Source organism: Streptomyces sp. NPDC050636 (assembly GCF_040654775.1).
Taxonomy (GTDB): domain Bacteria; phylum Actinomycetota; class Actinomycetes; order Streptomycetales; family Streptomycetaceae; genus Streptomyces.
In genome coordinates, this window is the sequence record NZ_JBFAIP010000010.1 from 1 (window position 1) to 115,343 (window position 115,343).

At 65.4% G+C, this 115,343-nt stretch carries 104 protein-coding genes, 4 pseudogenes and 1 CRISPR repeat array; of the genes and pseudogenes, 71 read left to right on the plus strand and 37 right to left on the minus strand.

Annotation, left to right across the window (positions count from 1 at the left end; translation table 11 throughout):
* Positions 1-156 precede the first annotated feature (156 nt).
* The 13 genes from AB0I10_RS11950 (at position 157) to AB0I10_RS12010 (ending at position 13,458) form a co-directional block, all read left to right on the plus strand.
* Positions 157-405 carry a hypothetical protein gene (locus AB0I10_RS11950; RefSeq protein WP_363152269.1) on the plus strand — a complete coding sequence of 83 codons (249 nt, stop codon included), beginning with the start codon at positions 157-159 and terminating at the stop codon, positions 403-405.
* Positions 402-722, plus strand: a complete 321-nt coding sequence (locus AB0I10_RS11955; protein WP_363152270.1) for a VRR-NUC domain-containing protein — start codon at positions 402-404, stop codon at positions 720-722. Before AB0I10_RS11950 ends, AB0I10_RS11955 begins: the two co-directional genes overlap by 4 nt.
* 147 nt (positions 723-869) lie before the next feature.
* Complete coding sequence (locus tag AB0I10_RS11960; RefSeq protein WP_363152271.1) at positions 870-1,088, plus strand: hypothetical protein; 219 nt, start codon at positions 870-872, stop codon at positions 1,086-1,088.
* Entirely contained in the window at positions 1,088-1,351 is a 264-nt protein-coding gene (locus AB0I10_RS11965) for a hypothetical protein (protein WP_363152272.1), read from the plus strand. The genes AB0I10_RS11960 and AB0I10_RS11965 overlap by 1 nt, the downstream gene beginning before the upstream one ends.
* Before the next feature lie 380 nt (positions 1,352-1,731).
* A complete protein-coding gene (locus tag AB0I10_RS11970) occupies positions 1,732-2,784 on the plus strand; it encodes a polyprenyl synthetase family protein (protein WP_363152273.1) in 1,053 nt (350 codons plus the stop codon).
* Positions 2,785-2,820: 36 nt separating this feature from the next.
* Positions 2,821-3,684, plus strand: a complete 864-nt coding sequence (locus AB0I10_RS11975; RefSeq protein ID WP_363152274.1) for a methyltransferase domain-containing protein — start codon at positions 2,821-2,823, stop codon at positions 3,682-3,684.
* Between the two features lie 5 nt (positions 3,685-3,689).
* Entirely contained in the window at positions 3,690-4,751 is a 1,062-nt protein-coding gene (locus AB0I10_RS11980) for a polyprenyl synthetase family protein (RefSeq protein ID WP_363152275.1), read from the plus strand.
* A gap of 31 nt (positions 4,752-4,782) precedes the next feature.
* A complete protein-coding gene (locus AB0I10_RS11985) occupies positions 4,783-5,925 on the plus strand; it encodes a terpene synthase family protein (RefSeq protein WP_363152276.1) in 1,143 nt (380 codons plus the stop codon).
* Positions 5,926-6,211: 286 nt separating this feature from the next.
* Positions 6,212-7,192, plus strand: a complete 981-nt coding sequence (locus AB0I10_RS11990) for a polyprenyl synthetase family protein (RefSeq protein WP_363152277.1) — start codon at positions 6,212-6,214, stop codon at positions 7,190-7,192.
* 1,023 nt (positions 7,193-8,215) lie between these two features.
* The gene (locus AB0I10_RS11995; RefSeq protein ID WP_363152279.1) at positions 8,216-8,485 is read left to right on the plus strand and encodes a hypothetical protein; all 270 of its coding nucleotides are present in this window, start codon (positions 8,216-8,218) and stop codon (positions 8,483-8,485) included.
* A 101-nt stretch (positions 8,486-8,586) separates the two neighbouring features.
* Positions 8,587-9,258: an ABC transporter ATP-binding protein gene (locus AB0I10_RS12000; protein ID WP_363152280.1), complete on the plus strand. Its 672-nt coding sequence runs from the start codon at positions 8,587-8,589 to the stop codon at positions 9,256-9,258.
* Between the two features lie 20 nt (positions 9,259-9,278).
* Positions 9,279-11,441 (plus strand): hypothetical protein, encoded by a 2,163-nt coding sequence (locus AB0I10_RS12005; protein ID WP_363152281.1) that lies wholly within the window; start codon positions 9,279-9,281, stop codon positions 11,439-11,441.
* A 913-nt stretch (positions 11,442-12,354) separates the two neighbouring features.
* Positions 12,355-13,458, plus strand: a complete 1,104-nt coding sequence (locus tag AB0I10_RS12010) for a hypothetical protein (RefSeq protein ID WP_363152282.1) — start codon at positions 12,355-12,357, stop codon at positions 13,456-13,458.
* A 102-nt stretch (positions 13,459-13,560) separates the two neighbouring features.
* Here AB0I10_RS12010 and AB0I10_RS12015 read toward each other — a convergent pair whose 3' ends face one another.
* Entirely contained in the window at positions 13,561-14,016 is a 456-nt protein-coding gene (locus tag AB0I10_RS12015) for a hypothetical protein (protein ID WP_363152283.1), read from the minus strand.
* Between the two features lie 236 nt (positions 14,017-14,252).
* Here AB0I10_RS12015 and AB0I10_RS12020 point away from each other — a divergent pair, with 236 nt between their 5' ends.
* From AB0I10_RS12020 to AB0I10_RS12045, 6 genes are all read left to right on the plus strand, one after another.
* Positions 14,253-14,921 carry a ParB/RepB/Spo0J family partition protein gene (locus tag AB0I10_RS12020; RefSeq protein ID WP_363152284.1) on the plus strand — a complete coding sequence of 223 codons (669 nt, stop codon included), beginning with the start codon at positions 14,253-14,255 and terminating at the stop codon, positions 14,919-14,921.
* Positions 14,918-16,357, plus strand: a complete 1,440-nt coding sequence (locus tag AB0I10_RS12025) for a ParB N-terminal domain-containing protein (RefSeq protein WP_363152285.1) — start codon at positions 14,918-14,920, stop codon at positions 16,355-16,357. The genes AB0I10_RS12020 and AB0I10_RS12025 overlap by 4 nt, the downstream gene beginning before the upstream one ends.
* 4 nt (positions 16,358-16,361) lie before the next feature.
* Positions 16,362-16,886 carry a hypothetical protein gene (locus tag AB0I10_RS12030; protein WP_363152286.1) on the plus strand — a complete coding sequence of 175 codons (525 nt, stop codon included), beginning with the start codon at positions 16,362-16,364 and terminating at the stop codon, positions 16,884-16,886.
* A gap of 584 nt (positions 16,887-17,470) precedes the next feature.
* Complete coding sequence (locus AB0I10_RS12035; RefSeq protein WP_363152287.1) at positions 17,471-22,222, plus strand: DUF6531 domain-containing protein; 4,752 nt, start codon at positions 17,471-17,473, stop codon at positions 22,220-22,222.
* A gap of 8 nt (positions 22,223-22,230) precedes the next feature.
* Positions 22,231-22,590, plus strand: a complete 360-nt coding sequence (locus AB0I10_RS12040; protein WP_363152288.1) for a hypothetical protein — start codon at positions 22,231-22,233, stop codon at positions 22,588-22,590.
* A gap of 451 nt (positions 22,591-23,041) precedes the next feature.
* The gene (locus AB0I10_RS12045) at positions 23,042-23,425 is read left to right on the plus strand and encodes a hypothetical protein (RefSeq protein WP_363152289.1); all 384 of its coding nucleotides are present in this window, start codon (positions 23,042-23,044) and stop codon (positions 23,423-23,425) included.
* Positions 23,426-23,807: 382 nt separating this feature from the next.
* Here AB0I10_RS12045 and AB0I10_RS12050 read toward each other — a convergent pair.
* The 3 genes and pseudogenes from AB0I10_RS12050 to AB0I10_RS12060 form a co-directional block, all read right to left on the minus strand.
* Positions 23,808-24,524: pseudogene (locus tag AB0I10_RS12050) on the minus strand (IclR family transcriptional regulator C-terminal domain-containing protein); the annotation flags it as partial.
* 734 nt (positions 24,525-25,258) lie between these two features.
* The gene (locus tag AB0I10_RS12055) at positions 25,259-25,867 is read right to left on the minus strand and encodes a sigma-70 family RNA polymerase sigma factor (RefSeq protein WP_363152290.1); all 609 of its coding nucleotides are present in this window, start codon (positions 25,865-25,867) and stop codon (positions 25,259-25,261) included.
* 779 nt (positions 25,868-26,646) lie between these two features.
* Positions 26,647-26,889: a hypothetical protein gene (locus tag AB0I10_RS12060; protein WP_363152291.1), complete on the minus strand. Its 243-nt coding sequence runs from the start codon at positions 26,887-26,889 to the stop codon at positions 26,647-26,649.
* Positions 26,890-27,118: 229 nt separating this feature from the next.
* Here AB0I10_RS12060 and AB0I10_RS12065 point away from each other — a divergent pair, with 229 nt between their 5' ends.
* The 6 genes from AB0I10_RS12065 (at position 27,119) to AB0I10_RS12090 (ending at position 32,548) form a co-directional block, all read left to right on the plus strand.
* Entirely contained in the window at positions 27,119-27,358 is a 240-nt protein-coding gene (locus tag AB0I10_RS12065; RefSeq protein ID WP_363152292.1) for a hypothetical protein, read from the plus strand.
* On the plus strand, positions 27,355-27,570 hold the full coding sequence (locus AB0I10_RS12070; protein WP_363152293.1) for a winged helix-turn-helix transcriptional regulator: 216 nt from the start codon (positions 27,355-27,357) through the stop codon (positions 27,568-27,570). Before AB0I10_RS12065 ends, AB0I10_RS12070 begins: the two co-directional genes overlap by 4 nt.
* A gap of 114 nt (positions 27,571-27,684) precedes the next feature.
* On the plus strand, positions 27,685-28,236 hold the full coding sequence (locus AB0I10_RS12075; RefSeq protein ID WP_363152294.1) for a hypothetical protein: 552 nt from the start codon (positions 27,685-27,687) through the stop codon (positions 28,234-28,236).
* The gene (locus AB0I10_RS12080) at positions 28,223-29,761 is read left to right on the plus strand and encodes a terminase family protein (RefSeq protein WP_363152295.1); all 1,539 of its coding nucleotides are present in this window, start codon (positions 28,223-28,225) and stop codon (positions 29,759-29,761) included. The genes AB0I10_RS12075 and AB0I10_RS12080 overlap by 14 nt, the downstream gene beginning before the upstream one ends.
* A gap of 204 nt (positions 29,762-29,965) precedes the next feature.
* Positions 29,966-30,520, plus strand: coding sequence for a hypothetical protein (locus tag AB0I10_RS12085; RefSeq protein WP_363152296.1), 555 nt, complete (start codon positions 29,966-29,968; stop codon positions 30,518-30,520).
* Between the two features lie 258 nt (positions 30,521-30,778).
* On the plus strand, positions 30,779-32,548 hold the full coding sequence (locus AB0I10_RS12090) for a hypothetical protein (protein ID WP_363152297.1): 1,770 nt from the start codon (positions 30,779-30,781) through the stop codon (positions 32,546-32,548).
* Positions 32,549-32,560: 12 nt separating this feature from the next.
* Here the strand turns inward: AB0I10_RS12090 and AB0I10_RS12095 are convergent, their stop codons facing one another.
* A complete protein-coding gene (locus AB0I10_RS12095) occupies positions 32,561-33,127 on the minus strand; it encodes a hypothetical protein (RefSeq protein WP_363152298.1) in 567 nt (188 codons plus the stop codon).
* Between the two features lie 149 nt (positions 33,128-33,276).
* Here AB0I10_RS12095 and AB0I10_RS12100 point away from each other — a divergent pair, with 149 nt between their 5' ends.
* Positions 33,277-33,939: a hypothetical protein gene (locus tag AB0I10_RS12100; protein ID WP_363152299.1), complete on the plus strand. Its 663-nt coding sequence runs from the start codon at positions 33,277-33,279 to the stop codon at positions 33,937-33,939.
* 245 nt (positions 33,940-34,184) lie between these two features.
* Positions 34,185-39,638: direct repeats of the CRISPR family, unit length 25 nt; unit sequence CGGATCACCCCCACGCTGGTGGGGA.
* 17 nt (positions 39,639-39,655) lie between these two features.
* Here the strand turns inward: AB0I10_RS12100 and cas2e are convergent.
* The 8 genes from cas2e to cas3 form a co-directional block, all read right to left on the minus strand.
* Entirely contained in the window at positions 39,656-39,985 is a 330-nt protein-coding gene (gene cas2e, locus AB0I10_RS12105) for a type I-E CRISPR-associated endoribonuclease Cas2e (RefSeq protein ID WP_363152300.1), read from the minus strand.
* A 1-nt stretch (position 39,986) separates the two neighbouring features.
* Positions 39,987-40,916: a type I-E CRISPR-associated endonuclease Cas1e gene (cas1e, locus tag AB0I10_RS12110; RefSeq protein ID WP_363152405.1), complete on the minus strand. Its 930-nt coding sequence runs from the start codon at positions 40,914-40,916 to the stop codon at positions 39,987-39,989.
* Between the two features lie 59 nt (positions 40,917-40,975).
* Positions 40,976-41,626, minus strand: a complete 651-nt coding sequence (locus AB0I10_RS12115; RefSeq protein ID WP_363152301.1) for a type I-E CRISPR-associated protein Cas6/Cse3/CasE — start codon at positions 41,624-41,626, stop codon at positions 40,976-40,978.
* Positions 41,623-42,396 carry a type I-E CRISPR-associated protein Cas5/CasD gene (cas5e, locus tag AB0I10_RS12120; protein WP_363152302.1) on the minus strand — a complete coding sequence of 258 codons (774 nt, stop codon included), beginning with the start codon at positions 42,394-42,396 and terminating at the stop codon, positions 41,623-41,625. Before cas5e ends, AB0I10_RS12115 begins: the two co-directional genes overlap by 4 nt.
* Complete coding sequence (cas7e, locus tag AB0I10_RS12125) at positions 42,393-43,520, minus strand: type I-E CRISPR-associated protein Cas7/Cse4/CasC (RefSeq protein WP_363152303.1); 1,128 nt, start codon at positions 43,518-43,520, stop codon at positions 42,393-42,395. Before cas7e ends, cas5e begins: the two co-directional genes overlap by 4 nt.
* The gene (gene casB, locus AB0I10_RS12130; protein WP_363152304.1) at positions 43,520-44,161 is read right to left on the minus strand and encodes a type I-E CRISPR-associated protein Cse2/CasB; all 642 of its coding nucleotides are present in this window, start codon (positions 44,159-44,161) and stop codon (positions 43,520-43,522) included. The genes cas7e and casB overlap by 1 nt, the downstream gene beginning before the upstream one ends.
* A 27-nt stretch (positions 44,162-44,188) precedes the next feature.
* Positions 44,189-45,772, minus strand: coding sequence for a type I-E CRISPR-associated protein Cse1/CasA (gene casA, locus AB0I10_RS12135; RefSeq protein ID WP_363152305.1), 1,584 nt, complete (start codon positions 45,770-45,772; stop codon positions 44,189-44,191).
* 235 nt (positions 45,773-46,007) lie between these two features.
* Positions 46,008-48,848 carry a CRISPR-associated helicase Cas3' gene (gene cas3 / locus AB0I10_RS12140; protein ID WP_363152306.1) on the minus strand — a complete coding sequence of 947 codons (2,841 nt, stop codon included), beginning with the start codon at positions 48,846-48,848 and terminating at the stop codon, positions 46,008-46,010.
* Between the two features lie 3,265 nt (positions 48,849-52,113).
* Between cas3 and AB0I10_RS12145 the strand changes: the two genes are divergently transcribed.
* From AB0I10_RS12145 to AB0I10_RS12160, 4 genes are all read left to right on the plus strand, one after another.
* Complete coding sequence (locus AB0I10_RS12145) at positions 52,114-52,542, plus strand: head decoration protein (RefSeq protein ID WP_363152307.1); 429 nt, start codon at positions 52,114-52,116, stop codon at positions 52,540-52,542.
* Positions 52,539-53,588 carry a major capsid protein gene (locus AB0I10_RS12150; RefSeq protein ID WP_363152309.1) on the plus strand — a complete coding sequence of 350 codons (1,050 nt, stop codon included), beginning with the start codon at positions 52,539-52,541 and terminating at the stop codon, positions 53,586-53,588. Before AB0I10_RS12145 ends, AB0I10_RS12150 begins: the two co-directional genes overlap by 4 nt.
* Before the next feature lie 7 nt (positions 53,589-53,595).
* On the plus strand, positions 53,596-53,799 hold the full coding sequence (locus AB0I10_RS12155; protein WP_363152310.1) for a hypothetical protein: 204 nt from the start codon (positions 53,596-53,598) through the stop codon (positions 53,797-53,799).
* Between the two features lie 69 nt (positions 53,800-53,868).
* A complete protein-coding gene (locus AB0I10_RS12160; protein ID WP_363152311.1) occupies positions 53,869-54,189 on the plus strand; it encodes a hypothetical protein in 321 nt (106 codons plus the stop codon).
* Between the two features lie 31 nt (positions 54,190-54,220).
* Here the strand turns inward: AB0I10_RS12160 and AB0I10_RS12165 are convergent, their stop codons facing one another.
* Positions 54,221-54,970 (minus strand): phytanoyl-CoA dioxygenase family protein, encoded by a 750-nt coding sequence (locus AB0I10_RS12165; RefSeq protein ID WP_363152312.1) that lies wholly within the window; start codon positions 54,968-54,970, stop codon positions 54,221-54,223.
* A 133-nt stretch (positions 54,971-55,103) separates the two neighbouring features.
* Between AB0I10_RS12165 and AB0I10_RS12170 the strand changes: the two genes are divergently transcribed.
* Both AB0I10_RS12170 and AB0I10_RS12175 read left to right on the plus strand, forming a co-directional pair.
* Positions 55,104-55,580: a GNAT family N-acetyltransferase gene (locus AB0I10_RS12170; protein ID WP_363152313.1), complete on the plus strand. Its 477-nt coding sequence runs from the start codon at positions 55,104-55,106 to the stop codon at positions 55,578-55,580.
* Between the two features lie 359 nt (positions 55,581-55,939).
* The gene (locus AB0I10_RS12175) at positions 55,940-56,263 is read left to right on the plus strand and encodes an Lsr2 family protein (protein WP_363152314.1); all 324 of its coding nucleotides are present in this window, start codon (positions 55,940-55,942) and stop codon (positions 56,261-56,263) included.
* Positions 56,264-56,395: 132 nt separating this feature from the next.
* Here the strand turns inward: AB0I10_RS12175 and AB0I10_RS12180 are convergent, their stop codons facing one another.
* Entirely contained in the window at positions 56,396-56,779 is a 384-nt protein-coding gene (locus tag AB0I10_RS12180; RefSeq protein WP_363152315.1) for a hypothetical protein, read from the minus strand.
* Positions 56,776-57,129, minus strand: coding sequence for a hypothetical protein (locus tag AB0I10_RS12185; RefSeq protein WP_363152316.1), 354 nt, complete (start codon positions 57,127-57,129; stop codon positions 56,776-56,778). The genes AB0I10_RS12180 and AB0I10_RS12185 overlap by 4 nt, the downstream gene beginning before the upstream one ends.
* A 237-nt stretch (positions 57,130-57,366) precedes the next feature.
* Here AB0I10_RS12185 and AB0I10_RS12190 point away from each other — a divergent pair, with 237 nt between their 5' ends.
* Positions 57,367-58,188: a serine/threonine protein kinase gene (locus tag AB0I10_RS12190; protein WP_363152317.1), complete on the plus strand. Its 822-nt coding sequence runs from the start codon at positions 57,367-57,369 to the stop codon at positions 58,186-58,188.
* 507 nt (positions 58,189-58,695) lie between these two features.
* Here AB0I10_RS12190 and AB0I10_RS12195 read toward each other — a convergent pair.
* The 3 genes from AB0I10_RS12195 to AB0I10_RS12205 form a co-directional block, all read right to left on the minus strand.
* Complete coding sequence (locus AB0I10_RS12195; RefSeq protein ID WP_363152318.1) at positions 58,696-58,998, minus strand: helix-turn-helix transcriptional regulator; 303 nt, start codon at positions 58,996-58,998, stop codon at positions 58,696-58,698.
* Between the two features lie 421 nt (positions 58,999-59,419).
* Positions 59,420-59,974, minus strand: a complete 555-nt coding sequence (locus AB0I10_RS12200; protein WP_363152406.1) for a flavoprotein — start codon at positions 59,972-59,974, stop codon at positions 59,420-59,422.
* A gap of 5 nt (positions 59,975-59,979) precedes the next feature.
* Positions 59,980-61,212, minus strand: coding sequence for a helix-turn-helix domain-containing protein (locus AB0I10_RS12205; RefSeq protein ID WP_363152319.1), 1,233 nt, complete (start codon positions 61,210-61,212; stop codon positions 59,980-59,982).
* A gap of 311 nt (positions 61,213-61,523) precedes the next feature.
* Between AB0I10_RS12205 and AB0I10_RS12210 the strand changes: the two genes are divergently transcribed.
* The 12 genes from AB0I10_RS12210 (at position 61,524) to AB0I10_RS12265 (ending at position 72,632) form a co-directional block, all read left to right on the plus strand.
* Positions 61,524-61,733, plus strand: a complete 210-nt coding sequence (locus tag AB0I10_RS12210; RefSeq protein WP_363152320.1) for a creatininase family protein — start codon at positions 61,524-61,526, stop codon at positions 61,731-61,733.
* A 39-nt stretch (positions 61,734-61,772) separates the two neighbouring features.
* Complete coding sequence (locus AB0I10_RS12215) at positions 61,773-62,327, plus strand: histidine phosphatase family protein (protein ID WP_363152321.1); 555 nt, start codon at positions 61,773-61,775, stop codon at positions 62,325-62,327.
* Between the two features lie 617 nt (positions 62,328-62,944).
* Positions 62,945-64,759, plus strand: coding sequence for a carbamoyltransferase (locus tag AB0I10_RS12220; protein ID WP_363152323.1), 1,815 nt, complete (start codon positions 62,945-62,947; stop codon positions 64,757-64,759).
* 577 nt (positions 64,760-65,336) lie between these two features.
* Positions 65,337-65,753, plus strand: coding sequence for a hypothetical protein (locus AB0I10_RS12225; RefSeq protein WP_363152324.1), 417 nt, complete (start codon positions 65,337-65,339; stop codon positions 65,751-65,753).
* A 15-nt stretch (positions 65,754-65,768) separates the two neighbouring features.
* Positions 65,769-66,446: a methyltransferase gene (locus AB0I10_RS12230; protein WP_363152325.1), complete on the plus strand. Its 678-nt coding sequence runs from the start codon at positions 65,769-65,771 to the stop codon at positions 66,444-66,446.
* Positions 66,446-67,588 (plus strand): hypothetical protein, encoded by a 1,143-nt coding sequence (locus AB0I10_RS12235; protein ID WP_363152326.1) that lies wholly within the window; start codon positions 66,446-66,448, stop codon positions 67,586-67,588. Before AB0I10_RS12230 ends, AB0I10_RS12235 begins: the two co-directional genes overlap by 1 nt.
* A gap of 3 nt (positions 67,589-67,591) precedes the next feature.
* The gene (locus AB0I10_RS12240) at positions 67,592-68,059 is read left to right on the plus strand and encodes a hypothetical protein (protein ID WP_363152327.1); all 468 of its coding nucleotides are present in this window, start codon (positions 67,592-67,594) and stop codon (positions 68,057-68,059) included.
* Positions 68,052-68,663, plus strand: coding sequence for a hypothetical protein (locus AB0I10_RS12245; RefSeq protein ID WP_363152328.1), 612 nt, complete (start codon positions 68,052-68,054; stop codon positions 68,661-68,663). The genes AB0I10_RS12240 and AB0I10_RS12245 overlap by 8 nt, the downstream gene beginning before the upstream one ends.
* Positions 68,664-68,792: 129 nt before the next feature.
* Complete coding sequence (locus AB0I10_RS12250) at positions 68,793-69,707, plus strand: hypothetical protein (protein ID WP_363152329.1); 915 nt, start codon at positions 68,793-68,795, stop codon at positions 69,705-69,707.
* 39 nt (positions 69,708-69,746) lie between these two features.
* Positions 69,747-70,808 (plus strand): aminoglycoside phosphotransferase family protein, encoded by a 1,062-nt coding sequence (locus AB0I10_RS12255; RefSeq protein WP_363152330.1) that lies wholly within the window; start codon positions 69,747-69,749, stop codon positions 70,806-70,808.
* Positions 70,805-71,617, plus strand: coding sequence for a phytanoyl-CoA dioxygenase family protein (locus AB0I10_RS12260; protein WP_363152331.1), 813 nt, complete (start codon positions 70,805-70,807; stop codon positions 71,615-71,617). Before AB0I10_RS12255 ends, AB0I10_RS12260 begins: the two co-directional genes overlap by 4 nt.
* A gap of 43 nt (positions 71,618-71,660) precedes the next feature.
* Entirely contained in the window at positions 71,661-72,632 is a 972-nt protein-coding gene (locus AB0I10_RS12265) for a phosphotransferase (RefSeq protein WP_363152332.1), read from the plus strand.
* 168 nt (positions 72,633-72,800) lie between these two features.
* On the opposite strand, the gene AB0I10_RS12270 is transcribed toward AB0I10_RS12265, so the two are convergent.
* The 3 genes from AB0I10_RS12270 to AB0I10_RS12280 all read right to left on the minus strand — a co-directional run bounded on the left by AB0I10_RS12270 (position 72,801) and on the right by AB0I10_RS12280 (position 76,068).
* Positions 72,801-73,229: a DUF2087 domain-containing protein gene (locus AB0I10_RS12270; protein ID WP_363152333.1), complete on the minus strand. Its 429-nt coding sequence runs from the start codon at positions 73,227-73,229 to the stop codon at positions 72,801-72,803.
* A 617-nt stretch (positions 73,230-73,846) separates the two neighbouring features.
* Positions 73,847-74,572, minus strand: coding sequence for an HAD hydrolase-like protein (locus AB0I10_RS12275; protein WP_363152334.1), 726 nt, complete (start codon positions 74,570-74,572; stop codon positions 73,847-73,849).
* Positions 74,569-76,068, minus strand: a complete 1,500-nt coding sequence (locus AB0I10_RS12280) for a helix-turn-helix domain-containing protein (RefSeq protein ID WP_363152336.1) — start codon at positions 76,066-76,068, stop codon at positions 74,569-74,571. The genes AB0I10_RS12275 and AB0I10_RS12280 overlap by 4 nt, the downstream gene beginning before the upstream one ends.
* 348 nt (positions 76,069-76,416) lie before the next feature.
* Between AB0I10_RS12280 and AB0I10_RS12285 the strand changes: the two genes are divergently transcribed.
* The 6 genes from AB0I10_RS12285 to AB0I10_RS12310 all read left to right on the plus strand — a co-directional run bounded on the left by AB0I10_RS12285 (position 76,417) and on the right by AB0I10_RS12310 (position 83,347).
* On the plus strand, positions 76,417-76,611 hold the full coding sequence (locus tag AB0I10_RS12285) for a hypothetical protein (RefSeq protein ID WP_363152337.1): 195 nt from the start codon (positions 76,417-76,419) through the stop codon (positions 76,609-76,611).
* A 414-nt stretch (positions 76,612-77,025) separates the two neighbouring features.
* Positions 77,026-77,985 (plus strand): hypothetical protein, encoded by a 960-nt coding sequence (locus AB0I10_RS12290; protein ID WP_363152338.1) that lies wholly within the window; start codon positions 77,026-77,028, stop codon positions 77,983-77,985.
* Positions 77,986-78,128: 143 nt separating this feature from the next.
* Complete coding sequence (locus tag AB0I10_RS12295; RefSeq protein ID WP_363152407.1) at positions 78,129-79,538, plus strand: amino acid permease; 1,410 nt, start codon at positions 78,129-78,131, stop codon at positions 79,536-79,538.
* Positions 79,539-79,702: 164 nt separating this feature from the next.
* The gene (locus tag AB0I10_RS12300) at positions 79,703-80,980 is read left to right on the plus strand and encodes a glutamine synthetase family protein (protein WP_363152339.1); all 1,278 of its coding nucleotides are present in this window, start codon (positions 79,703-79,705) and stop codon (positions 80,978-80,980) included.
* 90 nt (positions 80,981-81,070) lie between these two features.
* Positions 81,071-81,559 (plus strand): helix-turn-helix transcriptional regulator, encoded by a 489-nt coding sequence (locus tag AB0I10_RS12305; protein ID WP_363152341.1) that lies wholly within the window; start codon positions 81,071-81,073, stop codon positions 81,557-81,559.
* A gap of 735 nt (positions 81,560-82,294) precedes the next feature.
* Entirely contained in the window at positions 82,295-83,347 is a 1,053-nt protein-coding gene (locus AB0I10_RS12310; RefSeq protein ID WP_363152342.1) for a phosphotransferase, read from the plus strand.
* A 407-nt stretch (positions 83,348-83,754) separates the two neighbouring features.
* On the opposite strand, the gene AB0I10_RS12315 is transcribed toward AB0I10_RS12310, so the two are convergent.
* A complete protein-coding gene (locus AB0I10_RS12315) occupies positions 83,755-84,033 on the minus strand; it encodes a hypothetical protein (RefSeq protein ID WP_363152343.1) in 279 nt (92 codons plus the stop codon).
* 394 nt (positions 84,034-84,427) lie between these two features.
* Here AB0I10_RS12315 and AB0I10_RS12320 point away from each other — a divergent pair, with 394 nt between their 5' ends.
* The 6 genes from AB0I10_RS12320 (at position 84,428) to AB0I10_RS12345 (ending at position 87,475) form a co-directional block, all read left to right on the plus strand.
* Positions 84,428-85,243 carry an MFS transporter gene (locus tag AB0I10_RS12320; RefSeq protein ID WP_363152345.1) on the plus strand — a complete coding sequence of 272 codons (816 nt, stop codon included), beginning with the start codon at positions 84,428-84,430 and terminating at the stop codon, positions 85,241-85,243.
* A 386-nt stretch (positions 85,244-85,629) separates the two neighbouring features.
* A complete protein-coding gene (locus AB0I10_RS12325; RefSeq protein WP_363152346.1) occupies positions 85,630-86,001 on the plus strand; it encodes a hypothetical protein in 372 nt (123 codons plus the stop codon).
* On the plus strand, positions 85,991-86,410 hold the full coding sequence (locus AB0I10_RS12330) for a DUF6093 family protein (RefSeq protein ID WP_363152347.1): 420 nt from the start codon (positions 85,991-85,993) through the stop codon (positions 86,408-86,410). Before AB0I10_RS12325 ends, AB0I10_RS12330 begins: the two co-directional genes overlap by 11 nt.
* A gap of 8 nt (positions 86,411-86,418) precedes the next feature.
* The gene (locus AB0I10_RS12335; RefSeq protein ID WP_363152348.1) at positions 86,419-86,808 is read left to right on the plus strand and encodes an HK97 gp10 family phage protein; all 390 of its coding nucleotides are present in this window, start codon (positions 86,419-86,421) and stop codon (positions 86,806-86,808) included.
* The gene (locus AB0I10_RS12340) at positions 86,805-87,044 is read left to right on the plus strand and encodes a hypothetical protein (RefSeq protein ID WP_363152349.1); all 240 of its coding nucleotides are present in this window, start codon (positions 86,805-86,807) and stop codon (positions 87,042-87,044) included. The genes AB0I10_RS12335 and AB0I10_RS12340 overlap by 4 nt, the downstream gene beginning before the upstream one ends.
* Positions 87,041-87,475: a hypothetical protein gene (locus AB0I10_RS12345; protein WP_363152350.1), complete on the plus strand. Its 435-nt coding sequence runs from the start codon at positions 87,041-87,043 to the stop codon at positions 87,473-87,475. The genes AB0I10_RS12340 and AB0I10_RS12345 overlap by 4 nt, the downstream gene beginning before the upstream one ends.
* A 695-nt stretch (positions 87,476-88,170) precedes the next feature.
* On the opposite strand, the gene AB0I10_RS12350 is transcribed toward AB0I10_RS12345, so the two are convergent.
* Genes AB0I10_RS12350 through AB0I10_RS12360 form a run of 3 tightly spaced genes read right to left on the minus strand, consistent with a single transcriptional unit; the run spans position 88,171 to position 90,327 of the window.
* On the minus strand, positions 88,171-88,770 hold the full coding sequence (locus AB0I10_RS12350; RefSeq protein WP_363152351.1) for a response regulator: 600 nt from the start codon (positions 88,768-88,770) through the stop codon (positions 88,171-88,173).
* Entirely contained in the window at positions 88,767-89,699 is a 933-nt protein-coding gene (locus AB0I10_RS12355; RefSeq protein ID WP_363152352.1) for a hypothetical protein, read from the minus strand. Before AB0I10_RS12355 ends, AB0I10_RS12350 begins: the two co-directional genes overlap by 4 nt.
* Position 89,700: 1 nt before the next feature.
* Positions 89,701-90,327: a hypothetical protein gene (locus tag AB0I10_RS12360; RefSeq protein WP_363152353.1), complete on the minus strand. Its 627-nt coding sequence runs from the start codon at positions 90,325-90,327 to the stop codon at positions 89,701-89,703.
* A gap of 326 nt (positions 90,328-90,653) precedes the next feature.
* Here AB0I10_RS12360 and AB0I10_RS12365 point away from each other — a divergent pair.
* The 10 genes and pseudogenes from AB0I10_RS12365 to AB0I10_RS12410 form a co-directional block, all read left to right on the plus strand.
* Positions 90,654-91,390: pseudogene (locus AB0I10_RS12365) on the plus strand (IS5 family transposase).
* Between the two features lie 785 nt (positions 91,391-92,175).
* Positions 92,176-92,598 carry a hypothetical protein gene (locus tag AB0I10_RS12370; RefSeq protein WP_363152354.1) on the plus strand — a complete coding sequence of 141 codons (423 nt, stop codon included), beginning with the start codon at positions 92,176-92,178 and terminating at the stop codon, positions 92,596-92,598.
* A 137-nt stretch (positions 92,599-92,735) separates the two neighbouring features.
* Entirely contained in the window at positions 92,736-93,323 is a 588-nt protein-coding gene (locus AB0I10_RS12375) for a hypothetical protein (protein WP_363152355.1), read from the plus strand.
* Positions 93,269-93,670 carry a hypothetical protein gene (locus AB0I10_RS12380; RefSeq protein WP_363152356.1) on the plus strand — a complete coding sequence of 134 codons (402 nt, stop codon included), beginning with the start codon at positions 93,269-93,271 and terminating at the stop codon, positions 93,668-93,670. The genes AB0I10_RS12375 and AB0I10_RS12380 overlap by 55 nt, the downstream gene beginning before the upstream one ends.
* A 37-nt stretch (positions 93,671-93,707) precedes the next feature.
* Positions 93,708-98,651, plus strand: coding sequence for a phage tail tape measure protein (locus AB0I10_RS12385; protein ID WP_363152357.1), 4,944 nt, complete (start codon positions 93,708-93,710; stop codon positions 98,649-98,651).
* Positions 98,648-99,565 (plus strand): hypothetical protein, encoded by a 918-nt coding sequence (locus tag AB0I10_RS12390; RefSeq protein ID WP_363152358.1) that lies wholly within the window; start codon positions 98,648-98,650, stop codon positions 99,563-99,565. The genes AB0I10_RS12385 and AB0I10_RS12390 overlap by 4 nt, the downstream gene beginning before the upstream one ends.
* Complete coding sequence (locus AB0I10_RS12395) at positions 99,562-100,494, plus strand: hypothetical protein (RefSeq protein ID WP_363152359.1); 933 nt, start codon at positions 99,562-99,564, stop codon at positions 100,492-100,494. The genes AB0I10_RS12390 and AB0I10_RS12395 overlap by 4 nt, the downstream gene beginning before the upstream one ends.
* Positions 100,495-100,622: 128 nt before the next feature.
* Complete coding sequence (locus AB0I10_RS12400) at positions 100,623-101,582, plus strand: hypothetical protein (protein WP_363152360.1); 960 nt, start codon at positions 100,623-100,625, stop codon at positions 101,580-101,582.
* Between the two features lie 296 nt (positions 101,583-101,878).
* A complete protein-coding gene (locus tag AB0I10_RS12405; RefSeq protein WP_363152361.1) occupies positions 101,879-103,084 on the plus strand; it encodes a hypothetical protein in 1,206 nt (401 codons plus the stop codon).
* Positions 103,085-103,120: 36 nt separating this feature from the next.
* Positions 103,121-103,381 (plus strand): annotated as a pseudogene (locus AB0I10_RS12410) (IS5/IS1182 family transposase); the annotation flags it as partial.
* 56 nt (positions 103,382-103,437) lie between these two features.
* On the opposite strand, the gene AB0I10_RS12415 reads toward AB0I10_RS12410, so the two are convergent.
* Positions 103,438-103,812, minus strand: coding sequence for a YidB family protein (locus AB0I10_RS12415; RefSeq protein ID WP_363152362.1), 375 nt, complete (start codon positions 103,810-103,812; stop codon positions 103,438-103,440).
* Positions 103,813-104,026: 214 nt separating this feature from the next.
* Here AB0I10_RS12415 and AB0I10_RS12420 point away from each other — a divergent pair.
* A pseudogene (locus tag AB0I10_RS12420) lies at positions 104,027-104,204 on the plus strand (IS5/IS1182 family transposase); the annotation flags it as partial.
* Here the strand turns inward: AB0I10_RS12420 and AB0I10_RS12425 are convergent.
* Both AB0I10_RS12425 and AB0I10_RS12430 read right to left on the minus strand, forming a co-directional pair.
* Complete coding sequence (locus AB0I10_RS12425) at positions 104,201-104,422, minus strand: hypothetical protein (protein ID WP_363152363.1); 222 nt, start codon at positions 104,420-104,422, stop codon at positions 104,201-104,203. The pseudogene AB0I10_RS12420 and the gene AB0I10_RS12425 overlap by 4 nt on opposite strands.
* Positions 104,423-104,493: 71 nt before the next feature.
* Positions 104,494-105,897 (minus strand): S8 family serine peptidase, encoded by a 1,404-nt coding sequence (locus AB0I10_RS12430; RefSeq protein ID WP_363152364.1) that lies wholly within the window; start codon positions 105,895-105,897, stop codon positions 104,494-104,496.
* 325 nt (positions 105,898-106,222) lie between these two features.
* Here AB0I10_RS12430 and AB0I10_RS12435 point away from each other — a divergent pair, with 325 nt between their 5' ends.
* Genes AB0I10_RS12435 through AB0I10_RS12445 form a run of 3 tightly spaced genes read left to right on the plus strand, consistent with a single transcriptional unit; the run spans position 106,223 to position 107,913 of the window.
* Positions 106,223-106,582 (plus strand): hypothetical protein, encoded by a 360-nt coding sequence (locus AB0I10_RS12435; RefSeq protein ID WP_363152365.1) that lies wholly within the window; start codon positions 106,223-106,225, stop codon positions 106,580-106,582.
* Between the two features lie 55 nt (positions 106,583-106,637).
* Positions 106,638-107,693: an N-acetylmuramoyl-L-alanine amidase gene (locus tag AB0I10_RS12440; RefSeq protein ID WP_363152366.1), complete on the plus strand. Its 1,056-nt coding sequence runs from the start codon at positions 106,638-106,640 to the stop codon at positions 107,691-107,693.
* A 4-nt stretch (positions 107,694-107,697) separates the two neighbouring features.
* The gene (locus tag AB0I10_RS12445) at positions 107,698-107,913 is read left to right on the plus strand and encodes a hypothetical protein (RefSeq protein ID WP_363152367.1); all 216 of its coding nucleotides are present in this window, start codon (positions 107,698-107,700) and stop codon (positions 107,911-107,913) included.
* A gap of 100 nt (positions 107,914-108,013) precedes the next feature.
* Here AB0I10_RS12445 and AB0I10_RS12450 read toward each other — a convergent pair whose 3' ends face one another.
* The 8 genes from AB0I10_RS12450 to AB0I10_RS12485 form a co-directional block, all read right to left on the minus strand.
* Positions 108,014-108,865: an immunity 49 family protein gene (locus AB0I10_RS12450; protein WP_363152368.1), complete on the minus strand. Its 852-nt coding sequence runs from the start codon at positions 108,863-108,865 to the stop codon at positions 108,014-108,016.
* Between the two features lie 89 nt (positions 108,866-108,954).
* Entirely contained in the window at positions 108,955-109,818 is an 864-nt protein-coding gene (locus tag AB0I10_RS12455; RefSeq protein WP_363152369.1) for an immunity 49 family protein, read from the minus strand.
* Positions 109,815-110,594 (minus strand): hypothetical protein, encoded by a 780-nt coding sequence (locus tag AB0I10_RS12460; RefSeq protein ID WP_363152370.1) that lies wholly within the window; start codon positions 110,592-110,594, stop codon positions 109,815-109,817. The genes AB0I10_RS12455 and AB0I10_RS12460 overlap by 4 nt, the downstream gene beginning before the upstream one ends.
* A gap of 268 nt (positions 110,595-110,862) precedes the next feature.
* The gene (locus AB0I10_RS12465; protein WP_363152371.1) at positions 110,863-111,507 is read right to left on the minus strand and encodes a hypothetical protein; all 645 of its coding nucleotides are present in this window, start codon (positions 111,505-111,507) and stop codon (positions 110,863-110,865) included.
* Positions 111,508-111,516: 9 nt separating this feature from the next.
* The gene (locus tag AB0I10_RS12470) at positions 111,517-114,051 is read right to left on the minus strand and encodes a hypothetical protein (RefSeq protein WP_363152372.1); all 2,535 of its coding nucleotides are present in this window, start codon (positions 114,049-114,051) and stop codon (positions 111,517-111,519) included.
* Complete coding sequence (locus AB0I10_RS12475) at positions 114,048-114,485, minus strand: DUF6507 family protein (RefSeq protein ID WP_363152373.1); 438 nt, start codon at positions 114,483-114,485, stop codon at positions 114,048-114,050. The genes AB0I10_RS12470 and AB0I10_RS12475 overlap by 4 nt, the downstream gene beginning before the upstream one ends.
* Positions 114,486-114,611: 126 nt before the next feature.
* Complete coding sequence (locus AB0I10_RS12480; RefSeq protein WP_363152375.1) at positions 114,612-114,923, minus strand: pore-forming ESAT-6 family protein; 312 nt, start codon at positions 114,921-114,923, stop codon at positions 114,612-114,614.
* Positions 114,924-114,972: 49 nt separating this feature from the next.
* Positions 114,973-115,305 (minus strand): hypothetical protein, encoded by a 333-nt coding sequence (locus AB0I10_RS12485; protein ID WP_363152376.1) that lies wholly within the window; start codon positions 115,303-115,305, stop codon positions 114,973-114,975.
* Between the last annotated feature and the right edge of the window lie 38 nt (positions 115,306-115,343).

Sequence of the window (115,343 nt, forward strand, 5' to 3'; positions counted from 1 at the left end):
GGCCTGATGAGCCCTAGGGCCTGTCCGATGGGTCATGGCCGGGCCCGGGGGGGGGGGGGGGGGCCCCCCCCCCCCCGGGGCCCACCACACCAAACAAAAGGAAAAAGGCCCCCCCGACCCCCCCCCGCGCCCCCCCCCCCACCCATGGAGACCCAGATGCCTGCCCACACCGACCACGACCGCGAGCTGTACGAAGCCCTCATCGCCGAACGATGGGGCCGACCGCTCGCCGCAATACTCGAAGAGGCCGCACCGCGCCCCGTGAACGAAGTCCTTCGCGAACGCCACCGCCGCCCCGCCCTCCCCAGCCGGCCCGCAGCTCACATACCGAGCCCGGACCCCAACGCCGCCGAACACTGCGCACTCGCCCTCGCCGAGACCGCACCGCGCCGGAGGCGGCCGTGACGGAGGAGCAGTTCCGCCGCCACGTCCGGAAGCTCGCCGCTATGCGCGGCTGGACCCTCGCGTACCACACGCACAACTCCCAGCGCAGCGATGCCGGATGGCCCGACGAGGTCTACGGACACCCCAAGGCCAACCGCATCCTCTTCGCCGAACTCAAGACGAACACCGGCCGCATACGCCCCGCCCAACGCGACTGGCTGAGGCACCTCGCCGCCTGCGGCCTCGAAGCCGCCTTGTGGAGGCCACGAGACCTTGCTCTCATCGTCGCCACACTCGCCCCCAACGGGCCCCGCACCCAACTCCCCGACGACCTCTGATCAGGATCCGCCCGTGACCAGCCGCGACCACACCCCCGACACCCCACCGGCACCCGGTTCAATCTGGTGCGCCAGCTGCGACAGCTGGTTCAACGCGATCACCAACACCTGCCGCTGCAACAACCGCTGATCCCGAAGGCGAACACCGTGGCTGACACCGACCGCCCCGACACCGCACAGGCCAGCGCACCGGCCCCGAACCGGCCGACTGCGGGACTCGGCCATGAACAGGCACTCTCCGAGATCGCAGAACTCGCCAACGGCCTGTGCGAACACCTCACCGACGATCAGTGGCGTACCGCCGAACGGATCCGCCACCTTGCCGAATCCGCACTCGCCGCCAGCACCCGGAACGGAGCCTCCTGATGCACGCACGCTTCGACGCGCTGCCCACCCCGCGACGCAGCGAGGAGGCTTTCAACACCGCTGACGCCCTTCGCGCCCGCCGAGGCGACTGGGCGCACATCGACACCCACGACAACATCAACCGTGCCTCCAACCAGAGCCACCGGATCCGCAGGGGCAAGCTCGCCGCCTTCCGCCCGGCCGGCGCCTTCGAAGCCAAAGCCATCAGTACCAAGGACGGGACGGCAGAAGTGTGGGCGCGGTACATCGGGGGCCTTGCGTAAAACGTGGATGAGTACTCTGAGTGATGATTCATCCGGTTCCCGGCAAGGGTGGGGACCGCACGCCTACCACCGCGCAGCATCGGGTGGTGCCTCAGCCCGAGGGCGCACAAGGGCTTATGGGGCCATGGCAGCGGACCATGGATGCGCCCCTGCGCTCTCCCAGTGCTCCCGTTGACCGGGTGCCTGCCATTCGAGGATTCGTCCTGGGCCGGTAACTTTCCGATCGAACGCGACCGCTATCGGCCCATTAAGATTGAGGTGGGTTCATTCGTGATCGTGTACTGCTGTTTTCTGCGCACCTCTCTTCTTGACCGTGACCCGCCTGCCCTGGTGTTGGCCGGACCTGGCTGCCCTGTTCCAGGGCACCGCACCACGGGATGATGACCACGGGCAGTCCCTTCCCGGCGTCCGATGACATCACTGCATTGGCCGTGCCCGATCTGCTCGCGCAAGCTCACCGACATGTCGGGCCGGCCCTACGTCGGGCGGTCAGCGGTCTCCATCCCGAACTGCACCGCATCTGCGGGTACCACTTCGGCTGGTTCGAGCAGGACGGCTCTCCCGCATCCGGTGCAGCCTGCGGCAAGGCGATGCGCGCTTGCCTGGTTCTGCTGTCGGCCGCGTCGCCGCACCCAGATCATGCAACCGCGCTGCAGGGAGCAGCGGCGGTCGAACTGCTGCACAACTGGACGATGCTGCACGACGACGTGATGGACGGTGACAAGCTGCGGCGGGGACGAGCCACGGCCTGGTCTGTGTACGGAACCGATTGGGCGGTGCTGACCGGCGACGCGCTATGGGCTGCGGCCAACCGTTGTCTCCTGCTGGCCGACGGCCAAGGGGCCGCGGCTCTCGCCCTTCTCATGAACACAGCCGCAGCACTGATCAATGGCCAGGCCGCCGACCTGGACCTCACCCGCCGGACGCCGGCGAGCATCGCTGTGGATGAGTACGCGACGATGGCCGCCGGTAAGACCAGCGCCCTATTGGAGTGCGCCCTTGGCATCGGAGCCGCCCTCGGCGGAGCCTCTGAACCCACTGTCCAGCAGCTGCAGCGAGCGGGACATTACCTCGGAATTGCGTGGCAGGCCGCCAACGACATCGAGGACATCTGGTCGGACCCGGCGGTCACCGGGAAGCCCGCCATGAATGACCTGCGGGAACGCAAGCCCACCCTCCCCCTGATAGCCGCCCTCCACACGCGCGGCGCGGCAGCTCACACCCTCGCCCGGGCCGTACGCGAGGGCGCTGTCTGGCCCCCTCCACACGATCTGGCTGTGCTCATCGAGCAGGCCGGAGGGCGTGCGGCCGCACAGTCGCTCTCGGACGACTACCTCGCCACAGCCCTGGCCCACCTCGATCGCTCGGGCCTTCCCCCAGACGTGGGCACTGCGATGAAGCGGCTGTTCCGCTTCATCGTCACCCGCGCCTGACCGCCTCCTTGCCCGTACGCCACGAAGGAGCACAGCATGCAGCCGGAACCGGTCAGCACATCCATCGTGCGCAACCAGTACGAGGGCGAACTCCACCAGCACTGGACGGACAAGACCCAGGACCCCATCAACCTGCGCCTCGGAGCCGAAGACGGCCTCTACCACCACCACTACGCGATAGGGGATTTCGACCGCGCCGTCCTCCAAGCGCCCGAGGACCGCAGAGAAGAACTCATCCTGACGGAAATGCACCGGATGGAGGGCGAACAGGTCGACCTCGTTCTCGACGCTCTCGGCAACGTTCCCGCCGAGGCGCAGGTGATGGACGCCGGCTCCGGCAGGGGCGGAACCTCATTCCTCATCCACCGCCGGTTCGGATGCCACGTCAACGGCGTCAACTTCTGCACCCATCACCTGGACCTCTCCCGCCAACTGGCCATACGCCACGGCTGCCAGGACCGGGTCCGTTTCACCCACGCGAACATGGTCGCCACCCCGTTCACCGACCGCTCCTTCGACTACATCGTGAGCAACGAGACGACCATGTACGTCGACCTCGGCGAAGCCTTCGGCGAGTTCGCCCGCCTCCTGACACCCGGCGGCCGGTACGTCCTGATCACCTGGTGCCGCAACGACGTGATCGCCGACACCTCCCCCCAGGTCGAAGCCATCGACAAGCACTACGTGTGCCACATCCACCGCCGTTCCACCTACTTACGCGCCTTACTGGACAGCGGTCTGATCCCCGTGCACATCGCCGACCTCACCGCTGAAGCAATCCCCTACTGGGAGCTGCGCAGTGGCTCCGAACTGGCCACCGGCGTGGAGCCGCACTTCCTCAACGCCTACCGGCACGGCCTGATGAACTACCTCGTCATCGTGGCCGACCGCAAAGGGTGACGGAGGTGACACCGCCGGGACATCACCTGGCCGCGGCAGAGCACCTGCGACACGAGGTCGACTCCGCACTGGACGCCTTCCTCACCGGCAAGGAGGCGTCAACAGCACCGCAGGAACCGTCTCCTGCGGACCTCATTCAGGCCATGCGGCATCTCCTCGCAGGCGGCGGCAAACGCCTGCGCCCCCTACTCTGCGCCTGCGGATGGTGGGCAGCCGGTGGCGACGGACTTCCACCCCCAGTCGTGCAGGTCGCCGCAGCTCTGGAGATGTTCCACCTCGCCGCCATGGTCCACGACGACATCATCGACGCATCCGACACCCGGCGCGGAAGACAGACCGTTCACCGGTGGTTCACCCGTAAAGGCACAGGACCGCAGTTCGGCGCCAACGCAGCGATACTCGTCGGAGATCTCGCACTGATCTGGTCCGACGAACTCGTGCACACAGCCGGCCTGCACGACGATCGCATGCGCACGGTGCTGACGTTGACCGGTCTGATGCGCACGGAAGCACTCCTCGGCGCGTACCTGGAACTCTCCGCCAGCGGTCACCTCGACACGGACGTCGACGCCGCGCTGACCGTCATCCGTTACAAGGCCGCCAAGTACACCGTCGAGAGACCGCTGCACATCGGCGCCGCACTCGCCGACGCCCCCCATCCCTTGATGGAGGCTCTGACAGAGTTCGCCATCCCTCTCGGAGAAGCCTTCCAACTCCGCGACGACCTGCTCGGCATCTACGGCGATCCGGACCTCACCGGCAAGTCGAACCTGGACGACCTCCGGGAAGGCAAACGCACCGCACTCGTCGCCCTGGCACTACGCCAGGCATCCGGCAGTCAGGCGGCACGCCTCAGAAGCCTGATCGGGAATCCGGCCCTGAGCGAGGAAGAAGCCGACGAGGCCCGCACCCTGATGGACACCGTCGGGGCGATCCAGGGCATCGAAGACATGATCACGGACCGCTACCGCCAGGCCATCGCCACCCTCGACCGCAGCCCTTTCCCCATCCCCGCCACCACACCTCTTCGTCGTATCGCCAAAGCCGCCGTGTGGCGGAATCGGTGAACAAAAAGCCAGAAGGCCAAGGAGAATCGCCGTGCAATCAGCGAAATTATCCGCCGCGCTACGGCCGGAAGAATGCAGCTACCGACTCCCCGAGATGACTCTCATCCTCCCAGTGACGGTTCATCCGATGCTGCCGCAGGTCCAGTACGACCTTCCCTGCTGGGTCCGTTCCTACATCACGGATGTTGCTGGCATGGACCTCGAGGAATGGCTGAATACCGGATTTGAATTGTGGACGTGTCACGCATACCCACACGCCCGCGAAGACCGGCTCCTCCGCATGACGCGGTACGCCGTCGCCGTTACGGTGGCCGATGACGAAACGACGCGGAAGAACGCGCCGTTCGGGGGCAGTTCCGCCTACGCCAAGGCAGCCGTGCGGGTATGGGAGGACATGCTCCACGGCCGCCAGGCGACCCCCGCTGAGGCGCCAGCTTGGTGGCAGTTGATGGGTGACGCCTGGAACGATCTCTGCCAGGACATGTCGGACGGGCTGCGAGAACGCTTCCTCGCCGACCAGTGTCGGATCCTGAGGAGAAGCGTCACCGAAGTCGAGATCCGCGAACAGGGCAACGAGCTGGAGCTTGAGGACTACATGGACCTGCGCCGGGACACCATTTACGGCGCCGTCTGCTGGCATCTGGCCGAGTACGGACTCGGGATCGACCTAACGGAGGAGTTCAGTCGGCATCCCGACGAACTCGGTGCCGTTTGGCAAGACGCCAATGACCATCTAATCGTCGTCAATGACCTGTTCTCATTCCGCAAGGAGTGGTTCGTCGAACAGGACACCTCGCTCAACGCGTCATCGATTCTGCGCCGAAACAAGGGCCTTACCGTCCAGCAGCTCGTCAATCGCTACGCGGACCGGGCCGCCGAGCTTGAACGGTCGTATGTGCAGAAGTGCGTGGAGATCACGACCACCTCCTGGGGTAACACGCCCCGAATGCACGCCTACCTCCGGGAAATCGGCCACATCATGGCGGCGACCTTGCACTTCTCCCGGTTCACCTCCCGATACCACGCGGTGGGATTCCTGTGGAACGGCATCACCGACGCGACCGTGACCATGCTGCCCGAACGCACCCTCATCAGCCCCAACCACCGCACCCGCCCCAACTACCGCACCCCATACCTCTACCGCTCACCGTTCACGTCTGCCGACGGCTCTTGACCGCACCGCCAGCTAGCCAACCTCCAGGCCAGCGCCGAGCAGCCGGACGCGCGCCCACTGCCCACTCTCACGGACCGGGAGCCACCTATGGCCGCCATCGACCTCGGACCGCCGACACTGCCCCCGCCCGCAGCGCCGGCGTCCCCGGCGTGCAGATCCCTTATAGAGGCAGGAGAGGTGTCACGTGATGACAGCACGCAGGCCACGTGAGGTACCGGAGTTGTTGCTTGAATCCCGCGAGCGGGTTGATCCCGTGCTGCGGCACTCGGTGCAGGAACTGCCTCCGATGCTCGCCCGGATCGGCGGCTATCACCTGGGCTGGTGGGGGGCCGAGGGTGACGCGCTGCCGACTCCCGTGCCCAGCAAGGTGCTGCGGCCGACGCTGGTGCTGCTGGCCGCGGAAGCGGCCGGATGGGACGGTCGGGACGGTCGGGGGGTTGCGGCGGGTGCGGCAGCCGTGGAACTGGTCCACAACTGGTCACTGCTGCACGACGACGTGATCGACAACGACCAACTACGCCGGGGGCGAGCGACAGCTTGGACTGTGTACGGCACGGGTTGGGCGATCCTGGCCGGGGACGCTCTGCTGGCAGCGGCCAAAGAACGGTTGCTGGATGCGGGGGAACACGGGGTGCAGGCTCTGGCTCTGCTGCTGCGGGCAGTCTCAGCATTGGTAGCAGGGCAGGCCGCCGACCTGGACTTCGCCCACCGTGATCCCGCCGGCATCACAGTGGAGGAGTATCTGGCGATGGCGGCGGGCAAGACCAGCGCCCTGCTGGAATGCTCCTTGGGCATCGGCGCGCTCCTGGGAGGCGCAGACCGGGCCACCGCCGAAGCTCTCCACCAGGCGGGGCACCATCTGGGGCTTGCCTGGCAAGCAGCGAACGACGTCGAGGGTATCTGGGGCGACCCTGCGATCACCGGGAAGCCTGCCATGGGCGACCTGCGCGAACACAAACCGACCCTGCCTCTCCTCGCAGCTCTCCACGACCCGGCCCCCCGCCAGTCCCAGGCCCTGAGAGGCCGACTGCGAAATCAGTCCTGCTGGCCGGAGCCGGAATCACTCGCGGCTTTGATCGACCAGGCTGGCGGCCGGGCCGCCGCACAGACCCTGTCGCAGCGTCATCTTGCACAGGCGCTGTCCTACCTGTCGCAGGCGCCGCTGCTGCTGCACACGCTGACCGAGCTGCAGCAGCTGTTCACGTACATCGTTACCCGCACCACCATGCCCTGGACGCCGCACCGTTTCGCAAGGACACAGCCATGACCACCACACCGCCCGCCCGTCTCCCTCTCCCGCCGCCCGCAACCTGTACGAGATCGAGTTGAACCGTCACTGGGAGGTGAAGACCCAGGACCTGATCCTCCTGCCGCTCGAAGTAAGACACCCCGACAGCAACGAAGCACGCGAGGTCATCATCGGCTCCGGCCCGCCGGATACACGGCCGCCTGTGTCGGGCGCATCTGGCGGGCTCCTGATGGGCCTTCGAACAGCGCAGTCCTCAGCAGCGAACCAGCACCGCTTGTCCACGAAATGCCTCAGCGAGGAGGCCCGGAGACGCTGCGCTGTCAGTCGCTCGGAGCTACTCGGCTGACCTGCGACGATGCCTCATCCGGGCTTCGTCACACGTTCAGGACTGCCGAACGCGCTCAGCCTCGGTGATTACGTCATCAACGTTGCAGCTATAGATGACGGCGCGCCGTGAGGCCGGGCGAGGGGAGAGCTGCTGCGCCATCCCGAAATCCTTTGCGGCGAGATGCTCGCTTTGGCTCGGCATCGAATTTCCGCACAGACACGTTGGCAGGGTTGCTTGTTCAGGCCAAGTACTGAGCGATCTCCCCGTGGCTGACAGGTGAGCGGAGTAAATCGCTCCACGTGGCCGCATGAGCCCCAAGGATGCCGGGCTTTCCCTTGCAAGCTCTGGGGCAGGAAGCCCGGCGCGCAGGGATCGCATGACGGTTGGCCTCCGCCCTGCCTGGGACGGTCCAGGGCGGCCGATGCCGATGTTGGTCGAGAGTACATCCTTCCGTTTCGTGATCTATGCAGGAACAAGGTGGGAATCCCGAGAAATATGCCACTCCGCCAGTTCCATGGCTGGAAGGTGACTTCATCACCTCTTCACCAACTGTAAAGATCGTCAGCGTTCATCACCCCACGATCTCTGTCAGTGGGGTCTGCGCGACAACGGGAGGACGTGTCATGAAGAGAGCCGGCAAGTTAGTGTCACGGGTAGCTGTGGTGATCGCGGGGGTCGCCGTAGCGGCAGGGTCCACAACCGCCTTCGCGGACATGGACCGGTTCACGTCTGGTGCGCACGCGTGGCGTACGGCGGGCGGGTCTCAGGTCGGCCTGCAGGACACCAAGGGAGACGGCAACTCCGTAAAGGCTGAGTACAACCGCAACAGCCCGAGCACGGAGATGTTCACGCTGTGGAATCACAGCGGACAGGGCACCAAGGTGTACAGCAACCAGGGCGGCAAGGTGTGGGACATGCGCGTCTGCACCGAAATCGACAAGTGGCCCGATGACTGCTCCAACTGGTGGAGCGACGACCACTGAGCCATAACGGCCCGCTGTGACGCCGCGCTGCCCGGGACGTTCTTCGCCCCGGGCAGCGCACTGCTGCACTGCTGATTCTCTTCTCCTGAAAGGCCGATGGCGTGTCGGATGCGTTGCCCCTTGAAGTCCGTGAGCTGGGGTACGAGGTCGGGGGCCGGCGTCTGCTCGACGGGCTCGAACTTGCCGTGCGTGGCGGCGAGTCCGTCGCCGTCATGGGCCCTTCCGGTTCAGGGAAAAGTACGCTCCTCTCGATCCTCCTCGGTCTTGTCAGACCGGATGCGGGATCAGTCATCGTCGCTGGACGCGATGTTGTCGCTTTACGTGGTCGGCGCCTGGCGGAGCACCGTAGAAAGCATGTGGGGATGGTCTTCCAGTTCGGGGAATTGCTTCCCGAGCTCTCTCCGGTGGAGAACGTGGCGTTGGCTGCCCTGCTGGACGGTGTGGACCGCGACCGCGCGTATGACGACAGCCGGAAGCTCCTGGACGAACTCGGTGTGCCTGTCACCGAGACTGTGACCAGTGAGTTGTCAGGCGGTGAGCGTCAACGAGTTGCCGTGGCACGGGCGTTGATCGGCAGCCCCGCGCTGCTTCTGGCGGATGAGCCCACTGGGGCACTGGACGAAACCTCACGCGACCATGTCGCCGAGACGCTGTTCGCAGTACCGGCCGCGCGCGGGTGCGGACTACTCGTCGTCACCCATGACCCCGCCGTGGCAAACCGGGCCGACCGCGTCATGCACCTCGAACAAGGCGCTCTGGCAGGTGCCCGATGAAGAGCGGTCGCATCCGCCACATGCTGCGCATCGGCCGGGCGGCCGGGCGGACCACCGAGGGTGGCCGGGCCCGTTTCTGGGCATTGCTGGCCGCTACAGCGATCGTGGCCGTGACACTCTGCTCGCTGACCGCCACGACCGCGACCTGGCAGGGTCGTGAGCAACGCGGGGCAGCGCGTGTACCCACCCTTGCCGATCACGGGCAGCAGGGCTCGGCTCTGTGGAGCCGGTACTGGGACAGCTACCAGGGGCGCCAGTTCACCGTGGTCGTCATCGCTCCCTTGACTGAAAGTGCGCCCTTGCCGCCCGGGGTGGCGCGCTGGCCAGGCCCTGGCGAGGTGTTCTTGTCGCCGGCACTGGCCGAAGGGCCGGTAGATGAGGACTTCACCCACCGGTACGGAACCCGTGTCGGAACCATCTCAGACGAGGGACTGGCATCACCAGGCGAACGGTTGGCCTACGTCCGCCCCACCACGGCGATGCTGGGCACGGCCCGCATGGAGAAGATCACCGGGTACGGAGGCGCCGGTCCGGCCTTTGGTGACCTGCGGGTCATCGGCCCTCAGTCGTCGATGCTGGCCATCATCGGCGTACTGCTCGGGCTTCCTGCTCTGGGTCTCGCGGCAGCGGCGGCCAGAATGGGCGCTGCCGGACGGGACCGCCGCGATGCTCTGCTGCACACCCTCGGTGCCGGCCGGGCGGCACGCGCATGGATGGACATCGGGGCTGCGATCCGGCCCGTCTGCATCGGGGCTACTCTCGCCGCCCTACTCGCCACTCCATTCCTGCTGGTAGATGTACAGCTGCCGTGGATCGACTACACGCTGTACGCGCCGGACCTGCGCCGCGTCGGCGCGACTCTGGCGGGTGCCATTGCCGCTTCCGTGGTGATGATGCTTGGGCTGGTCCTCTTGTTGCGTCCCGCCGCTGCGCGCGAGGGAGCATCCACCAGGCCCCGCGCGGCAGGCAGCGGTCTGTTACGCCTCCTGGCCCTGGGATCCTGTCCTGCCTTTCTCGTCCTGGCTCTGACGTCAAAGTCCTTCGGCGCGCAACGCTCCGCGGCGGCCTATCTGTTCGCGGTCGTCGGCGTGTGGGTGACGCTTCCCTGGGTGATCGGCTGGGCCGCGTCACGCATCAGCCGCCGGGCGTCAAAGTCGCCTCAACACAGCGGCGCCCCCGCGCGCCTGATCGCCGCCCGCACCACCGCGGCCCGACCTGGGATGGTGGTCCGACTGGTCGCCGCGATGATCATCGCCATCGGCGTCATCGGGCAGACCCAGATCATCACCAGCCTCCTGTTCGCCCGCTCTGGGGACGAGGAACAGCTGAACTCCGCGCAAGGCCAGACCATGGCACTCGTACAAACCTCGGCAACGCGGCTCACCGATGCTTTCGCTGCCGCACTTCCCAAGGGGGCGCACACGGTCGCCATCGGGACAGGGAACATCCAGCCGGACGGTTCCAGTGCCAGCCGCGTCCTCCAGGCACCTTGCAGCAGCCTCCGTGCCCTCCAGCTGCCCTGCCCTGCCGCAGGGCAAGAAGCCGACGTGCCGTACGGGGCCCTCGACAAGCGCCTCAGAGTCTCCGGCTACCAGACCTTCGGCGAGACCCCCGCAGCTGTCCGCACTGGCCCAGTCAGCGCCATCAACTCTGCCGAAGGTCTGCAGGCCGTAGTCTTCACCGACATCGACAAACCCATGGATATCCCGGCCGTCAAACGCGCCGCCCACCTCTACCTGAGCGTGAAAGCCCTCACCGAGCCGGTAGCTGAAGACGGAGCCAAATCTTTCGCCGTCGGCTACCAGTCCCGCTGGATTCCTTTCCTCGGCACCATCGGCACACTCGTTCTGCTCACTGCCATGGCACTCGCCGCGCTCTCTGAATTTCTGCAGTTCGCCCAAACACTCGCCCCGCTCACCGTGCTCACCGGACGCGGCCAGGTATTCCACGCCACAGCCCTCTGGTGCTTGGGAGCCCCGCTCCTGGGCGCCGGTGCCATCGGCACCTTCGTCCACGTCGTCCTGGTCCAGCCCGTCACCGGAGGAGAAAGCGGAGCGACCCTGTCATGGAACCTCATCACGGCCGTCCTGACCGCAACGGCCCTCCTCGCCGCAGCCGCAACGGCCGCAGGCGGTTCCACAGCCGCACGACGCGCACTGACGTGGCGGCCTCGCGCCGACTGACCCCAAGAACAGCTGATCCCCAGCGCATTGCACGGCACGCTACGCCGACGATTCCGTGTGGCTCGGCGTCCGCGGGCTGAGTCTTGCGTGGGCCGGGGCCCTTGCCGGCAGGCGTTCGGCTACGAGCAGGCGCCGCTCCTGGCAAGCCGTCTCCGACACAAACAGAGCGAGACCAAGGTGAGGATCCTCCGTTAGCGCCTCGCACAGCGGCTGCGCACCTCCCAGTCGAGCAGCGGCAATCACGTCAACACCCCAAGGGCTGTCGCCACCGGCCAAGTTCGACGCGTGAGGTACGTGACGGCTTCCTCTAATCCCAGGAGATCATCTGACTCCCAATCGTGGTTGTCCTGATAGAGCTGCCGACCATGCGCGGTAGCAAATCTTGGATCGCGTCTATCACCGCCTCCTGACCAGGACCCCAGATAATAAACTGCACCCTCAGAAATGGTCCTGCCTCAGAAAATAACTAGCCACCCACGGGGTCGTGTTAGGCCATTCTTCCGTGCACTCACACATTCATGAAGCGAAACATGTATTCATGACCGTCACGGGACGTCGGAGAATCCGACGTCCATCACCCAGGGGGTACCACGTGAACATCCGCCACTTACAACGTCTTTTCGGAGGCTCCGCAATAGCCTTGACAAGCGTTGCATCGTTCATTCCACTGGCATCGCCAGCAGTCGCTCAGAGTCCGGACAGCTCGACGACCGTTGAGAACCTGGTGCTTCCGCCGGGCGCTCCCGCTCCCAGCTTGGCCGAGCTACGGTCCAGTCCAGGCCTTGTCAGCCAGCTTGCTGCCCGCTCTTGGGACCCTGCCGCCGTTCGCACACCCGCCGAGACCGTCGGCCCCGCCACTACATTCGCGAGTGCAGCGTCCCGGACAATCACCGCTCCTTCATCACCTCCGCAGGTGACGTCGCTGAAGAGCTCGGCTGCTCCCCTCTCGTATCCCGACCCGCCGCGCTCGATCACTCAGAAAGAGTGCGAGGAGGCCCTGGGCTATGATGGAAGCTTCTACCTGAAGTCTCGTTTCGCTGTGTGTGCAGGACTGCACATGGTGCAGATATGGAAGGAGCGCGGCGTCCCAAAGGGCACAAGTGAATTCAATGTCTGGCTGCTCGGGACTGTGTCCAAGGACACGGATAGGCAGGTGACCTTCGAGTTTCAGTTCACCAGGTTCAAGAAAATAGGCACGGCGCATACCAGTGCTTTTATGGTCACGCCCGACCCCAAGGTGGCAAAGAAGTGGCCGTCCACTGCGCAAGCCAGCCAGGGGGGTAGCATCCCCGGGCCAAAGTCGTGGGATGCGTTGAAACTGACATCTCCTGCCAAGTTCATTCATACCCTAACTGTGGCCCCGGGCCAGGGAAGCAACGGCACTGACGATCTGGTGTCGGCTGCATACGTGGCAACCATCAATACCAAGTGGCCCTCCGGCTATGTGGATGGAACACCGTCGGCAAAGCTGGACATGTTGGTTCCGCGCTGGGACGCGGCCAAGTATCTCAAGAACTCGACGGGTGGCTCAGACCCCACCAAGAGGGGTGCGGCAGCCTTCAGCTACATGCCATCTTTGGTCTACCACTCCAAGGCCGGAGCACCCGAGAAGGCCGTCGCTGACCACATAAAGAAGGCATACACGGACCCGAAAAGCACAAAGCCCACCAACCCCGCGAAAAGACTTCCGGGCCAATCAGGCAAGGAGCCACTTCACAGGATCTTCCGCGACACCAAACGCCACGACAGAAACCGTACTGTCGCCGTCGCGAACTGCAAGAAGTACTGGGGGCCGAAGTACACCGACGGAGGAAAGGAGTGTGACGAGTTCCCCTTTGCCTCGACCTACGAGGGCGCAGCCGAAGACGAGTACGGAGATGCCAAGAAGAACAACTTCTCCGTTCAGCCGCTCGACGGCAAACAGAATCAAGATGCCGGAACTCTACTGAAGAGCTTCTACGGCAAGATGCGACTCATTGACGGGCTGGACGACGGGTTCCTCGTTAAAGTCGACTAAACAGGCTCGTTGTGGGGCCCGTTGACGGGCCCCACAACACCGGCCACCACGCACCGGCACGGGCTTGGACGCGCCGTAAGCTGGCCCAAAGCGGCAGGGATGTCACTGCGGCCAGAACTGGACCACATACTTCTCTACGCCCTCCACGGAGCCATCTTGCTCTGTTATCCGCTTAGTCTCTTCCCGCCCCTTACAGTGCATCCGCGCCCGCCAAGTGCCTCCCGAACTGCCCAACCACACCAGATCGTCTGACCGCCCCATGTCCCACACTGCCAGTTGCCCCGTAGCCGATTCCACAGTGACCTCCTCCACCTCATCCCACAACTCACGCTTCGGCTCGGGAGGCTGACTATCCCACACCTCAACACCGACAGAGGCAGTATGCGTGTGGCCGGCACTGAAGACGTCGATACGCCCAGGAAATACGTTGACGAACTTCCCCCACTCAAATCCGTCGGGATACTCGACTGGGACACACGACTCATCCGACTCTTGAAAGCAGAACTGATGGTAGGTCACGTGCACATTCAGCTGCTGCTGTCGCACTACAAGCGCCATGCCATCTCTCCAAATCGACGGTTAACTAGCAGGATCGTAGCGACACGTCCTCTACGGCGGGCACGGAACGGCCACTCGTAGGAAGCTCCCTCGATGCCGTCGCTGACGATCAGCGCCACTAGGAACTCGTTCCGCGCGCAGAGGCCCGGGCGCAACAACCAGCGAGCCGAGAGCCGAGGACGTAAACGCGGGGCCCGATCCCCTAGGCTCATTGGCGGGCGTGGGGCTGGAGTCTCGTGTCACCCGCCACCCCGCGCATCCCCGCTTCGCTCGCGGACCTCGCTGTGCCCGTCGACGAGCTTGCCCCGTACCACCGCAACCCACGCACGGGTGACGTCGACGCCATCGCTGAATCCCTGTCCACCAATGGGCAGTACCGCGCCGTCGTCGTCAACAAAGGCACGCTGACAGGCCGCCCCAACGAAGTCCTCGCCGGCAACCACACCCTGAAAGCCGCCAAGCACCTCGGCTGGGACGAGATCGCCGTTACCTGGCTCGATGTCGACGACAACGCAGCAGCGAAGATCGTCATCGTCGACAACCGCACGAACGACCTCGCCGGATACGACACTGCGCTCCTCGCCGACATCCTCACCGATCTTCCCGATCTTCAGGGCACCGGCTACGACCAGGAGCAGCTGGATCAGCTCCTGGACGACACTGCACTCCCTGCCCCGATCGAGCTGCCGAGTGACGGCGCCGGCACTGGTGCGGCAGCCACGGTGGACTACCTCCAGTGGGGCTACATGCAGTGGTCGTCCACCCGTGTGCGGATCACGCAAGCTGAGGTGGAACTGCTCGACGCCCTGTACAAGCAGTTCGTCGACGCGCATGACTCTGACATGGGCTTTGGATGGCACGTCCTCAACGAGGAGCACCGCGGCGCAGAGGGAGCTGTCGCGTGAGCTGCCTCGACGTACGGTTCGACCCCGCCTATCCGCTGAGCAAGCTGCGCCCCGCCGACTACAACCCGCGGCGTCTGTCCGAGGAGTCGTTCGTCCGACTCCAGGGGTCGCTACGCCGCCACGGCGTAGTGAAGCCGGTCATCTTGAACGCAGACGGGACATTGGTCGCAGGCCACCAGAGGACCAAGGGGCTGAAGGCGATCGGCGAGGCGACGACCCCGGCGATGATCCTGCCGCAGAAGGTCCGGCTGCAGGACGAGATCAAGTTCAACCTCCTGCACAACCGTGTGGAGACCGAATCGAGCGTCGTGTACGCCGAGCCGGGGCCGATCGGCCAGTGGTGCTGGATCCCGTGGCAGACCATCGAAGTCGAGGAGTCGAAGAACCTGCCGTTCCAGCAGGCGATCGGCTTCATGACCTCCGCCCACGGCCCGTGGGGCTCCGTCGTCATCGATGACCAGGGCCGCATCGTCCTCAACGCCGAGTACGCAGCCGTCGCCAAGACCCAACGCTTCGACGTCCTCGCCTGGACCGTCGCCTCCTTCGACGCCGGCCAACTCGTACAGGACCTCACGGGCGAGTACGGCGTCTACGACTGGACCGGTCTCGAAGAACAGGCCCCGGTGTGGAACCAGCACATCGTCCAGCCCAACCGGCTGCGCGAGCACTCCTCGAAGGCCAAGGCAGACAAGGTCCGTTACAAGAGTGAGGTGTGGGAGCGCCTCGTCCTGCCATGGTTGACGACATCGCATCGCGTAGTGGACTTCGGGGCCGGTCACGGGGACTACGCCCGGCATCTGCGGGCCAGCGGCTACCGGGTGCAGGACTATGAGCCGTACCGAACGATCAAGGGCAAGTACGCCCTCGACATCCGTACGATCGTCGGCCAGATCCGCGGCATCGAACGGGAGCTACGCGAGCGGGGTCTGTACGAGGTGGTCGTCCTTGACTCGGTCATCAACGCCACGACCTCACTGGACTACCAGCACTGGGTGCTGCTCACGGTGAATGCGCTCTGCTCGGCCGACGGGCAGGTGTGCATCGGCACCCGCAATCTCGACCGGGAGATGGCGTACGAGAACTCCGACCACTCCATCAGCCGTGACTCGACCCGCCTGTCCTTCCTCGACTCCAACAACGTGGACATGCGCTTCGTGCGCGGAAAGTGGCAGCGCATCCGCTACCACACACCCGAGTCCCTGCGAGGTCTGCTGTCCCGGTACTTCGAGGACGTACAGCTCAGCGACACCACCCGGGCGACCGTCAAGGCCGTGTGCCGCAAACCGCGCTCCATCCCTCTGGCCGAGTACGAGGAGGCTTTCAAGAACGAGTTCAACATGCCTTACCCCAACGAATTTCAACACAACAAACATGAGGGAATTTCAGCAATTCTGATAGAATTGACCAAGGATAGGAATTCCAAAATGGAGGAGTGAAGGAATGGTATCGGGGGCGGACCCACAAAGGGTCCGCGTTGAAATAGAAGCCAGCGCCAGCTACCGCATCATGTGGCTGGCCGGCATCCGTGAACTCGACCTCACGCAGCACTGCCTCAAGACCTTCGCCGACTGCGACAAGCCCCGGATCGACCGGCGGAAGCAGCACCAGACGCTCCGGCTTCCGGCAACGAATCCGCCGCCTGCCTGGTACCTCTGCGCCCTTCCGTTCCCATGGGACTGGCCTCGCAACGCGCATCTTGCGTTTGAGTATGCGCCGGGCGAGACCTGGGAGGGCGACGCCATGGTGCCCGATCTCACGGTGCGGCTGGCCAACGCGCGGCCCATCTTCGGCTGGGGTGAGCACTCCATCCCGGCCGACGCTCCGCTGCGTCGGTCGAGACTGCACCGGACCTGCCGAAACTGGCAGTTCGCCTGGTGGCTGCGGACTCATCGCGGAGTTCCCCAGGTCGAGTTCGTAGCCGCCGAACAACCGCCACGAGGGACCGAGCAACTGCCGCTCATGTAGCCCGGGGGCGGAGCCCGGGAGCACACGGGCTCCGCCCGCTGCTTGTGTTGATAGCGCCGGAACAGCGTCAGCCACGGGGGAATGCGGGTAGCGGTCACTCGGGGGGTGGCAAGTCACACCGGGCCGACCAACCAGTGCTGACGACCCCGCAGACGGCTGCGCGCGCTGGGCCGTTCAGTCGGTGGCTGGAGTGAAGCGGCCGCCAGTCAGCGGTGCCCGGCGGTCGGCATAGTGCGAACGGTGACGCTGGCCTGGCTGGGGCAAGCCAGAGGGCGGAGGGACCAGTGGAGAGCCACGTCCCGCCGATCGGGGCCACGGCCTGGGTAGCGGTGTCTTCGTCGGCCACGGTGATCCCACGGCGACGAGCCCCGGCTCGCTGAGGTGTTCTTCGGGAATCTTCATGGTCTGACAGAAGCCCTGGTTGGCTCAGAAGTCCGTCGCAGCCGTGAAGTCTCCCGGTCGTGGGACAGCGAGGTTCTCCCGGAGCTACCGGACCGGGTGTGCCTCATGCCCGCCTTGAGGAATCGTCATGTGAATGAAAGAGTCTTCCGCGGCGAAGTTGATCAACGGGGGGCGTGTTCTTCGTGGGTGTTGTGCTGCCGGGCTGGGCGGATGAGCTGCTCGACCTGATCGGTGTGTCGTGGCCGAATGTCGACGAGGACGACTACCGCGAGATGGCCAATGCCATGCGGGAGTTCGCCGACGACATCGATGAGGGCGCGAACGAGGCGCACACCGCCATCCAGAGTCTGGTGAGTTCGGGCGGCGGTTCACTGGCCGTGGAGGCGCTCAGCGCCCACTGGGGAAAGATCAACGGCCAGCACCTGAAGGGCCTCGCAGACTGCGGCCGTATGGCAGGCACCGCGATGGACGGTGTCGCGGTCCTCATCGAGGGCGCCAAGATCGCAGCCCTCGTCCAACTGGGCATCCTCGCCGCCGAGGTCATCGCCGCCCAGGCCGCAGCCCCCTTCACCCTCGGACTCTCCGAAGTCGGCGCGCTGGCCGCGACCCAGGCAACCCGCATGATCGTCAAACGCCTCTTCAAGGAGGTCTGCCAGCAGGTCGCCGAACAGGTCATCAGCATCGCCCTGACCCCCGTCGAGGAAGCCCTCGCCTCGATGGTCGGCGACCTCGTCGTCCAACTCGGCGCCAACGCCCTCGGCGTCCAGGACGGCGTCGACTTGGGCCAGACCGCCAAAGCCGGCAAGGACGGCTTCAACCAGGGCGTGCAGGACGCCAAGGACTCCGCCAAGTCGGCGGCCGAGAACCCCATGGAACTCCTCAGCGCCGGCGGCCGCCGAGGCGGCTCGGGCGGTAGCGGCGGATCCGGCAGCAGCAGCGGAGGCAGCAGCTCCGGCGGCGGTAGCGGATTCAGCTTCGACAAGGACGAACACGACAAGGTCGTCACCAGCCTGGAGAGCGCCGGCGGCACGTTCCGCAACAAGGCCGGCGGCAAGATCGGCAAGGCCAAGAGCCACCACGGGCGCACCCGCGGCAAGGACTTCATCGCCGACGCCGCCAACACGATGCTCGACAAGGTCATCGACGGCATCGAGAACGCGGTCAAGAAGACCGCCAAGCACCTCGACGACAACATGACCCGCGGCGTCAAGCAGATGGCCAAGAACCATCACGAGAACGACAAGGGCCTGGCCGACCACTTCAAAGGGCTTGGGAAGGACGGAAAGGGCGATCCCAAGTCCCCCAACGGCCGCGGCTCAGGCCCGGGTGGCACCGACGGCGGCAAGTCACCGAACTCGAAGGGGCCCCATTCCAAGGGGCCCTCGAAGAGCGAGGCTGCTAAGGAGGCGGACGCCGACCACCCCCACGACAAGACCCGCAAGGACGACAGCAAGGAAACGGAGGGCACCGACCCGGTCGATCTGGCCACGGGCAAGGTGTTCCTGTCCCAGACTGACATCACGCTACCCGGCACGCTGCCGCTGGTCTTCACCCGTAAATACGAGTCGTCAACCCGCATTGGACGACATGTAGGGCCGTCATGGTCCTCCATCATCGACCAGCACCTGGAAATCGACGCCGACGAGGTCGTCTTCGTCACCGAGACGGGGATGCTGCTGCGCTACGCCATCCCGGAGACCGGCGAGCAGGTGCTGCCGAAGAACGGCCCACGCTGGCCCCTGACGCGTACCGAACAGGGCGACTGGGCTGTCCGCGAACCGGAGACGGGCCAGACCCACTACTTCACTGACGCTCTGCACGCCCCCGGCATCGCCCTGCCCGATGAGATCACTGACCGCAACGGGCACCGGATCACCTTCGACTACGCCGACGAGACCGGAATCCCGTACGCGATCCGCCACAGCGCCGGCTACGAACTCAAGCTCACCTGCGACGAACAGGGCCGCCTCAGCGCCCTCCACCTGGCCGGCGCCGCCGACGACGGCTCGGACCAACTGATCCGCTCCTACGGCCACGACGAGGACGGCAACCTCACCACCGTCACCAACTCCGCCGGCGCCGTGACCCGGTTCGAGTACGACACCGAACACCGCATGACCGCCTGGGTCGACTCCAACGACTCCCGCTACGAGTACACCTACGACCACCGCCACCGCTGCACCACCCAGTGCGGCGCCGAGTGGCACCTGGAGAATCGGTTCACCTACGGCGAGGTCGACCCGGAGACCGGCCACCGCGTCACGACGCACACCAACGGAGAGGGCGCCAGCACCCGGTACCTCATCAACGACCGTCTCCAGGTCATCGCGATTACTGACCCGTTGGGGAACACCACCCGCACCACCTACGACGCACACGACCGGCCCCTGCAAGTCACCGACCCGCTCGGTGCCACCACACACCTCGCCTACGACGAGGCCGGACACCTCGTCTCCGTCATCCGCCCGGACGGCTCCACCAGCACCGCCACCTACACCGATCTCGGCCTGCCTGCTGAGATCGCCGGCCCGGACGGACAAATTTTCCGCCAGGAGTACGACGGCAAGGGCAACCGGACCGCCGTCACCGACCCCACCGGCCACGCCACCCACTTCACCTACGACGAACTCGGCCACCTCACCTCGGTCACCGACCCGCTGGGAAATGCCACCCACATCGAGTGCGACGCGACGGGACTGCCCCTAGCCGTTACCGACCCGCTCGGTGCCATCACGCGCTTCCGGCGGGACAAGTTTGGCCGTGCCATATCCGTGACCGATCCGCTGGGCAACACGACCCACTTCCGATGGACTGCCGAAGGCCACCTTGTGAGCCGCCTGCACCCGGATGCCACGGAGGAGTCCTGGACCTATGACGGCGAGGGCAACTGCACGGCACACACAGACCGTCTGGGCCGCGTTACCACGTTCGAGTACGGCCATTTCGACCAGCTGAAGGCGCGGACCGGCCCAGATGGGGCACGCCACGAGTTCATTCACGACACCGAACTCCGGCTCATGAAGGTGATGAACCCTCAAGGCCTGACCTGGCGCTATGAGTACGACGAGGCCGGGCGTCTGATCTCTGAGACGGACTTCGACAACCACACCCAGGAATACACCCATGATGCAGCAGGGCGGTTGATCTCCCGCACCACCGCGCTCGGCCACACCATCCGCTTCCAATACGACGGACTCGGCCGAACCCTAGTCAAGGACATCGGTGGTGACCTCACCACCTTCACCTATGACCCTGCTGGGCGGCCGACTCGAATCACCGGGCCGGACAGTGAAATCGTCTACACTCGCGACGACTCCGGAAGAGTCCTCGCCGAGACGGTGAACGGCCGTACCACCACCTTCGACTACGACGTCCTGGGCCGCCGCATTTCCCGCACCACCCCCACCGGCGCGGTCAGCACCTGGACATACGACGCTGCGGGGCGACAGTCCGGCCTGGACGCCGGAGGCCGCAGCATTGCCTTCACCCACGATGCTCTCGGCCAGGAACTGTCCCGCACCCTCGGCGACATCACGTTCGCTCACACCCACGACACCCTCGGCCGTCTCACCGCCCAGCACGTCACCTCAGCCGCTGAAACCATCCAGCACCGCACCTACACCTACCGCGCGGACGGTTACCTCACCGGGATCGACGACCACCTCAACGGTGCCCGCCGCTTCGCACTCGACACCATCGGCCGGGTCACTAACGTCTCCGCCCACAAATGGACCGAGACCTATGCCTACGACACGGCTGGCAACCAGACGCACGCAACCTGGCCCAGCCGTCACCTGGCTCCCGAAGCCAGGGGCGAACGCACCTACACCGGCACCCGCATCTACCGCGCAGGCACTGTCCGCTACGAATACGACGCGGCCGGCCGGACCACGTCGCGCCGCAAGACCCGCCTGTCGCGAAAGCCCGACACGTGGCGCTATACCTGGGACGCTGAAGACCGCCTGATTTCTTGTACCGGTCCGGACGGCACCCTCTGGCGCTACACCTATGATCCCCTTGGACGGCGCACCGCCAAGCTACGCATGACCGAGGACGGGCAGCGCATCGCCGAGCAGGTGGACTTCACCTGGGATGGCACCACTCTGTGCGAGCAGACCACCCTCGTCCACGGATGCGCAACCCAAGCGACCATCACCTGGGACCACCGGAGGCTGACTCCTCTGGTGCAGCGCGAACGCCGCACAACAGTCCACGCTCCGCAACATGAGGTGGACCAGCGATTCTTCGCCATCGTCACCGATCTCATCGGTACGCCCACCGAACTTCTCGACGAGACCGGTGCCATCGCTGCCCGGACCCGTACCACCCTCTGGGGCGCGACGAGCTGGAGCACAGGCGCCACCGCCTACACCCCACTTCGATTTCCCGGACAGTATTTCGACCCTGAGACCGAACTCCACTACAACTACTTCCGTACCTATGACCCCGAAACCGCCCGCTACACCACTCCCGACCCCCTCGGACTCACCCCGGCACCCAACCCCACCACCTACGTCCACAATCCTCACACCTGGACGGACCCCCTCGGGCTCGCGCCATACCCTGGACGGGCGACGGTGCGCTGGGATCAGGACATGAACCACGCCACCATCCAAGTAGAAGGAAACGGCAGGTTCCTGGAGACCGAACAGATCATCAGGGGCTGGGACGGAACAGGGAGCCCAAACGGTCTTCCCACAACGGGTGCAGGCGCTCAACGCCTCGGGCCGAACGTGATAGAGCGCACCTTCGATGTACCTGACGTGACAGCTGCGCTTGAGGCCCAATTGAAGACACTCAACGCAGACCTCGGCCCCTACGACCTCAGGCATAACAGTTGCGTCACCTACTGCGTGGATATATTGAGAGCTGGCGGAGTGGATATACCGGCAGGTGCACGAGGAATGATCACACTTAAACGGATGCTGAATTAGGAGACGCAATGCAGGGAAATGAAGAACACTATAATGCTGTTCTTGCCGATATCATTCTGAGCGAAAAAGTCGGAGTTGGGCACGTTCGACTGGTTGGTGACCTTATCTCAGTGAATGCACAACTCAGCATGGCCACACAGGGGAACGGCGGCCTACCGCTTGAGCAGCATGCGGACATGGTTGAGGCTATGTTGGATCTGGAGGACGCATATCACCGTGCCTGGGAGGAAGTCACCGCTGCTCCCAGCTTCGAGGAACGAGTTCCCAAACTGGGAGAGCTGGAACGCGCGCTGAGAAACGCTGTAGAGGGAACGATTGAAATCGCCCGAAGGTATCAAATCTCAGCCGAGCGGCCGCACCTCGACTGAGCCAGTACGGGAGATTTTCCAGAATCGTATTGTCTCCCGTGAACCAGAGGCGAGCCTCGTGTTCCGACCTGCGGCTTTCGATTTGTTTCCAATCCCGATGCGCGAAGCCCTTAGCGCCTATTTCTGAATCCCTGGCAGGTCTAAGCTCGGCGGATGGCCTTGGAATGGGAGCAGGTACCGAATTGAGACTCGTGTTGTCGATCGATCGGTCGGTACTGGCAAGGTCCGCTCGCTCGGCTGCTGTTGCCCGGTCCTGGGCCGGGCCGGGCAAGCTTCGAAGTCTGAGCTGCTGATCCAGGAGCACGTTCATTGGGCTGAAGCCTGCGGCTTGGTAGAACGCACGAGCGCCCTCGTTGAAGTACCAGACGTGGCCAGCCACCGGGGGTCATTTCAGTTGCCGGCGCTGTTTGTTCTGGCCGATCCTGTCCACTTCGCGAGCGAGGAGGACGACGTGGGTTTGACCCTGTTCCCGGGAGACGGAGACACCAGCAGTCCGGACGTCGCCTGGTCCTGCACCGGATTCAGTGCCTTCCGGGAACGGCTCGCGCGGGCCGAGGGGTTTGTCCTCTCCGAGATGCGGGGATTCGGGGGCGGCCGTCCGTGGAGTCAGGTCTCCACCGCTCTGGAACCGCTCCTCGATCACCCGGACGTCGGTGGTGACGACCTCTCGACTGCCGAGTGCGCTGCGATGCTGCCCCGCCTGGAAGCGATCACCGGTCAATGGCAGAAGGAGCCCGACGAACCGCTCCTCCAGCAGCACATCGAGGACGCCCAACAGCTGACGGTCGTCCTGCGCCTCTGTATTGACGAGGGCGTCGAACTCATCTTCCTCTGACGTTGGAGTGCTCAGTCGACCGAACCCCCACCACAGCCGCAGTTAAGCGGGACAGCCCTTATTAGACAAGACACGGGCTTTCGATTTGTGACCCTTCGGATCGGAGGGTCAGATGGTCCGCAGATGTGCTCCCGTGAGTGGCAACTTGGATAATTTCGCCGCTGGGCAATGACTGAAAGTGGGAGTCGCTGTGCCGCACGTTGTGGAGGCCGGCTCTGCCTTCTTGGGCTCCAAGTGCATGGCCTGAAAGTCGACCCAGATCAGGCAACCCTGGGTTGTGAGTCGAGGACTGCTCCAACGCATCGAACGAATCAGGATTGTCGTCCTGGCCCGGCGCAGGCGTGGCATCGCTGGTTGTCGTGGTGGTGCATTGTTCGCCGTTCAAGAGGAGCGACAGCAGGACGATGGCGGCCTGACTGTTGAGTGTTTGAGAAGCCTGCTCGAGGCGGTGTGCGCGTGCGACGGGCATGGACAGGGCCACGCAGCCAGCGGATGAAGTTGTGCTGATCGGTACAGCGGCACATACGGTCCCAACGGCGTACTCCTGCAAGTCCAGTACCGGCTGGGCGAGGGGTTGACCGTCCAGTGCGGTGAACAGAACCCTCTGATTCGTGATGGTCCGTGAGGTGAGGCGGGCGGTCTTGTGACGGGTGATGTGGTCCATGCGATCGCCATAGTCCAGCTGCGCCAGGAGGCATTTCCCCACGGCGCTGGCGTGGGCTGCCGAGCGGAAGTCCACCCACTCGTTGACCTTCGGCGTGCGAGGCCCGTCGGCGTACTGCGTGATGTCGACCTCACCGTCCTTATAGCGGCTGACGTAGACCGCAGCTCCAACGTTGTCGCGAAGCATGGAGAGAGTGCGCTGTAGTTGGGCGCTTCCGCCGCCGTCAGTGGAGCCGAGTAGATCTAGGGCCGGCCCAGTGGTGTAAACGCTGTCGGTGACCTGGGCGATGAGTCCAACCCGGCACAGTGTGGCGAGAACGCGAGCCAGTACCTGGTAGGGGAGGTTTGTTTCGCGGGTGATCTGTGTACTGCTCACACCTCCGGAATGGCGGCTAATGGTCTCCAGGACACGAAGGGCTCGGTGAACGGATTCCATGCGGGCGGACGGGCGATGTGTGTCTTGTGCTTGCCGTGCAGCTTGGGTGACAGCCGGGGCACGCAGAGCATGTGCGGACCATGGGTCGTGCACGTTCGAGGCTGGGGCGGTGGCAGACTGCGGCGGTGTTTGCCGACCCGCTGGCGGTAGGCGAGTGGCACGAGCGGTGCCTACCGCCTGGCGGATCTCTTCGAAAAATTCAGCATCCTGCGGCTCGTAGCGTTGGTCACTAGATGCCACGTCTGCTGAGGGCCCGTCTTCGCCCGTGGCGGGGCAATTGACTTTGCCGACGTACACCATGAGCCGCTGTGCGTCGCTGTGTCCCCACTGAGCGGCGTCGACGAGCATGTGGACAGCTGCCAGGAAGGCGTGTGTCTTCCCAGCCCCCGTTGGCAGGCTCACACGAACAGGGGCGCGGCGCAGAAACACCACGGCGGAACGGAAGGCAGCCCCGGGGTGCTGGTAGGTACGGGCATGGCTGAACCACCGCATGGCCAAGTCGAGTTCGCTTCGGCGGAGAGCTTTCGTGCCCAGTCGGTAGGCTGAGTTAGCGTCCCTACGTTGCTCAGCCTCCTCTGGGCTGAGAGCCGACGTGTCTGCGTCACCCAGGGAGCCCCAGTTCCCGTCTGGTCGGTCCCAGAAGTCTGTTGGGCCCTTGAGTGCTGCAAGGAGAGCATCGAGGGATTCGTACCCATCGATTCGGCTGTCTCCCGTGTTGTTGCCCGTCACATCACTCACTTCGTCGCCCTCCCGCGCGGTTTCTCCTTCACATGCCTAGGCCGGATATGGCGTCGGACGTCCTCCATAGCTTGGAGTTCGGCTACCCCCCGGTTCCGTTGAACGGCGACCTGCCCCTTGGGCACGTCGAGGTGCGCGGCGATCGCGTCGTCTTCTAATCCCTGGCTCTGCAGATCCAATACTCGTTGACGCTGCGTCGGTCGCATCACGGCGATTGCGGGTCTGACTACCTCGCGCAACTCTGCCAGCGTCGCTTCCTCTGCGTTCTGCGGCTCACCGGCCTGGTCTTGGATTCCGCAGAGTCTGTCCTCGTCTGTGGGCTCTTCAACGCTTCTCCGGACAGCGTCGATGGCCAGCCGCCGGGCTGTCTGCCACAGGTAGGGGTACGAGTCCATTCCCGGTTTAAGGCGGCCTTGCCGGCATGCCTCTGCCGTGCGCAGAAAAGCTTCCTGGGCTAGATCATCGGCCGATGCGGCGAGAGTTGGGAATCTCTTCTTAATCCGGCAGGCGGTCTGGTGTATGTGTGTCGCATAGTTCTTGAGGAGTTCCTTGCCTTGCTCGCCGTTGAAGCTCAGAGTGGCCTCGTCCGCGGAGCCAGTCACCACAACCCGTGATCTTTCTGTTTCTGGTCGCTGTCTGATTGGGGGGAAGCGGCCCGCCATGCCGACAGCGTGCTGCCGTCCCGGCCCCGGTACTGCACCAGCACACCCGGCGGTAGGTTGTGGAGGATCTCCCTGACTGCCGTGGGACTGCAGCACTGCGTTTCAGGACTCGTTCGGCTTTGGAGACTGTGGCGCTGCCTAGCAGCGCGGAGGCGTCGCCACAGAGCGCGCATCAACCGTGCAAGGTTGACCCCGGCTGGGATACATCCCGCTATCTCCAAAGGCGTCATGTGGCCGCTCCCCCGTTCTCCCGATGGATGGCGCTGATGCGCCCTCACCCCACATACGCCCGAGGACGCTTCTGGATTAACACGAGGGCACAACAGGTTTTCAACTTGCCCCATATAGACCCGTTTAGCGGGGAATATGTAGGCGCGCGGCCGTTACGCAAGGCGCAACGGTCCACGCGCACGCCCCCACCGGGGCATCCACCTCGTCCGCCTGCGGGACTGACGATTGAGTCATGGATCACAGAGGTAGGGCGCGGGACCAAAGGGTTGCGCTCATGGCCGCCCCGATCACACCATTCGGTCCGCCATTACCCAGCCTCACACTGACGCCATTGCCCGACGTCTGGCCAGGTGGACTGACCGACGATCAGCCGCAGTTCGCCGCCAAACCGGCACTATCTCGTAGTGGGATCGGCCTCCCAGGCGATGCGCGGGGCCAGAGCCGGCTGGCCAACTATCGACCCACGTCAAAGATTGAGTCCCCATGAAGCCTCAGGAGGCGACCGGCACCTGCGGGAGGAGATGACCGAGAAGGTGCTGCCGCAACAGTTGGCCCACGGTTTCCCCACAGCCTCCCGGCGCCACATGGTCCTCGCCGTGGGTCGCCGCGTAGGTGCCCAGTTCCCGGCAGGCTGCACAGCCCGGGGCCGGTGCCGGGGCCTCGGCCTCTGCATGCGCGGCCGCAAGGTGCAGCCCGAACAGAGCCTGAGCACTCTCCTGCTCGACTCTGCTCAACGGACCGGTGGCCCCTTCCACGCTGCGCCAGCTCAACCCAAAGCCGATGCACGTCGTGCAGTACCTGATGGCCATTCCAGCGCACCTCCAGTCACTCCCGCTTGCCGCTCATCGTCCAGGATGCCGGTCACCCTGCGGCGAGATTGGTCAAATCATTGAGACAGAGCAGACGTCACATTCACCCCTGCGTGTGCTGCAACACGATTCGAACATATGATGGAATCTCTGAGTGATGCCTTACTCCTTCCCCGACGACCTCCTGCAAGCCCAGCGCGCTTGGTACACCGCGTACCGGCAGCTCGCCACGACGGAGAACCCCGCGCAGACCACGGTCCTGCGACGCACGCTGCAGCGACTGTCCGTACAGATCACCACCCACCCATACTGGGCGAGCATCCCGGGCCGCGCGCCAGCTGCCCGTATGGCGCTGAAGCAGCAGGCGTGGGAGCCAGAAGAGGCCAGGTCATGACCGTCGGTTACATAGCCCACCCCCAGGTACGGATCGCACGAGCGATCCGTGAGCTGACCGATAGCGCCGGCTATCCGCCGTCTATACGGGAGATCGCGGACGAGGTCCGGCTGAGTGCTTCGACGGTGATCTATCACCTGCAGGCAATGAAGCGTCAGGGGATCGTCACCCACACCCCGGGCCACAGTCGCTCGTATCAAGTCCTGGAGTAGGGCGAAGATCGGGCCGGCCGTGCGGCCAGCAGTGATGCTCGCCAGTTCGGCCAGCTGACCAGCCCTTTGCGTCAGGGATCATGGTGAGGAGGCGCGGGGCCAAGGAGTTGTGTCATGGGCCGCCCCAACCGGGCAACTCGGGCTGCCATCACCCAGCGCCGCGCCGATGCGATCGATCTGAAGCTAGCCGGGGTGGACTGGCTGACGATCGGCCGCAAGCTCGCCGCTGATCCGGCCATCAACTCCGACGGCATGGCCTACCCCCAGGGGTACGGCATCGACAAGTACAAGCGCGGCCAAGAGCCCCCCAGCGACAAACGGCTCATCGAACTCGCCTGCAAGGACGTCTCCAAGGCCCTCGCCGAACGCACCACCGCTCTCGATGACAGCGCCGACGAACTGCGGCAGCTCATGGTCGAGCGACTGGAGCGACTCTTCTTCGGCGTCTACCGGGCCGCGATCCGCAACGGCGACTACCAGGCTGTCGACCGCGCGGTGCGGATCATCGAGCGGAGCAGCCGCCTCCTCGGGCTGGACCGGCCCGTCCGTACGGAGCTGTCCGGTCCCGACGGTGGGGCGGTGCAGGTCGAGACCGCGGGCTTGGAGGAGCTGGAGCGGCTGATCAGCCTCGCCGGAGGCGATGCGGGCGAGGGTGGCCAGGGCTGACGAGGCCGCGGTCCTCCAGCTCTACCGGTCGCTTCCCGCGCAGCGCCGCCGTGAGATAGCCGCAGCCTCCACCCCCGAACTGCGCGCTCAGCTCGTGCGCATCGAGCGCGAGCTGGCGATGGACCGCTCCCCCGGCGCGATGGCGTCCATCCTCACGGACGGCCGGGAGATGGAGGCCCCACACCTAGGGCTGATCGACGCTGCCTTCGAACAAGTCGCCGCGGGGAAGCCGACCAAGCTCCTTCTGACGATGCCTCCCCGGCACGGCAAGAGCCGTCGCGCCGCCCGCTGGGCGCCACTCTGGTATCTGCGGCGTCGCCCGGAGCACCGGGTGATGATCGCCTCCTACTCCTCCGACCTCGCCGACGATCACGGCCGGTGGATCCGGGACGCGATCCTCAACTACAGCCCGCAGATCGGCATCAGCCTGCGGCCAGGCTCCAGCGCAGCGAATCGCTTCGACCTGGCCGGCACCGAGGGCGGCGCCGTCATGGCCGGTGTCGGCGGCGGCCTCACCGGCAAGGGCGCACACCTGGCCGTGGTGGACGACCCGATCAAGGACGCCGCCGAAGCCTCCTCACCGACCATGCGCAAGCGGCTGTGGGAGTGGTGGCAGGCCGTCCTGCTGACCCGCATCGAGCCCGGCGGTTCAGTCATCTTGATCCAGACCCGCTGGGACGAGGACGACCTCGCCGGCCGAGTCCTCGCGGACGAGGGCGACCGGTGGACGGTCATCGACCTGCCCGCCCTCGCCCTCTCCGAAGACGACGCCCTCGGTCGCCCGATCGGGACGGCTCTGTGGCCGGAGCGGTACGACTCCGACGCGCTCGCCGAGATCCGCCGCTCCGTGGGCGAACGCGTCTGGTGGTCCCTCTACATGCAGCAGCCGCGCCCGCAGGATGGCGGCGTATGGCAGTGGCCCTGGATCACCAACAACCGCATCAGCGCAGCCCAGTTCCGCGGCATCGACCTTGCACGGATCGTAGTCGCCGTCGACCCGGCGGGCGGGGAGTCCGCTGTCGGTGACGAGACCGGCGTCGTGGCGGCCGCATCAGATCGCGACGGGCACCTGTACGTCCTCGACGATCGCTCCGGCAATCGCGGCGCCGACGCCTGGGGCCGCGAGACGTGCCTCCTTGCGATCGAGCTACGCGCGGACGCCATCGTGGTCGAAGCGAACTACGGCGGCGACATGAGCCGCCAGATCCTCCACCAGGCATGGCAGGAACTCCAGCGCGAGAAGCGCACCGAGAACATGTTGATGCCCGCGGTGCTGTCCGTCACCGCCAAGCACGGCAAGAGGCTAAGGGCTGAGCCGATCGCACAGCTCTACGAGCAGGGACGCATCCACCACGTTGGCGAATGGCCCGCGCTGGAACAGCAGATGGTGACATGGGTCGCCGGCATGGACAGCCCGGACCGGATGGACGCAGCCGTGCACGCGTTGACGCAACTCGCCGACCCACAGCGTGCATCGACTGGAACGACGGCGTACAGCGACGGCCGTCTTACCGGACGTCGGTGAGGCAGGCTCTCGTACCTCTGTTCTGCCAGAACCGGTAGCAACGGATCCAGGGCCCCTCATAGGGTGATCAGCCGATAACAACCAAGATGCCTTCCCCGGGGGACCCTAGTGACGCTTGACAGTGATCGTGATCAGACTCGGGCACCTTCCCCACCCACTCCAGGCGGAAGCGGTCCAGTGCAACCACGTTGGGCCTGGTGGGTGGTGGGCATCATCATTCCGGTCATCGGCATTCTCGTGACGCTGCTCGTTAGCGGGCGGGACGCCCCAGCAGACGAGTCCCGTACCACCGACAGCGCACCCACCGGATCCCCCACGGCCAAGAGCGACGAGGAGACAAGCACTGCCGAGACCTCCAAGATCATGTTCGGGCCGGAGACGATCGAGGCCCGTACGAGCGCGTACGGCCAAGACATTGAGCTGGACGCATCGAAGCCTCTAATAGAGGAGTCGATCAAGGGTGCAGACTTGAACATGATCTCGGCTGCAGATGGCACGGCTGCCACCGCGAAGCTCCTCGGGCCACTAGCCGCTCACAACCTGGCTCCGCTGCCCTCTTCGTCCTCGCAGGCCACAGAAGCAGAATGCGCCAAATCCCTTCAGAAGAACGCCACCATGCAAGTCGATGGGCTGGTGAAGGGGCGACGCCTTTGTGTGCAGACAGATGAGGGACGTATCGCCTACGTCCGAGTTGTATCCGCTCCATCCGGGGCCCACGCGATCAAGATCGCCGTTACGGTCTGGGACCTGCCCTCGTAGCCAGCGTGGCAGCCCGGACAGCAATGATGCAGTCGCACACACGTTGACGCAGCCCGCCGCCTTTCAGTAGACAACGCATGCCACCGCCACAGGCGATGGCCACTTCACCGGGCGTCGGTGGTCTGGAGGCCCCCGATCGCCGGTCACATCGGCATGCGGTGATCCGGGCCGATGGGCTTGTCCAGGGTCGCACGCACTTCGCCTCCCACGCACCTACGCTGAGAGTCGGCGCGGGGCTGACGATTAGGACCGTCCCCCGTGGGCCTACGCCATTTCCTCACCGATGCCTGGTCGTGGCTGAACTACAAGCCCGCGATGGCCTCCACCTTCGACGGACGCCCGCATCGGGCGCTTGCTCCGGATCTGCACGCCTCCTGGCTGCCGGACGATTCCGTACGCCGACTCGCCGCCTACAAGTTGCTGTCGGCCTACGACTCCAATCAGGCCGGAGAGCTGGCGGCTCTCACCGGTAACGAAGCTGCTGCCGAGCGAAGGGAGTTCGGTGATCCCGCCACCTTCGTGGATACCGCGCTCGCGCACCTGCTGGGGAAGTCACAGCAGATCATCGTGCCCGGCGCCGAGCACGCAGGCGACGACGATGCGACGCCCGAGGCAACGGCTGCGGCCGAGGCGCAGCAGCGGTTGCGGGACTGGGCGGAGGCAGAGCTGCTGCCGCTTCGGATGCAGTCTGCCGAGCGGAAGGCTGTGCTCCTCGGCGATGGGCTGTACCTGCTGGCCTGGGACCCGGAGAAACGCCGCGTTCGACTCAAGACCTACGACCCGGGGTTCTATTTTCCCGTCCTCGAGGACGATGCCGATCCGGGGGACTATCCCCGCCGTATCCATCTGGGCTGGGAGATACCCGAGGACCTCAAGCGTGGGCTGAAGCCGAGGGTCCGCCGTATCACATACGAACTGGGGCCCGTGGTTCCAGCTACCCGTAGCAGTACGGACGGGACTGGACAGGCGGGGCGGCGTCCGATCGTGGGCGATAGCGGCGACCACGTTCTCGAGGTCGGCGACCGGTACGTACCGGCGTCGGATCACATCGAGCGCACCTACCCGTGGGCTCCCGACCGGCCGTCGAAGGTCACGTGCTATCTCACCGACGCCGAATGGTTCCTCGACGACTTGCGCCACGGGCAGAGCCTTGACGATCTTCCACTGGACAAGGCGCACTTCCGAACTCGCCCCGACGGTGAAGTCCTTCATCGGCTCGATCTGCAGCTCGACTTCATCCCGCTCGTCCACATCAGCAACACCGTCGCCGACGGCGAGCACTTTGGGCAGTCCAGCCTGGCGAAGGTCATGCAGGCCCTGGACGAGCTGGCCGAGACAGACACCGACTCCGCCCGGGCATCCGCGACTACCGGCGCGCCGATCATCGGCCTCGCCGGTGCCCGTGCCGAGGTCGACCGTGTCACCGGCCGTCCGAAACCGCTCACGGTAGAGCCGGGCACGATCTTCCAACTCACTGACGGCGGCAGGATGGACGTCCTCGACACATCCGGACAGCTCGCCGAACTGCGGGCCCGAGTGGAGGAGATCCGTGATCGGGCGGCGGTCAACGCCCGTCTGCCTGCCGTAAGTCTGGGCACCGTCGACCCGTCCGATGTGCCGAGCGGCTACGCGCTCCAGCTGTCACTGGGACCGCTGGATTCGCTTGTGGACTCCATGCGCCTGGCCCGTGCCCACAAGTACGCACTGTTGCTTAAGATGGTGCAGCGCATCCACCAGGCCGGCCAGGCCGAAGGCTGGCCCGCAGGCCAGCCGATGGCAGCTCGGATCGTGTTCGGCCCTCACACCCCGACCGACCGGACAGCGATCCTCGACGAGGTCGTCAAGGGCGTTTCTGCTGGGGTGTTGTCCCTGGAGACTGGGATCCGCATGCTGCAAGACGCGGGCTATCCGATCGAGGACGCGCGCGAAGAAGTACAGCGCATTCTCACTCGACAAGAGGGTGCTCGGACGCCGCGCCGGGTAATCCCTGGCGTGCAAGCGAGCGAAGAGGAGAGGCAGGTGGCCTGACCGGTACCACGGCTACTGTCCGGACACGGCGTAGTGCTTCTCCGCCTTGACCGAGACGATCTCCAGGGTGAAGTCCTTGCCGGTCGGGCTGTCGATGTACGTCTCTGACTCCGCGCCCGTCTCTCCAGTCTCGTCATCCATGAGGTCCGGGTCCCACTCCTTTCGCGAGATCTCGTACCGGCCAAGCCCTTTGGTATCCGGCTCCACGCCTTGGATCTTCACGGTGTTGTTGTGAGGCTTCACGATTTTGCCCGCAAGCAGCACCCTGAAGACCACGGTGTAGTCCCGGGTTTTGTCAGAGTCATTGAAAGCCGTGAGCGCAATGTGCGGGGTGTACGCGCGGTCGCCGTAGTTCGGGATGTTCGCCGATGATTCGTCGACCGACAGGTAGGAAATCTGGATGCGGCTGGGGCCGTCCAGCGGGGCGGTTGTGGTCTCCGAGTAGGTCAGCGAGCGGTCCCACTCCTCTGCCGAAGCCCCAGACGACAGCAGCCACCATGTGCCTCCGGCTGCTGCTGCGACAACTGCTCCCGCTGCCGCTATCAGTTGTGTCCGGCGACGCGACCGCTCTGCACTCATGTAACCCCCTGGATCCCGGACACGATAATACTGATCGGACTTCGAGCTCGTGGTGTCTCGACTTCGACACATGGCCTGGGCCAGGGCATGTTCTTGACGTCCGTAGACTCGATCATGGCGCGGGGCCGTCGTGGGAGTAGCACCACTTGATGACTCGCAGCCTGCCCGCTCCGCGTACCGTGCTCGGCTACCGCCGTGACGGCCGACCCATCTTTCCCGTGCTCGGCGCGTCACCGGACGATCCATCGAACAACGACGAAGCCACCGTCAGCCTCAGCCAGAAGCAGCTGAGCACGCTTATGGCGCGGGAGAAGGATCAAGGCGGCCGGGCTGCGATCCGTGGCCTGGTGGACAAGCTGGGCTTCTCTAACAGCTCAGCACTGGAGGAGTTCGTAACCGGTGCTCGCCAGGCTGAACAAGAACAGCTCACTGCAGCGCAGCGGCGGGAGCAGGCTCTCACTGAGAGGGAACAGGCAACCCTCGCTCGCGAAGCCGCCGCGATCGCACGGGAGCACGAAGCAGCGCGCCGGACTGTGTTGGTAGGAGCGGGGGCGATGGGCCACGACCTGGAAGACGCGGCTGCTCTGTTGCGCGCACCGGATGATGCTGATGAAGGTGCGCTTGAGGAGGCGGTCCGAGAGCTCAAGGGCCGTCGTCCTGAGCTGTTCGCCGAGCGAACTACTGCCAGCCCGGCTGCACCTGGTGGTGCCCCGGCTTCTGTCCCTCCATCTCGGCCGGCCAGCATCGATCGCCGTCCGGGAGCTGCGGGCCTGGATATGGCGCGCCGCCGAGGCTTGCTGCCGCCAGCCTGACATCCACCATGAGCACCGGTCTCAGCATGGCGCCCACGTCACGTAGGCAAGCCAGTTGAGAGCGGCGATGTCGCCTCCGGAAAGGCACGGAGGTGACATCGCGGTGGACGTAGAAGTCATCGTCCTCGATCCTTACCCAAGCACTGACCTTTCGGCCCTTCAGGGCACGCGCTCGTCGTGCCCTCTGGAGTTGTCAACGCCACCTGCATGGGTTGCAGGCTCGGCGATGGTCAGCGCGTGGTGTGCGGTTCGCCCCACGTCGGTGGGGAGGACTCGGCCTCCGCGAGGATGGCCTCCGCCTCCGCCGGATCACCCCCACGCTGGTGGGAGACATCCTCTCTGCCTGGAGGTGCCCTGGGCGCCCCGGATCACCCCCACGCCGGTGGGGAGAACGAGTCTGGGATCACCGCAGCCGCGGAAGAGAGCGGATCACCCCCACATCGGTGGGGACAACCAGGACCCAGGCCGGCTGCAGGGGGTCTGTGACGGATCACCCCCACGCCGGTGGGGAGAACGGCACGCAGCAGCCACTCGCGCCACGCGCTGGCGGATCACCCCCACGCCGGTGGGGAGCACTGCCGGAAGCACGCGACCACCAGAGCCGGGGACGGATCACCCCCACGCCGGTGGGGAGGACTCGGAAAGCGACCACGCCGCCTTGCCGACCTGCGGATCACCCTCACGCTGGTGGGGAGGACGCGACGGTCACGTTCCTCAGCTGCCGGGCTTGCGGATCACCCTCACGCTGGTGGGAGGACCATGCGACGCACCCCCCTTGTTACTTGAGTGTCGGATCACCCCCACGCTGGTGGGGAGCACTTGGCGCGCAGGTTCACCGCCTTGGCATGCAGCGGATCACCCCCTCGCCGGTGGGGAGAACGAGCTGTCGGCGGCACTGTCGTCTCCGTCGATCGGATCACCCCCACGCCGGTGGGGAGAACCGGTAGGTGGCGCCGATCCCTGCGGTCTTGATCGGAACACCCCCACGCCGGTGGGGACAACACGGGCTGGGCCGCCGTGTACGCCTCCGGGACCGGATCACCCTCACGTCGGTGGGGAGGACTGCTGGGTGGATGCCTGGTCCATGCCGGGGTCCGGATCACCCCCACGCCGGTGGGGAGAACCCTGAACGGGTCGGCTGCCGGTTACCCGATTGCGGATCACCCCCACGTCGGTGGGGAGAACGGCGTTTCCCCTCCGTGCCCGAGCTGCGCGAACGGATCACCCCCACGCCGGTGGGGAGAACTAGATCTCGCCGTCCAAACGCGCCCAGATCACCGGATCACCCCCACGCCGGTGGGGAGAACTTCCCGCACAGCACCCCCAAGGACACGCTCGCCGGATCACCCCCACGCCGGAGGGGAGAACGAAAACCCCGCCGACGCCGGACGGTTCTACGTCGGAACACCCCCACGCCGGTGGGGAGGACTCCGGAGATGGGGCCCTGGGCCGGTCGCTGTTCGGATCACCCCCATGCCGGTGGGGAGGACCAGCGCCTCGCCGCCCACGGTGAGCGCATCACCGGATCACCCCCACGCCGGTGGGGAGCACCCGTACTGGTGCGGCTTGAACTTCGGCACGGTCGGATCACCCCCACGCCGGTGGGGAGCACACAAGAGGCAGGCGTCGGACTTGTTGGCGTGCCGGATCACTCCCACGCCGGTGGGGAGCACGCGGACTCCGGGTCGACCGGGTTCGGCGCGAACGGATCACCCCCACGCCGGTGGGGAGCGCCAGACCATGGGCGGAGAGCCCAACCTGGTCGGCGGATCACCCCCACGCTGGTGGGGAGGACTGTCTGTACCTCGACGGGCGTTTCTCGGGGGCCGGATCACCCCCACGCTGGTGGGGAGGACTGGGACGGCCGGATGTACCACCCGCGCGAGGACGGATCACCCCCACGCCGGTGGGGAGCACGCCTGGATCCGCTCGATGGCCTCTCCCAAGACCGGATCACCCCCACGCCGGTGGGGAGCACAAGAGCGCGCTAGTCGTCTTGCCCACTCCGGGCGGATCACGCCCACGCTGGTGGGGAGGACTTGCCGGACCCCTTGGCGTCCCGGACGCGAACCGGATCACCCCCACGCTGGTGGGGAGAACGACGTGCGCGCCAACCTCCAAGCCAGCGTGTGCGGATCACCCCCACGCTGGTGGGGAGAACCCGTTGAGGCGCCGCGCCTGATCCGTCATCACCGGATCACCCCCACGCTGGTGGGGAGAACGCTTTCCGTCCCCGTTCCCGTCGATTCCGCTGCGGATCACCCCCACGCTGGTGGGGAGAACGCGGACGCCTGCCCGACCTCGTTGCCCAGCACCGGATCACCCCCACGCTGGTGGGGAGAACCCGGCAGGCACCGTCCGCGAGTCATTGGCGCGCGGATCACCCCCACGCTGGTGGGGAGAACAGCGCCTGCCCTCCTGGCCCGTCGTCGTGCGACGGATCACCCCCACGCTGGTGGGGAGAACCGTGTATCGCGGCGGCCAGCAAGACCACTGTCCGGATCACCCCCACGCTGGTGGGGAGAACTCCGTGAGGTTGAGCGTCTGGGCGGCAAGGGTCGGATCACCCCCACGCTGGTGGGGAGAACGAAGGCATGTCAGACGACGGGGAGCTGATCAACGGATCACCCCCACGCTGGTGGGGAGAACGCCTCGGACCCGGCGGTGCAGACGGTCAACGGCGGATCACCCCCACGCTGGTGGGGAGAACCTGGCAGAGGCGCACGACCGGCACGACCGCGCCGGATCACCCCCACGCTGGTGGGGAGAACCCATCGAGGCTCCCCAAGACCTCGCAGCACTCCGGATCACCCCCACGCTGGTGGGGAGAACGAGACGGAAGAGCCGGTCAAGGCGTTCCGCGGCGGATCACCCCCACGCTGGTGGGGAGAACCCGCCCAGGTTCGGACCCGCCTCTTCCTCCGGCGGATCACCCCCACGCTGGTGGGGAGAACGGCTTACGGGTGTTGGCCAGGTTCTGCATGATCGGATCACCCCCACGCTGGTGGGGAGAACCTGGTTTTTGCGGGCCACGGTGGCGTCCCCGTCGGATCACCCCCACGCTGGTGGGGAGAACTCGGTGTACTGGGAAGTGGTGATCCCAACCCACGGATCACCCCCACGCTGGTGGGGAGAACCCCAAGGGCGCCAACGGCGCCGGGGCCAAGAACGGATCACCCCCACGCTGGTGGGGAGAACCGAAACTGGGTCGGACGCTCCGACCAGCCCTGCGGATCACCCCCACGCTGGTGGGGAGAACGTCCTGGTCCTCAAGCCCGGCGCCGGCCGCTTCGGATCACCCCCACGCTGGTGGGGAGAACGGCTTCGCGGGTGGAGTCGAAGTGGAAGCCGACGGATCACCCCCACGCTGGTGGGGAGAACGATCCGGCTGAAGCCGTTTTCTGGCGCAAGTCCGGATCACCCCCACGCTGGTGGGGAGAACAGCCCTCTGGCCGTGGCGGCCAGTGCCCTCGGCGGATCACCCCCACGCTGGTGGGGAGAACCAAGAGAACTGACGCCCGCGACGCAGCGAGGGCGGATCACCCCCACGCTGGTGGGGAGAACCTGAGCACCGGCGACATCAACGACCGCGCCAACGGATCACCCCCACGCTGGTGGGGAGAACGCCGGTCTCCTCGGCCTCTCCCCGGCCCGGACCGGATCACCCCCACGCTGGTGGGGAGAACTGCGGCTGCCGCTCCAGCGCGTCGAGTACGTGCGGATCACCCCCACGCTGGTGGGGAGAACGGCACTTGCAGGCCGAGCGCAAAGCGACGCGTCGGATCACCCCCACGCTGGTGGGGAGAACTGGTTGCTCGCTGGCCGCGCGACCTGGCGCATCGGATCACCCCCACGCTGGTGGGGAGAACTGGTACTGCACGGCGCGCTCGGACAGCCCAAGCGGATCACCCCCACGCTGGTGGGGAGAACGCTGCGAAGGCCGTCGGCCGAAGTCCCCGGACCGGATCACCCCCACGCTGGTGGGGAGAACCTCCCGCGATGACCCGGGTGTCGCGGTGCGGGCGGATCACCCCCACGCTGGTGGGGAGAACTCACGCCATAAGGGGTGCCCATACGGACACCCCGGATCACCCCCACGCTGGTGGGGAGAACATTTCCGCCTGATGATGGATGGCCGCCCACGCCGGATCACCCCCACGCTGGTGGGGAGAACGCCGCGCTCTTCGGCATCGCGGCCGCGTCCACCGGATCACCCCCACGCTGGTGGGGAGAACTTTCACGGCCGGGCGGTTATTCGGTTACTTGACGGATCACCCCCACGCTGGTGGGGAGAACTTCGAGCTGGGGGACTTGCCGCCCGAGGGCGACGGATCACCCCCACGCTGGTGGGGAGAACTCGCCGGAGGCCGGCGCGGAGTTGGAGCGGACCGGATCACCCCCACGCTGGTGGGGAGAACGTACCCGTCCAGGCCCCGGAGCCGGAGCCGTTCGGATCACCCCCACGCTGGTGGGGAGAACTCGATCGCCTCGGCCAGCTCGCGGAACGACATCGGATCACCCCCACGCTGGTGGGGAGAACGCACCACCGCATTAATGACCGACACGGGCCAACGGATCACCCCCACGCTGGTGGGGAGAACTCATCGCGTTCCTGGCTCTGGATCTGGTGCTCCGGATCACCCCCACGCTGGTGGGGAGAACGGGGCAGTTCGTAATGCATGAGCTACGACGGTCGGATCACCCCCACGCTGGTGGGGAGAACCAGGACCGGCGCGAGCCAAAAAGTAACGCGGGCGGATCACCCCCACGCTGGTGGGGAGAACGAGACGCTCACCGAGGCCTCGTCCACGTAGGTCGGATCACCCCCACGCTGGTGGGGAGAACCAGCTGCGGGCCGGACCCAATCTGACGCCCGGCGGATCACCCCCACGCTGGTGGGGAGAACGTCCGCGTCCGTGACGTACTCGTACACGGTGACGGATCACCCCCACGCTGGTGGGGAGAACCAGATCGCGGACCGCGACGGTGCCGGAGCCGACGGATCACCCCCACGCTGGTGGGGAGAACGTCGAAGTCCAGCGTCAGTCCGATGCTGTCATCGGATCACCCCCACGCTGGTGGGGAGAACGTCGAAGTCCAGCGTCAGTCCGATGCTGTCATCGGATCACCCCCACGCTGGTGGGGAGAACAAGCTCATGGGCGACGGCCGCGTCGCCGACTTCGGATCACCCCCACGCTGGTGGGGAGAACTTGGGCATGCCGAGGTCGTTGCTGTAGATCGGCGGATCACCCCCACGCTGGTGGGGAGAACTCCTACGGGTTGGGTGGTTAGACCTTGGGAACCGGATCACCCCCACGCTGGTGGGGAGAACCTGCGCGAGGGCCACACGCACGTGAACGTCATCGGATCACCCCCACGCTGGTGGGGAGAACCGGCCAGGTCATCGCCGCCACGATCATTCGCGCGGATCACCCCCACGCTGGTGGGGAGAACCGCCTGAGCCAAGCCGCCGCCCTGGTCAGCGACGGATCACCCCCACGCTGGTGGGGAGAACGGCCGGAACTCCGACAACCCTTCGTACGGCCCCGGATCACCCCCACGCTGGTGGGGAGAACCCTCCTCCGGCGTGGAGAAGAAGGTGACCAGACGGATCACCCCCACGCTGGTGGGGAGAACGCCCGGCCGCGCCATGAACAGCCTCTATGGCACGGATCACCCCCACGCTGGTGGGGAGAACACTTCGTGACCTGCAAGTTATCTCTGGCTTTTCTCTCTCTTTGCCATTCCTGCCTGCTGTGGAGCCCCGGTCATCCGCACGAGGGTGAGTCCGTCGAAGTCGGTGGGGACACGGCGACGGGTTCCTGCTGTGCGTATGGCGTAGCCCTGCTCTGTCGGTGCTGGGTGTACGAGGACGGCAGCGCCGTCGCCTACGACGTCCGTGACGGCGTCCCAGAGCTGGTCGCGGACGCGGGCGGAGACGGTGCCGACGAAGATGCCGGGGACGACTTCGGTGGTCCATCGGCTCAGGGCGCCGCGGAGGTGGTTGGGGACGGCGGTGGTGGCGATGACGAGCATGGAGGCCATGTCAGCCTCCGTCCGGCGCGTAGTTCACCCCGGCTGGAAGGACGCCGGTCTTCGGATCCCAGAGGTGGACCAGGTGGACGTCGTGGCGCTCGGGGTGGTCATCGTCGGTGTCGGCATCGGGTGTGAGGAGGGTCTGGATGTCGCGGATGATGCGGGGTAGCAGCCGGATGAGACGGAGCTCCTCGCGGAATTTGCCACGGGCTTCTTGTTCGGGGTTGGCGGATTGGTGGAGGGAGAAGGCGACGGGGAGGGTTGCCTCGGCTTTGTAGAGGTCTGCGATGTCGTAGACGAAGGCGTGCTGTTTGCCGGTGTGGACGAAGCCGAGGGCTGGTGAGCAGCCGATGGCCAGCACAGCGGCGTGGATGATGCCGTAGAGGCTTGTGTTGGCTGCGGACAGGGCGAGGTTGACCGGGTCTTGCTGATGCCACTGGTCGGGGTGATAGTTGCGCCGGAAGCGGCCGATTCCGTGCTGTTGGGCGAGGAGTTTGTAGAGGGCCTTCATGCGCTGGCCTTCCATGCCGCGCAGTTGGGCGAGGGTGGTGCCGTCGGGGACGGAGCCGTCGCCGAAGCGCATCTCGTACATGCGGGTGGCGGTGGCCAGCCGTTGTTGGGGGTCGGACCAGGCGGTCACCTGCTGTTCGAGCCAGTGGGTGGTGAGGGAGTCGGGCAGGATGCCTGCGTAGGCGCGGACGCCGCCTGCGCCGGTGCACACCACGCTGGTGCCGTGGCGGGCGAGGGTGGACAGGGCGCGGGTGGTGATGGATACGCCCGGTCCTAGGAGCAGGCAGGTGAGTGCGGCGGTGGGGATGTAGACGGTGTCGGTGCGGTTTTTGTCGGCTTGGATCTGAGCGCAGACGCCGGTGTCGTCTTGGACGACGCGGACCTTGTCGAGGTAGAGGAAGGACAGTGAGTCCGCGATGCGCGGGAGCATGGCGAGGGTGGGGGCGGCGAGGCGCTTGCGGGCCTCGCCGCCCCCGCCGTGGGGTGCGCTCACGCAGCGGCTGCCGGGGCGAGGCTGAGCAATCCGGCGCCGTAGGGCTTGGCTCGTCCGATACCTGTCAGCACGGCATGTGCGAGGGCATCGGGGTCGGTGACTGTGGCGGTGCCGTCGTAACGCAGCAGTTTGTGCCGCATGCGTGGGGCCCCTTTGCCTCGGGGCTGTACGGATGTGACCGGAGTGGGCAGCAGGGAGTGGATGTGTAGGCCGGCGTCGGTGGCGCGGCGTTTCCACCACTGGTCGGCGTCCGGCCCGGCGAGCGGGACGATCTTGCCGCATTTGTTCTTCTGTTCCGCTGGGGTTCGTTCGCGTTTGGATGGGTTGAGGACGATGCGGTAGCGGACTGCGAGTCCCTTTTTCAGGGCGGTGAACAGCGGGGTCAGGTCTTTGACGTCGATGTGACCGTATCCGTCGGGTAAGCGGGTGGGGTCGAGGGTGTTGGCTTGTACGAGGAGTGTGCTGGCGGTGTCGGACTCGTCGAGGCGGTAGAGCAGTCCGGCCGTCTGACGAGGGCCGTCGCCGAGGCCGTCGGGGACCATCCGCATGAGGGTGCGGTGCATCTGGGTGGCGTCGTGCAGGTCGCGTTGAACGGCGCGGTTGTGGGGGTTGAGTCGGATGCGGGCGATGGCCGCGCGAGGACTCATGCGGGGACCTCCTTCGTGGCGTAGTCGATCAGCTGTCGGTGCAAGGTGTGGGTGCCGGCTGCCAGGGAGGTGGGGAGTCTTTCCACCGAGCGGTACAGGCGGCGCTTGCCGTGGCTCCGGCTGTGTGGAGCGAAGCTGTGCGGAAGGTCGTGGACGGTGAGGGTGTCGGTATCCCGGGCAGGCGGGGCTGGTGCACGCTCCCACAGGAACGTGACCGGGACGGTGCCGTCCTGATGCGCGGACCGTTCCGGATCGGGGCTGAGCGGAACGCGTTGGAGCAGTTCGTCGACCGGGTCGGTCGTGTCGGTGCGCAGCAGGAGGGGCTCGTCGGGGGCGCAGGAACGTCGGCCCAGGTATGGCGCCCAGTGTGGCTGGTGCAAGGCTGTGGCGAGGTCGGCGATGGCGTCGTCGTCGCCGGAGACGGCGACGACGAACACCGCGTCGGCCAGGTAGTGGCGTTGGGTCAGCACTGCGGCGCCCTTGCGGCTGCCGCCGCTGGTGGCGGCGGTTTTCTCTTTGGGCTGGCCGCCTCCGACCGTGTGGTAGTCGACGAGCCGGATGCCGGGCCGGTCGATGCGGACGGTGAACTCCAGCGCGGCATACCGCTGTAGGGCTGCTGTGTTGTGGCGGGCGATGCCTTCGGCGGCCGCGAACATGCCGATGAGTGCGGAGCGGGTGGGGAACGGTGCGGTGTCCCGTTCCGCACTGAACGCCGAGCGTTCTCCCCAGGATTGCAGAGGGCCAGCCAGCCGCAATACGAGCCCGGTCATGCCTGTTCCCCGGAGACGGGCAGGGCCGCGTCCACGGCGGCGTCGATCAGGTCGTAGAAGGAATCGTGGGCCGGGCCGAGGGGGGCCAGGTCCACGGTGTTGTCGGCGAGGGCGGCGTGGCCGTGGAAGGACCGGTGGCGGTTACCGGTAAGGCGGTTGAGGTCGTGTGCGTGTGCGGCAAGGGCCGCGCGTGAGGCACGGGCGAAGCCGTCGTCGCTGTGCTTGACCGGCGTTTCGAAGGCTGCGGCCAGGGAGAGGGGGCGTTGGGTGCGGACGGCGAGGTGGGCGAGGTCGGGGACGGTGTGCGGGGCGGTGCTGTTCTTCTTTGCCTGGGGCAGGGACAGGAGGAAGTGCTCGGCGAAGGAGCCGAGGACGGTGCGCGCCGCCTTGTGGTCGCCGTCGAGGTTGGTGAGCAGGTCGGTGATGTTGACGGTGGCGTAGCGGTAGAAGACGCCGGCGCTGAACTCGCTGGTGTCCAGGTGGCCGCTGCCGGTGTCGGCTTCGCCGAGCCAGTCGTCGACGGCGGTGAAGTAGTCGCGCTGCGGCTCGGCGGCGTGGGTGGTGAAGGCGTGGGCGACCTGGGCGGCGCCGTCGACGTTGGCGCCGGGCAGTTCGGCGAGCATGCGGCCCAGCAGGCTGATGGAGGCGGTGCGGCGCTTGAGGATTTCCTCGATGCGGTCGGCCGGCAGGGTCTGTCCGGGCTTCTTCTTGCCCTTGTTCTTCTCCAGGTGCTCGCGGTGCTCAACGCAGACCGCGACGAGTTCCTCCAGACCGCTTTCCGGCAGGAACAGCAGAACCGAGGTGTGGCCTTCCCTCTCCGTGCCGATGCCCTTCTTTCCGGCGCTCGCGGCGACCTGAACCCCGGCGAACTCGGCCAGTTCGGCAGGCCATCCGGCCCGCTCAAGCGCCTGGCGTACCTTGACGGGCACCAGGCGGGTGCGGGCGGCTTTCTCTCCGAGGTCCTGCTCGACGCCGTGGCGGATCACCCGCTTCCAGGACTGGCTGGAGACCCGGATGCGAGGTGCGTTGCCATAGCGGACGGTCTTGGGCGATCCGAGATCATCCCGGTTGAGGTTGGCGGCCGGCACCGACTGGGTGGCGGACAGGTCCAAGAACAGAGCCATCAGATGTTCTCCTCGTGCAGATCGGTCGTGTCGGTGGCAGGGCTGTCGGCGTCACCGTCGTCGTGGGTGACAGTGCGGAAGTAGCTCTCCAGCCAGCGGGTCGTGATGCGGTCGCGGTCGCGGTCCCACCAAGTGACGTCCTCCAGCAGGACCGCCCAGTCCAGGGCGATGCCGCCGGAGAGCAGGTGCCGGGTCAGCGCGGGCAGTCGGGTATGAAGGGCGTTGCTGCTCTGGCGGCTGAACAGGTGCAGGTCGCCTTCGGCTGAGTCGGGCTTGATGATCCCGGAGTTCGCGGCCTCGGCCAGGCTCGCGCCCAGATTTGGCCGCTTGTGCCACTCGGGCTTGGGTTCCGGCTGGTTGGCCCTGTCTGCATCGGCGTTGCGGGCGGCTCGGGGGCGTGCGGCGATGAGCGCGGCGACCGCGTAGTGGGCACGCTTGGCGTCGCGGTGCTGGCGTTCCGGCAGACGCCGTACGAGGTAGCGGTGCAGGTAGTTGCAGCGTTCGACGGGCAGGCCGAGACCGGTGCGCAGATCGGACTGGACGCGCTTGTTCTGGCATAGCGACAGGACGTAGGCAACGAACGCGTCGGAGGCCCGTGGCCGGACAGGGGCAGCGGCTGGCGGAGCGGAGGTTGAGGTCATGGCACATCCTCGAAAGGCAGGAAGGGGTTATGTAGTGGCGCGCAGGAGCGCGCGCACGGTCGCGCGGGCGCGGGTGCGGGCGCGGGCGACGCGGATGTCGGCACGGTTGGCTTGCCCGATGGCGTCGTCCAGCGCCGTCAGCGCGACCTTCACCAACGACGGCAGCGGGGTGGTGTCGCACCACGCAGGGTCCGCCAGGCGCCAGAATTCCCGCTCGGCTTCGGGCCAGTAGCGGCTCGTCGCCGCCGCAGCCCATGGCCCGTACTTCTTGGCATCCAGCTTGACCTTGTCCGCGGTGGCGGCGCTGGTGTCGGTGGCGAGCTTCCAGGCCAGGCGCGCGGCGTACTCCAGACGCGAGCCGACGTCCTCAGCCGCCTGATGGCAACGGGCCACATGGCGGGCCATCCGCGCATCGGCCTCCTCCTGCCATTGCAGAAGGGGCGGGGTGGTCGCCTCAAACCAGGTCGTGTCCTTCTGCTGGCCGTCCTGGTCGAACCCGTAAGCCCGTACAGACAATTGGGGGCGCAGCCTCGGCGGAAGGCTGTTGAGACTGTGCGGCCTTAGCGACTGGTGGCCGATGTCCTTCAGCAGGAGAGCGTCCACGTCCCGCCACAGCGCCCGCGCTCCGTTCGCACGGCGTGCCTCCAACTGGCCTTCTTTGTCCCGGTCGAGGATGACGTACGGGTCCCGCGCCAGTTGCTTGGGCTCGTGGGTGGACCAGGTGATGTAGGCGTCGATGACTTCGTCACGGTCTGCGGACGGCACCAGCAGCACAGCGTGCCGAAACCGGCCGGTCAGCAATCCTCCCGGCCAGGTCAGCACAGCGGGCGACCCGAGTGGATCTGGCAGATCGGCCGCTTCCCAGGGGCACATGTCCCCCTCGTCCGCCTCCGCGGCATCGTCCGGCATCGGGACGCCCAGCACGAGGCTGGTGAACAGGTCCGGCCCCCACGCGTGATACGAGACCGCTTTGCGCAGCGGGCCCGCATCGCCGTTACCGGGCTTCACCTCGGTGATCCGGCGCGGAGTGCACTGCCCGGCCGGCCCGTAGTACAGCTGGGCGATCAGGTGCCACGCAGCCTCGGCCGCCGGAACCGCCACCGGCTCACTGTCCGTGAAGTGCCCGAAAAGCACGGCCCCGTTTTCCCCGGTGGGGCGTCCGAAGACCAGCTTGTTCACGCCCGACGGATTGGGGTGGTCACGCCTGTCCAGGCACTCCGCGACCAAGCGCGGATCCTGCAAGAAGGGCCGCACCGGATCAAACAGATCGAAGCGGCCCGACGGCACCTCGTCGTCAAAATACGTATCCACTGCCCGGACATCGAACCTGCCCCGGGCCAGGACCTGGTCACGCACCTCCAGCCACGTGACGATCTCTTCCGCCGCATCCTCGTCGTCCAGGCGCACCCCATCCTCGTCCCGGGCGATGCGCGCGGTCATCGCCGCAAGGATGCGCAGCAGCCCAGACGCCGCCGGCGGCACGGGTAACTCCACGTCCACGATCTCGTGCGCCCGATGGAACAGCCCCCGCAGCCCTACGCGAGTGGCCTCACCCGCCGCTAGACGGACCGGGATCCACGGCTCGTCGCGCAGATCGAACCCAACGGCCATACGCCCCCTCCTTTCGTCTGTCCTGGTCGCCTCGCTGCACGACGGCATGACAAAGCCACGGCTTCACGCCCGTGGTGATCAGCGAAGCTCTCGGCACAGTGAAGCAGGCACCACTGACAACGCCGGCCCACACTGGAAAAGTCGAAAACCCTTGCGAAATTGCCGCGTTGAGGCAACGGCTGCTCAGGCATCGCAGCACCTGAAGGCGCACGGGCATCGCCGGCCAGAGCTCAGCTCACCGCCTCACCAGCCCCAAATCCGCATCCAAATACAGACTCTTGCCACCCACTTGGATGGGCTGCACCTGCCCATCAACCAAGGGCTGCCGCAACATCACCAGGTCGCCGAGCAGCGGATGCTCACTCCACTCCTCCGGGACACGGTGAGCCTCCCGTTCCCCCTGAAACCAGTCAGCGTTGACCGGAATGGTGCGCCCCATCACGGCCCGCACGTCCTGGGGAGTAAGCGAACTGTCCAACCCCGGCAACGACCGGGTCCCCTCCGGATCCAGAGTGGTGGTGCCATTGTTGTGCACGTAGACGCACAGCAGGCGCACAGCGTCGGCACCGAGCCGGGTCGCTGCTTCCCACTCCTCCTCAGCGCCGTACAGATGGTGCAGCGTGTGCAGCCCCGGCACACTCCGTGCCCGAGGGATGACGAGGATGTCCCCGACACTTCTCTCTGCCAGATCCCTGCCCCGGTAGGCGGTGTAGGCCGCGGATTTCGTCGGGTCATCCCAGGCGAACTGATCCGCCCGATGGCCGTGCACGTCTTCGACGAGGCCCTGCACGTCCTCCGGGATGGCGATGGGCTCCGCCCCCCGCCGCGCCAGGGCTTCAGAAGTAGCGTGGAGCAGGAACTCCGCATACACCTCGCCCCACTGGCCCGGCACGCCCTGACCGGCAGCCAACGGGTCCAGCACGATCAGCCGAGCGCGTCCCTCCGTCCAGGCCGGCCTGCCTCGGCCGTGCGGGTGCCCGTGCTGGGCCCACCAGGTCTCGTGCCGCCAGCAGCGGCCCGCCCGCTGCATCAGCAGCGCCAGTGGAGCCAGATCGCTGATGATCACATCCGCATCCAGGTCGAGGGACTGTTCGACAACCTGGGTGGCCACCACGATCCGTCGCGCGGGCCGAGGCCCGGAGCGCCCCAGACCGGCTGTGACCGCCTGAGTGCGTTGCTCACGGTCGTCGCCGGGAAACCGGGCGTGCAGCAACTGCACCTCATCCGCACCCTGCCCGCGGGATTCCATGAATGTGCGCAGGCTCTGGTAGGTCTGCTGAGCCTCCGCCACGGTGTTGCACACCACCAGCGCACAACCGCCAGCATCTCCAGCCAGCGGCTCCAACAGCCGCTCAATCACCGCCAGCCGATTCCGCTCACCGCCAGCAGTGCCGTGGACGACCGACTCCACCTGCACAGCAAGTTCCATGCGGCGCGCAGCGGCCTGTTCCTTGTGCCGCACGTCCGAGATCCGAACGCACTCCCCGTCTGCCGCGTCCACATACAGCCAGCCCGGGTACGGGGCCTGGAAAGTACGGTCCTTCAGCTCCCACTTCGGCATCCCGGCGCCCTTCAGATACTCCTTGATCAACCGGTCACTCACCGACGCAGGCAACGTCGCCGACAGCAACACCACCGGCACCCCGTACCACCCCAGCCAGTTCAGCAACCGTCCCAACAGCACCTGCATATAAGGGTCATACGCGTGCGCCTCATCCAGGATGAACGTCTTGCCGGACAACGCCAGCAGACGCAGCGCGTTGTGCCGCACCGGCAGCACCGCCATCAGCGCCTGGTCCACCGTGCCTACCGTGAACTGGGCCAACAGCGGCCGTTTCGAACCACGCAGCCAGCGCCGCGGACGCATATCCACCTCACGCCGCGCCCGGCCATCCCCGCTGTCCTCCTCCCCCTCACACGTCACCACCCGCAACCCGCCTGCCGCGTCTTCCGCATAGGCGCTGTTCAGCCAGGCCATGCTGTGCGTGAGCGTAAGCCCCGCTCCCTCCCCCGCCTGCCGGGCCACAACCCCCGCCACCCGCAGGTACATCTGGTCACTGGTCGCCATCGTCGGCAGCAAGAACGCAAACCCGCGCGTCCCGAACCTGCGGGCCAGCACCCGCTCCGCCTCCAGCGCAGCCTCGCTCTTGCCGTCCCCAGGCGCCGCCGTCACCAGCAGAATGCCGCCCCGCCGCCCCCCACCAACCGAGCCGGCCGACCCGAGCGCGGCGCCGAGTTCCTCTGCCACCGACTGCTGCAGCGGATTGGGCTCCCCCACAATCCCGTAAGCCGCGGAGAAGCCCTTGCGTTCCAGCTCCACCGGCAGTAGACCCGCCTCGCGCACCAGTCCCTCGGCATCCGCACGGGAGCGGTTGAAATGCGCGGTCAGAGACGGGTCCAACTCCCGCTGCCGCACCCGCAGATAGTCCTCCTGGCTGACCAACCAGTCCGCCAGAATCACCACACCGGTCACCAGCACCGCCGCCGGCGCATCCACCCGCTCCGGAGGCACCGGCGCACCCAGCTTCTCGAACACGGCCCCGGCGTGCGCCTCCCTCTGCCTCTCCCAGGTCACACCGCCAAGCAAATCCACATTCGCCGGGTGAAAGTCGACGAACTCATGGAACCGGCCATGGTGCCCGCCGATGATCTCCGCCACCCGCCGCACCGCCCCGTTCACCGAAGCGTCGCCGTCCCTGAAGCCCAAAGCCGCCAGCACTGCGGCCGCGGCATACATCCCCGCCACCTCATGCGGCATCCGCTCCACGCCGATACGCCCGCGATCCCCGCGAAGCGCGGCACTCAACCGCTCACGGGCACGCACATCACACAACTGAAAGCCCGAAAGCTTCCCCACGTCATGTAGCCCAGCACATAACGCGGTCACCGACCGCGCACGAGCCAGGTCACCTGCCATCCCCAAACCCGCCGCGATACAGCCCCGCTGCCCCTCCGAGAGGTACCGGTCCCACAAGAACAACGCCATGGCCGCCGTATCCAGCAGGTGTCGCACCAGCGGATACGGCGGCAACTCCGGATCCAGACCACGCGCCTTCCCCCATGCCGACTCGTCCACTTCCACAGGCTGCCTGCGCATCACGTCAGTCCCTCCCATTTGCGAACACCGCTAGGTGCGGTTATCCCACCACGCACCACTGACACTCCCCGCGGGACGCAGGCGGCCCGCTACAGTCCTCCCGTGCGACTTCAACCGAGCATTCGGGCACACACCGAATCTGCAAGGTCAGGAAGTGTGTTCTCCCCACCAGCGTGGGGGTGATCCGCCAGTTGACGGCCAGGACCCTCCCAGGGGTGCGTTCTCCCCACCGGCGTGGGGGTGTTCCGGTCCTCAGCCGCATCGCGCTGCGCAAGATGCGGTTCTCCCCACCCGCGTGGGGGTGATCCGTTCACGGTGCTGCGGCGCCGCGGCGAATGGACGTGCTCCCCACCGGCGTGTGGGTGATCCGTCGGCCAGATCGGCGGCCTCCTCCATCCACAGTACGAAGGTTGTCCTCCCCACCAGCGTGGGGGTGATCCGGCCAGGCCCGTCGCGAAGGTCCGGAAGAACGGGACCTCCCACCAGCGTGGGGGTGATCCGAAGGCCGGCCTTCCCGACTCCGGCGGCAAGCTGTTCTCCCCACCGGCGTGGGGGTGTTCCGTGGGTGTGGTCGCCGCAGGTCGTGCACGAGCCGTTCTCCCCACCGGCGTGGGGGTGCTCCGTTCAGCGGCCACACGAACGTGTTCGGGTCCTGGTCCTCCCCACCGACGTGGGGGTGATCCGCCGCCGAACTCCCGCTCCCGGTACTTCTCGACGTTCTCTCCACCGACGTCGGGGTGATCCGATGAACGTGCAGACCGACACGAAGGGCGCCGTGTTCTCCCCACCGACGTGGGGGTGTTCCGATCACGGCAGCCGCGTGGTACCAGGAGGTTGTGTTCTCCCCATCGGCGTGGGGGTGTTCCGGCCCAGCTCGCCGCTGCGGCCGAGGAGGAGACGTTCTCCCCACCGGCGTGGGGGTGTTCCGCAGGTGGACGGCGAGCTGGAGCTTGACGACCAGTTCTCCCCACCGGCGTGGGGGTGTTCCGTCCTCGCGTTCGCCGATGGCGGCGAGATCGGCGTTCTCCCCACCGGCGTGGGGGTGATCCGCAGCCTGGGATTTCCCACTTCGGCAGCTTGGCGTTGTCCCCACCGACGTGGGGGGATCCGTTCGTTGGCGACATGGTCAAAACGGGCATGGCGTTCTCCCCACCGACGTGGGAGCGATCCGAACGGCTCCGGCCGCATGGACCCGCCCATCCTGTTCTCCCCACCGGCGTGGGGGTGTTCCGTCGAAGAACCCGTTCGCTGCTGGCCGTCGCGCGTTCTCCCCACCGGCGTGGGGGTGTTCCGCTTGGCGGCCGGGTCAACGCGTGGGACAGGCAGTTCTCCCCACCAGCGTGGGGGTGATCCGCTGGCCGAGGGGCAGCCCGTCCTGGCGTACATGTTCTCCCCACTGGCGTGGGGGTGATCCGAAGGAGAAGCTGTTCGCCGACTGCCGCTCGGGGTTATCCCCACCGGCGTGAGGGTGATCCGCTGATTTCGCTGGACTGACTGGACGGAATTCTGTTCTTCCCACCAGCGTGGGGGTGTTCCGCCGAACCGGACGGCGAGCGCGGTGGCGACCTTGATCTCCACCAGCATGGGGGGTTCCGCAGCACGCCGGGTCCTTCCCCCACCTCCCGGCGTTCTCCCCACCAGCGTGGGGGTGTTCCGCTGGCGCCCGGTCAACAGCCGTTGGCGTATCTGTTCTCCCTACCGGCGTGGGGGTGTTCCGATCGGCAAGGGGCGCATCACCCACACCGTGGAGTTCTCCCCACCAGCGTGGGGGTGATCCGGTTTAGGGAACCTTTAATCGGCGGGGCCCCTCGTTTTCCCCACCAGCGTGGGGGTGTTCCGACGATCGCGTACTGCTTGAGGAACGTGCCGTCGTTCTCCCCACCGGCGTGGGGGTGTTCCGTCTGGCGGTTGAAGGTGGACGCCAGCGTGCCCGTTCTCCCCACCGGCGTGAGGGTACTCCGTAGGACGCGACGGATCTCTCCGCTCTCTTCGTTCCCCCACCGGCGTGGGGGTATTCCGTCGATGTCGTGCTCGCGTGAGTGCCACGCCCAGTTCCCCACCGGCGTGGGGGTGTTCCGGTGACCGGAGAGCCACAGCGATGGGCCGCCGGGTTCTCCCCACCGGCGTGGGGGTGTTCCGACCTTCAGCTTTCGCCGCGGTACAGGTGGCCGTTCTCCCCACCAGCGTGGGGGTGATCCGGCTGCGGCGGCCTGGATGCGGTCGTGCCACGCGTTCTCCCCACCCGCGTGGGGGTGTTCCGAAGACCCGGTGCGGCTGCCGCGGTCCTGCCGCATTCTCCCCACCGGCGTGGGGGTATTCCGCAGGGCACGGTCTTGGCGGGTGTGGTTGAGGGGTTCTCCCACCGGCGTGGGAATGTTCCGCCGGGCATCGGCTGGCTGGCCGCCACCGTCGAGTTCTCCCCACCAGCATGGGGGTGTTCCGCGCGGCTGGTTCTACCACCCGCCTACCCGGCGGTTCTACCCACCAGCGTGGGGGTGTTCCGTCATCCGCCGTGCTCGCTACGACGAGCTGGTCGTTCTCCCCACCAGCGTGGGGGTGTTCCGCTCCGCCCGGCGAGTTGTGCCATGGTCCTCGGGTTCTCCCCACCAGCGGGGTGATCCGCGACGACCTTGCTTACCTCCGTGCTCAGGCGAGGTTCTCCCCACCGGCGTAGGAGTGTTCCGCAGCAGCGTCGCCCGCGCATCCTGACGGAAGAGTTTTTCCCACCGGCGTGGGGGTGTTCCGACGGCAAAGACCCCGGCCCGACCTTGACGGCCGTTCTCCCCACCGGCGTGGGGGTGTTCCGGCGGTAACCAGGGCGAGGAGGGTCTGGGCGATGTTCTCCCCACCGGCGTGGGGGTGATCCGCTGATCCGCACCTGGCACGTGGCCGAGGCCCTGTCCCCACCTACGTGGGGGGTGATCCGTGGTGGAGGTCGCCGCAGGGGAGCCAGGTCACGTTCTCCCCACCGGTGTAGGGGTGTTCCGGTCATTCTCGGCGTGATCGCTGCTGTTGTGCTGTTCTCCTCACCGACGCAGGTCGCTCTGCCGCTTCGTCGCCAGGTGGGCTGGAACCACGGACTACAGTCGGGCCCCGTTTGCGGACCTGTGGGCGTGCTCAACTGGATCTTCCTTGATGTCCGTAAACTCGGCCTTGGGGACCACGCCCCGTTCTTCCTCCTCGTGGACCGCGCCACCACTCGGTGAGTGCGCGACCGCACCTTGCACCACCAGGAGAAGCGGCGTTGATCCAGCCGTACACCACCTCCGTCACGGTGACCGCTGACCGGGACTGGCTCGCCTCCCGGCACGGCACCGACTCCACGGAGACCATCACTCTCGACCTGACCAAGCTCGCCAAGGGCACTCACTACGTCGAGCCGTCCGCGGGCCAGCCGCACGGTTACGTCCGCTCTGGTGTCCCGGTCGGCCGCATCACCGCCTCCGGCCTCTACGGCCCGTACGACCCTGTGGCAAAGGACGGCCGTGAGACCCTCGCTGGCCTCGTATACGCCGAAGCGGCGTTCACGCCCGGCACCACCAAGGTCCCTGCGGCGCTGTTCTGGCACGGCACCGTGAAGACCGCGAAGATCCCCGGCGGCATCGACCCCGCGACGATTGCCTTCAACGCCTCCAGTGCACAGATCCGCTTCCTCGGGGCGGTGAGCGCATGAGTGTCGCCGACCTCCTCAAGGGTGTCTCCGTCGCTGACCTGACGGTCTACGCCCGCTCCATCCCGACCCCTGCGGACTTCCTCCTCACCCAGTCGGTATTCGGCGAGACGCAGGTGAAGGACGTGAAGTGGCGGGTGCGGCAGAGCAAGCGGCGCGTCAACACCGCCTCGTACCGCGCGTACGACGCGTCCGTGCCGTTCGCGAAGCGGCAGGCCGAGTCCACGCAGACCGAGGGAACCCTTCCGGCGCTGGGCCAGAAGCTCCTGATCGGCGAGATGGAGCAGCTGCTCCTCGATGCTTCCCGTGGTGCGGACGATGACCGCCTGGTGGAGCTGCTGTACGACGACGTGGAGCGGCACGTCGAGGCGATCCGCTCCCGTCTGGAGCTCGCTGCCGGTGATGTGCTGCTGGATGGCAAGTTCAGCCTGGCTGGCGAGAACGGTCTGACCGTCGAGGTCGACTACGGTGTACCCCAGGCCAACATGCCGACCGCTCCGAAGCCGTGGAGCGCACCCGACGCCGATCCGATCGCGGATGAGCTGCGGTGGATCGATTACCTCGACTCGATCGGCGCTCCCGCGCCGGAGATGGTGCTCACCTCTCGTAAGGCGTGGTCGCATCTGGCCAGCAACCAGTCCTACCGGGCGGCTTACTACGGCACGCCGGCTGGCGGACAGACCCCGACTGCGACGCTGAACCCGGAACAGATCAACTCCGTGCGCGGCACGTACGGTCTGCCGCCCGTCACGTTCTACAAGGCTCAGGTCTGGCAGGACGACGTCTCGAAGCGTGTCCTGCCGGATGACCGGTGGATCATGCTTCCGCCGGACCGAGCGAAGTGGGGCCAGACCCAGTACGGCACGACGACCGAGTCCCTGGCTCTGTCGCGCGGTACGAACCCGCAGATCGAGCGTGAGGACGCTCCGGGCATCGTCATCACCCGCGATATCGAAGACGACCCGGTGCAGATCTGGACCAAGGGCGCCGCGATGGCAATGCCGGTCCTGTACTCGCCGGACTGCCACATCACCGCCACCGTCCTGTAGCGCCGCCATGGATTCCCCTGGCGTCCTGGCAGCCGCCGTCCACGTCCTCGACCCGGTCGAACGCATCCCCGTGGTGTTGCTCGTCGGCGAGCAGGTCACGGATCCAGCGATCGCCGAGCAGATCACCAACTCGCGTTGCTGGGAGGGCGGACAGTCGCCCGCCCAGGAGTCAGCCCCCAGTAAGTCCGCCCGGAAGGCGAAGCCCGCCTAGGGCCGACCCGCGCGGCGGGGAGGAGCCGAACCCGCGCTCCTCCCCGCCGCCTCTTTGACCAGGAACTGCGTGAACATCGACGTACTGCGATGGCTTCAAGCCCAGCTCGGACCCGACACCGACGCCGAAGACCTCACGGCCCGGTACGAGCGTCTGCACTCGGCGAAGGCCGTCGCCCTCGAAGTCCTGTACGAGCGGGTCGCCGCGCTCGTCGCCGAACCGCTGAAGGTCACCGTCAATGGCGTCGCCACCATCGACAACTCCGCCAACGTCGCCGCCCTCGAACGCCGTGCCGCGCAGATCGCCGACGAGACCGCGCCCGACGATCCGCCCGCCACGGGCCACGACCTCCTCACCACCGTCCAGCTCTGCGCTCGGCGGCGACGGTGAGAACACATCCTTCCCCTGGCAAAGACTGTGATCACGCGAACTCGGTGAGCGGTTCTGTGACGGCTTCCCGCCACCGATCGCGGTGGCCGCTGGCGTGGAGTCGGTAGTAGAGCGTCTCCCTCCGCTCGTCGTCAGCCGTACCGGCGTGGTCGCCAATGTTGTGGGCGAGGAGGTAGTGAGCGAACAGCACGCTGCCGGCCTTGCCGACTGCGTGCACCGGGTCGCCGAGTTCGATCCGCGGGTACGGGCCAGGGGCCATTTCATCGATCCGCTTGAGAGCATCGGCGCCGCGTTCGGCGAGGTACTGCCCGAACCGCAGGTGTGTGCCCGGCCAGAGCCACAGATTGCCGCGATGCGGCTGGCTGTGGTCGGTCAGCCACACCCCGGCCAGCAGAGAGAAAGTGCCGGGACGGCCGTCGGGCTCGGTTGGTGTCAGCCCGTCGACGTGCGGATGGCCGGGCTGCTGGGGCCACGGCGGGATTGTCGTCGCCACCTGCGCACCTTCCGGCTCCTGAACGGTGAGGTCCGCACGCAGCAGCTGTGCGGCCAGGTCCTCGATTCCCACCTCACGAAAGAAGTCCAGCAGGGGATGGCCTTGCTGTCCGAAGCGCCGGAACATGAAGTGCGGTCCGGTGTGACCGTCAGCTGGAGGCTGCTTTGCCAGCATCGCGGTAACCAGCTTGTGCCCTACAGCGACCTGCTCGGAGCTCAGGACCTCGGGGATCACCACGAAGCCCTGCTGGCGGAACGTCGTCCTCATGCCATCGGTGATGGTCGACATGTCCTTGAGTGCACCAACCAGATGCTGACGTCAGCAACCGGATTACTGGGTTGGCACACGCAGGCCTGAACGTGCGCTGGCCCAGGCCCCAAAACGTGTGGCAGCGACAGGGGCAACGGCCCAGGATAGCGACATGATTCAGATTCGCACCGCTTCTTCAGACGACGTTGCCCAGCTCGCAACCCTCAACTACATCGTTCATGACCTGCACAAACGACACCGTCCCGACCTGTTCCTCGACTCCCCGGAGCTGGATGCCGTTGAGGCCACCTTCCGAGCTCAGATAGCCGATCCATCAATCACCGTGCTCCTCGCCGACGGGACGGAAGGCAAAGCCCTCGGATACGCCCTCGCTCGAGTCAAAAACCGGCCCGGCAGTGCTCTGACGCACTCAGACGTCATCTTGTCTCTGGATCAAATCGCCGTAGTCCCCGATGCTGCCCGCAGTGGTGTCGGCGCGGCACTGCTCGAAGCCGTACGTGAGGTGGGACGCGCGGCAGGCTGCCGACGCCTCGTCACGGACGTCTGGTACTTCAAGGAGGGCGCTCGTGCGTTTTACCAAGCTGCAGGCTTCCGTCCAATGAACGTGCTCCTGGATCAGCAGCTCTGACTTCGAAGCTTGCCCAGCCCGCCCCAGGACCGGGCAACAGCAACCGAGCGAGTGGACCTTGCCAGAACCGATCGACCGACAACACGAGTTCAAATTCAGTAGCGGGCCCACGACATCGACGGCGAACTCGGCGCCGCGAATTGGGGGTCGAGTGGCTGGAGAATCCGGGCAGTTCGACTCGCGCGCCCTGACCAGGCTGAAGGACTTATCGGGCCGGCTCAACGCACATCGCACCGTCCTGCACGCAAGTTTCGCGAACGCCTGAACGCGCTGCCGACTGGCGTTTGGCGGTCTACCGAAAGTTGCCGTGCGATCAGCTGTGGAGATGGAAAGCAGCAGGCACCTCTACACTTTGAGCCATGGCACAGAAGATTGTCACCATCTACACAGACGACCTCACGGGCGAAGAGTCTTCAGAGGCGGCGACGCACACCATTGCTCTCGATGGCGTGACGTACGAGATCGACCTCGGGCCGGACAGCTACGACAAGCTGCTTGAGGCGGTTGGCCCCTTCCTGAAGGCCGGCCGCAAGAGCGGAAGGGTTCGTAAGCCCCGGAAGGCAGCTGCCGGTGGTGACGACACCTCGGCGATTAGGGCATGGGCGAAGGAGAACGGCTACCAGGTCAATGATCGCGGTCGCGTTCCGGCTGACATTCGCGAGGCATACCAGCAGGCTCGCTAATCTACCCAAATAAGGACGAAAGCCCATCATAGTAGTGTCCGGGACTGGCGCGGTGGCTGAAGCTCCGTTTCCAGGCCCCGACCCTACTGAGTGGAATTTCCTTTTCGCCAAGACAGCAGTGGCTGTTGCCGCTCAACGCCTCTGATGAGTCATGAGCTCCTCGTCCACGACGTCCAAGAGTGAACGCAGTGACCGGTTGTCCGTGTACAGCTCCCTGTCCCACTCGGACAACGCCTCTTCGAACACGTCGAGGTAGAAACGGATGGCGGCTGTGATACCGCCGGGGGTGTACGGAGTAGGGGCGGCAGCAAGAGGTGAGGCCCACGCATTCCAGCGGCTATTGCCGAAGCGGTGGTGGTTCGTTGCGATGTCGCGGTCACGCAGGAGCATGGCGGCGACCAGGACGTGGCGAGCGAGTTGTAGCGTCATGTGGGCGCCGATCAGAACATCTTGACGTGCCGCTTTGATTGCCGCGAGAACGGCGTCGAAGCGGAACTCGTTGATCAGGTCGGTCACGGCGCTCGCCGGATCTTCGCACACCCGTGGGTGGAGCCGATTGGTGCCGCGCTGCCGGTGGGATCTACAGCGGTGATGTCGAGCCGGCGGAGGTCAGACAAGACGAGTCGGAGGGTGTAGCGGGCGGAGTTCCCACTGCGGCTGGCGGCGAATACAGGCGAGTAGTGGGCGCTGATCTCGCGGGCGAAGTCCTCCGCGACGGCAATCGGCTCGTCGGTGGTGATTGACAGGTCGAGGTCGGACCACTGGTCGATGCGAGGCCGGTCACCGCCTGCGGAACCGTGGGGCCGCAGTTCCCGGATGCGGCTGTCGCGGGAAGCGATCTCCTCCAGCTCAGGAACTATCTGCAACTGCCAGTCCCTACCTGGGTATCCGTCGCCCGTCGTACGTGTTGTTGCCACGGGCAGCAGGTTCGCACAGCCCGACGAAGGGCGTGGCAATCAGTCCTCCCCCCGCTGCTCGATCCGTCATCCTGACCAGGCAACACCCTGAACAAGCTGGCCCCTGCAACCTGGAGATCGGTGGAAGCCCGGGTCGGGATTCAATATGGGCGCGAGTATTCGTCTGGGCTGGCAGGATCATGCGCTATGCCACCCCACCCGCTGCTGGATGCTGAAACCGTCGATGCGTTGGAGCCCTATCTGGAAGAGGTAGGCACCGTCTTCCATGCCTTCCGGGAGCAGGACTCCGGCTGTGTGTCTTACGGGGTCGCCATCGGTGGCGAGCGGTGGTTCGTGAAGGGCGCGACCGAGTCGGAAGCGACAACCTCGCTGCGCCGCGCCGTAAAGGTCCATGCCGCCGTCCAGCATCCGGTGATCGTGCCCCTGCAACACTCCTTCGACATCGCCGGTGGACTGGCTCTCGTCTATCCATGGGTGGACGGCACAGTCCTGTACCACCCCACCGTCTCCCGCCACGGCGGCCGCACTGCTCCCGACAGTCCGATGGCCCAGTTCCGCAGACTCCCGGTACCGGTCATCCTCCGGGTCCTAGAGCAGGTCCTCGATGCTCACCTGGCCGTCGAGGCGGCCGGGCTCATCGCTGTCGACTTCTACGACGGCTGCCTGCTGTACGACTTCGAATCCGACCACATGGCGCTGTGTGACTTGGACGAATATCGGCCGGGCCCGTTCATTCTGGAGGCTGATCGGCTTCCGGGGTCGAGGCGCTTCATGGCCCCTGAGGAGTTCACCAGGGGCTCGACCATCGATATCCGAACGACCGTGTTCGTGCTCGGCCGGGCGCTGCGTCTGCTGCTGGATGCAGGCGATGACGAGCAGGAATGGCGCGGTTCGTCGCCACAGCTGGAGATCATCGAGTGTGCCACTGCCAGCGATCCTGCTTGCCGGTTCGCCTCGCTTGAGGCTCTAGTGCAGGCATGGCGTGGCGCCAGCAGTGTGCGCAGTTGATCTCTCTACTGTCGTGGTGAGAAGAAGCAGCGCCTTGTCTGTCATTCGCGCCTGCGCGAGCGGTCGCGAGCGATGCGATCAACGGTCACAGGAGGCAACGGACAACAGCTCGCCCGCATAGGGGTGCAGTTGACCATGGGCAGGCCAGCGCACATCCACAGCCTGTGGACGGTTTCAGTGACCGGTCGTTGCGTACGAACGGTGAGACGTGTGTACGACGGCTCGCCCGAGTGACTGAAGAAACCACATGCGTGACGCGTTCTGGATGCCGATAGTGGCTGCATGGATCCGGTTCCCCGCGATTTCTGGCCCGGCTGCCGCTGTACCCGACTGAGCAGTATCGGCTCGAACGCCAGGATGGCCGCTATTAGCCCGAGGAGCTCGCCATCCGACGCGGTTCGGGCAAGTGAATCTTCGAACCGAACAGATGCCGGTTGAGTGCTACGACGTTGTGTTGGCAGGTTCCGGGGGTGGTGCTGTCTTCAGGCCGCGACGAACACCGCGAGGTCAGCACCGCGAGAGGGCCGCCGGTGCAGAGCCACGAGGCTGGTGATGGATGCTGGGCCGCAGCATCGGTCCGGTGAGCTCTGGCGGAGCTTGCAGGCCGTCCAGCAGTCGAATGATCTTGTCGATGTTGGTCAGCTTGCGGGCTCCGGACTCGAGCATCGACAGGAAGGCTTGGCTCAAGCCGGTGATCGCGGCGATGTCGTCTTGGCGGACCCCACCGTGCTGTCTGATCAACTGGCACATGCACCCGAATTCGCGGTTGATCAAGGCCTGCCGGACATCAGGTAACTGCCAGATGTCCATGGGGACTCTCCGCGCGGTCGGCCAGTTGTCGCGGCTACAACCGGAACACACTTCTTCCCTGTTGTACCGACTGAGGCGGCATCCACAGAGGCTACAGAGCCGGGTGCCGTCGGCTGGTGTGGGAGTGCTTCTCGCGGCGCTCGCGACGATGTGCTCCGCGCCCGACGGCGATAGGGCAGCATCTGACAAGCGTCGAGACGAGTAGTCACTGCCACCCATCCCATCCGTGCGTGCGTTCGGGCAGCTCTTGGATGCGTCGCCCCAGGTCTTCGCACCGGGGAGCGCCGCACTCAATCCCTGATCGGGCATCCGTTCCCTCCGTTACTCGGTGATGCCCTCACCCTGGCGCCAGTCAAGACGAAGGGCCCGGACAGACTGTCCGGGTCCAATTCCTCCCGTTTTGGGCCTTATCGATGGAACATCACGAGATGGCCCTGCTGGCCTCATCCAGTACGGCTTCCCACGGGTACCGGCGTCCCGGCATCCCAGCCCGCGGCTCGGCGAGCGGCCATACCTCGTCTCCGTAGATCAACCGCACCCCTGAATCGTGAAGGGCTTTGATGTGTCCCGCCCATGCGGGGTGGCGAGTATGCGCGGCGTTCACCCGGGGCCAGACGACTACCGGGAGGTCCAGTGTCCCGATGGCTTCGTTGACCTGTGTCAACGCCTGGTTGTCTGAGATCCCCAGGGCGAGTTTGGCGACGGTGTTGGCACTCGCCGGGGCGACGACGTAGCAGTCCACTGGCGGATGGGGCCGGGAGTCACCCGGCAGGCGTGATTCGGCCCGCACGGGGAGGCCGGTCAGCCCTTCGAGCTCCGTGGTCTCTCCGCTCTCGCGGAGCCAATGACCTGCGGTTGGTGTGAGCGTGACCGCGACCGTCCAGCCCTGTTCGAGCGCCGGGACCACGAGCCCTGTACGCAGTTCCTCGATCCCGCCGGCGCTCGATCCGACGACACCCAGCACCTTGCCCTGCATCGAACTCACTGCACCGCCCTGCATCGTTGGGCCATGGCCAGCAGCTCGGACGAGTGGCTGCCACCCGTGACCGGGGACTGCTTCCTCAGGTCGCGAAGGGTCTCGCGTACGCGTGGATTGTTCCGCACGAGCTGCGGCGAGGTGCGTTCGGCCTCCCGCAGTTCGCTGAAGGACTCGTCGACGCGACCCCTGAGGCAGAGGCCGCGGGCGTAGTCGATGCGGTGGGACACGGCGCGTTCCGCCGGCATGTGGGAGACGTCGATGACGCCATGCTCGACGACGTACGGGATGTTCTCCAGGTCAAGCTCGATCGACAGGCGGTGCAGCTCGACGTTCGTCGGACCGAAGCAGGTCTGCCAGTGGTTCTCGTCGGAACCGAGCCGGTCGGCGAGTCGCTGCGCCTTCTCCAGCAGGGAGTTGGCGGTGGGGCGATCCTGGTGACGTGCGGCGGCCACAGCGGCTCGCAGATGAATCATGCCAAGCAGGCTCAAGGCGGCCGGGTCGTCGTCGGGAACCTGACTGGCGAGCCAGACCGCTGCGGTATCGCCGAGTTCGAGGGCGTCCTCGTAGCGCCCGTTGGCCAGCAGTGCGTGCGTACCGGAGCGGGCGGCGGAGACGAGCGACAGCGGGTCCTCGGATTCGTCGGCGGCGCGCATGGCACGCTCGGCCGCGAGCCACGACAGGTCGGACTCGCCGACCTTGGCGAGGGTGGTCGCCGCCAGATGATGCGTACGAGCCGAAACGGCGAGACCGCGTTTCCGCTGATCGCCAGGCGGAAAGTCTTCCAGCTCCTGGGCGGTCCTGACCAGACCGGGCAGGGCGGCAATGACGTCGCCAAGAACGCCGGCCTGGTAGTCGCCCCAGCTGCGCTCGACGAAGACCTGCGCCTGGTCCGGCCGCGGGAACTGCCGCTCCGCCGTGGGACCGAACAGCAGCTTGGAGAGCCGCCGAGGGCTCATCAGCGCGTCACGGACGGCCGGCACGTCGTCCATGTGCTTTTCCTCGTCCTCCAGGAGGACGGGCTGACCCATCAAGTCGCCGAGCGGGACACGCAGTACACGGGCGAGCTCGGCGAGCTTGTCGACCCTGGGCGGCTTCCGCACGCCTCGCTCGATCTTCGACAGCCAGTCGGTGCTGTGCCCGACGAGACCGGCGAGGACAGGCTGCGTATAGCCCCGGCGCTCGCGGTAGAACGCGATCCGCTCTCCGATGCTGAGGTGATCTCCAAGACCACGCATGCGCGCTGCCTCCCCCACTTTGGGTCCGTCATTCACGGTAGCGGCCTAGCAGGCCGCGAGATCAGGGAGCGATTCGGGCTGCGGGTGCTGTGCTCAACATCCACTGTCGGGACTGGAACGGGCCGGACACTTTGTCCGGCTACATCCACGAGTCCACGAGGCGCCAGAGCATTGCACGTCCGCCATCACAGCCCACGCTCGATGCCCTGGGGAACTGCTTGCGTGGCGGCGTAGCGCAGTGGAAGTCTCCGAGCCGAGCCCAACGCCAGATTATGACGTGCGCACAGACGTACTGATCACCGAGGAGTTCCATGAACTTGCTGCCAACCTCCACGAGCACCAACATCGAGGAGCAGCAGCCGAGCGTGGCTGTCCTGCCCGTCGGATCGTTCGAGCAGCACGGCCGCTACCTGCCATTGATCACGCCAGCGCATGACGAGTACGCGAGCAGCCGTCGTGCGAGCATCTCGACGGGCCGCTCGGGTACGAGACGCCCGACAGGGCTACTGGGCGTGTCCTGATGGGTGGAGCATACGACTGATGCGTCAGGCTTTGATGCTATGACGCTCTTCTACGTAGTGCAGCACGCTGAGAAGGTGCAACAGCCTGGCGATCAACAGCTCACCGCACTCGGCCGGCTGCAGGCTACTCGGACTGCTCAATGGCTCAGGCCTCTTGGTCTGCGTTCGGTGGTGAGCAGTCCCTTGCGGCGCGCTCGGGAGACGGCAGAGGCAATCGTCGCCGAGACTGGGCTCGAACTCCAAGTGGACGCCCGACTGCGGGAACGGGCGAACTGGGAGGAGGGCCAGCCGTTCGAGGAGTTCATCGCCGACTGGGCCAAGTCCGTACGAGACCGCGACTACGTCCCACGGACTGGCGTCTCCTCACGTGAGGCCGGCGCGCAGTTCCGCGCGTTTCTCCTCGACTACGCCTCCAAGCCGGGGCCGATCGCAGTGACCACTCATGGTGGAGTCACTGTGGACCTGTTGCGGACGCTGCTCGGCGATCAGGCAGTGACGTCGGAGTTGCTGGACGAGGGGGTTCCCTCCTGCGCGATCACCACGCTCGATGGCCTGACCGTTATCGACATCGCGTCCACGAATCATCTCGAGTAGTAGGGCTCTCTGTGGCCACGGGATGCGGCGCATCGATGTCCGCCGTATCCCGTGTTGGCCTGGGCTGAGTGCGTCACTCGCGCCCGCTGGCGCACCGTGGCAGCGCCGTAAGACCGGCCGCCTGAGACAGCTCGCCCATGAGGCGCTAGCCGACGGACGCTCGCCGCCGACAAGACGGCCCAGATCCGCCAAGTTCCCTTCACTGCCGCCACGTTCATAACGTCGCTACTCAGCCCTTCGATGAGCGACTGGCACAGGCAGGTCATGGACATATCACAACGGTAATGTGCTCGACTCGCCCCGATGAGTCACGCTTGGCATCCGATCGGTGACAGCTCATAGGTATCCCGTCGTCGTCACAAGGGTGGGCTCATGCAGAAGGCAGTCGGGGCGATGAAGCGGCTTGTAGCGAAGTGGAGCGCGTCCTTCGACGCACACCGCCAACTCGGCAAGGAACCGGTTCTTCCGCTGTCCGTGGAGTGGGCCTGTGAGCCCACCTGGGAGCCTTGGACCGCAGCCCGACAGATCGAGACTGTCCCGTTCGCACGCAGGCCAATCCACGATGTAGCGCAAGGCCCCATCTCCACAACCAGTTACCCGCTGGCATGAGCAGGGCCATGAACATTCTCGGAGTCTCTGCGTACTTCCACGACAGTGCCGCCTGCCTGATCCGTGACGGTGAAATCGTCGCCGCGGCCCAGGAGGAAGCCTTCACTCGGCGCAAGCACGACCAGTCCTTCCCCGCGCAGGCCGCGAAGTGGTGCCTTCAGTCGGCCAGCATTGATTGGGACGATATCGACTGGTTCGCCTACTACGAATTGCCCTTGCTCAAGATCCGTCGGGTGTTGGCGTCAGCCGCAGCAACCGGTGAACAGGATCTGATTCGGGAAACGGAACTATGGACACAGCTCAACACCAGGAGCAGGCGTGACGTCGGGGCAATGTTCCCTCCAGGCCGGCACCATGGCCGTGTGCTCGCGGTAGAGCATCACCTGTCGCATGCAGCCTCTGCGTTCTTCCCGAGCCCTTTCGAAGAGGCCGCGGTCGTGACCATCGACGGCGTCGGGGAGTACACAACGACATCGGTCAGTCTCGGAAAGGGGCACACTCTCACTCCCCTGCGAAGGCAGGAATTCCCTCACTCTCTGGGGCTGTTCTATTCAGCCTTCACTCACTACTGCGGATTCCGTGTGAACAGCGGCGAGTATAAGCTCATGGGCCTCGCCCCTTACGGGACGCCGCACTACAGCCCATTGATCGAAGACCGGATCATCCGGATCTCCCAGGACGGTTCATTCCGGCTGAACATGGACTACTTCGGCTTCCTGGCCCCTTCCTCCCAGCGGCTGTCAGCCGATCGGCTTGAGGACCTACTGGGTCGCCCCCGCCGATCTGCAGAGGCCGACATCGACGAGTTCTATGCCGATGTCGCAGCATCGGCGCAGGCCACTTTTGAGAAGGCAGTCGTCCGAATCGCTCGCCACGCACGATCTCTAACAGGGGCAAGGAACCTGTGCCTAGCTGGCGGTGGTGCGCTCAACTGCGTTGCAAACAGCAAGATCCAAGCCGAAAGCGGCTTTGAAGGGGTCTGGGTCCAGCCCGCGGCAAGTGACGCCGGCGGATCTCTCGGTGCCGCTTCGTACGTTTGGCACCAGCGGCTGTCGAACCCACGCTGCCCCGAGGGGAAGGACGCCATGCATGGGTCGCTCCTCGGCCCATCATTCGACAACGGGACTATCCGCAGCTACCTCGACAGCATTGGCGCCCGGTACTGCCAAGTCGATCACGAGGAACTGGTCCGTACTGCAGCCGAGCTGCTTGCCGCGGGGAAGATCGTCGCATGGTTCCAAGGCAGGCAGGAGTTCGGCCCCCGGGCGCTCGGCAGTCGGTCCATCCTCGGGGATCCGAGATCACCCGGTCTGCAGCGGCATCTGAATTTGGCAGTCAAGAACCGGGAATCGTTCCGGCCATTCGCACCTGCGATCCCGCTTGAGGATGCGAAGGACTACTTCGAGCCTCCTACCGACTCGCCCTACATGCTGTTCGTAGCGCCAGTCAGGAAGAATCTTCGGGTGCCAGCGTCCAGTACGGACAGCGGCATGAGGCCGGAGGAGCGTGTCGGGCAGGTCCGCAGTGTCCTTCCGGCCATCACTCATGTTGACCATTCTGCGCGTCTTCAGACAGTCGACCGCGAAACCCATCCGCTGTTCTGGAATCTGCTTCGCGCATTCGGCTCCATGACAGGAACTCCCGTGCTTGTGAACACATCGTTCAACGTGAGGGGTGAACCCATAGTCTGCACTCCCGAAGATGCCGTGAAGACGTTTCTCCGCACTGAGATTGACTATCTATGCCTGGGGGACAACATTCTCGACCGCCGGGAGCAGTCTGCGGTAAGCATAACCATCCCCCCTGTCACGGACCTGGATTGAGGGGCTGGGCATGAGACCTCTCGATGTGTACTATCATGCGCTTTCGCTCGTAGCGCCCCGAACTCCTATGGCGCGCTCAAGAATACTGAATCACGCCCTGCACGGATTTCCTTATACTCGCCTCAGGAAGCCACGCCTCGGAATGTTCCAGCCGGACTCCCTGCTTGGCTGGTCACACGTGGCGGGGGCTACGGCCGTCCATCCCTCGTTTGAGTTTCGTGCGCGATACACGATCGACGGTTCCGGTAGGCGCAACACTGGCTATTCCGGGGGAACCTCGGAGGTAGCGATCCTGGGCTGCTCCTGGGCCTTTGGGCATGGAGTCAACGAGAACGAGACCTTCGCTGCTCGACTGCACAGGGTAGAGGGAATACCCGTTCACAATTATGCCTGCATGGGGTACGGACCCACTCAAGCCTATCTTCAACTACTGCATCGAATTAACGTGCAGGAAGTCGTAGCAAAAGACGGTGTCATTGCATATTTATGGGAACCCGACCAACTCATGCGAGCTTGGCGTCGACTAGAGTGGATCGCTCTGAATTCCTGGGTAAATCCGCATGGGCCCAGCCACCCCGTGTTTGACCTCGTCGATGAGGAACTCCGCCACTTTGGACTAGTCGGGTGCGAAGGAGCCAGGGTCGACCCGCCTCTCTTGCCGGGTCTTGTCGAGCGGACAGAGTGGCGAATAACGACCCTCCTCGTTAGGGCAATGCATGAACTGGTATCTGCGGCTGGGCGGAGGTTCATGGTCATAGTGCCTCCACTGCCTAATCGGAAACACGACCAGGCCGCCGGGCAGAAGCTCGCTGATCTCCTGACGGAGAGCGGAGTCCCATGCCTCGCTATGAACCACGAGGCATATCTCAGGTGCAGCGACAGCAAGGCGATGTTCTACCGATTCGACGAACACCCAACTGCTACATGGCATGCCGCCGTCGCCGACTCCCTAGCAACAGCAATCCTCAACGATCCCGCCGTACAAGAGAGCTGAGGCAAGGACCCCATGATGGACTCATCGACTGTTGTCGACCTCGCGCCGGCGCGTCGCCTGGTAGACCGGCACCTGGCGCACGACGCTCCGTTCGAGGTCGCCATCGACTCTTTGAACTTGACGATCTTCCCTGGAGTGTTCTGCCCCGCGTACACCAAGACCAGCGCGTTCCTCGCGAAGCATGTTCGGGTCGCGCCCGGGGAGACGGTCCTCGATGTCTTCAGCGGATCCGGTTACCAGGGGCTGATGACCGCGCAGACCGCAGCCAAGGTGGTTTGCGTCGACAGTTCCCCCGAGGCAGTCCGCTGCGCCATGGCCAACGCCGAGAGCCAGCAGGTGTCTGACAGGGTTACTGCCCTGGTAGGTGACCTCTTTGCCCCGGTGACCGAGCGGTATGACGTGGTCATCGCGAACCCCCCGCTGCTCCCTGGCACCCCGGCCAACGCAATAGAAGCAGCGATCTTTGACCCCGAGCTCATCCACTCCCGGAGGTTTCTTGAGCAGGTCGGTGACTACCTGACCGACCGAGGACGGGCCTACCTGATCGCCACCGATGCCCACCAGGACATGGGGATCCTCGACGTCATCACGTACAGCGAGGAGTGCGGCCTGAACGCGTCAGTCATCGCCCAACTCCCCCTACCCTACGAGACTTACACCGTCTATCGGGTGAGTGCAGGGAGGTCTCACTGATGGCGCGCATCATTGCCACCGCTGAGAACTTCGCCTTCGGTCCCGCCGGCAAGCTCGTCACTGTTGCGGAGAGGCTGTCACAGCAGGGGCATCAGCTCACGTTCGTCGGGTACGGCACGGCCTTTCAGCTCGCCCGGCGTTCCGGGTTTTGGAAGGATGTGATAGAGCGGGATACTGACGGGGAGAACTTCGGTCGGTACTGCGAGAGCTCATTTCGCAACTTCGACCTCCTTATCTCCTGTGTAGACCGTTCAAGCGCCGAAGAGGCCAAGAGACTCGGCGTCCCCGTCGCGTGGCTCGACCCTCTCTCCTGGTGGTGGGATGACCTGCCGGACTGGGTTTCAGATCTCGACCTGCGGATCACGCAACAGAGCATTGGCTCAGAACCACCTGGACACGCATCTCGACTCCGCAGCAACCACGTCGTTGTGGGGCCGATCGTCGAGTCGATTCCTGGCCGGGAAGCCGCTCCAAATTCAGCTGATCTCCTCGTCAACTTTGGCGGTGGGGAAGCTGCAGGCTGGTACGAGTTGGGCAAGGACACCAACTATCCACTTGTGGTGGTTGAAGCCTTTCATTCGCACGTAGACATGACGAGGTTCACCTCAGTCACCATCACTGGCGGCGAACGGTTGGTGTCTGAATGTCGACGACAATGGCCCAACAGTCCGTACTCATTCGAGTGTCTCGGACATAAGGACTTTCTGGATCGACTCGCGTCTTCTTGCGCCTTCCTCACTGTGCCAGGGCTTGAAGCTCCCTTGGAGGCATGGTCTGCCGGAATCCCCACACTGTTCCTGCCCCCTTCCAACAGCAGTCAGTACGTTCAACTCGACGAGTACCGACGGCAGGGGGTCGCTGCTGCAAGCATCCACCTCAGGGATCATCTGCCCGGGCTGGACCTGATGCGACTTCCGTTGCGGGACCGCTCAGCGCACTTCCTCGAGCAGTTGGGTGGGTTTGAAGAGGACCCAGACCTGCGGCAGTCATGGGGCAAGCGGCTCGAAGAAATGCTGAACGACACAGGCGCATGGACGCAGTTGGTAGGCAACGCCGATGCATTCATCGATCGGCTCGGCCGGAACGGGCTTGAAGACTGTGTCGAGGCCATCGAAGCCCTACTACTCCGGAAGGGGTTCTGAACCATGCGTGTATTCCTGGCAGGCATTATCCAGGGCGCTCGTACTGATGACGCGATACATCACCAGGGCTACCGCAAGGAGATCCGTGATGTCGTATCGGTCGCCTATCCGCATGCACAGTTCGTCGATCCTCACGAGGAGAACCTTGGCCGGCTGGAGTGGTCACGAGATCTCCAGAGGGACATGTTCCTCCACTACGTAACGGAGGCAGGGCTGTGCGATGTTCTCGTCGCTTGGCTCCCCGAGCCCAGCATGGGGACATCGGTCGAGATGTACGAGGCCTACCGCATGGGGGTCCCAGTGCTCACGATCAGCCCCATGAAGGGGACCTGGGCAGTCTTCTCTCTCGCAACTCGGACCTTTCCTGATCTCCAGAAATTCTCGGCGTTCGTTCGCAGTCCAGACTTCGCCGAGTTGTTGCTCTCTCCGCAAGGCAGGGCGTCGGCAAAGGTGGGTGGCGTGAATGAATGAGATCATCAACGACTGCGCGGACTGGCAGTGGAACGTCAACTCCTGGTCCAAGCAGGACAGCCCCGCTGCCGCGATCAATCACTTCCTGGCGCGTCAGCACGCACGGGCAACTGAACACTCTGATCGCCCCTTCGCATGGCTGTGCTACGGGCAGCGGAGCGATGCGGCCGCGGTGGCCGCCTATCGTGCATGCCGTGACTCGATGGGGGATGAGGGGCTCTTCACGAAAGTAGTTAAAGCCCACGGTCACCGGAAGTCAGACCTTGAGGAAGCCGCGGTGCATCTGGAGTGGCAGGCGCACAACCATCCCCTCTCCCTGACGACAGGATGGGAGGCTTGGCAGGCCGGCACCGGGGGCGCCGTCGAGGCCATGTTCCAGATTCTGCTTGGCCAGAGCCACAATGGGAGTGCCTGTCAGCTGTACCGGGCGTGCTTCGACGAGAACCTTGCTGCGTTCTTCGATGTGGTCAGCGTCCACGTGACACAGATCAAAATGGGTGGGCATGACCACCCCTATCTCCACGGGGCCACACCGAACGCTTCCATCCTGCGCGATCAAGTGCCGACCGCCATTGACGACCGCACGAGTCGAGGGGGCAGCTGAGTGCAGGAATTACCGCGAGTTGACGTCATTGTCCCGTACGGGCACTCAGCGAGTCAGCCTGAGCGGCAGGAGAATCTCCAGCAGGTCCTGGAGAGCCTGCAGAGAAACCTTGAGTACAAGAACTACCGTGTGCTTCTTGCAGAGTTGGGAAAGCAAGCAACTCAACGGGACCTGGCCCGAAACCTGGGGACTGACTACGTCTTCACCAGCTCGGATGAGGAGTTTTCACCTGGCCGGGCAATGAACAGGGGCTTCCTCAGCCGGCGTTATCCGGCTGATCTGGTGTACTTCCACCAGGCTGACTTCCTCGTTGCCCCGGATGTCCTGGATCGCGCCGTGCAGTTGATGCTGCAACTGGACTGTCCGTTCGTCTACCCCTACTGGGGAGAAGTGCATCTATCGCGGATGATGAGTGAGGCCGTGCGCTGCTCTGCGGTGCAGCCGGGACAGCTCTTCGACGTCCTTCAACGGTGCGTCGCACGGCGACGCACCATTCATGGTTCGGAACAGGCCGCCTCAGACGCGTACGACGAAGTCGCCCTGAGTAGTGATGAGTTGGAATCCCTCGTCAATTCTCTCCCGGCGAATCTTCGTCGAGACATCACCGAGGCCGACCACGTCCGGTTGTGGGGGTCGGATGACCGCTCCTACGCGCCCTACCGCTGGCGCCCGGAGGAGACTCTCGCGGCCAGTCTCTGCCGGATCAGCGGAGGACCTCGGGCCAGTGCCGCCTATCTCTGCTCCGATGCCGCGTTCCGCCAGGCCGGCGGGGTGCCAGAGCTTCCTGGATGGGGATATGAGGATCTCATCTTCTGGCACACGGTCCAGGCCTTCCATCCTTATACGGGGGACCGCAGCGGAATCTCCTTCAAGGAGAGCGTCATCACGATGAACTATCCACTCATTCATCTTTGGCATCCCGTAAGTGGACGACCTGACTACTACGCCGCAACGGAAAGAAACGAGCGGATCTTTCATGAGTTCCACGGCCGTACCGCTGAAGAGCAACGCGCTGGCGTAAGGGCGTTGCCGCCCCGCGGCTAGGAATCCAAGGAACCCCAAGCAACGGAGGCGGGGGCAGGAATGGAAAGCTCGCTAAAAGTAGACCTGAACACCCTCACTTCTATCGGGCGATCCTCCTATATAGGGTTGCTAAAATCTACAGGGCGGCAAGTCAAGGTAATTCTCGTCAAGGGCGCAGAGGTGCTGCCACTTCAAGAGGCATCTGCGCTGCGCCGGAAGCTCGTTGAGGAGTTAGCCGGCAAGGTTGGCTTGCCAGTACCGTTTCCCGTCGAGATCCAATCCGGGCCGTGCAAATTCGAAGGCTCTGCCGCATGGGCCTTCGTCAACTCGTACGTCCCAGGAACGGATCTCACCACTATCATCCGACGGCTCGCACCTGGCCAGGACTCAGAACTCGTGCACGAGATTGGACAAGCCACGGGGGTGTCCCTCGCGGTCTTGCACAGCACGTCCCAGTCTTTGGCTGAAGCCCGACACAAAGAAGACACCGGATCCGGTGATCAAGAAATCTTCTGGCGAAAGAAGATACTCACCAGACAAGAGCTCCTTGCACGCCGAGTGCGCGAGGCTAGCAAGATCACAGCATTGGATGACCGCGAGATAAGAAGGGCACGCTCACTGGCCGGCGCGTTCACCAACCGTTTCGGGGCTACGGACCATCACGTCGCCGATGAAACACAGGGATGTTTGATCCACGCGGATCTTCATGGCGGAAACGTAATTATGGATACCGCTGCGCCATCAGAAGCCAGAATCGCTTCGTTCATCGATGACCAGCTATCAGTTGGCGATAGCGGGTACGACATTGCCAGCATCCAGAACTGGGCGTTCGAAGTTATGGATGAGCAATCCTTCACAACATTCATCCGCGGGCTTGAAGTCGGATACAGGAGCCTCATTCCGCGCTACACCACGCGGAATTCCAGTCTACTTCTCTATCTCACCGACCGATCACTCGGACGGCTGGCCTACTATGCGCGATCTTCCCCAAGGTGGGTCGAACCATACGGATCGGAGCGCCTGATCCGCCATCTCGACCTTCTCGACAACATTGCCAGCACAGCGACCTCATCCGACAGCTTCACCGATCCTTTCGCAACCGTTAGGAGACTGGCTACATGAATGAGATCCCCCTTGATGGTGCCGTTAAGGCAGCCACTGGTGCACTCGTCGCTGAAGCCCAGGTGGCACAGTTTCAAGAGGAGGGCTATTGCGTACTGCCTGCCATCGTTCCTGAATCGTTGATGGAGCTGCTTGACGAGGAATGCGAGCAGGCCATTGGCAATGTACATAGGGAAATGGACACCAAAGGCGTGGACGTCCTGGGCGGCAGTCGGCGAGGATTGCAGTACACACCCGGTGGCTGCCGGAACGCACAGCAGCGGCTCCGCGAGTTCCTGTTCAGCGATCTGCTCCAGGGGATCTGCGGGCAACTGATCGGACCTGAATCCTATCTGATATGGGATCAGTTCTCTGTGAAGATGGGCACCAAGGGTGCAGATGAAGGGGGTGCTCACTTCGAGAACGACGGAAGCCCCCAGTCTCTCGGCTACTTTTCGTGGCATCAGGATTCGGGCTACGTGCCCCTGGACCACGCCCCGTACCTCTCCTGCTGGGTTGCGCTGGACGACGTCACGGCCGAGAACGGCCCTCTCCGTGTCATCCCCTTCTCAGAGCTCGGCGTTCGCACACGAGTCACACACACGCCGGACCCCCTCAATGGTGACCTGGTGGGGTACTTCGGGAGCCTTCCGGGTGTAGCCATCGAGGTCCCCAGGGGCAGCGTGATCTGCTTCAGCAGCACCCTGTTCCACTCAAGCTCGACGAACGACACCAGCTCCCCTAGGCGCGCCTACTTGGCTCAATACTCGTCAACCACCAGTGCAGCCAGTGGGAACGTTCTCTGGCGAGATGCCGAACGCGTCCCCTAGTCATCCCCTCCTGGCCCGATGCCTGTGCGGAAGAAGGAAGCGCATGAACCAGTCCCCCGCGGACCTCGTGGACGAGAGGTCGCTCGATGCTGCTGTGATCAGCAAGGTGTGGCCACAGTTCCGCGACGTTGAACTCGCCGGTACCCGGAGACTCAAGGGGCGTAGCCACCGGGTCTACGAGTGCACTGACGTACGTGGAGGCGCTGTTGTGGCCCGTCTCTCCACTCCTCAACGTGCGCGATTCAACATCGAGGCGTCTCTCGTTCAGCGATGCCGCGACGCCGGCATCCCTGCCCCAGCGATCAGATACGTCGGTAGCGAGGACGTCGTGGACGGAGCCGTCTCGATCATGGTGCAGGACAGAGTGATGGGCGAGACACTCAGAGAGCATGCGAGGCGAGTCGGGCCGGAGGGTGCCAGTGGCGCGGTGCGACAGGCCGGCGAGGTTCTAGCCAGGATCCACCAGTTGAACACCACGGGGTTCGGTTCCGTGGATGCGAGCCTTCATGGAACCGACACCAAGTTCGGTGACTGGTTCATTGATGGTCTAGAGAGAAAACTCGACGACGCCCGGCGAATTGAGCCGGCCTGTGATCGGGTCCTGGACAGGGCAATGGCTCTAATGCATACGCATCGGTCCATGCTCGATGACTGTTCTCCCAGCCTGCTGCATGGCGATTTCAGCCCTGACAACGTCATTGTGGAGAGCGGTAGCATTGCCGCCGTCATCGACTGGGAGGCAGCCAAGAGCGGTCCACCAGAGATGGATATCGGCTGGTGGGACTGCTTCTTTGACTCTCCTCTGACTCAAGCAAGCGAGTTGATCTCTGGTTACGAACGGCGAAGCAAGTTCGATCCCGAGCGACTGGCGACGCTGAGGCATCTCGCCGTTCTCCGGATCATGATTGGCCACTTCTCCTGGACGCTCTCGGTAGGTGATCCAGAAGGGATCAAGCAAGCGGCCGAGCGCATCGTGCTAGAGGTGGACACGGCGCACGCCTGGGGCGGCGCCTGACCTGGCCACCCGTAGGCTGCCTCGCAGTTCCAGGCAGGAGCGTAGATCGAAACATATCCCGCTGATGTGCGCGTCTGCATGAGCAGACGGGCACATCAGCGGGATTCAGGGTGCTGCTGCACGGCTGAAGTGACGCATTTACGTCTTGTCCTCAACCGCACCTCGGCGTCACGCGACTCTCTGATAGCCGCTGCTTGCGGCTCGAGTCACCAACTTCAGGTCAACGAGAAGCCGCCGCAAGGCTGCGTAGTCAGAGTGCGCTTGACTCAGCAAGTCGTTCACTTCGGACTCCGACAGTTGCCGGCCGGGAGGAAGGAGCCGCGCAAGGAGCTGTGCAACACGCCACCGGTAGTCGGGATTCTCCGGAAGCTTGACGAGCCTCCCGTGCTTGAAGAACCGTTCGAGATCAGGGTCCTCAGCCAGCAAACGAGTCACGGGCAAGGTGGCATCGATCGCGTCAGCAGCCACGCCCAGGGCTGAGAGATCCGCTGAAAGAATGTGCCCTTCGATGGACACCAGTCCGGCTTCTTTGAGCCGCACAGCGTCCTTCACCATCGCCTTCGGATCTCGGCCGACTGCGGCCGCGACTGCACTCATGGAACAGTCATCGCCTCTGCTCTCTCGCTCGGCTACAGTCGCGAGCAGAGTCAGCCGACTAGACACAGAGAGAGCAGCAAGCCGCTCTGCCGCACTGCTGAGTTCAGACATGCGAACTTCCTAGGAGTCGGTCCGTCTTGCTTCAAGACGGCTTCTAGCGACCCCATCGACCCGGCTGGCCGACAGGCCGTGACGTCCATCCGCCGAATTAGACGGCAGGGCTGCCATCGTCGCCGTATCGGACTTGAGCACTCCGCAGTCGACGCCCGTGCTAGCACGAGCTGACAGCGGTTCCCTGTCCGCTGGCACGCAAGCGTATGGGTGGCGCCACTCTAGGGACATCACACCAGTGATATTGCCCTCCTTCGAGGCCTCTGCAAGCCGGGATGGGAGATCGTCCTCCGCGCGCTGAAGATGAACGCAGTCCACACCCTGAACGGTGAGTTGAGGGGTGGGGCCCCGCCGCAACAAGCAGGAGGCCGATGGCGATCGCCGCAGGATCCCTTGCCCGCTGCGGTCACCCGTTGCGGAGGTGCGGCCTTTGGTGCACGTTGGCTGGTGACCTGCGGCGTATGGGGCCCGACGTGACCTTCCGTCTGCAGATTAGGGATCACTGTTCAGGCTGTGCTGAAAGTGATCGCATCCACCAGATGCTGTACGTTTTCCAGACTTTCGAGAACAACATCGGCCCCCGCTTCCTTGAGGTCCTGTGCGGAGGTCTTGCCCGAGGGCACGCCAAGGACCGAGGCGCCGCCCTCAAGTCCCGTGCGGACGTCCTCAAGGGAGTCTCCGATGATCACCGTGTTGGAGCGCGTAAAGACTGTCCCGTGCTTGGCCTGCGCGCGTCTCTGTGCGATGCCCACGAGCGCGGGTCGATGGTCGTCGTCGGAGGCGAAGCCGCCGATCTCGGTATCGAGGTAGCCGTCGAGGTCGAAGGCCGCGAGCTTCAGCAGCGCGTTCAGCTTGAGGTTCCCGGTGACGGCCGTCGGCACCCAGCGCGGGTGGTCGTGGACAGCTTGGAGTGCGGCCACCGCTCCGGGCATGAGAACCCCTTGGTGCCGTAGGTCTTCACTGTGAGCGGCGAGCCGCTTGGGCAGCAGCTCCACCATGCGCGGCAACAGCTCCGGGACCGTCGTCTCCGGTACGCCGTTGTCCAGGAGCAGAGAGCGGATGGCGAGGGGCATGGTCACGCCAGTGCCGCGCGCCGGCAGACGCTCGGCGGGGCGGCCGACGACTTCGGCAAACGTCTCGCGGTACACCTGGCGGTCGATATCGCCGACGTAGAGCAACGTGCGGTCGATGTCCCACAGGATGAGGGTCTGCTGGGCTCCTGTCACGTTCATTTCCTGGCTCCCGTTACGGCGGCGGCACGGTCCACTAGCTCCCGAGCGTACGTGGCGTTCCCCACCGCATGGAGGTCGCCGAGCATCACCTCGATGTGTTCGTTCATGCGGGCTGACTGGAGCTGCTCGGCGAGGTCGAGTGCCCTGTGCGCGGTGTCGCATCCTGCTTCGACGTCGCCTTGCCGGAGGTGAGCGGATGCGGCCCGGGACAGGAACAGTCCTCGCGTGCGCTGATCGACGGGGTTCAGCGAGTCGTGTGCCTGGGTGAAGCTGGTGACAGCTCGCTGTGGCTCGTCCAGATCGAGGTAGCAGCTGCCGGATTGGCCATGGATCTCACCTTCGTTGATCCAGTACAGCCAGTGCGGGTCGCGTTCAGAGCGTCCCTGAGCGCACAGCTCGGCGGCTTGTCCGAGTGCGGTGAGCACTGCTTGGCGTTCGCCGAGCTTTGCGTGTCCGCGGGCCTGCCGGGTGAGCAGCATAGCCTCCAGGGCGGGGGCGCGGAGGTGCTTGATCTTCTCGCGCGCTGCCTGCGCCGCGATCACGGCACTTCGTGGTGCCCCGGTGGAGTAGCCGTGGATGGCCAGGTAGGAGAGAGCACCGGCTCCGAATCGTGCGTCGCCGGAGGCTTTCGCGGCGCGAAGCGCGGCGAAAAGGTATGCGGGGGTGCGGTCCCGGTTTCCGGCGTCGAAGGCGAACCATCCTGTTTGGATGGCGGTGTCCGCGGTGATCGCGGCGAGGCGCCGGCCGGTGTCCTCGTCGTACGTCGACTGCTCGACGAGTCGCTTGAGGAACTCCAGATGGGCATTGCCGAGGTCAGCCAGAGTGCCGCTGCCGGCGGTCGCATCTGTGATCCGCAGGTTGTCCGTGGTCGCCTGCAGGCTGTCGAGGAGCTTGTGTGTGAGGCGACTGCCCTCTGCCGCCCGAACCAGCGGTTCGGCTTCTGCAGTGGTCCAGTGGTGCACGAAGGCGGTGAGCGTCAGCCCGCTCACCGCAAGGAATCGTCGACGGTCCATCGCGTTCCCTCCAACCGCGGTGCCAAGTGCGGCCACCATACGGCCCGCCGTCCACGGCAAGGACGGATCGAGGTCACCGACATACAGGTTCCGGGGCGGCTGGACGCGCCGGGGAAGCGGGAGGGGAGCAAGTTCGGGGGGAACGCCGAGACCAGCGAGGAACTCGCCGATCTTGTCGATGTTTGTGAGACGACGGCGGCCTGACTCAAGCATGGACAGGAACCCCTGACTCAGGCCGGTCAGTTGGGAAATGTCATCTTGACGCAAGGAACCCTGCTGGCGAATCAGGCGGGTCGTCTTACCGAAGTCCCAGGAGGCTAGGGCCTGTTGGATCTCCGGGCTGCGCCATACGCGTTCTGGAACGGAAGCGGCACGTTGGTTCAGGCTGCGTGAGCGTACGCAGGCCGAGCACAGCGTTCCAGAGTTGTACTGGCTCAGTTGGCAGCCGCACTGTTCGCAACGTCGCGGCGGCTGCGCATGCACCGATGCCTCCCCGTTGAACGAATTCTTGGGCCCTCAACTGCCCCTGGCGAAACCGAAATCACTCAAGTGATATCACCTGGGAAATGTGTGCACCGGGCGTTTTCCCATCACTCTGGGACTCCCGCAGTGCACGGCGCCGACGAACCGCCCGAGAGCGGATCATTCAGGCGTATTCCTGGCCCCTCGTGCTGTGGATCACCAGTTGTCCATGAACTCGTCCACCGGAGTCCAAGGTGTCCTCGGCCCTATACGTACGGATGGCACAGCCCCTGCCGCTGGATCGCCCGCGGGAGGCAGCGTGGCGGCCCCTCCCGCGTTGTGGCACGCGGATCTCGTCAGAGGTGGTCCGTGATCGTTAGCTTCTCCGCCGTGGCGCTCCTGGGCCTGACCGTCTTTCTCCTGGTGAAGAAGGCCGACCTGAACGTAGGCCACGCCATCGTGTGCGTCCTGTTCGGCTTCTTCCTGGCCGGGAGCTCCGCAGCACCGAGCATCAGGGACGGCGTGCAGGGCGCGGTCCAGCTGATCAAGAAGATCGACTTCTAGACCGACCGTTGGGACGCAGGCAAGGGTCTGACTCTTCTCCTCTTGCTCCTGGGCCCTGATGGTCATTCCACCTACCGGACGTGATCTGAGGACTATCGATGAGACCTATCCCAGAGGCCATTTCTCCAAGCCGGGCTGTGGGTACGGCCGCTGTTGCTGTGTTGCCCACCCCTCGCCAGCCTTGGCGAGGCTTCTTCCAGAGAGCCTGAGGACCTCGATGACTGTGTTCACGGCGGTAGGCCAGCTGTCCCGGTTCGAGCCGATCTGGGCAGGCCGACAGGTCGTGGTCCTCCGACTGGCCTTTCTACGCCTGGCTGCCTGCGAGGGGATGGTCTGATGGATCCGGTCTATCACCCCGCGGGTGCGGACGATGGTCTGCGTGCGGCCATGACTGAGCTGAAGGTCGGCCGGTGGATGGCGATGCGCGATCTCCTTGCGGAGACCGGTCCGAACTGGCCGTTGCGGAGTTTCCGCACGCAGGTGCTCGGCATCATGGCGGCCGGCTCCGATGTGACGGAGGCATGGCTGGCCGAGGAGCCGGACAGCTACGACGCGCAGGTGATGCTGGCCCGGGTGTCGGTGGAGCGGGCACTGCGATCGCACCGTCAACGGCACGGCGCTGCCGGGAGTCTGGAGCAGCGGGCGAGGGGCGCGGCGATGGCAGCGACTCGTCGTGAGTGGCGTGATCCTGTGCCGTGGCTGTGTCTCCTTACGCTGGCGCAGGTCGATACGCGGCAGGTGTGGCGGGAGCATCGTGAGCGTGCTCCCGAGCCCATGTTGCCGACAGGCCCGTGGGGGCTGCTGTACGAGGTCAACCGGCGTGATTCCGGCAGTCGAGAGGCGTACCACCGGATGATCCAGTTTCTTTTGGCCCGGCAGGTAGCGGAGGCGGGGGCGCTCGCGGAGATGATGGACTTCGGCCGGTGGGTGGCGTCGTGGGCGCGCGAGGGGTCGCCGCTGCTGCTGTTGCCGCTGTACGCGCTGGCTGAGCAGTGCCGTCGTCAGGGTGGTGGGTGGCACCGACCGGCGACATGGCGGCTCCAGTGGGCCGAGGAGCCCACCATCGGCTACACCCTCAAGGCGCATCACCACTGGTTCCGCCGCACAGTTCCCGCCGGGCGTTCGGTATCTGATCTCAGTCATCTCGCGTGTGCTCTGTGGGCCGGGCACAAGCTGAATGAGGCGGCTGAGGTGTTCACTGCCATGGGCTCGCATGCGGCGAGGGAGCCGTGGGCCTCGGTGCACGACTACGGGAACCAGCCGGACGCCGCCAAGTCCCTGTTCCTGCACGCCCGCGCAGAGGCGGAATCCGCCAGGAGACGCGCCTCGCATCGCAGCCCTGCTGTGCGCCCGCCCGCATACCCCTCTGATTGACATGAACCGGCTCACCCAGGGCTTGGTCCGTCTCTGTGTTTGGAGGTCTTCTCGTGTCTCACTCGTCCCATCGCTCTCCTGGTTCCAGGTCTGATGACCTGGTGCTGCGGGAGTTGGGTTACAAGCAGCAGCTGGCTCGTCGGATGACCGCGTTCGGAAACGCGGGGGCCAGCTTCACAGTGATCAGCATCCTGTCCGGGTGCATGACCATGTACGGCTTCGGCATGGCGACCGGTGGTCCCGCGGTCATGATCTGGGGCTGGGTGGCAGTCGGAGCCATGGTGTTGTTCGTCGGCGCCGGCCTGGCCGAGGTCACCTCCGCGTATCCCACCAGCGGCGCCCTCTACTTCATGGCGCACAAGCTCGGAGGGCGGCGGTGGGGCTGGTACACCGGCTGGCTCAACCTGCTCGGCCTGGTGGGCGCTATCGCTGGCATCGACTACGGGTGTGCCCAGTTCGTCTCCGCTTTCCTCAACTTGCAGTTCGGCATCGTGGCGAGCCCGGTGTCAACCTTCGTGATCTTCCTTGCGATTCTGCTGCTGCACGCCGTGCTCAACCTCCAGGGCGTGCGTCTGGTCAGCGTCCTGAACGTGGTCAGCGTGTGGTGGCACCTGGCCGGCGTCGCCGTCATCGTCGGCGCCTTGGCCCTGGTGCCTTCCCAGCACCAGTCCGTGCCGTTCGTCTTCACGAAGTTCGTCAACGACACCGGTTTCGGCTCGACGTGGTACGTCGCGCTTATCGGGCTGCTGTTGGCTCAGTACACGTTCTCCGGATACGACGCCTCCGCGCACCTGTCGGAGGAGACCACCAACGCACAGGTCGCCGCCCCGAAGGGCATCATGCGGGCGATCGTCTGGTCGTGGGGCGCGGGGTTCGTCCTGCTGACCGGACTCACCTTCGCCATCCAGGACTACACCGCCACCCAGCGCGCGGACGTGCCGCCGGCACAGATCTTCCACGATGCGCTCGGTCCGGAAGCGGCGAAGGTCCTGCTGCTGCTCGTGATCGTCGCGCAGCTGTTCTGCGGGACCGCGGGGACCGCCGCCTGCTCCCGGATGATCTTCGCGTTCTCCCGGGACCGGGCGCTGCCCGGCTGGCATCTCTGGCAGCGGGTGAGCGACGGCACCCCGAAGGCAGCCGTGTGGCTGTCGGTCGGTGCGGCCGCGGTGCTGGTCGCACCGTCGTTGCATAGCGCGACCGCCTACGGTGCGGTGACGGCGATCAACGTCATCGGGATCACCCCGGCCTACGCGATCCCCATCTTCCTGCGGATCAAGAACCGGCGCCGTTTCGAGGCCGGTCCGTGGAACCTGGGCCGCTGGGGCGTCCCGGTCGGCGTGGTGGCCGTGGCGTGGGTGGCGTTCGTGACGGTCTTGTTCTGCCTGCCGCAACACGACCCGATCAGCATCGACACCTTCAACTACGCGCCGATCGCCCTCGTCGCGGTGCTCGCCGCAGCGACGCTGTGGTGGTGGCTGGCCAAGCGCACCTACGCCGTCCCCACCGGCAGGACGGACCGCGACCTGGCGGACCTGGAGAGGGAAGTCATCTGATGCCCTCCCTCCACGGTCCGTCCAGCAAGACCTCCCGCATGTCGGCTTCTTCGCCGCGCAGGGCCTCTGCGGGGCGGGGGCATCGTCGGCGTGCCGGCGGGTTGCCTCTGGAGGAAGTGCGGGCTGGTGTCGATGACGGGCGTATCGACACCGTGATCCTGGCTATGCCTGACTTACAGGGGCGGCTGAAGGGAAAGCGGTACGACGCCAGGCACTTCCTGGAGCGTGTTGCGGGCGGGCACGCAAGCATGTGCGCGTACCTGCTGGCAACCGACGTCGGCATGCGGCCCGTCGACGGTTTCGCACTGACCTCCTGGGAGAACGGCTACGCCGACCTCAAAGTGGTCCCCGACATGGACACACTGCGGCCGGTGCCCTGGCTCCCTCGGACTGTGCTCGCCCTCGGCGACGCCCGCACCCCCGATGGACAGCCCGTGGAGGTGGCTCCGCGGCAGATCCTGCGTACTCAGATCGAGCGCCTGGCCAACCACGGGTTACAGGCCCAGGTCGGGCTGGAAAGCGAATTCCTTCTCTACGAGGACCACGTCACCAACCGCCCTCACCAGGCAGCTACACCCCCGTGCCCGGTGACCACCATGAACCTCGACTACGCACTCGACCACCCGCCCGTCCTCGACCGCTTCCTGCGCCGCCTCCAATCCGCCCTGGCCCGGGCCGGCTCCCCGGTAGAGGCCGTCAAGACGGAGGCCGGTCCGGGCCAGGTCGAGGTGACGTTCCCCTACGGCCCTGTCATGGAAGCGTGCGACGTGCACGTGCTGCTCAAGCACGCCTCGCGGACCCTGGCGGCCCGTTCGGGACTGACGGCAACGTTCATGGCGGCTCCAGAGACCGGCGTGGCCAGCGGCCTGCATCTGCACATCTCCCTGTGGCGCGATGGCACCTCGGCGCTCGTGATGCCAGACGGCGGCCTCTCCCCCACCGGCCGCCATGCGATCGCTGGGCTGGTCGCGGCACTACCCGTGCTGGCGCCGCTGTACGCGCCGAACACCAACTCCTACCGCCGGTACACCGCGGCCTCGTTCGCCCCGACCCGCATGACGTGGGGACGTGACAACCGGACGTGTGCCGTGCGGGTCGTCGGCCACGGCAAGGGCCTGCATCTGGAAGTGCGAGTGCCGGGCGCCGACGCGAACCCCTACCTTGCGACGGCCGCCGTTCTCGCCGCGATCGCCTACGGTCTTGACCGAACCCCGCCGCTCCCGCCCAAGCGGCCCGGCAACGCCAACCAGGACACGACAGCACCGCCGCTGCCCCGAACGCTGGAGGAAGCCCTGGTCGCGTTCGGTGAAAGCACCATCGCTGAGGCGAGGTTGGGTCGGGAGGTGGTCCAGCACTACGCCCACCTCGCACAGGTCGAACTCGACCACCAGCGCAGTCTCGTTCCGGACACCGAACGGGGCCGCTGGCTCCACCACGCCTGAAGCACAAGCCGCCGGTACCCCACGTTGCCGCTGGCGCCCTTCTGCCCTCAGCACTCCAACCTCACATCCGAAGGGTTCAAAATGCCCAAAATGATGACGCCGATCGACTGCCTTACGCCCGCCGAGATCCGCGCCACGGCGCACGTTGCGCTGGGCCTGACCAGCGGCGAGATCGCCATCAAACTGCGCCTCGCCAGGGGCACAGTGGACGGCCAGCTCCGGCACGCCCAGTACAAGCTGGGCGTGAACAGCCGGACCGTCCTCATCCACCGCTGCTACGCCCGGGAGCAGCTGCCCCGCCCCGACCGCATCAAGTCTTCGCAGGAGGCCGACGCGGCCGAGGTCGAACTCCTGCAGTTTTTGGCCTTGGGGGCTAGCCACGCCGAGATGGAACAGCGGAACTCCCACGGGTTGTCGCAACACGGCGCCAAGGCGCGCATCAAGGCCCTCCGGGAGAGGTGGGGGGCGAAGAACGATCCGCACCTCATCACGCGCGCCTGGGAGTTCGGTGTTCTCGATGAATCACAGCCCAAGGACGGGGCCTTGTGGCTGCGCGGCACGCCGGCCGTGCTGCGGTAGCCCGGTGGCTCATGTTGGTTTCCCGGCTTCTTCGCCTTCCTCGGGTGCAGGCTCATGGAGCAGATGGCGTTCCACCGGTATGCCGGCCCTCTCGGCGCAGACAGACCCGCCAGATCTACGCGCCCGACCTGTTCGTCGACGGGATCGAGTTCCCTCAGTGGCGACATCCCCGAACAGAGCTTTTGAGGAGACCAGTTGACCATCCACGGTGTGGGGAGGTGGCTCTGCGATGGCACGTGATCCTCACTGCCCTGATTGCATACGCGCGGAGCATGTACACGGTCACCTCCCACCGGAGCCCCCCGACCCGGACCCGCCCATGCGCACCGCGACGGTCGTCCTCCTGCTCTTGGTCCTCGTAGTGCTCGGCGGTGGATGGCTCGGCATCGTTTGGCTCGTGGCGCAGGAGATCGGCTGGCCCTAGACAACTCGGCGGGCACAGCAGCTACGACGAGCACAGGATTGGCCCTCCGTGGCTGAGCATCCGCCCTGCGGGAGCGCCGTGCTGATGCCTCGGCCGTCCCATCGCAGCCACGCCCATGCGACTCCCTGTGGCGGTCGATCGTCAGAGGCATGGGAGATCCCGACTGGCCCCGAAAACTCTGAGGACTCCCGCGATTTCTTATGAAGCGAAAGGTGTTCCCTTGTGAAGATCCTGCCGACCGCGTGCCGCAGTCGACTGACCACCGCGACCGGGACCGGGCACACCCGCCGCGCTGTCGGGTGGTGACGCACATGCAGGAAGAGACCGTGCGCGGCGACGAGATCCTCGCCAAGGTCCTGTCCGACCGGTACGGCGTCGAAGTGGCCTCAGCTGAACTTGTGCCGATCGGCACTGAGACCATCAACCGGCGCGTCACTCTGTCCGACTCTCGCCGGATCTTCGTCAAGCAGTACCTCACGTCCGCCGACCTGCCTCAAGCCAAGACCGCGTGGACCATGTCGGAGTTCTGCCGCACCGCCGAAGTTCCCACCCCAAGAGTCTGGCCCAACCGGGACGGAGAGTTCCTCACCCTCGTCGACAGCACGGCCTGGGTGGTCACCGATGAAATGCCCGGCCGTGTCGCGACCGAGCCGATGACCGTACCGCGCGCCCAGTACATCGGTCTGCTGCTTGGACGCATCCACTTCACCCTGGCCCCGTATCCACCGCCGGCGCGCATCCGTCAAACCAGATGGCGGACCGCGCCCCTCGACACCGCCATCTCGGCAACCCAGGCCGCCCTGGCCCGCGCGACCGAACAACACGACCCGCGGCTGTGCCAGCTTCGCGAGGAACTGAAGCAGCGCCGAGACGACCTGCAAACCCATGTGCCCCGCCTCCGCAGCCGCTTGCCCGACCAGCTTGTGCTCCAGGCAGGGCACGCCGACTTCACCCGCACCAACCTCCTGGCTCAGGAAGATGTGATCACTGCGGTCCTGGACTTCCAGGGAGAGACCTGCCTGCCTGCATGGGAGTTGGGGCGCGCAGCGTTCGATCCGCGGACCGTGGCGAACAGCCCGTCCTGGCGGCAAAGAGCCATCCGCCTGGTAGGGGCCTACCGCTTCGAGAATCCGCGACTGCCCTACGCCGACGTACGGGCCTGCGCCCGCGTCGCTCTGCTGTATCTGCTGTTCAGCCTGTACGGGGCCACCACATCCGAATATGGTCTGCCCGCCCCGGCGGAGGCCGACCTGCAGAGGTACTGGGTCGAGCGACAAGTCACCATCCGTCGCCTCCTCGACGAGCTCGACGACATCGAAGCCGCGCTCGCAGCGATCAGGCCGGGCCGGTGGGACATCCCATAACCAGCGCCCGTCCGATGCGACTCGCCGACGACCCAGCGTTCCAGGAGACGCACTTCATCACCATCGACTTTGAGGGCACTACCCCGAAGATGAACCCGCATCCCTCTTCCCGAACCCGCCAGGTGTCGCCCATGCCGTCGACGCCGATACCGGCCCACGTGGCCGCATGGGCCAAGGCACACATCGGCACGCTCACGCCTTGGCCGCTCCCGAAGGACCTCAGCGGAGCACGTGCCTGGCGCGTCTCGGCACCGCAAGGGCTCATCGACATACGCGTGCCCCGTACCGACATCGACTTTCGCCGCGAGATCCTCGCCTACCGCACCGCGATCCACCGCCTCGGCCCCACCCACGGGCCACGCATGATCGCCTGCGAGCCACGGCTACGCACCTTGTTGACTACGCACTCACGCGGAAGGCCCGTCGACGACGCGGCGACCCTGCACGTACTGCCACGCATCCATCAGGACGCCGGCAGCCTGCTGGCCGTCCTGCATGACAGCGTCGAGCAGATCGATGATGCACGAGCGCAGGCCACCCGGCACCTCGACCAATACGTCAAGCACATCGTCCGCCTGCTCGACCGCACCGCCACGTGGCTCAGCCTTGAGGAGGCCGAGGCCGTACGCAGAAGTGCCGACAAGCTGCTGGAACAGAGCGACAAGCTGCCGGTGGCGTTCTGCCACGGCACTTTCGGCACCGGTTCGTGGCGATGGAACATCCAAGGTCAGACCTTGTCACTGACCAGTCTCGGTCGAGCTCAAGTCCTGCCAGCTGTCGTGGACTTCGCCCGGTGTGCCTCCTTGTGGGCCAGGCAAACGCATCTCGCCGAGGTGTTCTTCGCCGCGTACGGACGCGTCCTGGACCGTCACGAGCAGCTCGTCCTCGACGACGCTGCCGTCCTCACTTTCACCACGCGATCGTCTTACGTGACGGCGATGCCCGCTCTTCTGCTGGCACTGCCCTCCGCGACGCCGTTCGTCGCCGTACGGCCACCGCAGGTCATGCCACTGGGGCGGGACGCGAGCACGCCCCATCCCGCCCAGGTCCGTCCACTGGCTGCTGTGAGGAGACGAGCTGATGCGAAGCGGCAGCGTGCAGGCTTCCGACCGGCCGGGCAGCCTGTGGCACAACCGGGACTTTCGCCGGTACTGGGGCGGCCAGGCCATCACGATCACGGGCAGCGGCATCACCACCATCGGGATCTCGGTGATCGCGGTCGTGGATCTGCATGCCTCGACGATGCATGTTGCCGTGATCGCGTTCGCCGGGAAGCTGCCGCATCTGTTGCTGTCCCTGCACGCGGGTGTGCTCGCCGACCGGTACCGCAAGCGTCCCGTCATCATCGGCTGCGACCTGGGGTGCGCGGCCGTACTGGCCAGCGTCCCGCTCGCGGCGTGGTTCGCTGAGAACTCGCTGGTGCAGCTGTACCTCGTCGCGTTCACCGTGGCCGCGCTGCAGGTCATCGGCAGCAACGCGTCGATCAGCTACCTCCCGGCGCTCCTGGACAAAGAGCACCTCAAGGAAGGCAACGCGAAGCTCGGGGCGTCTGCGTCTCTCGCAGACCTGGCCGGCACCAACGCGGGCGGCCTCCTGGTCGCCGTGCTCGGCGCGGCCCGCGCCATCGCCCTTGACTCCCTGTCGTACCTGATCAGTGCGTGGTGCCTGCTCCGCATCCGCCACCGTGAACCCGCACCGGCCCCGCGCTCGCTGGCATCAGGCCAATGGGCCGAGATCCTCGAAGGTCTCGACTACACGCTGAAGACGCCCTTGGTGCGCTCCATCGACCTCCTAGCCCACCGCCGCTGCGACTGGGCCACCCTGGGGCTGATCACTCGTGCCGTGATGCCCACTGATCCGCCAGCGTCCGGAGACTTCCATCCCGGTCGACCCTAGATTCCCCGCTGCTTAGTGGCGCCCCGCTCACAGCCACGCGCTGAGCCAGATCTCCCAATGGTGTTCACGGAGTGGCCGCTCACGGCCAGCACGTGTTGGGACGGGCTGCAGACGTGCTCCGCCCCTTTTTGTCAGGGCGGAGCACGGTTCGAGCAATGCAGCCAGCAGCTCGGATAGGACCTGGTTCACGCTACGGCAGCCAAGGAGACGTTTCTGGTGTCTGCCGTGCGGCTGCTTGGAGGGCTCGGGCTGGCGGTCGCTCTATGCGCTCACGATCGGGACAGTGTCAGACGGCAGGCCCATGTCGGTTTCGCCAGGTTCTTCGCTTTGAGGGGTTGGCCGGCACGCTGAAAGGGCGCGTTCTTCGCGCACCTAGGGTCGGGATCATGAGCGCGTACCAGGACCTCCGCCGTGTACGGATAGCTGCCAGTCCCGATGAGGCTGCGGTGATCGAGATTGATGGTCACGATGTGGCGTCCGCTGTGGAGGCGTACCGGATTACGCAGACCGTCGACGAGGGGCCTGAGGTCACGCTGTATGTGCAGCAGGGCTGGAAGGGCATGCAGTTCGAGGGGCTGGCCGAGGTGCTCGTGGAGCCGGCAGACGTGCGGCACGTCGTCATCGGATTCCTCGACAGCGTGGACTGGCAGCAGCTCGATGATGCGGTGCTCGACCGCGGCGACCTGGACAGGAAGCCGGGCGAGCTGACTCGCGGTGTGCTGGCACAGCTGAGGGAGTGGGCTGCGGGTGCTGCTTGATCAGACGGGCATAGCCCGGTTCGCGGAGCGTCACCTCATGCCGGACAGGGTGAAGATCACCCGCGGCAGCGGAGAGGACATGCTGGATCCGGAGACTGGTGATCTGATTCCCGCACCGCCTTTGCTCGTGTACGCCGACAGGGCTGGCCTGTATGCGCATCAGGACCGCATCCGCGGCAAGGGGAACGGCGACGGGGCCTGGGTGGACGAGGTCCGGCCTGGCTACCGGATGCTGCTGCCGCTTGCCGCCCCGGAGGTGCAGGAGGACGACTCCGTACTGGTCGAGGAGGCTCGGGACGAGCAGGCGGTTGGCCGCACGTACCGGGTGGCGGCCCTCGGTGAGGTGTCTTCGTTCCCAGTGCTGCGGACGGTGTGGCTGGAGGAGCACAACCGGAAGGCCGCCTCGTGAGTGGCGGCGTGTTCACGGACGCGGGAGCGTTGGCTTCGGCTTTGGACCGTGGGGCGCAGCGTTCGCTGTCGGCGACGGAGACGGTGATGCGGCACAGTGCCCAGGCTCTGGTGAAGCATGTGCAGCACAATGCGTCAGGGCGCCCTGGTCCCCGCGTGGTCACTGGCAAGTACCGGGCTTCGTGGATGAGCGACGTGCACCGCTCGGGTCCCGTTGTCGTTGCCGAGGTGGGTACTGCGGCACGGCAGGCTCGGCGTCTGGAGTTCGGCTTCGTCGACGTCGATAGCCTCGGCCGGCACTACAACCAGCCGCCTTATCCGCACCTGGGACCGGCTGTTGACCAGACCGGGCCAGCACTGGTGCGGGCTCTCGGGCAGGCCGTGACGGAGGCGCTGTGAGTGCGCTGACCGTGGACATGGAGCAGTCGCTCGCCGAGGTCCTGGCCGAGCACGAGCGGGGCATGCTGGCCCGCGCCGTTGTCGTCGCCGAGGTGCTGGACGACGAAGGCGAGCGGTCCCTGTCCGTGCTGACTACACCCGGCATGCCGGAGTGGGATGCGCTGGGCCTGTGCCGCTACGGTGCGCTGTCCATCGAAGGGCCCGCTGCCGCGTTCTTCACCGAGGACGGCGAATGATCGACCGCGCGCCAGTGTCCGAGGCGCTCCAACACCTGATCGTGAAGGCGACGGGCCGACCGTGCGGTCTCGGCACGCTGCCGGTGGTGAACGGGAAGCCTGCCGAGGTGCCGTACACGGTGCTGTATCCCCTCGGCGGACCGTTGGGTGGTGCGCCGCTGGCGGATGCGTCTGAGGATGCCGAACTCGTCTATCAGCTGACCTCGGTCGCGGGCCGTACCGATCAGGCGGAGTGGATGGCTGACCGTGGGCGTCGAGCCGTCCTGGAGCGCGCGCCGTCGGGCGCTTGGCGGTATCCGCTCGAGATACCCGGAGTTGATGTCTGGGGGCGCGAGCTGGATGCCGACGACGGCACCGACACCACCGCCTCCGCTCAGGGCGTGGTGACCAGCTCGCAGCGATACCGACTGAGCGCCACCGGTAACACCTGAGTCTCCTGCCGTCCGACTCGGACGGCGCCCAGCCCGCCTGACCCAATTGGTAGAGGTGCGCGGTACCGGCCCCCTGGGGATATCGGCGCAGAGTTCCCGGTTCGAGCCCGGGGGCGGGCACAGGCCTGTCGATGACCACTTGGGTTCGTCGGCGCCCTTTCGTCACGGCCGTGCTACGGGCTCGGATTTCCGTCCCGACAAGGCCACCAGTGACCTCTCCGGTACGTACTCTGGCTGAAGCCGCATCGGCGTTACCGAGCGAGGGATCATGGCAGAGACAGGGCAAGCGGGCGCGCTGATCGGGGGCCGTTACCGTCTCGAGTCCGAACTTGGTTCCAAATGGATTTCGTCGAGTGTTCTCCCCTCTCTGCACCCGGTTGAGTCCCGAGCCAACACGGGTCACCTCCCATGCGAGGGCAACGACTAGGCGAAGGACACCGATGAGAGGCTCGGGGCCTTCGAGCCCTACCACCTGCGCAGCCTGAAGTAGATCAGATCGTGCTGTAGGCCATCAGCTTGGGAAGCCTGGGGGATCTACTGGCGGTTGTCCGGCTGACCTGCAACGGAGTTGTGGCGGAGCGTGCTTGACCGCCGACCTGGGGTCCGGTGTTCCCCGTGGTTCCCGGCACGATCTGGCACGGTTCTGACGCGGCCTTCTCGTTGTGACCTACTGGCCGGATGATCACGCCTGCGGATCACGCCGCGCTTGCCTGTTCGTTGAGTACCGCTTTGATCAGTTCGCTGGGTGTGTCGACCACTGCCCGCGCTCCCGCGTTGACCAACTGCTCTCGTTTGTCAGCGGAGCCCATCGTGTAGACGATCACCGGGATGTCGGGGTTGACCCGCTGCAGCTCTTTCAGAAGAGTCATGCCAGCCTCTGCATCAGACCCTCTTTGCGCGTCGGTAACGACCAACGAGAAATTCAAATTATCGAAATAGGATATGCCAGCCTCGGTTGAAGTAGCTTTCGTGACCAAGAGCCCAAGTTGCTCCAATGCCAGCGTTTCATAGAGGTTGTAGTCTGGATTGTCATCGACCCATAGCACCCGCGCCACGCGAGCCCTTTTCGTCCGGTCTATCTCTTGAATAGCGGGCTGCACCTCACGATCACCTCGCCGCTCGGCGGCTTGAACGACGGCCTTCTTCGCTTCATTTCTATTTGTTTCCCCGACCTCGATCTCCAGATCGACGAGTTGAGCCATCGATATTTTCGCCTTCCCGCCTCTCAAGAAGAGAAGGGAACACACGAGTACAAGAAGGATGATCGCCAAGGTGAGCGTCTGAAGGCCGGTCATTGTGCTCCTCCAGGAGGACCGCTATGTGTCACCTCCAGGGCGACTTCAAGCTGTACTCGCCCCAGAGGATGAATGTTGGGAATCCGCAACTCCAGGGAATGACCAAGAGCACGACTTCCAAGGATTCGCGCGGCGCTTACAACGATCCCTGTCACGTCGACATCCACTATGTCAATAGGAGATGCTGCGTTGCGCCAGCAATATTCATTCGTCATCGCCAGTTCAGCCGACTCGGCGTATTTCTGACTCATCTCCGCCAGGTGTTCGGCCACTACCGCGGCACCTTCGCTTCCCCCAATGGTCAGAGCCTCGGCGACTGCCCAAAATCGCCGAATCGGGGTCCCCAGAGCACCCACAGGTGTTACGCCAACTCTGTGAGGAGATCTAAGTATGATCTGCTGAAGTGGTGTGCGGAATTCTGAAGATACAAGAGGTGAGGAAACCGCCGCCATGACGAGGTATGCCTGTTGCTGTGGATGTAGGAGTGTCGCCGGAATACCGCTCCCGTTTTCAGTATCTCTATGTCGATCACCCTCCAGCCCGCTCACGTGTACCACGTCTTCAATCCATTGGCCGAAATTCGAGATGGGCGGATTTTCGAACCACGGTCCGGCGACAACCTTCAAGAAACTGCCGAAGGGATAGTTCAGCTCGTGGAGCAATGTTCCGCATCGATCGAGGAGAGCCAGGGCGCGATCCGGATCGGATAGCATCGCCCACTCGGAGGCCGTTCTCAAAGCTGATGCGGCGTCACTCAAAACTATCCATCTGCCGCCATCCGGGGCGTTCCGGATGGGTGATGAGATGCCTTTATCGCCCAGTGAATTTAGTTCAGCTAGACATGAATTCGCATAGGACTCAAAGAACTCGACTGCGGAAGAAACCCTTTCTGGATCAATCCGCATATCGTGAACGTGAGACATGCTCATGTCAAATCAGCTCCCTCACGTTAGAAAGCGTCTCCGGAGGGGTAAAGCGTGGATTAGCGTGGAGCCATTCCATTCTCAATATATTTGCGCTTTGATCCCACTCCCACTTTTCGCAGCCCATGATTTGATTGTCTGGGATGAGCACCTTAGCCGTTATCTCGCCTTCGGTCTGGTAAGCGGAGTAGCGTCGATAAGTGTTAAGATCCCTCGGCTCTTCCGCTACTCCTTCAATTTCAACTGCGCGACGAGGGGCAACTACGACCCAGCAGAGGTAGAGATAACATTGATCCCTGCGTCCGAAATCCGTGCCAAACCATAGTGCAGTCACACGGGCACGGTGAACGATATTCGTCTGAGCTGCCACGTCACGCTCCATGGTGCCAGCCGACAAGGAGATAAAAGGAGTGTCGACATTGAATGGGTTACCCGTAGCCGGGTCCGGTGTTGTGAAATGATTTATGTGGAGATCAAGATTTTGAGGAGTCAGCTTGCCTCTGGTCCAGTTAGGGGAGATGGTTCCGACCCGGCGCCACCAGTTGCAACAGATTCCACGGCTGGAATCTATTAGATCCCTTGCCTCTTGATCATTTTCAAGTGCAAGCCCCTTCACGCACCACTGGACGATCATCTTCAGTCACTCCCATGGATTGGACTCAACTGCCGCCGGATTGAGTCCAGGATCTGATGGGTCTCCGAACGTCAGTATTCCTGCGCGCACCAATCTGAGCGGCGGCGCGCACAATTGACTCGGTCGTTTTGGCTACGCAACAGATCGGGGACCTTTGCGGCCCCTGTGTCCGGAAGGCGCGGCGCTTCCAGGTGTCCGTAATCTCCAGACACACTTCAATGCTGCACCATGCGTCCGTGTTTGTCGCGCCGGGGTATGTATTTACGCGGGCAAATTGAATAAAACGATGACTGTGGGCGCTGATCGGACCGCTGCTGCCTCCGTGGCTGGAGAAGGCGCCGGTGCCGCGGCCGGTGACGGACCAGCTGCGTCTGCAGGGCATCCTGTACGTCCTCCACAACGACATAGCCTGGCAACTCCTGCCTCTGGAGCTGGGGTTCGGCTCGGGTCAGACCTGCTGGCGGCGCCCGGACCGCAGCAGGCCGGGGTCTTCGACCACCTGCACCGCATCCTGCTCGCCGAACTCCATGCGGCCGGCGAACTCGACTGGTCCCGTGCGTGCGTGGACGGCTCCCGCATCCGCGCGAAAAAGGGGGAGCCGACACCGGTCCGGCGCCGGTCGACCGGTGGAAGGCGGGCAGCAAGAACCATCTGATCTGCGACTGACGAGGCACCCCGTTCAAGGTCATCACCACCGCGGCCAACGTTAACGACGTCGCCCAGACCCTCGCCCTCGTTGACGGCATCCCTCCCGTGGCGGGACGGCCCCGGCCGCCCGCGCCGCCGCCCCGACTCACTTCTGGGTGACAAGGGCTACGACTCCAACCCCAACCGGCGTGAGCTGCGCAAGCGGTGCATCCTGCCGGTCATCTCCCGCAAGGGCGCCCCGAACATCAAGGGCCGGGGAAAACTCCGTTACGTTGTCGAGCAGACCTTCGCCTTGCTCCACCAGTTCAAACGCCTCGCCGTCCGCTGGGAATGCCGAACCGAACTCCATGACGCGTTCATCTCGTTGGCCTGCAGCCTCATCTGCTGGAGACTCCTCAAGAAGGGCCGCTCATGATCCTGTTATGAGCTCATAGTGCGCCCAGCAGCTACAACAGCGAGTTAAGCGTCTCGACGGGCTTCACGTCGCCACTGCCTGTATGTGGTGCTTGCGTGAAAATGCGACTCCCATCGCATGGCCCATGCAGTCGCCAAGGCGGTGAGAGCGGCGCCCACCGCACCGATGCCAGCACCAAGGACTACCGCTGCTCCCGGGTCCATGAAGAGAGTATGCCGACACGAAGCTGAAAACAGACCGACGCATCAAGGGGAATACCCCGGTCATGAGTGCTGGGAGCTTGTCTGTCGGACGTGCTCCTTCCCGGGGCTACTGGGATCAGAGTTGAGCGCCAGAATGGCTTCGCCGGGGGGTGTTGGTACAGGTCTCCAGCGTCGCCACATCGAGGTCGTGTCCGGACCTCGGTTTCCCCTCCCAGCGGGTGTATCACCGCTACAGCAGGCAGTTGGACCACCAGCCTGTGGCCGGCAGGGCGGTGGTGGTCGGCGAGCGGCCGACTCATTGGCGTCACCTACGCGACGGTATCGTGATCTCCGTGCCGCCCGTCGAGCTGGGCATTGCCTGCTAAGCCTGGGAGCACCCTTACCGCGAAGGCCCCGCGCGGACGCCCACCCAATCCGGGATGGGCCGGTTCCCCGACTCTTCGTCGAGGGACGGGGCCATCTCAACTCGCAACGTCTGGCTGCCGTCCCGGAATCGGACAGCAGACCTTGCAGGTAAAGAAGTATTCGCGGCGCGGTGTCACTCGCGTCCTGTGGCTGAAGACGGTCGCTGACCCGGGTCATGTGCCGACTCGTCCGGAGCTGACCGCTGGCACTGATCTCACGAATGCGATTGCGGCGATCGACGGTTGGTCGCTGTCGAATCAGGCGATCGAGACACCGGATCTGGGCTCCACGTTCGAGTCGAAGATCCCGGGCACCGATCAGGCGGATGACTCGTCCCTCGGGTTCTACGAGGACAAGGTGTCGGACGAGATCGAGCAGCTGCTGAAGAAGGACGACACCGGCTGGGTCGTCTTCCTCCGCAAGGGAGACGTGCCTACCTCCCGGTCGATGGACGTCTTCCCTGTGCGGATCGGCTCCCGTTCACCGAACTACTCGACGGACAACGAGGCGGCGAAGTTCACCGTGAACTTCTCGATCACGGAGAAGCCGACTCAGGACGCGGAGATCCCGGCTGGCGCCCAGTCGAAGATCGAGAAGTAGCCCGGCCGCCCCCTTGAACTGCCCGGCCGGCCTGCGCGCGTTGCAGCGCCATCCCCCTCCGTTCCGGCGCTCCGCCGCACGGTCCGGCCGGGCTCCCCACCTGTTCCCCCTCATCGCGCTTCTGTGTGGAGTCCTGCATGTCCAGCACCACCCGTCCCACCCCTGCACCGCCCGCGAACGCTGTTGCCCGTGACGCCCATTGGGCCCGCAAGCTGGCTCGTCTCCGTGCCCGGCAGCTTCCGGAGCACACCCTGCAGATTTGCGACGACCTGGCCGCGAAGAAGCACCTCGAGCAGGCGAAGCTGGAGGTAGCTCGCTGCCGCATGGCCGACGCGGAGGCCGAGCGCACCACCAGCGCGGAGACGGAGCGGGCGGAGCACGACCTCGTGGTGGCTCGGGAGGCGTTCGGCGAGGTCTCCCTGGCGCTGACGTTCAAGGCTCTGCCCCGGCCCGTGCTGGACGGGCTGATCAAGCGGTTCCCGCCGACGGAGGCGCAGGCTGAGGACGGGGATGCCTGGAACCCGGAGACGTTCCCCGCGGCGCTGATCGCGGCCGCGCACATCGAGCGTGACGATGCTGGCAAGGCTGTCGAGGGAATGACCGAGGACGACGCCCAGGACCTCCTGGACTCATGGCCGGTGGCCGAGTCCAATGCGCTGTTCGCCGCGGCGTGGCAGGCGCAGCAGATCGTCCGCACCAGCTCCGTGGAGCTGGGAAAAGACTGATCGCGGACGCACAGTTCCGTGCGGAGCTGGGGCTGTGCGACCGCTACCGGATTCCGCACAGCTTCTTCCTCGGCGCGGGTGACGGCCGCTGGTCGGAGACGGACCGGGCGAAGGCGCTCGCGTATGAGGCGTACCGGTCCAGCGTGTGCTCACAGTGCGGCACTCGGGCGGCGGAGTGGGACGAGGCCCAGGGTGGTGACCGGTACGCGTACGTCACCACCACGGTGCGGTGCGTCGGCTGTGAGCTGATCAGCGCCGAGCAGGAGCAGGTCCCGGACGGGGCCGATGGGTATGGCGTGCGGATCGGCCTCGTTCCGCGCGGCCGCTGGGAGCAGCGTCAGGGGTAGAGCGGGAAAGGGGCGCGGGGAGTAAGGGCACCGGCAGGTGTCGAACTACAAGCTCAGCGTGCAGATGCGTGCCGACGCGTCCCGGCTCCTGTCCGAGGTCCGGCAGGCATCGCGCGCCGTCCGCGCACTGGGCCGGGACGTCACTGCGCTGAACCGGCAGCTTGGCCAGACCGGCTCCGGTGCACGCGGCGCCGCATCCGGGCTGCGCACCCTGGGACGGCACGCCGACGGTGCCCGCGCCGGTCTACGCCGCGTCGGCTCGGACGGGCACGCCTCGATGCGGCAGCTGAGGCACGGGCTGCTCGGCGCCCGGCAGGAAGCGCACCACCTGCGCAATCTCGTCGTCGGTGGCGGCATCGTCGCTGGGCTCGCCGAGATCGCGAAAGAGGGCAACGAGTACCAGCGCGCCATCAACAAGTGGGGCGCGGTCACCGGCGCGTCCGGCCAGGAGATGGTGCAGGCCGCGGCGAAGGCCCGCGAGCTCGGCGCCGACCTGAACATCCCCGGCACGTCCGCTGCGAAGGCCGCGGACGCGGTGCTGGAGCTGGCCAAGGCCGGCCAGACCTCCACGTCGTCGATCGCGAACGCGAGGGCGGCGATGCAGCTCGCTGCCGCCGACAACCTCTCGGCAGCGGACGCGAGCCGGTACCTCGGCGACGTGATGGACCAGTTCGGTCTGTCGTCGAACAATGCGGGCCGGGCAGCGGACGTCCTTGCCGCCTCCGCGAACGCGGCGTCCGGTGGGTTGCAGGACATCTACTACGCGATGTCCTACACGGGCCCCGTAGCCGCCCAGTTGGGCATCTCGATCGAGGACACCTCGGCGGCGGTGGCGATGCTGGCCCGCTCCGGCATTCTCGGCTCCAAGGCAGGAACGTCGCTGCGCGGCATGCTGACGAACCTCGCCAAGCCGACCGCGAACATGCGCAAGGGCCTGGCAGAGCTCGGCATTGAAGCCTGGGACACGCAGGGCAACTTCAAGGGCCTCCGCACGGTCATCGAGGGCTTCGAGCAGGCCCAGCACCGGATGTCGCAGAAGGACTTCCTGGGGGCGCTCTCCAACGTCGTCGGCAAGCCCGCCCTGGCCGGGGCGTCGGCGCTCGCGCATCAGGGTGTCGAGGCGTACGACCAGATGCACACGGCGATCGCCCGCACTGGAGCAGCGGAGGAAATCGCCGCCTCCCAGACCAAGGGGCTGTCGGGCGCGGTCACCCAGCTCAAGACGCAGTGGAAGAACACCGGCCAGGTCCTCTACACGGCTGCCGCTCCCGCGCTGGAGAAGGTGACGCGGCTGGCGACGTCCGGTCTGCAGGCGGCGACACCACCGCTCGCGAAGGCGTTGGACTACGCCCGCGACTTGTACACGCTGGCCAGGCCCGGGCTTTCGGCAGCGGCAGCATCCGGTGTCGACGAGCTCACGGACGCGTTCAGCGGGGTGGGGAAGCCGCTGAAGGAGCTGACGTTCGATGCCGCCGCGGCGGGTTTGAACGTCCTGGTCAATGGCGGCCGCGCGCTGATGGAGATCCTGCGGAACGTCGGCTCCGCGGTCTCCCCCGTCGCCGAGGCGATCGGTGACCTGGGAGACGAGTCGGACGCCGGGTCGACAGCACTCGACATGGTCGTCACGGCCCTGAATCTGGTCTCGTCTGCGGCCGGCACGGTCTCCGGGGTGCTCGTGCCGATCGGACACACGGTCGCCTGGCTCGTTCAGGGGTTTGCTGCTCTGCCCGGCCCAGTGCAGACGGCGATCATGGCGATGCTGCTGGCCCGCCGAGTCACGCCGATGTTCATGCGGCTGGGCAGCACGGTCGCTGGCCCGGTCACCGAGGCGTTCCGGGGTTTCGGCGAGCAGATGCGGGAGCAGCAGCAGATCGCTGCCGCATCTGGCCAATCGATCGGCCGGGTCGGGCAGGCTCTCGCCGTCTTGCAGACGCGCATTCCGATCGTCGGGCAGATGACCTCGGCTTTCCGGTCAGCGTCCGGACCGGTCGCAGGCCTGACCCGGTCCATCGGCGTCGGTCTGGGTGGTGCGGCCCGCGGGCTGATGGGCGCGCTCGGTGGCCCATGGGGTGTCGCCATCGCCGCTGCTGGTGTGGGGCTGTCGATGCTCGCCTCTCACCAGCAGCGAGCCGCCCAAGCAGCAGCGGAACACCAGTCTCGGATCAGCACTCTCACGCAGGCTCTGCGGGAGTCCAATGGTGCGGTCACGGACAGCGTCCGTGTCGCAGCCGCCCAGTCGCTCATGGACACGAAGGTCCATGACGGCAAGAAGCGTCTGGTCGATGTCATGGCGGACGCCGGGATCTCCATGCGGGAGCTCACCAACTCCTACTTCGGGCAGGGCAAGTCCCTGGGGACTCTTCAGTCGGAGTTGAACGCGACAGCCGGCGCCAACCTGCGGGCGATGAAGGGCGGCGGAGTTGGGTACACCGAGTTCGGCCAGAAGGCGAAGAACGCCGCTGATGCCCTCGGGTCGGTCAAGGGCGAGATGTCCGATGCCGTCAAGGACGCGAAGAACCTCGCCGACGCCACCGGGACGGGAGGCCGGACCGCGGCCGATGCGGTCGGGCCGTTCGGGAAGTTCTCCGACGCGATGCGCCGCCTGTCCGATTCCACTGCGGATGCCGACACCCGGGCTCGTGCACTGCACGATGCACTGAACGTCCTCGCCGGCGGCTCGGTGAACCTCTCTGCGGCCGAAGCCAGGCTGAACCGCTCGGTGTCCGATGCGTCCGAGTCGTTGAAGGGCGGCGTCGACCAGACACAGGGGTACGGCAAGTCCCTGCTGAACATGGACGGTTCACTCTCGACCGTCACCCGCAACGGGCAGAAGCTGTACGACCTGTTGCAGGGCCTTTCGACGAACTCGGCGGACGCCGCGCTCGCGGCGTATCAGTACGCGGAGGCGAACGGAAAGACCGTCCCTGAGGCGCTGAAGGCTGCGCAGCAGCAGATGGAGACCGCCCGCGAGTCGGCCATCACCACCGCTCAAGGTTTCGGGCTGGGCGCCGAGCAGGCCGCGAAGCTCGCCGACGCGGCCGGGCTCGTGCCCGAGCAGGTCTCCATCCTTCTCCAGACGGCCGGTATGGACGAGTCGATGGCGGAACTGATCGCCGTCCAGCAGGCATTGAAGGCGACCCCGGAAAAGAAGATCGTCACCATCGCCACCCTCAGCAATGAGGCCCGCGAGGAGCTGGAGAAGCTGGGCTTCAAGATCAAGGACTTGAAGGATCGGCGTGTCCAGGTCACCGCTCCTACCGGCGTGGCGCTGACGGACCTTGATGCCCTGATCTCGAAGATCGCCCAGACTCCGGGCGGCAAGCACGTCAAGGTCACCTCCTCGACGCAGGAGACGATCAGCAGCCTGGAGGCGGTCAAGCAGAAGATCGCCGGAGTGCCCGGCGGCAAGACCGTGACCGTAAGTGCTCCGACGAGTGAGGCGCGGTCTCAGCTCGAAGCCCTGGGCATCAAGGTCACCGACATCCCAGGCAGCAAGAACGTTTCTGTAACGGTGCCGACCGGCCCCGCACAGAGCGGCGTCGCGACGATCCAGTCCGCGATCGACTCCCTGCGCGGCCGGACGATCACCAACTACGTCCAGACTCAGACGCTGGGGCCCCCGATAGTCAACGGCGTCCCGCTGTGGAAGAAGGACGGCGGAGTCGTCACCTACGCAGACGGTGGTGTCCGCGAGAACCACGTGGCGCAGATAGCGCCCGCTGGCGCGATGCGTGTGTGGGCGGAGCCGGAGACTCAAGGTGAGGGCTACGTCCCGCTCGCGGAGTCGAAGCGTCCTCGCTCGCGCCGGATCACGGAAGAGATCGTGCGGCGGCTCGGTGGTGATCCGTCCGGTATCGCCTGGTACGCCAACGGCGGCCTGTCGAACTGGTCGTACCAGCCCCTCGGCGACTCAGGCTTCTCCATCTCCGACGTCATCTCAAAGTCACAGCGCAAGGGCAAGGACGGCACAGAGCACTTCGACCTCGGCATGTTCGAGCGGAACCTGCGCAGGTCGGTGCGCACTGCCTCCGCTTGGCGCGATGACCTGACGACCGTCTCTCAGCGCGCGGGCACGGACGTTGCCAAGGCGCTGGAGGAGATGGGTGAGGACGGCGTCACGCTCACCCGCAAGATGGCCCGCGGATCCAGCACGTACGTGAAGTCGATGGCGGCGCAGCTCACCAAGCTCGCTGGCACCGCGAAGGCGACGCTGGCCGATTACACCGGTCAGTTGCAGAACGCGGTCAAGGACTCCACCGCCTTCCAGAACAACTTGTCGAAGCTGGCCGCGAACGGATACGGGGCGCTTGCCAAGCGCCTGGCTGAGCAGAACGACGAGGGTGCCGAGACCCTCGCTGTGCAGGCGGCGAAGGATCCGAAGAAGGCCAAGCAGGCCAACAAGGCCGCTCACGATGCGGGCCGGGTCCTGGATGGGGATCAGCTCACCGACCTCGTGAAGATCATCAATGCATTGGCGAAGGGCCGCGGCATCCATGCGGTGGCCGACCTCACCAGCATCGAAGAGGACCGGCTGATCGAGGTCGCCAACCGGGCAAAGGGGCAGATAAAGAAAACGGGCAAGGCCGACCGGTTCCTCGCAGACCTGGTGAAGGCGAACGCTGGTAAGGCGTACGCCAACGGCGGCATGTGGGAGCCAGGGGTCTACTCCTCGAACAACGGGCTGATCAAGTTCGCCGAGCGGGAGACCCGCGGTGAGTCGTACATCCCTCACTCCCCGGCCAAACGGGGACGGGCCACCGCTGTGCTTGCCGACACCGCGGACCGCTTCGGCTACTCCCTGACCCCGCGCCGTCTCGTCGACGCCGCCGCTGGGCGGGCCCGCGTAGTCGTCGTGCACCAGGCCCCGGCGATCGGCTCCCAGACCATCCACGTCGCCCAGAGCCGTGCCTCGGCGGACGACATCACCTCCGCTGTCTCGTATCAGATGCGGCGTGCGAAGCGTGGGGGCGTCCTGCGATGAGCGCACCCGAACTCAAGGATTTCCAGCTCGACTTCGGCGGCATCGTCCTCGGGCACGACACGAGTATCCCGATCGCCGAGATCGAGGGGCTGGGCCGTGCCGGTGTGCGTGGTGAGGTGGTGCCGCAGCCGGGCGCTGATGGCGCGTGGCTGGCGCCGGACTGGTACGAGGCTCGCACGCTGCGCATCGACTGCGCGATCAAGACGCCGGGCGACCCGGCCGCCGCTGCGCAGATCCTCGCCGGCCTGGAAGCGGTCGCCGACGAGGCAGGGGTGCGCACGGTGGGCGGGGCGCTGATGCCGCTGCGCATCAAGTGGCCCGGCTCGCCTGTGCGGGTCCTGTTCGGCCGGATGCGGAAGATCGACCCGACGTTGGAGAAGGCCGCGTTGGGCTGGGTGCCGCTCGACCTTGAGTTCGTTGCCCCTTACGCACGCTTCTCTGCCGACTTCGAGCAGCAGGCCCATCTGCGGCTGGGCTGGCTGTCCGGCGGTGGCTTCACCGCCCCTGTGCAGGCGCCGATCCGCGTTACCAGCGGCAATCCGTCTGGGCAGACTCGCCCCGGCTGGGTGACCAACAACGGCGACGTCGACGCCCATCCGGTGATCACCGTGCACGGGCCGTGTGCGAACCCGGTCATCACGCATGTCGAGACCGGCCGGTCCATCGACTTGCCGGTCACGCTCGCCGCCGGCCAGTGGGTGCGGGTCGATACGCGCCCCGGTCAGATTCGCGTCACCCGCGACAACGGCGGTAGCGCCCCCACCACCTCCCGCCTGGACACGTTCGTACTGCCGCCTGGGCGCAGTGAACTGCGCTGGACCGCTTCCGATCCGACCGCGACCGCACGCCTCACAGCGAAGTGGCGCGACGCCTACATCTCCCTATCCGACCGAAGGATTTCGAACCCCCGATGACGCTCGCCCAAGCCCCTTTGCTCGTCGACGGCGCCACCCACAGCGCGCAGACGTTCCGGATGATGATCAAGGACCTCAGTCGCGGAATGGAGGGCATCACCGAGGCCACCGACCTGAAGGTGACGCCGCTGCCCGTACCCGGCTCGGGCGTGCAGGTCGCGGACGGCTCGGCGGTGATCCATGGCAAGGCGAACATGTGGCAGGGCTCGTACACCGCCTACAACATCGGCACGGAAACGGTGCCGGTCGCCCCCACCGGCGCCACACCCCGCTCAGACCTGATCGTCCTGAAGGTTCAGGACCCGGAGTACGAGGGCGGCCTCGACCCGGCGAAGGACGCGATCAACTTCTTCGACGTCGTCCCCAACGTCTCCCCCACCACGACCAACGCGCCCAAGGGCGTCACCGGCATCGCAATAGCCCGCCTCGACATCCCCGCGAACACCGCCACGATCACTGCGGCGATGATCCGCGACCTGCGCACGGTCGCCAACCCCAGGCGGGAACGCACCCTGCACACCGCCTATCCGCACAAGCTCACCAAGGCGTGGCAGGACGACGATCAGTGGCACGCGTGGCCGCCGGAGGCCCGCTGGATGATCCCCGTTCCGGACTGGGCCACGAAAGCGATCATCGTGGTGACCTTGGCGGGGCTGCGGCTCGACTTCGACAATGTCTTCGGTGTCATGCAGATCGTTCTGGGCAAGGCCGAGAGCCAGAGCACCGTCGTTGATGATGACCAGGGCAAGGGAATCCGTCGCACCACTGCCGTGGTCGCCGACACCCTCACGCTCCCCGCCGAGTACCGCGGCACCAGCCAGCCGCTGTTCCTGCGGGCCCGGATGAGCAAGGGCGACAAGGGTGACCTCTCCGTCGATGAGGGCACATCCATCATCGCCGACGTCGAGTTCACCGAGGGCCCGGTGTGACCTACCGGTACCTCACCCAGCACGCGCTGACAGGCGAATGGCTATCGCCTCACCTGCCTCTCACTGACGTTGAGTTCGGACCCGAGCTCAATGGCCCCGGCCATCTCAAGGGGTCGCTGTCGCCTCGTTTGGCATGGCTGCACCCTGAGCTGGCGGATCCCGGGACGACGCTGATCTACGCCGAGCGCAACGGGCAGCTGCGGTGGGGCGGGCTGATCTGGCAGACCGAGCCAGAGGGTGACGAGCTGAAGGTGGAGGCGGCGGGGTGGACGTCCTACTTGCAGCAGCGGCACGACCTCGACGGTGAGCTCGGAGGCCGCGGCCCCTACGTGCGCGCGGACCCGTGCAAGATCGCGCGAGACATCGTCGCCTACGCCCAATCGATCCCGGACGGCGACCTCAAGCTGAGCGTCGACGCGACCACGTCGAAGGCAATGGTCGGCACACCCTCCGAGCCGTGGCACTCGCGCTGGTGGGAAACCCCGGTCCTCGGCGACCAGTTCGACGACCTCATGAAAGAGCCGGACTCCCCCGACTACACGTGCACCACCTGGTGGGACAAGGACCTGCGTCCGGTCCGCCGCATCCGGCTCGGCTACCCGCGTCTGGGAGCACGGCGCACCGACGTGGCGTTCACCAGCGGCATCAACATCATCGACAGCCCGCCGGTCACCTACAGCGCCGATGAGTACGCGCAGGTCGTCATCGCCACCGGCAGTGGCGAAGGACGCGCCCAGCAGCGAGCGATCGAAGCCGTCCGCAACCGCAGGCTGCGCCTGGAGCACGTCCTGGAGCTGCCCGAGGTACGCGGCAAGGACGTGCTGGCTCGGCGCGCCAAAGCCGAGCGGGCATGGCGCCAGTCGCTCGGCCACGTCGAGCAGATCACCGTCCGCGATCACTCACAGGCGCCGATCGGCTCCTGGCAGGTCGGTGACGACGTGCGCATATCCGTCCGCGACCAGTGGACGAACTGGTCCGGCTGGTGCCGCATCGCTGGCTGGACCGTACGGCCCGACACCGGGGCCGGCGAGACCGCCTCCCTCACGCTCACCCGCGCCGATGCCTACCACTACGGCTCGGCCGCCTAACCCCGAAGGACACTCTGTTGCCTGCCGATATCGGTACCCGACTCGCCCTCCTGGAAAAGCATGTCCAGGCCCTCGCCCGGGCCCCGAAGCTCGCCAACGCCTCAATCGAAGATGGCGCCCTGGAGGTGTACGACGCCCAGGGGTCACTGCGTGCCCTCGTCGGGCAGCAACCGGACGGCACCAGCGGCGTATCCGTCGTCAACGGACCAGTCCCTCCGAAGCCTTCTGCCCCGAAGGTCGAAGCGGCTCTGGGGGCCCTGTGCGTGTCCTGGGACGGAGGGTTCGCCGATGCAGCGGTGGCTCCGCTGGACTTCGCGCGGGTGGAGGTCCACGTCGGCCCGTCACCTGAGTTCGAGCCGACACAGGGGACGCTGCGCGACACCATCGAGACCCCACAGGGTGGCTCCTGCACTGTGCCCCTGCCGTACACCGACTGGTGGGTGAAGCTACGCGGCCGGAGCTTGGCCGGCGTCGCTGGCTCCGCCAGTGATGCAGTAGCCGGTACCCCACGACGGGCCGGCACCAAAGACCTCCAAGCAGGTTCCGTGACGGCGGACAGCATCGCCGCCGATGCGATCTCCGGCAAGCACATCACTGGCGGCACGATCGACGGCGCAGTTGTCACCGGCAGCACCGTACGTACCGGAGCAAGCGGCAGCCGCGTAGTCGTCACGCCGAATCCACCGGCTCCCATGGAGCAAATCCCCTCACTGCTCCTGCACTCCGCTTCCGACCTGGAGCAAGCACCCGGTAGCCTGCGCGCCAATATCAGGACGGACGGGAAGGCATATCCCGCCCTCGAGCTGACCGCGCCCGCTGTCCAGCTCGACCGCTGGGAGCGGCCCGACATAGCCCAGTTGACCCTGCTCTCCCCTCAGCTCGACGTACAAGGCGGGGCGTTCGTCCTCGCGTCAACGACTGGGCTGAATAAGGACCACGGCGAGGTCAGCGCGGCTGGTATCAGCGCCAAGGGCCCCAAGGACACCGGCCTGTTCAGGATCTATGTGCAGGACGGCCGCGAAGCCTCCGGCAACGACCGCGGAAGCGTCGGGGCTCGCTCCTGGCTCGACGTCGAAGGCGCCAAGGTCACCGTGCGCACGACTTCTTCCGGCGGTGATGCCACCACCACCGTCACCCCCGAGAACATCACCGTCGGCACGTGGGTTTCCCATCGAGGTACGGACTGGTGCCCCATCCAGCTCTCGGCCAACGTCACCGAAGGGCAAGTGCCCCCTCAAGTTCGCGTTACGCCGCACCGCACCATCGAACTCTCGGGGTATGTCGACCTGAAGGACCCGGAAGTACGGCCCGGCCGACAGATCGGGCTCCTTCCGGAGGGCTACCGGCCTGCTGCGTTCCGCCGAGTGCTCATTCCGTCCACGGCCGGCGGAGTGGTCCTGCGCTTGGACATCTACACCAGCGGAGCACTACAGCTGTATCCGATGGTCGGCAGCAAGGCATCGTGGGTGGGATTCGACGGGGTAAGTTGCAGGGCGAACTGAGAAGTGCGGATAGCCGAACAACCATGGGAGCCCAAGCAGATGTTTCCCCTGCTCGATGCGATCCCGCGGGTGCGGGAACGCGTTGGCCACCCCAGCCATAAGCCCGGTTCGCTCTTCGCCGACCGAGGCTACGATCACGACGTCTACCGCAACCAGGTCCGCGCCCGCCGCATCGTGCCCGCGATCGCCCTCCGCGGCACACCGCACGACACCGGACTGGGCACCTACAGATGGGGCGCGGAGCGGACGTTCACCTGACTGCACGGCTTCAAGCGCCTTCGCATCCGCTGGGAACGATGAGCCGACATGCTCTAACAACCGCTAACGCAATGAGCTGTGTTGTCGGTGGCTGATCAGACAACAGGCCAGTTTGAGGAACGCTTCGTGGATGTCGGCAGCCGGTGCTGTTCTACGAGGTCCATCAAAGATTCCGGCGGCATCTGACCGTCTGGCGTCAGCCGATCTACCACCTCCGGTAGCACCAAGGCGAGCTGGTCGGCGACCTCCTGGACGGGCGTATTTGTTACCCATGCCACCTGGTCAATCACGTCGTCAGGCAGCGCCCACCCGAGCTCCGCGCCGCTGATTAGCTCGTTCTCGTCGGCACTCAGCCAGGATCTGGCTTGATCCCCGAGGTCGGCGTTCTCCAGCTCGTTCAGCAATTCTTCCAAGGGGTTGTTGTCCTCGCCCGCCACGTCATGGCCGTAGCAGCCGAGCAGAGCGCCCACAAGATTGGCTGCACCGTCCCTACTGGGCTGACTTGTAGGTAGGTCTTTCGAAGTCCTCTCGGGCATGACTGCGCCTTTCGTCGCAGGTGGTCAGGAACCGCTCAAGGCTCCTGACTGACAATGCGACGAAACTACCGATTCCCGGTGCTGCTATGGAGTTGCCACGCCTGTCCAGACTGCCATCAGGCCGGATCCACCTCTTTGCGCTAGGCATTGTGGCGCCGGGCTCGTCATCCCACACCGCCGTGCCGCTGGCCAGCCCCCCCCACCGCTTGGAAAGAGGAAACATTCATTCCCGCAAACAGGTCCGTGCCGGTGTCGAGCACACCTTCACACGCATGAAGAGGTGGAAGATCCTGCGCGACTGCCGCCTCAAAGGAGACGGCGTTTAGTTGTAGAACTCGAATTCCGAGTTCGGATAGGCTTTCACGGAAACACTGATCTGGGACAGTCGCGCCGGAAGATCACGTGGCCCTTCGGCGTAAACGATCTTTTCGTCGGGCTCCTGCGGCACAGGATCTAGATCATCGAGCGTGCAGCCAATGACAGATAGCTTCGTCGCCAGATCGTCAAGATCGGCATCTACGGGGACCCTCAGAAGCCACTTCATGGAAGCCTCCGACGTAACGGCGGTCTAGGTATCGAAGCAACCTTACTCCCGATGTCGGCACGCGCCAGGAGTCACGGCTTGTGGAGCAGGTTCCAGTAGGACGCCGCCACGTTCAGGATCCCCTGTCCATACCCCGGATCCCAGGGCGAGCCTGTTGTGCTGACCAGGCCAGCCAAAAGCGCCTTGCGAAGATCGCCAGGCGACAGCTCCGGGAACGCTGACAGTAGAAGTGCCGCCGCGCCGGCCGCGATCGGCGTTGCCGCTGACGTTCCGCTGTCGAACGGTGACGCGCTGGTCCCACCTGGTCGCCCAGGGCCGAAGTTACCAAAGAAATGCGTGTAAGCAGCGAGGTCCGGCTTCTCTTTTTCGAACATGCCGGGCCCCTGGGAGGAATACCCGATACGCTCGTGACGACTGTTCACCGCAGCAACCGTAATCACTTCGCGGAGGCTGTTCGAGGCATGGATGGAGAGACCAGGCCCGATGCCACTCGGATGACATCTACCGGTGGGGCATGGCTCTCCACAATTACCCGCAGCGAAGAAAGCAGCCGCTCCGGACGCTACCACCTCGCGCACCTTGCGGTGCAGTGGGTGATCCAAATCGTGAACTTCATGGAAGGGCTGATCGTTGCGATCCGGCACTCCCGTGTAGCCGTAGCTATTTGTAGTCAGATGGGGCGTTCCATCAATACGACGCTGATCCAGAACTGCCTGGAACATTGCCAGGGCACCACCTGAGTTGGGCACGCCGAGGAATGGATAGTCATACAGGCGGGCTGCAGGTGCTGCAACGAGTACGTCCGCAGCACACATGGAACCGTGACTCGTAATAGGAGCTGAACCGGGCTGACGCGAGCTCCCAATTCTCGCAAACCCCCCAGAAACCGGGTATGCGTCTCCATTGATCCCTTCGTCGATGATTCCAACAGCCACATTCTGGCCGCGGAAACCGTCGCGCCATAGAGGGGAGACACCAAGGAGTTGCCGAATGACGCTGATGTCGACCGCCGGCCTAAAAGGCCTGCAATCGACTCCACTGCGTGACCGGGCGAGATCGAAGGTCTGGACTTCGATCTCCTCGATGCCCGGTTCCTCATCACCATAGAGAAACAGTCGTGAATTCGGCCAAACGCCGACGACGCCGTCTCGCTCGCGCAATGCGTCAAGATTAGAGTGATCGACCTCCACCGGGATCACTAGACTCGCACCAGGGAGGTCATCATTTGTGTTAGGGTCGGCGAAGGCAGCAAGGTCCGACGGCATGTCATAGCCGTTTTCTCCCGAGCGGGTTCCGAACATTGGCACAGGAGCCAAATTTTCGTCCGGCTCGACGCCCAGACCAGCGGTAGACTCCAGCGCATAGGCGCACTGCTCGTACGCGTTACTTTCAGAGGAAACGGCGGCGCTGAATGCCTGAAATCCTTCCTTGTGCAGCCCTCTCTCAAGCTCCACGAGAACCTTAGCCTTTGCCATTTTGAACCGACTCCTTGCTGGCGAGCGCCGACTTGGGCGTGTCTTGTGTGGGATTACGGAATCACGCTCCCACCTGAGCACTGGGCCCGCACCTTCTGAGGCGCTCACAGGGCCATCATTCACCACAACGGAGTGATGACCTTGCTCGTTCCGTATCGGTGAGCGATGCACGGTTTAGGGATTATTGATTGAATCGGAAACCTTCGCCTTTACGTCTGAAGTCATGTTCTCCCTGTCGCAGCGGGGAGGCTCCCTCATGCAATGAGGCGGGATGCTGGCACCCGTACGATCGAGACAGGGCGCGGGGCAGCCAGGAGTGATTGCGGTGACCGTGCCGCCGAGCGCCGAGCCCACGCTGTGGGAGCTGCACCGCGCCGTGTCACAGCTGCGCGAGGATCTGCGCGGCGATCTCGCTCAGCTCGCTGCCCGTCTCGATCACGTGGTCACCGAGGATGTCTACCGGGCAGACCAGCGGGCCATCGAGCAGCGGATTGGCCAGGTCGAGGCAGGGCTGGCCGGCCTGCGTGGAGAGCATGAACAACTGGCGGAGCGGACGGCCCAACAGCGTCGCGAGGATCAGGACCAGGCGGCCGCAACGCGCCGACTGGTGATCAGCTCCTTCGTTTCACCGCTGCTGGTGATGACGGTGCAGCTGTGGCTCGCCTCGCGGGGATCGGCTCTGTAGCAACGGAGCCACGTATCAATGAATTTGAGGCGCGGGGAGATTGAGAGCGCCAGCGTTGGCGACACCCATTAGCCCTGACCGCCTGGTCGCGGCCCTTCGCACCGAGGGCGTGAAAGTCGTAGAACGGCCGGGATGGCGTGGCCACAACCGTAACCACAAGGGGCCGTGGGGCCCAGTGAACGGGGTGATTATCCACCACACCGTCACGTCGGGCACGACCAGCACAGTCAGCATCTGCGAGAACGGCTACTCGGGCCTGCCGGGCCCGCTGTGCCACGGCATGATCGCGAAGGACGGCACCGTCTATCTCATCGGTAATGGTCGGGCGAACCACGCCGGCCGAGGAGACGGTGATGTGCTGCGCGCGGTCGTCGCGGAGCGGTCGCTGCCCTCGGTCAATGACGCCGATACGGACGGCAATACTCACTTCTACGGGTTCGAGTGCGAGAACCTCGGCGACGGAGTGGACCCCTGGCCGCAGGCTCAGCTCGATGCGATCGAGCGCGCGGCAACCGTGCTCTGCCGCTTCCACGGGTGGAGTTCTGCTTCGGTGATCGGACATCGCGAGTGGCAGCCCGGCAAGATCGACCCCAAGGGCTTCACCATGAGCTGGCTGCGCGAGCGGATCGCCGCGCGCCTGAAGTCCAAGCCATCCAGCGGCAGTTCTGACGGTGGATCGAAGAGTGGCGGCAACTCAACCTACGTAGTCAAGAGCGGCGACACGCTCTCCGGCATCGGGAAGAAGCTCGGCATCAACTGGGAGCGGATCGCTCAGGCCAACAAGATCACGGCTCCGTACGTCATCAAGCCCGGGCAGAAGCTCGTGATCCCGGCGAAGGCGAGCGGAGGTTCGTACGCGCCGCCTCCATTTCCGGACGGTCTTGCTCCGGGCCGCTCGTCACCGTCTGCGAAGGGCCTTCAGCGGGCGCTGAAGGACACCGGCTGGCTCGACCCCTCGGTGCCTCTCTCCGACAACTACGGCCCCAACACCCAGAAAGCCATGACCGGCTTCAACCGCAAGCACAACCTGTTCACCACCGGCCGCCCCAACGACCCGGCCATCGGCCGGCGCGGCTGGGACCTCCTCCACCGACTTGCCTACGGGAACTGACACCTTGATCGACTTCATTCACGCCCACAGCACCCGCCTGTACGCCATCGCCGCCGCGGCGCTGTCCCTGATCGCCTACTACATTCATGACCTGCCGACTGGGCTGATCCTCGCCCTGGTCGCCGCGGTCCTCGGCACCGGCGAAGCCGTACAGCGTGTGGAGAACCGCAAGACCGCCAAGGCCCTCCACCAGGATCCGCCCCTGCCCACACAACTCTGAACCAAATGAAGCTGACCTACTGCGACTTCGAGCTACGTAAGTAGCCCCGGCCTCCTCCTGACGCTGGCGTGATCGGCACCATCGGGAGGAGGCCTGTGCCTCACGTAGGGAACTCGCCGCACCAGTTGCGCCCCAGGAGGGTGGCGGGCAGGTACTCGGACTCAACCTCGATGGGGATGCCCGCGTCGTGGGCGAAGCAGGCGATGGCGAGCGGCGCGAGCGCGACGAGGCCCGGAATCGTGGCGGCTCGGTCCTCCTCGCTCCAGTACTCCTTGTGCCACTGGAGGGCGGCGACGAGCACACGGTTGAGGCTGGCGTGGTCCTTGCGGACGATCCGGTGGAACATCTCCATCGGCGGGTACACCAACTTGCCCACCGCCTCCGGGTCGGTGACGGCTTCCGGGTCCGCGCCGTCCACCGCGGCCACCAGCTTCTGGCCGAGGTCGGGGCCGCCGAGCCAGTAGGTCTGGAGGGTGTCGATCCAGGCGAACTGGAACTCGTCGAAGCGCGAACCGTTCTCGCGCAGCAGGGACAGCGGCACCTGGCACAGGGCCGTGATCCTGTCCCGTTCCCGGCACACCACGGCCAGGTAGAAGGCAGTGAGCCAGGTGTTCGGGTGCACATACCACTGCGGGCCGGTGGCCTGGAGTATCCGATCCTTGTGCGCAATGCGGCACTGAACTCGCGCCTCGGTCGTGGTCGCGGCAGCGAACACGGCGGAGCCGACCTGCATCACGTTCACCCAGGCATCCCACGTGGGGAAGATCGAAGCCCTCGGGTCCATCAGGCAGTGCGCCTTGGCCAGGGTGAGCATGGTGCCCAGGGCATCGCCCAGCCTGGTGGAACGTGCCTCCAGCCCGTCGATCAGCTCCTGTGCGTTGTTTTGGAGCACGGCGAGGCCCGCTTCCGCGTTCCCCGTGGGAAAGGGGTGGCGGGGGATATTTGTGGTCATCTATACCTCAGGTCGGAAATCGCCCCGCCAGGCGCGCTTGAGTAGCTCACTGGCCAGGTAGTTCGGCCTCGACCACCCTGCCAGGTACCTCAGGTGGGGAACTCGCCGAGCCAGCCATGCTGGAGCAGGTGCTTGGGCAGGTACTCGGACTCGACCTCGATCGGGATATCCCCGTCATAGGCGAGGCAGGCGATGGCCAGCGGACCTAGGGCGATACTGCCGTCGATGTCCGTTTCCCGTGCCTCGTCCATGGTCCAGTACGTCTTGTGCAGCTTCAGCGCCTCCACCAAGGCCGGGCTGAAGCCCTCCACATCCCTGCGCACGAAGTGGTAGAAGAGGTTGATCGGCGGATAGAGGAGCCCCTGCAGCAGGTCCTGCGGGGCAATCCGCGCCACCGCCGGATCCGACGCCCGGAGCGTGGCGGTGAGCTTCTCCGCCAGTCCAGGTCGCCGGAGCCAGTACGTCTGCAGCATGTCCACCCAGTGATAGATGTACTCGTCATACTGCCCCTCCGGCGAACGCAGCCGATCCAGCGGGATCTCACACAACTGCGTCATCCGCTGCTGCTCACGGCAAATGACCGCCAGCCAGAACGCCGTCAGCCAGTTACCCGCATCGGCGGTCGACTGCGGGCCTATGGCCGGAAGGGTCCGCAGCTTCCGGTTGATACGGCATTGGACGGCCCCCTCGCTCATGCCCGTCACGGCGAACAGCGCCGAGCCCACCTGCATCGCGTTGACCGCGGCCTCCCACGTCTCCACCGCCGCCGCCCGCGGGTCGATGACACAGTGAGCGCGCAGCGACAGGACAGCGGTGCTGAACGTGGAGGCGATCACGGCCGTCGACTCCTCAAGACAGTCGATGCCCTTGACGAGGTGCGCGTCCAGCCGCTCCGCGAAGCTCTCGGCGTCGGGTCCTCCCGGCACACCATGACGGGCAATAACTACGGTCACTGTGTGACCGAAGGGGAGCCAAGGATCTTCGCCGTCACCGATTCGATGAACGCGGCAGCCTCGATCTCTGTGATCTCGACATGGTCCACTTCGTTGTGACCGAGGTCGTACAACTTGAGGTACTCAGTCGGCTCCCAGCGGAGATGACGGGTGAAGGCTTCATCATGCGTCTGACCTTCGTCGATTCGACGCCGGACGATTCCGCGCGGTTTGTGCCGGGGGTAGCCCTCGCTGACCTTCGCGTAGTAGGTGATCCGACCTTCGGCATCGAGGGCGTCGAGTGTGGCTGGGGCGAGCGTGACGAAGGGCGTGGCGGAAGCGTTGCTCTCCACGTTGCCGAGCCGGATCATCACGCCGTTGAGGTCGAGATACTCCTCCAGGAAGTACCCGCCACCCCGTTCGTACATGAGCAGGAGCGGTTCATACGGGTCTGGCAGATCGGCCGGCAGGTCGTCAGGGGTGTCACGGAGCGCCGCCCACCGGATAGCGGCTCGGCAGGTCCGCTTCAGCGAAGTCGGGGCGAGCCCGGTCAGGACTCCTTCCACTTCGGCGGCGACGTCGGGGGGCGTCTGGAGCTCCGCATCGACGTGCTCCGCGATGTCGAAGAACGGCCAAGACTGCTCCGCCCCATAAGCACGCGCCCACATAGCCGCTCGTCGCAAATATTCGCGCATGAGCAGAGCACGCGAATTGGCGTGATCGGATGCCCCGAAATCGTCGGACCAACCGATGGCACGCAGTCGCTCCAACACCCTGCGTGAAGAAATTTCGGTCACGTCGGGTTCACACCCTTGGCGGTGTACGTCAACGGGTCCATGGCCCTTCCCGACTTGCCAGCGAACGACAGTACCGTGGCCACCGCCCGCCTTACCCGTACCCGATGCCCCCTGGCGCCACCAATGTGGTGGCTCCCTGGAGCGCGTGAGGCAGGCGATGGCGACGGGGCAGCCACATGCCACGCCGGTTGCCCGCAACCTCGTGTGGGTGAATTTGGCGAGATACCCAGGGGCAAAGGCTCGGCAGGCTGTCCGCCCCACCCTTTCGTCACAGCAAGTCGGTCAGATCGGGCCCGAGCCCGTCGATGATGTCGGGGGCCTTGATCCCATGGCCTTCAGCAACCCCGAAATAGGTCGGCTCGCCAGGCTCCGCCGCAACTCCCAGCAAGCCGTCCAGACCGCGCAATGCTGCCGCTAGGCGTGGGGCATTCTGCGAGTGCACGGCGGGATGTGGCCTCCCCCGGAAGTCGCATAGGCCCCATACATCGTGGTAGACCGACAGTTCCGCCGAGGTATCGACGGGGTCGGGAGATACGGTGAGTTCGACCAGACGAGGTTCGCGACGTCGGTTTCCTTCAGCGCCGAGCCAAGTACCCGGCCCCACCACCAGGATCTCCGACATCTCTGCTGCTGGGCATCCAACCGGTTGGCATGCCCGTGCCTGTACGGCGATCTCGGCATCATCCAGAGCACGCCCCACGAGGTTGAGGCGGCTGTGGATCCCGAGCCCACCCTTGCCCACCTCGAACCAGCTCCACTCCAAGGACGCAGGCTCCAGCAACTCGTATTCCTGCAGGAGGGCAGACATGCGGGCGGCCGTCTGGAGAGCTGATTCCAGCCCTGGCTCCATCACGTCATCGAGATTCCAGAACCATGAGCCGCATTCCCTCGGCGCGCGCATCAGAGTCGGCATGGAACTTCCTTACGGCTTGGTCGCATTGGTCGGGAATACGGTGAGAGAACCGTCTTTAAAGCGTAGCTCGAAAGAGGCGTTGGCCCGATCTGCAGCCCTCTGAACGTTCTTCAAGGTTACCTCCGTCAACGCGTCCTTGACATCATCGATGTCAAGAATCGCGGCCTTGACCTTAACGCCGGGGCCCGCCAATTGCTTCTTCGCAATCTTCGACACCGCCGACCTGATCCCGTCGGCGCTCTGAACATCCTTGAGTTGGGCACCGTACTCGATGCCGTTCTCAGACCTGACCAGAACATCCAAGTCAAGCTTGTCCTCGGGCAGCTTGAGCTCAAATCCAATGTTGTCCACGTTCTTGGCCTGCAGTTCAGCCGCATGCTCCATTGCCTGATGAACAGCTGGCATCATATCTTTCTGCTTCACCTGGAAGATCAGGTCCTTATACCCTGGGCTGCCAGAGAATCGTCCGCTGGCGATGTATTCGGCGACAGCCGCTCCGTACCCGGACTTTCGGAGCTGGGTCAGCATTCGCTCTTGGTCGACCGGAGGCACCTTCGACTCCACCAGAGCTGCCGTGACTGCTTCCTCCTGCTCGGGGGCCATCTTGTCTATAGGTTGTTGCGCAACGCGATCGCCTTCCAGATGCACGGGAGGCTGCTCGCCAGGGGCGCCTGGGCCGTCTGCTCCACTACCGTCACCGCCCGATCCACCGCCGTTCCCGGAGCCGGCGTCGGACGAAGCCGGCCCGTCATGGCCGCCGTATGGCCCGTTTCCGTGACTGCCCTGGTGCGGAACTCCCTGCCCATCTCCAGTGCCGTGGCCTCCCCCAGTGGGCGTGGTGTCCGTGGCCCGGCCGCCGCCAGCGCCGGTGGGGTTGTTGTCCAGGTTGTTCGTGGGCATGTGGTTGCCCACGCTGCCGCCCGGGGCGCCGTGGTCGCCGACGCGGCCCGTGGGGGTGTTGTCGCCCAGGCCACTGTCGCCGTGGCCCGCGTTGTCGCCGGCGCGGCCTGGGCCGGAGATGTCCGAGCCGACGCGTGTGGCGTCGTCGCCCCGTCCGCCGACGCTGGCCAGGACCGGCTGTTCCTGGCGGGCCGGGGTTTCGATCCGTGGGTTGTCCGCGCCTGTGGCGGGTGGGGCGGTCTTTTCCTTGCGGGCGTCCTCGGCGCGCTGGAAGAGGCTGCCGTCCTCGTTGTAGATGTCGCCTCTGCCGCTCGCGTACTTCCCGTTGAATGGGTCCTTCACCGTATTCGGCGGGAAGGTGACCGTGCCCTCGGGCAGCTTGATGCTGCCGTCTGGGAGTTTGGTCGCCCCTTCTGGGATGGCAGCGTCCTTGGGCAGCTGGATCGTGCCGTCCGGCATCTTGGTGGCGCCTTCGGGCAGGCTGTAGGCACCCTCTGAGATCTTTGGGACCTCGACGTGGCCAGCGTCCTTGAGGTGGGCCATCACGTCGCCGATCTTCGACACGCCCGCGCCTGCGCCCTTGAAGACGTAGGTCATCGGGTCGATGGCCTGGCCCGCTTTGCCGGCGAAGGACAGGGCCTTGGAGGCCGCGCTGGCCTTGCCCGCGCCCGATATGGCGCCGCCGCCGCCACGGGTGACGATGGCGGTAAGGACGTTGAAGGTGACCGCGCCGGCGGCTCGGGAGCCGTTCGATTCCCACTGGTCCCAGGCCACGAGCGCCTTGCCGGTATCCACCATCGCGGTACGCGATTCCCGCAACCAGGAGGGAAGCATGTCCCCCGGCAGCATCCAGTAGGCAGTGTTCAAACCGGGCATCGTGCTGATCGTGACTGCGGTGGAGAGCTTGGCCAGACCTTTCCACGCCTCGCCGGCTGCGTCCCCGCCGTCCCAGCCGAACAGGGTGAGCAGGCCCCTGACGGTGCCCCACGCGCCGTCGATGATGACGCCCTTGCCGAAGTCGTAGGCGTGCTCCCACACCTGCCACCAGGGAACGGATTCCTCGACTGCGTCGCCCCAGGGCAGGCTCTTGGACTGCTTGAGGGCTTCGGCGTCATAGCCGTACCCCGTCTTGTGGGAGGCGTCGATCGTGTGGAGCGCATGGCCGCCTACCAGCGCGACGATCTTGGCATGGCAGTCGCGTTCGGCTTCCTGGAACGCGGCCCAGACCTCGGCAATCTTGTTGCGGCGGCCCAGGTTCTCCTCGATCAGGTCGCCGTCCTCACTCCAATCGTCTTCGGCAGCTTCCTTGTCGCGGAAAGCGGCGGCTTCCTGCCTGAGCTGCTCCAGCTGCTTGACCAGCGGAGTGATCTCACGGGCGTAGGTGTTCAGAGCCTTGGCGATGACGTGCATGTCGTCGCTCAGGTCGTGTGCCTTGTCCTCCACCGGTTTCGTGACGCCGAACAGCTGCTCCGCCTCGGGCGCCTTGTAGAAGGCGGACAGTCCGCCGAAGGACTTGTGGACGTCCGAGCCGATGGTGTGGACCTTGGAGCCGCCGCGGGCCAGCGCCTTCGCCTTGGTTTCGAGAAGGTCCAGATTGCCGGTGAAGACCGGTACCTCGGCCGGATCGACCGGCGCGTCGCTCACTGCTTCTTCCCCCCGAAGTCCTTGAGAGCATCCAGCCGCAGCCTGCGGGCGGCGGTCTGGGCATTCTTGGCCGCCTCCAGATCGCCCTCCACGTACTCATTGGTGGCTTTGGCTGCGCCCAGGACGGCGGCCTGGCAACGATCGGCCATCGCCTTGAGATCCGTCTTGCGCTTTTCTTTCGCGTACTCGGCCAGCGCCGCGCCAACCGGCCCCATCGACTTCTGCGACGACCACTTCGGAGCCTCTTGCGGCACCACCGGCCCTTGCGGACGCACCGCGGCCTGCGAACCCGGCACGGCCGTACCCGCCGCCACAGCCACCTCCTGCATATCCGCAAACAGGGTGGTCAGGGCCTTCCCCAGATCTTCGGCATGCGTGCCGACGACCTTCAACTGGCCCTGCACTCCCTGCGGCTGAATGTCCCACGACGCCATGAACGCCCCCTGCATACCTCTCTGTCGCACCGCCGCCACAATCCGCACGGCGCCGCCCCCCCAACAGCCGGCAACCCGCCGGCGCACCGCGAAGGACTGCTTCTCCTGCCGGTGCGCCGGGCTGGTTCAGCCGATGTTGCCGACCGCGGACTTGGCGCGCGAGAGCGTCTGGTGCGCGGTCGCGTCGTTCTTCTCCAGCGTCGTCTTCAGCAACTGGATGATGCTCTTGACCTCCTGAGAGGCACGGTTCCAGCGCATTTCCTTGCCGTGGTACTCCTCCGCGACACCGTCCGCCGCAAAATCCGACATCGCTGCCTTCACCTGCGCATCACGCGCCGCCATCACCTGCTCCAGACGCGCGATCACCGCCTGGATGTTGCCCTGCGCCTCCGCCGACGCGCCCGAGTCATACGAACGACGATCACTACCAGCAGCCATCACAATCACTCCCCGCCAAGATCTGAGTACCTGCGCCGCAATCGGGCTGTCAGCGGCCCGAGAAGCGAGCCGCGTCGAAGTTCGCCGCCGACATCTGCGACCGAGCGTTGTCAGCCTGCTCCTGGTCACCAGAGCTGAAGGCCGACTCCATCCCCGACTGACCTCCCACAATCGCACCCAGCGCACCGTTCAACGCCGACGTGATCTCGTCCGCGCGCGACTTGAACGAGTCGAACGCCACCTTGCCCGACCCGTTGAACTTGCTCTCCAACGGCTGAGCTGCCTGCACGAGCTGGCGGATCAACGTCCCCAGTTCACCACTCGACCCCTGCGACTGAGACCTCAGGGTCGCAAGCGTCTGCGCTCCCATGTCGAACTTCATCGGGCTCCCCCCGCCAGACTTGACGATCGTATGTACGG

Coding starts and splice junctions, on each gene's coding strand:
- AB0I10_RS12240 (WP_363152327.1), top strand. CDS start 67,592: ATGCGTGTATTCCTGGCAGGCATTATCCAGGGCGCTCGTACTGATGAC.
- AB0I10_RS12175 (WP_363152314.1), top strand. CDS start 55,940: ATGGCACAGAAGATTGTCACCATCTACACAGACGACCTCACGGGCGAA.
- AB0I10_RS12220 (WP_363152323.1), top strand. CDS start 62,945: ATGAACATTCTCGGAGTCTCTGCGTACTTCCACGACAGTGCCGCCTGC.
- AB0I10_RS12255 (WP_363152330.1), top strand. CDS start 69,747: ATGGAAAGCTCGCTAAAAGTAGACCTGAACACCCTCACTTCTATCGGG.
- AB0I10_RS12350 (WP_363152351.1), bottom strand. CDS start 88,770: ATGACCGGCCTTCAGACGCTCACCTTGGCGATCATCCTTCTTGTACTC.
- AB0I10_RS11975 (WP_363152274.1), top strand. CDS start 2,821: ATGCAGCCGGAACCGGTCAGCACATCCATCGTGCGCAACCAGTACGAG.
- AB0I10_RS12210 (WP_363152320.1), top strand. CDS start 61,524: ATGAACTTGCTGCCAACCTCCACGAGCACCAACATCGAGGAGCAGCAG.
- AB0I10_RS12190 (WP_363152317.1), top strand. CDS start 57,367: ATGCCACCCCACCCGCTGCTGGATGCTGAAACCGTCGATGCGTTGGAG.
- AB0I10_RS12170 (WP_363152313.1), top strand. CDS start 55,104: ATGATTCAGATTCGCACCGCTTCTTCAGACGACGTTGCCCAGCTCGCA.
- AB0I10_RS12095 (WP_363152298.1), bottom strand. CDS start 33,127: ATGAGTGCAGAGCGGTCGCGTCGCCGGACACAACTGATAGCGGCAGCG.
- AB0I10_RS12270 (WP_363152333.1), bottom strand. CDS start 73,229: ATGAGTGCAGTCGCGGCCGCAGTCGGCCGAGATCCGAAGGCGATGGTG.
- cas5e (WP_363152302.1), bottom strand. CDS start 42,396: ATGACCGGGCTCGTATTGCGGCTGGCTGGCCCTCTGCAATCCTGGGGA.
- AB0I10_RS12195 (WP_363152318.1), bottom strand. CDS start 58,998: ATGGACATCTGGCAGTTACCTGATGTCCGGCAGGCCTTGATCAACCGC.
- AB0I10_RS12480 (WP_363152375.1), bottom strand. CDS start 114,923: ATGGCTGCTGGTAGTGATCGTCGTTCGTATGACTCGGGCGCGTCGGCG.
- AB0I10_RS12450 (WP_363152368.1), bottom strand. CDS start 108,865: ATGACCACAAATATCCCCCGCCACCCCTTTCCCACGGGGAACGCGGAA.
- AB0I10_RS12075 (WP_363152294.1), top strand. CDS start 27,685: ATGGGCCGCCCCAACCGGGCAACTCGGGCTGCCATCACCCAGCGCCGC.
- AB0I10_RS12395 (WP_363152359.1), top strand. CDS start 99,562: ATGACGCTCGCCCAAGCCCCTTTGCTCGTCGACGGCGCCACCCACAGC.
- AB0I10_RS12485 (WP_363152376.1), bottom strand. CDS start 115,305: ATGAAGTTCGACATGGGAGCGCAGACGCTTGCGACCCTGAGGTCTCAG.
- AB0I10_RS12235 (WP_363152326.1), top strand. CDS start 66,446: ATGGCGCGCATCATTGCCACCGCTGAGAACTTCGCCTTCGGTCCCGCC.
- cas2e (WP_363152300.1), bottom strand. CDS start 39,985: ATGGCCTCCATGCTCGTCATCGCCACCACCGCCGTCCCCAACCACCTC.
- cas7e (WP_363152303.1), bottom strand. CDS start 43,520: ATGGCTCTGTTCTTGGACCTGTCCGCCACCCAGTCGGTGCCGGCCGCC.
- AB0I10_RS12360 (WP_363152353.1), bottom strand. CDS start 90,327: ATGATCGTCCAGTGGTGCGTGAAGGGGCTTGCACTTGAAAATGATCAA.
- AB0I10_RS11965 (WP_363152272.1), top strand. CDS start 1,088: ATGCACGCACGCTTCGACGCGCTGCCCACCCCGCGACGCAGCGAGGAG.
- AB0I10_RS12245 (WP_363152328.1), top strand. CDS start 68,052: ATGAATGAGATCATCAACGACTGCGCGGACTGGCAGTGGAACGTCAAC.
- AB0I10_RS12275 (WP_363152334.1), bottom strand. CDS start 74,572: ATGAACGTGACAGGAGCCCAGCAGACCCTCATCCTGTGGGACATCGAC.
- AB0I10_RS12465 (WP_363152371.1), bottom strand. CDS start 111,507: ATGCCGACTCTGATGCGCGCGCCGAGGGAATGCGGCTCATGGTTCTGG.
- AB0I10_RS12345 (WP_363152350.1), top strand. CDS start 87,041: ATGATCGACCGCGCGCCAGTGTCCGAGGCGCTCCAACACCTGATCGTG.
- AB0I10_RS12215 (WP_363152321.1), top strand. CDS start 61,773: ATGACGCTCTTCTACGTAGTGCAGCACGCTGAGAAGGTGCAACAGCCT.
- AB0I10_RS12390 (WP_363152358.1), top strand. CDS start 98,648: ATGAGCGCACCCGAACTCAAGGATTTCCAGCTCGACTTCGGCGGCATC.
- AB0I10_RS11995 (WP_363152279.1), top strand. CDS start 8,216: ATGGACCGGTTCACGTCTGGTGCGCACGCGTGGCGTACGGCGGGCGGG.
- AB0I10_RS12040 (WP_363152288.1), top strand. CDS start 22,231: ATGCAGGGAAATGAAGAACACTATAATGCTGTTCTTGCCGATATCATT.
- AB0I10_RS12295 (WP_363152407.1), top strand. CDS start 78,129: ATGACCGCGTTCGGAAACGCGGGGGCCAGCTTCACAGTGATCAGCATC.
- AB0I10_RS12310 (WP_363152342.1), top strand. CDS start 82,295: ATGCAGGAAGAGACCGTGCGCGGCGACGAGATCCTCGCCAAGGTCCTG.
- AB0I10_RS12290 (WP_363152338.1), top strand. CDS start 77,026: ATGGCGATGCGCGATCTCCTTGCGGAGACCGGTCCGAACTGGCCGTTG.
- AB0I10_RS12300 (WP_363152339.1), top strand. CDS start 79,703: ATGCCTGACTTACAGGGGCGGCTGAAGGGAAAGCGGTACGACGCCAGG.
- AB0I10_RS12165 (WP_363152312.1), bottom strand. CDS start 54,970: ATGTCGACCATCACCGATGGCATGAGGACGACGTTCCGCCAGCAGGGC.
- AB0I10_RS12305 (WP_363152341.1), top strand. CDS start 81,071: ATGATGACGCCGATCGACTGCCTTACGCCCGCCGAGATCCGCGCCACG.
- AB0I10_RS12230 (WP_363152325.1), top strand. CDS start 65,769: ATGGACTCATCGACTGTTGTCGACCTCGCGCCGGCGCGTCGCCTGGTA.
- AB0I10_RS12260 (WP_363152331.1), top strand. CDS start 70,805: ATGAATGAGATCCCCCTTGATGGTGCCGTTAAGGCAGCCACTGGTGCA.
- AB0I10_RS12155 (WP_363152310.1), top strand. CDS start 53,596: ATGGATTCCCCTGGCGTCCTGGCAGCCGCCGTCCACGTCCTCGACCCG.
- AB0I10_RS12030 (WP_363152286.1), top strand. CDS start 16,362: ATGGTATCGGGGGCGGACCCACAAAGGGTCCGCGTTGAAATAGAAGCC.
- AB0I10_RS12150 (WP_363152309.1), top strand. CDS start 52,539: ATGAGTGTCGCCGACCTCCTCAAGGGTGTCTCCGTCGCTGACCTGACG.
- AB0I10_RS12320 (WP_363152345.1), top strand. CDS start 84,428: ATGCGAAGCGGCAGCGTGCAGGCTTCCGACCGGCCGGGCAGCCTGTGG.
- cas1e (WP_363152405.1), bottom strand. CDS start 40,916: ATGCTCCCGCGCATCGCGGACTCACTGTCCTTCCTCTACCTCGACAAG.
- AB0I10_RS12325 (WP_363152346.1), top strand. CDS start 85,630: ATGAGCGCGTACCAGGACCTCCGCCGTGTACGGATAGCTGCCAGTCCC.
- AB0I10_RS11990 (WP_363152277.1), top strand. CDS start 6,212: ATGCTCGCCCGGATCGGCGGCTATCACCTGGGCTGGTGGGGGGCCGAG.
- AB0I10_RS12375 (WP_363152355.1), top strand. CDS start 92,736: ATGTCCAGCACCACCCGTCCCACCCCTGCACCGCCCGCGAACGCTGTT.
- AB0I10_RS12070 (WP_363152293.1), top strand. CDS start 27,355: ATGACCGTCGGTTACATAGCCCACCCCCAGGTACGGATCGCACGAGCG.
- casA (WP_363152305.1), bottom strand. CDS start 45,772: ATGGCCGTTGGGTTCGATCTGCGCGACGAGCCGTGGATCCCGGTCCGT.
- AB0I10_RS12015 (WP_363152283.1), bottom strand. CDS start 14,016: ATGGCGCTTGTAGTGCGACAGCAGCAGCTGAATGTGCACGTGACCTAC.
- AB0I10_RS11970 (WP_363152273.1), top strand. CDS start 1,732: ATGACCACGGGCAGTCCCTTCCCGGCGTCCGATGACATCACTGCATTG.
- AB0I10_RS12115 (WP_363152301.1), bottom strand. CDS start 41,626: ATGAGTCCTCGCGCGGCCATCGCCCGCATCCGACTCAACCCCCACAAC.
- AB0I10_RS12425 (WP_363152363.1), bottom strand. CDS start 104,422: ATGAAGTGGCTTCTGAGGGTCCCCGTAGATGCCGATCTTGACGATCTG.
- AB0I10_RS12355 (WP_363152352.1), bottom strand. CDS start 89,699: ATGAGCATGTCTCACGTTCACGATATGCGGATTGATCCAGAAAGGGTT.
- AB0I10_RS12205 (WP_363152319.1), bottom strand. CDS start 61,212: ATGCGTGGTCTTGGAGATCACCTCAGCATCGGAGAGCGGATCGCGTTC.
- AB0I10_RS12100 (WP_363152299.1), top strand. CDS start 33,277: ATGACTCGCAGCCTGCCCGCTCCGCGTACCGTGCTCGGCTACCGCCGT.
- AB0I10_RS12475 (WP_363152373.1), bottom strand. CDS start 114,485: ATGGCGTCGTGGGACATTCAGCCGCAGGGAGTGCAGGGCCAGTTGAAG.
- AB0I10_RS12005 (WP_363152281.1), top strand. CDS start 9,279: ATGCTGCGCATCGGCCGGGCGGCCGGGCGGACCACCGAGGGTGGCCGG.
- casB (WP_363152304.1), bottom strand. CDS start 44,161: ATGACCTCAACCTCCGCTCCGCCAGCCGCTGCCCCTGTCCGGCCACGG.
- AB0I10_RS12265 (WP_363152332.1), top strand. CDS start 71,661: ATGAACCAGTCCCCCGCGGACCTCGTGGACGAGAGGTCGCTCGATGCT.
- AB0I10_RS11950 (WP_363152269.1), top strand. CDS start 157: ATGCCTGCCCACACCGACCACGACCGCGAGCTGTACGAAGCCCTCATC.
- AB0I10_RS12200 (WP_363152406.1), bottom strand. CDS start 59,974: ATGCAGGGCAAGGTGCTGGGTGTCGTCGGATCGAGCGCCGGCGGGATC.
- AB0I10_RS12430 (WP_363152364.1), bottom strand. CDS start 105,897: ATGGCAAAGGCTAAGGTTCTCGTGGAGCTTGAGAGAGGGCTGCACAAG.